Below are 115,343 nucleotides of genomic sequence, written 5' to 3' on the forward strand. Positions count from 1 at the left end.
TTAGCCTAATAGGCAAGCGTATTTTTGAGCGCCATAAAGAGCAAAAAGATAACTTAGAGTTATTAAAAGCAAGCCTGGCAAGTTATACCTTACTCACAGATGAAGAGTTAACGGCTAAAAAGGCACAACTAGCAGAATTAGAGCTAAAACTAAAACAAGCAAAGCAACGTGTACTCAACGCAGAGCAGGGCGTTAATTGGTATCACCAAGCCAACAAATTAGCTCAGACTTTGCAGCAAGCTCAACAAAACCAACAACAAGCCAGCGCTGCCCTGGCTGCGATAGCAAAACAAAGTGAGCAAGCGAAACAAGCACAAAGGGCGCTGGAAATTAAAGACAACCGCAGTCGCTTTGCAAGCTTAACCACACAAAATAATGAGCTAAACACTAAGCTAAGTGATTTAAAAAGTTTTGATCACACAACGCTAATAGCCAACCTTGCTAGTGCCCTTGAACAACACAGTCAAGCTTTGCAAACAGCTAAGCAGCAGCAAAAAAACGCAGAGCCATTGCTCAGCAAGGCCCGCAAGCTTGATAATCAATTGGCTATCGATGCACAAAATATAACAAACCTAGGCCTGCAAGCAGATAAAGAACAATCACAATTAACAAATTTGCAGCAGCAACTTAAGCACAATCAAACAGAGCACGCCGCAGCAGAAAAACGCAATACTGAGCAGCAACAATGGTTAGCGCAGCATAAGCAACTTAAGCCATTAGCAAGTGATTGGGCTTACTATCAGCACAGTTTTAAGCAATATATCAACGCCACCGAGCAGTTAAAGACGACCGCGGCACAAAGTAAACAACTAAGCGCTGAGCAGTCTAATCACCATGAGCAACTGACCGCGCAAAATAACCAAGTTGCAGCGAGTGAGCAGACGTTAGAGCTTGAACAAACCGCACTCCAGCAGCTCAATCAGCAACAAAATCAATTTAATATTGAGCAGTGTGACGCCCAGCTAAAAAGTATCGATTATTTAAAAGAGCAGCGTGAACGCTATAAGCAGTTTAGCCAAGAGTTAAAACACAGTGCGCAGCTACAGGGCGAACTAACTAGCAAATTGACTCACAGCGAACAGCAACAAGCAACATTGCAGCAAAATTTATTAACCTGTGAGCAAACCCTAAAACACAGCGAATATGCGCTTAATCAAGCGCGTCTGCGCGCCAGTGAAAATGTTGAACACCTACGCGCTCAGCTTGCACCTAATGAACCATGTGTAGTCTGTGGCGCTACAGAGCACCCATTTGTGACTGCTCAAAACCAGCAATTGGCAAATTTAATCACCGACTTTGAACATGATTATAGCCACGCTAAACAACGTTATGAACACGCACAAACACAACTGCATCAGCAGCAAACTCAACATGCTGTGTTCGTCGCTGAGCACGCACAGTTAGAGCAGACGATACAGACTGTACAAGCCAAGCAACTAGACATTAAAAACACCATGCAAAGTACCCGCAGTGAACTAAATGACTTAACGGCTGAACAGCTAGACTCGCATTACCAGCAACTCAATGAGCAAAAAGCCCAGTACTTTGCAGTGCAAAAGCGCCAGCATGAGCTGCAAGAAAAAGTAAACCAACTGCAAAACAAGCTTAAAGCAGAACAACAAATTCAACAACAGTTGCACAACCAGCATGTTGATTTAAGCCATCAACTTAACCAGTTAAGCAACAAACACAATGAACTAAATTCGCAAATAAATGAATTAACTCAGACCCTTGACACACAGTTTTCGCAAACTGAGTTTTGGCAACAATTGCAAAACAATACACTTGATCTCAATCAGCTTGCACAGCAGGTAGAGCAATACCAACACACCCAAAGCTTGCTTGAGGGCACTCAAAAACAGCTTGATAGTAGCGAGCAAAAAACTCAGCAACTTAACCCGTTGATCAGCGAAAGCGAACAAGCGCTAAACGCGTTAACTGGCGAGTTAGCAAAAGCACGGCAGCAGCATAACAACACCCAAAGTGAACGATTGGCACTATTTAATAATGAGCAAATTAGCGTAGATGATTACCAAGCAAGGCTCGCGACGCATCATGAGCAATGTCAAACACAACTAACACAAAGCCAGCAAGCCCATGACCAAGCAATCAAACAACGTGACGAACAGGTGATTGCAATTAATAATCATCAACAACGCATAGAGGAGAACAGCCAAGAACTAAGTTCGTTAACAACCCGCTACGAGCAGTGGTTTAGTGAATTTGCAAGCCACTATACCGATATCAGCCATGAACAGATCGCTATTTTACTAACTCTAAGCAGTGATGATATTAAAGCGCAATTACAGCAACATGAGCAATTAACACAAGCAGTTGTTGATGCAAATGCGGCACTAAAACAACAACAAAGCGCTCATCAACAACACCAAAGTAGCGATAAACCAGAGCAAACCGCTGACCAACTTACAGCACAGTTAAATGCACTGACCGAGCAGCAAAACGCATTGCAAAAATCGCAACTGGAGACCAATACTGCACTTGAGCAACATAATCAAAATAGCAAAGCACTGCAGACCAAACAGCAAGAACTTACCGAGCTGCAACAACACGTTGAACAATGGCATATGCTCAATAAAGTACTTGGCGATGCAACGGGTAAAACCATGCGTAACTTAGCGCAAACTCAAACCTTAAAAATATTATTGCATTATGCCAATAGCCATTTACGAACACTAAATAAACGCTATGAATTAACAGCCATAGAGCAGAGCTTAGACATTGCGATTGTGGATAAAGATATGGCCGACGAACAGCGCTCGGTAAATACCCTCTCAGGTGGTGAGTCGTTTTTAGTGTCATTGGCGCTGGCGCTAGGGCTTGCTTCGCTGTCATCGAACAAAGTAAGCATTAATTCTTTGTTTATTGATGAAGGCTTTGGTACGTTAGACAGTGAAACACTTAGTATTGCCATGGATGCACTTGACTCTTTACAAGCGCAAGGGCGTAAAGTCGGGGTAATTTCCCATGTATCACAAATGACCGAACGGGTTGCAACGCAAGTTCATGTTGCTAAAAAGCCCGGTGGTTATTCAACTATCTCTATAATATAAAGGATTGATTGATGCCAACATTTACACATGAAGAAGCCAAAGAGTACGATTCACGCATTACTCGTTTAGTGCCAGGCTATGATTTATTACATTCCACAACCGCAGCACAACTAAAAGTAACATTGCCCGATAATGCTCATATTCTCGTGGTTGGCTCAGGCACCGGCAAAGATATTGCTGCGCTTGCCGCGCTTAATCCAAGCTGGCATTTCACCGCACAAGACATTTCAACTGATATGCTCAATATTGGCCAAAAGCGTTTTGCTGATTTAGGTATTAGTGATCGTGTAACGATTCATGTTGGCGATATCGAGCAATTAACAGATACATTTGATGCCGCATTGTGTTTACTAGTGCTGCACTTTGTTGCTGATAATGGCGATAAAAAATCATTACTTCGCGCCGTAGCCAAGCAATTAAAGCCATCAGCACAACTGTATTTAGCTGACTTAATGCGCCCAGAAACAGGTTTTGAGCGCGATGCACAATTTACTCTTTGCCAACAATTAGGCCTAACTGATATTGGTGTAGAGCGTATGAAACATAATTTTGAGCATGAATTTTACCCGTTAGACCGATTACGTCTCTCAGAACTACTCGATAATGCTGGCTACAGCACGCCTAAATTGTATTTTAAAGCACTCAGCTTTAGCGGTTATGTAATTCAAAAACGTTAAACGGCAGGATGGGCTCAACCTTGCTTGGGTTGAGCTCATTACTATATTTAGTCTGTAGATGCTCGGGTTTGCATTAGCGCATTTTTAAAATCATTAGCCCAATTACGATAAACGGTTTTTACGTCGCCCATATTGAACACTTGGGTGTTTTGTTGCCATTGATCCATAGCTTGGCTACGATCGGCTGCTTTTGCTATTACCGAATTGTCTTTACCGTCCTTCACTCGCGCAAGCAAAACCATAGAGCCACTATTTTGAGTATAAGTAGCACCGCCACTTTGAAAACTACGACGACTCGATTCAATTGGCGCAGCAAGGCGGATGTCTGTCACATACGTTTCAATTATAAGCGTATTCGCATCAGGTGTAGCCACCAATTGATAGGGCTGTTCATCATTAAACACTGAGCTTACAGTTTCATTAAACGCCACAGCCAGCTTACTTAGTGCGCTGGCATCTAAATCATAGGTTGCATCAAAACCTTCAGCACGGCGGTCAATACGCGGCGCTTTGTAGCCTTCAGGATGTTCATTAGTAACAATGACCGGAGCAAAATAAACTTTTGTGAAACGGCTCCAATCAGTGCCCGCTTTGACATAAGCCATATTCATTTGCGCGTTTGCGATTTTAGATAAACCATCCTTCGTTTGCTCAGTTGTATCAACACTCAACGGCGAAGAAGCGCATGCACCTAGCAACGCAGTTAAACTTAATACCAACAATGACTTTTTCATTAAATTATCCTTTGAAATGCAGTGTATTTGAGTAGAACCTAAATAGGATAAATTTAATATCCACAGTTCATGTCATGGAAAGTTAGTGCTGTTAAAATTTAGCACACGCTGATGATTATGCAATCAGATTAGCTGTTATCGACTTGATTGTACCTATAAACTTGGCTTCACTCGAAAATACTGGTAGGCTATACACTCATCTTTTACAGGACGTAAACTAATGAAAAAATGGATTTTTATCTTAGTGGCACTGGGCTTATCGCTTTTATTGATAGCGACAACGGCAGCAAATACTGCACAGCAATCATTACAACACACTGATCTCACCTTACCAGAACATCATTCATTAACTGATCTAGTTAGCTCCCCCTTTGCAGGTTTAACACTCGAGTCATATTTTTATCATCGTTATAAAAAACACACTGTATTATATGCAGTAGATCAATCGCAGCATCACTGCAATGTTCGAGCGAATGGTGAAGATTTGACTGTTTGGTGTAAGAAAAGCATAGCTGCGAAACACCCCTTAGTCGAACACTCAAGCAGCACCTCAAAACGCACTGAAGCGGATCCTGATGACCAAGTATTCGAAATTACCTTACCCAAAGATACTCCACCCTCCCTCGATTTATCAAGTCAACAGATCAACCATCAAACACAAGTAAGTTTATTACAGCAGGTTTCGCCTTTAATAGCCGTCGCATTTAGCTGTTTATTAGTCGTTATTACGGTTTCATTTTTTCACTGGCGAGAAGCAAAAAAAGCATCTACTTACAACGATCAAAAGCAGTAACGTGTTTGCACGCTTTAAATAAAGCGTGCTTGATTATTAATCGTCAGTTTTTAATTGTTTAGCACGCTCTTGCGCTGCGATTAACTCGGCCGATTTAGGAACCTTTTTCTTCGGCACTATTGTTGGTTTTTCAGGCGAATTAGGGTCCCAGCTTGGATCCAAAGATAAGTTAGCAAATGGGTTAGCCTTTTGCTCAGCCGTCGCTGTGTCATCTTGATCAATGGATGGCTCATGCTTATTACTTTCAAGCTCTGGCTGCTGCTCAGCTGCCAGCTCTTCATTTAGTGCAGCCAGCGCTTTTGTAAGGTCATCATCGCTGTCAGCCCCCACAGTATGGTCTGCTGTACTTTCAAGGTCTTGCTTAAATGAGTCAGTCTGCGGCGCAACTTCTTCTGTGCTATTCACTCGTTGCTCAGAGTCATCACTGGTTTGTACTTCAGACGATACGCTCGGTTTTTGGCCCGGTAATGGCGCATCGGGATCAAATGTACGTACTTCAGGCTCTTTGAAGTCGTGATCATTACTAAAAATACGTTGTGTCAGTTGCGCTTGTTTAGATCCATCATCGTCAAGTGGTGAAGGCTGTGGTGCTGTACTTGCCAGATCATTTTCGGCGGTGGGTTGTTGTGCTATTGGCTGCTGCGTTGCAGACTGTTTCTTTTCATCAGCTACAGCGGCTTTACTTGGCTTGTTCGCTAAAGTACTAGCAAGTGGGTCTACGACGTTACTTTCGATTGATTCAGCCGCTGAATTTTTCTTGCCGCGTAAACGCTGCAACAGTAATCCTGCTAACAACAACACGGCTAATAGCAATAAACTTGGCATTAATAATGAACCCGTTTCAGCATCATTATTGATTGCCTCACTAGTAATTGCCGGAGCTGGCGCATTTATAGGCTGTTGATTTAACTGCTCAACTTGCTCTTTAATCGGCTCTGCAGTTGCTTCAACTTCAGTTGTAGAAACTTCACTCGCCTCTACTACCGCAGTTGGTACCGCTTTTTCGCTTGACTTCGCTTGTTCAACTTTACTGTCAAGGGGGTTTACAGCCACAGTCGATTGCTCAATAGGTTGACTGCTGCTCTGTTCAGCTTTTGTAGTTACAGGCTCAGGCAATGAGTTGTTCGGTTTTGTGACTGGTGTTTGCACCTTTTCGACTGGCGGTGGATTGCTGCAGTTTTTGTCGTAATCTCTGGCGGCATTGCGATAACTACGGCTGCTGGTGTTATCACTGTATTGCTGCATTTGTTGCTTATACAAAATACACATAGCTTCGCTATATTTTGCAAAGCTATTAAAACTACACGTTAGTAAAATAAAAAGGCTAAGCCGCGATAAATAAGTGACCATAATTCTATTAAGCAAAGTAACACAATAACCTCAGTTTAATAGTTGTGCGCAAATTTATCTAGCTGTTAACTTTACTAATCAATGACCATCAAAGTGCGATATTCATCATAGGCAAACTGATCGGTCATACCGCTGATATAGTCTTGAATAAAGCGACAGCGATAATAAAATTCGTACGCGATTACATGATCTGGCTCAGCTTGCATCGCATCGATAGCATGCAGATAGGTATTTAAATGTTTTTTTGATAGCTTTTGCAGCAAACGGGTTTCAATCAAAAAGCGGCTATCGCCCTTGAGCACTCGTTTAAAATTATCGTGGCTGAGCTGGAGTAGGGGCTTATAGCAATCCAGTAACCCCGTAATAATACGATACCCCTGTAACTCTAATTTACCCACTTCTTTGTGAGAGAATACATACTCATACGCCACTTGTTTTAAAGTGCTGGTAATGGCGTGTAGGTGACTACGATCTTCCAATAAAGCTTGGTTAAAATCGCCATGATATACCGCTTCGATGTTGTCTATAAAGCGCTTAGCAGCATAATTAACTAGCGGGTGGAGCAGACTTACTCGTAAATAAATAAAAAATTCACTGTTAAAGTTATACGGCTGTAACTTAGCTTTTTCTAAAGCATAATTTACTGCTTTATCAACCACATGCTGATGTTCAACAGCATCAATAGTAAAATTAGTAAGTATTTTTTTATAATGGAGTTTGAGTTTATCGCAAAGTAGTTCAACATTAATGATGCCTTTTTCTACCGCATCTTCAATATCAGCTAAACAATAGGAGATATCATCCGCAGCTTCCATTATATAACTGGCAGGGTGGCGACATTGAGGATCGATCTCGAGCTCTTTTTGTAAGCGCTCAACAAAGTTTTTTTCACTATAATAAAAACCCACTTTTTTCATCAGGTAGTTTTTATCACGCGGTATATCTTCTTTGGCCATACTAGCTGGGCGCGTATATTTTAAAATAGCCGCACTTTGGCTATAGGTTAAATTCAGTGAGAGTAACGAATGAATGATGCGAATACCTTGTGCGTTGCCTTCAAAGTTAGCTATATCGTGAGCTAAATGCTTAAAGATCACGCCAATTCCAGTATGTGGATCACTACAACGAGCAGGAGTCAGTGCCGATAAGTTTGCGTTAAACCATTGATTAATTGCCGCTTCACCAAAATGACCAAATGGCGGATTGCCTATATCGTGCATCAAACAGGCCATTTCTACGAGGCTTTCCAGTGGTCGCTCCAGCCCAGTCAACCCATATTCAGCCTGCTGTTTGGCGGTCAAATTAGCAAAAATACGCTGAACAATAAAACGTCCAACTTGTTGTACTTCTAATGAATGAGTCAGTCGTGAACGCACTGCGGCATTGCGCTCAAGTGGGAATACTTGCGTTTTTTGTTGCAAACGGCGAATTGCCGCACTATTGATAATACGACCACGATCGCTTTCAAGCGCTGTTTGTAAATTAGGGGTCGAACGCTGCTCACGCGCTGAGGTGATTTTTTTACTAAAGTCGATCATGGCAGTTCCTTTTTATTGTAAATTTAATCTAACAGCTTGTATCATAAATGAGAATGGATAATTAACTTTTAGAATAAAGCCTTATATACCCAAACCACCTCAAGATGCGAGTTTCAGTTGGAATTAAAAGCGATTTAGGCAAGGCATTGATTGCAAGTAATAGTAGCTCTATTGTTAAAATCAATAACGCAGTATAAATCGCTTTTAAACCAACCCTTTGGGCGTTCCACAGGCACTTACTCTCAGCGTTGTTCCTTCTTAAAAGGGACGACCATTCTTGCAAAGTAACGCCTTGATATTAAGCCCCTGTGAAACGCTGAATTCTGCATTTTGAGGAGGTTTAGGTATATATGTCACAAATGCATATTACACTCCACTGTGTCACTTTTTTAACTCAATATTGCTTTAACCCAAGGTGGTTTCCAAATGAAGTTTTTGCTTATTTCAGCTCTATTACTTAGCTTTGTCACTCACGCTCATGCATTACAAAACTCTAATAACACAGTCGTGCTTATTTCACTGGATGGTTTTCGCTGGGATTACATCGAAAAGCACGGTGCAAAAAACCTTGCTAAAATTGCCAAGCAAGGCGTGCGAGGCAGCAAAATGCAACCTGTTTATCCAACTAAAACCTTCCCTAACCATCTTTCTATCATTACCGGTTTGTTACCTATAAACCACGGTGTGGTAGATAATCGTTTTTGCGATACCAAACGCGCCGAATGCTATAGCATGGGTAAAGGTAGGGACGATAGCACGTGGTTTAATGGTATTCCGCTGTGGAATTTAGCTACTATGCAAGGGCTAAAATCTGCGACCTATTTTTGGCCAGAATCGGATGCCCGTTTTAATGGCATGACGCCTGATTATTACTACCATTATTCAAAGCACAGTGATTACCAAAACCGCATAGAGCAAATTATTCAATGGCTAAAACTCCCTGCACCGCAGCGTCCACAGTTAGTGATCAGCTATTTTTCATTGGTTGATAGCATAGGACATAAATACGGCCCTGATGCTGAGCAGACAAAACAAGCGGTGCAACAAGTTGATGCGTTAATGGGGCAATTACAACAGCGCCTTGATGCACTGGAGCAAGAGATTAACTTAGTTATTGTCTCTGATCATGGCATGAGCACGGTTGAACCAAATCAAAGTATTGCCATCAGCAACTTACCTAAAGATGATAAATTTATGGTTAAAAACACCGGCCCTCGAGTGTTAATTTATGCCAATGAAAACACCACTGCAGCAGATATCAGCAGTTACAAAGCACGCTTAAGCAAAGCGGCCAAGGGTCGCTATACAGTGCTGACTGATAATCAGCGAGCGCAGTATCATTATCAAAATAATGGCCGCACTGGTGATATTATTTTACAAACCACCGCCCCACGAAGTTTCGCTGATAGCGGGGAAGTTAACTATTTGGGCACCCATGGCTACGCGTACAGCGATGATATGGCCGCAACCTTCATTGCTAATGGCCCCGCATTTAAACAAGGTATTACCCTTGATAAAGTCAATAACCTCGATATTTACCCACTGATTGCTAAAGTGTTAGGTATTGAGCTTTTGAGCAAGATTGACAGTGATGGGGCTACACTTTGGCCAGCTTTAAAAAACTAAGCTGAGCTATCACTAGCGACAGTTCATCATTAGCTTGATTGAACTGTCACTAGCTTAAGTAAAAAGAGCGCAAAAGCGCTCAAAAGGGAAAAACAATGTACTAAAAATAACGTTTATTTGAAGTTGGCTTTATTTGAAGTTGGCAATGCTGTTTTTTGTTTCGTTAACAGTGCGCCAAGCAAACGACTCGCCAGTTACACCATAAGGAAGGCCATTCACGCTCCAACTTGGATTAGAAAAATAATCGTATTGTGTAGCGCTACCAAAAACATGCGGGTATGCCATAATACTAGCAAATTGATTTTGCACACCATGACCCATACCATCTACATAAACACCACCAGAGGTATCACCTTGTTTACGTGAATGCAGTAAACCTTGATTATGCCCTAGCTCATGCACAAACGTTGTAGCTCCACAATCAACAGCTGTAATGCTATACATACTGTTACTTGATGAGCTATATAAACTACCATTGCTGCCATTGCCAACCCAGGCAATACCACAGGAGATTAAGTTACTACCGGCACTTTGACCCGTACCAAGGACTGCAACCATATCGGCCCCCCAGCTATCACGTAAACCTTGAATATAACTGCTATTAGTTACTGAGTTTAACCAGCTGCTCGAAGGAGTAATGGCATGATTACCTAAGTTTTCGCTACCAACTAGGCGCAACGTAATATCAACACCATTTTGGCTGTATACCTGGTTACTAAAAGCAATATATTGATTGATTTTAGTGTTAATGTTGGTTGTTGCCGCGGCGGCTTGATCAGTATATAAAATCGCAATATCAATGGTTGCCGCATGGCTAGTCGTTGCCATTCCTAATGCACAAAGTGCCGCTAAAGAAGTGAGTCGTGTCTTCATCTTATTTCCTTGTTAGTTATGTTATATTGCCTATTGAATTCAAACCTTATAAAAATTACCTGTGATGAATTTTTATAAGTTATTAGTTGCTGCTTTTGGAGCAAAAGGGTCATCCCCATCACTTGGCTGAGCAGAGGGTTGGTTAGTTACTTGGTGTTCAATGTGATTTTTATAAAGATCGCGCTTAGCTGCTAGCCAGCCATATTGACCTTTACTTTCAAACACATAATTACCACTGGGGGCAGTAAACTGGCCATATACAGCGTCATTTCCAATAGTCAGCACTGTGGTATGAAACCGTCCATCAGCACCAATAACACGACCGAATACACTTTTATCGCCATTACTAGCAGCAATCACATTGGTGACTTCAGCGCTGAAGGTTTCAGCTGTCTGCGGGATCGCTAAATCAAAGCTATCACCTTGTTTAAGCTTTCTTAGTGCAGCTAAGTCAAATTCAACATAGGCTTCATTTTTTAAATCAGTCGGTAATACACCCGCAGCTTTTAGCACCTGCTTCGCGTTGTCTGATAAGCGGTTAATGGCATCAAAGTCGCTATCAGTTTGCAGCGTATCTGCAGCGCTGGTCACAACGTCCTTAGGCAATGATTCGCTAGGCAAAGGTTTAGCTATCGGTGCAGCAACCACAGCAACATTTTTTTCATTCACTGGTGTAAACACAGGTGTTTTTACCTCTTCATGAATAGCGTATTCATAGATAAAAAACAGACTGAGTGGAACAATGATAATAAATGCAATAGCTTTCTTCATTTGTTTCCCATTAAGACCCAAAGGTTAATTTAGTGTTAACCATAAATCGAAACAAAAAAAATCGCAAGCACAAAATTGTTACCGATAACAAAAACAAGGAAATAAAATATCTTCATACTAATCTGCATGTTAAAAATATTTTAGATCGTGATAGTGGAATAGTTAATTTGAACTGTCTAAACAATTGAGGATAAAATTAACAATAAAATATCATATTTCCCTTTTATAGGTCTTGCTATCTATTTGCATTTATGCACTTTTGTTGAAGTGTAAATGCAGCCTTACTCGAAAAATAAATTATCGTGACGATAAAATTTATTTGTTTTACTACTGATCCGACGAGCTTCATACTCCGCGTCTTTTGCCGCAGACTCTGAGCCATCACGAGCGCCGGTGAATATCTATCGCGTAGTGAGCCAATTTCTGTGAGCTGCGAACAAACTCAAGGGGAATTACCATGCGTGGTTGGATCATTTATAAAGACAGTGCAGGCCTGCTAAAACAAGAAACTTACGAAGTCGAGCGTTTATTAGCAGCAGCTCAAGAAGAGGGCATTGATTTACAAGTTTTCTCACCGGATCAATTTGATTTAACCATCACCCGTGAAGACGGCAAAAGCATTTTAATTGACGGTGTAACCACCACTTTACCTGATTTTGTAATTCCACGAATGGGCGCTAGCACCACCTATTTTGCATTAGCGATTATTCGCCACCTTGAGCGTTTAGGTGTGTATTGCGTAAACAGTTCGCAATCAATTGAAACCGTAAAAGACAAATTATTTGCACAACAAATTTTAGCCGAACGTAACCTACCCACCCCAGATACTATGCTAGTGAAATTTCCAGTCAATATAGACTTAGTAGATAGACAAATTGGTTTTCCGGTGGTGATAAAAACGCTATCAGGCTCGCAGGGCAGTGGCGTATTTTTATCAAAATCAAAAGGCGAATTTGATGATCTAATGCAGCTAATTGAAGCAACAAATCCACAAGCAAACATCATTTTACAGCAATTTGTTAAATCGAGTCACGGCCGTGATTTGCGAGTACTCACTATCGGCGGTCGTGCTATTGCATGTATGGAACGCAACTCGGGTGGCAAAAATTTTAAAGCAAATGTTAGTGCCGGTGGTACGGGTAAACCACACCCAATCACGCCAGAAATAGAATGGCTAGCAACTCAAACCGCCAATGTGTTAAACCTTGACGTGGCAGGCATTGACTTATTATTTGATGATAACCATTTTAAAATTTGTGAAGCAAATTCAAGCCCCGGTTTTGAAGGTTTAGAAGCGGCATTAGGAATTAACGTAGCCCGTGAAATCTTACACTTTATTCGTATTCGTTTAGGTATTTTTGACCGTCCAGAAAACTTAAGTTTAAGCTTAGATGACAACACAGTAACTGAGTTAGCGCGCTCAAAAGCGTGATTAAGCGCTGTGACTAGTCACCTAAGTTAACGTCTTGGACGTGGGTTTAGCTAACGTAAAATCGCGGCAGAAAACCCCTCGCTATCACTTTGTAAGCTAAGCGTTAGTTGGTGGCGGGCGCAAATTGCTTTTACTGTCGCTAACCCTAAACCAAAGCCTTCATGTTGGCGAGCTGGATCGGCTCGATAAAAACGCTTTGTCAGTTGGCTAAGTTGCTCTTGACTCACCCCTTTGCCAGTATCACGAATAGCGATTATATTCAGGTCAGTATAAATTACAATATTGGCACCAACGCCCGCATATTTAATTGCGTTATCTAGCAAGTTAAACACGGCTTGGAACAGTAGATTTTTATCCCCTTGCAGGTGCATAGAACCATGGCAATCAAAAGTTATTGTTTGTTGCTGTTGCTCAGCACTTGGTTGTAACATTTCAATGAGATCTGCAAGTAATAACTGGCAGTCGACTTGCTGCATAGCCAATGGAAACTTACCATGCTCTAAACGAGTTAGTTTTAGCATGGCATCAAATGTATTAATAATGATATCAAGTTGTTCGATATCAACACCAATCTGAGGATAACGCTGAGCTTGTTGCTCTAAGTTTAGCCGTAACCGCGTAAGCGGGGTTTTAAGGTCATGGGCAATGTTATCAGTGATCCCTTGCACTAAAGCAAAGTTCTCTTCTACTGCATCCAGCATGGTATTGATATGCGCCCCTAATCGGTCAAATTCATCGCCTTTTTGATGGTGCTCAATACGCGCCGATAAATCACCATTTTGTACTTGCTCTGCCGTATTATTGAAGTAATGCACGCGACGTAAATGTCGTCGTGCAAAAATATAACCAAACACGCCTGTTAATATCAAACTAATTAAGCATGCCCAGATAGCAATGGTTTTAAACTCAACGATCAATCGTTGTAAATGTTCAGTTGCCGTGGCAAGCACTATATCACCATGTTGAGTACGTACTATGCCTGTCGTTAATAAACGAATTTGCCCGCGTTGTGCGTCTAACACAGGAAAAACCACCGTCCGTGGCAAAGTGGGTATATCCTCTGGTAAAAAGCTTAATTGCTGACTTTGCTCACCTTCACTTTGCCAAAATATAAGTAAATCGCCTTCACTGCGAAATACCTCCAGTTGCGCAAAAAAACTATTTGCTGAAAACTCACTGGCAAGGCCTTCGATCCTTACTTGCTCAGCAGCCAAACGTCGTTCAACTTGGCGACTTTGCTCACCTAATAAAAGTTGGTAAATTAGCACAACCGTCAATGCCAGCATCACCGCCATAATAACAGCAAAGCCGAGCGTTAAACGCCACACCGAACTATTACGCGGATCAAATTGACGCCAAATGGAATCGTTAATCGGCATAATTTTGCTCTTTAGCAAGGCGATAGCCCACCCCGCGAATGGTTTCAATATGAACTCCGGCATCGAATTGCTGTAACTTTTTACGTAGCCGTGCAATGTGAACATCAATAACGTTGGTGCCAGGATCAAAATGGTACTCCCATACAGCTTCAAACAATAGTGTACGGGTGACGAGCTTACCTTGATGTTCTAATAAAAAGCGTAATAACTTAAATTCTTTTGGCTGTAAGCTCAGTACTTGCCCAGCGACTTCAGCTTTGTGATTGGCGTAATCTACCTGTAAGTTTGCTAAACGAAGGATAGTATTAAGCGGTGGGTGAGCAACTTGGCGTTTAATCAAATTTTCTGCGCGAATTGCCAGCTCAGAAAAAGCGAAAGGCTTTACAAGGTAATCATCACCACCGGCTTTTAAGCCAGTGACACGATCATCAACTTTATCAAGCGCAGACAAAATAAGTACTGGGGTCATCTTTCCTGTCGCGCGTAATGCGGATAAAACTTGCAAACCATCGAGTTTCGGTAACATCCGATCTAAAATAATAATGTCATACTCTTCGCAGGTACTCAGTAGTAAGCCTTGTTGACCGTCCGCCGCCGTATCAACGGTATAGCCTTGTTCACTAAACGCTTTATAGAGAAAATTACGATTTTGCTTGTCGTCTTCTATCAGCAATAACTTCATTCGTCGCTTCAACTTAAATTAATCAATCGGTGCATAGCCGGTTAGTTTCCCCAACGCAGTAAAGGCAAGTCTTTACCTGTTGCCAAATCAATGGCTTTTTTATGGCGTCCTTGTGCTGTGATAAAAGTAGCGACCATATAAGTCACTCCCATATCTTGTTCAAGCTGCGCTTCAATAAGGTATTGATGGGCAGGATCATGCATTTTGCTCACGAGGCCGTGCATGGTATAGCCTTTACGGCGCATTAGCTCTGCGGCGGCAATCTCCTCTTGTTCATCAAGCTCAGGGGCGTTGTACTCAAGTTCAATCAAGCTGCCGTTTTGATCTACTAATAACTCAATAAAGCGCGCGTTACTAGCCTGATATAATGTGACCTCATACGTGGTATTGCCTTTTTCAAACTCAAGCTCAAATTCCACAATTACAGCTGTATTGGTATATTCATTATCAATTTTTTGTAAAATGGCGTTCGGGGTTGGCGCGTTTGCATTATGCAGTTTATCAAAAATAGCAGAGCTGGCTGCAATACTCACCGAAGTGACAAACAACAAGCTAACTAGCAGTAATTTTTTCATGTGCTTACCTCAAAGCACAACCGCTAGAGCGGCTGTGCTTTTTCAATTAATCGTCGAGCCGACATGCAGCAACTTGCTTTTGTGCAATCCATTGGCATTCAAGTTCAACATACTGAGAAAGGTATTGTTCGAGAGAATCATCCTCACTAACGTAACCCCATAAGCTTGCTTGCGTGTTTGCATCACCAGTAACAATACCGCTTAAATTAAGTGGCTCGTTCGCATCCATTAGCTCAACTTCACTCACCGTATTTTTATCATCGGCGATAATGCCTTCCAGTTCAAGCCATTGGCCGTCTATATTATTTAGCGTTAAGCCATCATCAAACACGGTTTGGTTATTGAGCATAAATTCAATTCCATTAATTGTTGCTACAGAGTTTGTGTAAGTTACCAGGCCAGCTACTGAAAATGCACTACTGGGATTCAAAACAGCGTCGTTGTCAAAGTCAAACTCAATCTCTTGTGCTACAAACCAATTGTGTGCTTGCTGCCATAGGGCATCAATTTCAACAAATCGTCCAATAGCCAGATCAGCCTCAGTTCCCTCATCATAACGAGTTTGCGCATTCATACTGACTTGCCATTGCCCATTAATAGTCATTAAGGTTGAATCATTATTTAGCCACGTAATTTGCCCAGCTAACTGGCTATCCGTGTCATCATCTAAATTACTGTGTTGCTTGGCATCAACTTCGCTTGCCAACAATTGCTGACCATTCATAAAACCTTCAACTTCAACGAACTGTCCATTAACAAGGGAGCCATCAATATCTGCTTGCTGATAATTAATATCAATATTACCTAACGAAAATGTCCCCAGTTGGGTATTAAGCGCAGAGATCACACCTTCTACCTCCAACTCGGTCTGGTTATCGTTGATTAGTTGCTGATAGGTCACTGTTAGCGTGTTGTAGGCGCTGTGATAACCACTGACTTCAACTAAATCACCATCTTTAAAACCACTGCTATCAAAGCCTGTTAATGCCACACCCGCAATGTTGATATCGTTACCCTGAATTTGCACAGGGCCTTTAAAATTAGGGTCGTAATCTATCTCTGTAGCACGACTGCCATTGGTTTCAACTTCAACCATCATGCCCTTTTTTAGTTGTTTTAATGAGCCATCTACACCATCAATCTCAACCTCTGCATTGCTTGCAGGGATCTCATGCTGGTTCACTGTTATTGTTGTTGCGGTTGTTGCGGTTAACTCACCAATTAATACGCTTGGTAACTGCGTAGTAGGCGGAGTGAGCTCATTGCTCTGCGAATTACTACTGCCACAAGCTGTTAATGCCAGTGTCAGTGCTGATAATGAAATAACCTGAGTGATATTTTTTTGCGGGCTGTGCATAATTAACTCCAAATGTAGTCGACTGAATAACCTGTTTATGCCGAGCACTATAACTAGCCATAAATATCAACAAGGTGGAGAAAACATTAAATTTTGTTAATGTTTACTTAAGTGAGTAATACCTTAGTCAAAAATAGCTTACTACGACTAGCATCACTGCAATATTTATGTATAACTAGAGCGATAAGACTTATCGCTCTAGGAATTTCATGCAACTTTCAAATCAGCTATTAAATCGCTTAACCGCAGGCTTAGTCGCTGTGATCATTGGCTTTACCAGCTCTATCGCGCTCATTTATCAAGTTGTTATTGTACTCGGTGGTACAGCTGAATTAGTTGCCAGCTGGGTACTGATGCTAGGCCTCGCAATGGGTGTAACATCAATTGGTCTATCGTATTATTATAAAATTCCCATCTTGATTGCGTGGTCAACAACTGGCGCCGCTTTACTGATCACCAGTGCCCAAGGCTATAGTTTAAATCAAGCGGTGGGCGCATTTATGTTCAGCGCCTTACTCGTGTTTATTTCTGGTATTACTGGCTGGTTTGCAAAAATAATGGAGCGTATCCCCAGTCAAATAGCCTGCGCTATGCTTGCAGGTGTACTGGTAACATTTGGCATTGATGTATTTAACTTTATGAGCGAAACACCGTTACTCATCGGGGTCATGGTGTTGGTCTATTTAGTCTGCAAACGGCTCATACCACGTTTTACTATGTTAATGGTGCTCATTGCAGGCTTTGTTATGGCTGGCGTCACAGGGCAAATTGATACCAGTAGTTGGCATTGGAAAATGAGTGAGTTTGCGTTTATTAGTCCAGAATTCAATTTGCAAGCAATGATAAGCGTGGGTATTCCGCTTTATATTGTCACTATGACCTCACAAAACTTACCCGGAATTGCGGTGTTAAAAGCCCATAATTACCCAGCCCCCGTTTCTGCTGCGCTCAACGTAACTGGCCTCACTAATATTTTAATTGCCCCATTTGGTGGTTACGCCATTAATTTAGCGGCCATTACCGCTGCAATTTGCATGAGCGAAGACGCTGACAGCAACCCTAACAAACGCTACTGGGCAAGTATTGCTGGCGGTGGTTTTTATATTTTAATGGCCATAGGCGCAGCAACATTAGTAGGATTAGTCGCAAGTCTTCCGCAAGCACTTATTTTAGCACTGGCTGGGATCGCTTTATTTACCACCATAGCATCGAGTTTACAGCAAGCGTTGTCAGACAGTTATTACACTGAAGCGGCCATGATAACCTTTTTAGTAACAGCCTCTGATCTCACTTTGTTCTCTGTTGGCTCAGCATTTTGGGGCATACTCGCAGGCGGGCTGACTTTATGGCTGATCCCACGAAAATAACACTCGCAATAAACCAGTTTAGCGCATCGTTGAGTAGCCATTGTGCTAATTAGTGGTTTATAAACTCACGCCAACAGTGATCATTATTTAAACACACTTAGTATAGCAAGATAATAACCGCCCTAGTGCATAAGGAACTGACTAAGGCGGTTATTATTCAACTATTCAACTATTCAACTATTCAACTATTCAAAAGTATGGTGTCTTGTCGCGCTAAAACGGTTAAGAATATGATGCATAATATACACTGCACATAAGCTGACAATAATGGCCACAGAAACCGATGCAAACCGATACAGCGCGCTGTAAATCAAATCTTGACCAGGACCTAGAGACTGACCAAATAAAATCCCAAAGGTGGTGATAATACCAAAGCCAACACCTGGGATCCCGCCGCCGATAATATGATAACGACTAAAAATAAAGGTCAAAATCCACAATATCAGCGCTGGGAAAAGCAAAATGTCCGTGTGGTTATATAAAAATAACTGTGACACCAGCGCCAAATTACAGCCAATTAAAGTACCGATTGCTCGTTGCCAGCCAGCCATTCCCGCGGCTTTCCAACACAGCGGAAACAAAATTAAAATCGAGGCTGCTTGCGCTGAAATTGAATCTTGTAAATCAAAGACTTGAAAAAGCACAAAGGATAACGTCGCGACGGTTGCACATAACAGTACTTCATGGCGAATGCTCTCTTTTGCTTTAGTGGGCATTACGCGAGCTTGGCGCGGGGCAACATCAGGAAACATAAAGTGCATTAATACCGCGGTCAGTACCGTGACTACAACCGCTAAACCATTGCTTATAATTAGCGGATAAATACTGGTGCCATTGCCGACATAACTGGCAAAGTGCAATTGAATAGATAAACTCACCACACTCAAAGCACCAAATAAAAAGTTAGATCCACGGCTCATTTGATAAAATAAAAACGTAAATGCTAAAAAGCTCAACATGGTCATAACCACAGGTAAATGCGAAAACAACCCTTGCACAATCAGCACAAATAAAGCACTAAATACGGCACTGGCAAAAAACTGACGAATTATATGTGCATTTAAAATCGGCACTAAACCAAGTAACAACATAGGATAAACGGTAAAGAAAATCCCATTAGGCCAGTTCATTAACTTACATAGGCTAAAGCCTAGGGCACTGCCACCGGCGATACGAAGTGCTTGACGAAGGCCATTTTTATCAAGGACATATGGTGCTGACATGTTGCCCCCTTAATAAATAAAATGCAGTAAGCTGATCAAACGAATTTGTGCACTGGCACACCATTGGCCTATTGTAGATTCAGGTAATAATTGCACTGTAGCCCGTGCCCCACTGGGTAACTTACTCAGTAATTGCGGCTGCTCTAAATTTATATGAATACGTTGACGCTGCGCATCCCGCACCCAACGATTACTGTTCTCGGTGCTACTCAGTAAACCATTAGCACTAAGTTGGCCATCACTTACACCCGCTTCAAATGAGCCTATATTGGCGTCAAAAACCTGCCCTGGTAAGGCATCGAAAGTGACTTTAGCTCGGCTACCTAAAGCAAAATTTGCTAATGATTTTTCACGAAAATCAGCCACAAGATCAGCCTTATTTGCCACAATGGCTAACAATGGCTGGCCTTTACTAGCAAAAGTCCCCGAGCTCACTTGTAAGTTTGCTACTTTTCCATCGGTATCCGCAGTCACTGTGCTGTAGGATAAATTAAGCTCAGCCTGAGCTAATTGATTCTGCGCATGACGTAACGCAAGGTTGTCATCTCCTAATTGACCGCGGGCTAATTTTGCCTCGGTTAACTGCGCCTCAATCGCTGCCACATTTGCTTTACTTGATTGAAAATTAGCACTGATGGTTTCATATTCTTGCTCTGAAATAGAGCGTTTTTTCAATAACGATTCACTGCGATCAAATAACAACGTTTGCTCATGTAATTTGGCATTACCCGCAGCTAGCTGAGCTTCAATCGCTTTAACACTACTGTCTAGGCGCTGGTTTTGTAACTGCGCATCTGCAAAAGCCAGTTGCGCTTGTTCAACTGCTAATTGAAATGGAGCCGCTTCAATTAAAAATAATGGCTCGCCTTTGTTTACCGCTTGATTATTGTTCACCAATACTTGATTAACGCGGCCACTAACTTGCGGGGTAACTTGGACAACAGGATGATACACCCGCGCTTGTGGCGTCACCGGTAAATACATATCAGCAACAACAAAATAGACAAATAATAAGATAAACCCGACTAATGATATTTTTACATAACGGGCAAATTTTTGATCTGGTGTCATTCTTTATTTCTCTTGGCTTAAAAGTGTTAAACAACGGCGCGCATTCTCTTCCATTTGTACTAGTCCATACGCCATCGTATCTAATTGCGCTGTGGTTAGTCCTGCATAAAGTTGCAGCTTAACATCGACGATCAACACTTTAAGTGTACTCAGCAATTGCTGACCTTGCTCGGTAAAATAAATTTTTCTACTGCGCTTATCGTCTTCATCTACGCGTCGAGTAATTAGCTGTTGCTGCTCAAGCTGTTTAACCGTGCGAGTTAGTGAAGGCATTTCAATCCCTAAACTGTGGGCTAACTGTTGTTGCGTTGCCCCCTCTGACAGATGGTTTATGTGGATCATCGCAATCCAACGCGATTGTGTTAAACCTAATGGCTCAACTGCTGCAGTGATCGCTTCTCGGCACAAACGATGTACGCGGCCCATATTGCCGCATAGGGTTAAATCTAACGTTTCATGAAAAGGAATTGGTGAAGTCATAACATATTCCATTTATTTAGCATGCTAACTAGTTTACAGTAGTTAGCATGCTAAGTAAATATTACGTTTATGTACTTACTTTCCAAAAGGGGCCGTTCTAAGCAGGCGTGTAATATATAATAATTTGATTTAAATAAATTTTTCTTGGATTTTTAATAGCCAGCAAGCTGGCCATTAAATAGCGAATTTAAAAATTAAGTAGGTTAGCAGGAGAGTATTGATCAGTCAGAATTTTAGTGTCACTTGGCCAGTCTTGATTATTTTTGGTGGACTGCATACCTTTACTAATCGCTTTAATATCCACATCATAAGGGGACAGTAACGGAGCTAATTTTTTTACACGTGCTGCAATACTTTGCTCTGTTGGCATGTTATCAAAGCCCGCCAAAATAATGCGGTTACTGTTTTTTTCAGTGATAACATTAATGAAGTCACCAAATACAGCATGATAAGTTGCCGATTCATGTTCATACAGCTTACTTGATGAAAACGTATTAGCGGCCACAATACCATTAGGTGCTAGTACACTTTTTACTTCCTCAAAAAACTCTTTAGTCAGTAAGTGCTCAGGGATGTAATCACCATTAAAAGCATCGAGAATAATCCAATCGTACTGCTGCTTTTTAAGTGCGGCGCGTTTTACAAAAATACGTCCATCTTGGACCTTTGAAGTTACTTTATCCGTTTCTTTAAAATCAAAAAAATCACGCGCAACCTTAATAACTGCAGGGTCTATTTCAACATTTTCAATACTGGCAGTAGGGTATAGCTGATGAATAACATTAGATAATGTACCACCGCCAAGGCCAATAATAAGCACATTTTGTGGGTTATCTATCATCAATAAACTAGCAAAAGTGAGCTTTGTATAGTTAAACACTAACTTTTGAGGCTTGCTTTTATACATGCAGCTTTGACTGCTTTTACGGGTTTTTTCGTCAAACTTTAAACAGCGTAAGTCACCGGTTTCTTCAACTAAAATATTACGATAAAGCGAACGCTCTTGGTGAATAACATCAGCGTAAGCACTAAAAGCAGTTAACAATAAAGCAGCTATTAAATACTTAAACATGCTTAGTCTCCTTATTAGTTAATTGATTAACAGCAATTGCTAATAAACCTAATAACCCCAAGGTAGTCGCAAAACCTAAAATAATGGTATTTACATCAAACGCGAGCACCATATAAAACGAAGTGATAATAGTGCCAAGCGCACTGCCCAAGGTGCTGACAAAGTATAAACCACCCGCAACTTGACCGCTGTGTTCGCTATCAGTCACTAACAAACGTACTGAATAAGGTGAGATCATACCTAAGATAATAGTTGGCACAAAAAACAATGCAGTAGAGGCAAGCAATGAACCATAGCGGCTATCTTCAATATGAGTAAAAATAAACTCCATTATCGGCTCTGCAAACAATGCAATGGGCACCACCATAATGCTTGCCAATAAGAATATTGAACCGTATTTAGTTAACGAAGGGCGCTTAATTGATAACTTACCGCCAAGCAAATAACCAAATGACAAACTCAGCATAAACACAGTAATAATGCTGCCCCAAATATGCACACTACTGCCAAAAAATGGCGCTAAAATTCGCCCACCTAATAGCTCAATTCCCATGATACTAAAGCCGCTACTAAAGGCTAAAAAATAAATTAATGCGTTGGTTTTATTTAACATTCAGTTTGTTCTTATTATTTTACAGTGAACTCATCTTATCGTGATGAATAAAAACTGGCCAGCTTTTATACTGTAAAGGGCGTTTACAAATTGATTGTGTTAAGCAATTTAAATCAAGCAACTGCAGCTTTGTATCAATAAAATAAGGATGCAGCCATACAGACTGCATAATAAACTCAGTTTAATAAGCGCCTTCACTATAAATAAGCTCATAGCTGTGGCTGTATATCTCTAGGATATTACCAAACGGGTCTTCCATATAAATCATACGGTAAGGCTTTTCGCCAGGGTAATAATAACGCGGCTCTGCCATACGCTTTTTACCGCCGGCTGCAACAATACGCTCAGCTAGCTCTTCTAGATGAGGGTCTTGCACACAGAAATGGAACACACCGGTTTTCCAATACTCAAAGTTATCGTCTGGGTTTTGTTGGTTTTTGAATTCAAATAGTTCAACACCAATACGATCGCCTGTTGATAAATGCGCGATCCGAAATTTCTCCCAGTTGGCACCAAAGACATCAGTACACATTTGCCCAATTGCGCTATCATCTTCAATTACTTCGGTCGGTTTCATAATCACATACCAACCTAAAACTTGAGAATAAAACTCAACGGCTTTTTCAAGATCCGGCACTGAAATACCAATGTGTGAAAAATTACGCGGATAAACGTTACCCATAATCTGTACTCCTGCTCACCAATATTTATTAGAGCGGCTACTTTACGAACAACAGTACATTAAGTAAAATTATCATTAATCATGATAATGAGTACGCTTTGTAATGATAAATCCTATTTGGCTAAATACCTTTTGCACGCTTGTTGAAGTAAATCATTTTACTCGCACCAGCGAACGTTTATTTATGACTCAATCGGGTGTAAGTCAGCATATAAAAAAGCTTGAACAACAACTTGATTGCGAGTTACTAGAGCGCCATGGCAAACAATTTACGCTAACAGCCCAAGGGCAAAGCTTGTATCAAAAAGGCAGCCAACTACTCAAAGATTGGCAGTTTTTAGAACAAGAGCTGCACAACGATTTTCCTTACAGTGGCGAGGTTAAAGTGCAATCTCCGGGAAGTTGTGGACTTAAATTTTATAAGCAATTGCTTAACTTGCAAACACAACACAGTGCACTCACTATAGATTACCGCTTTGCACCCAATGAGAGTGTTGAGCAAGCTGTTGCCAACCACAATGCTGATATAGGTTTTTTAACACAAGCTCCCACCTTGAGCGAAGTAACCAGCCACAAAATTGGCCAAGAAGCCCTGTTATTAATAACACCCGCAGGTTATGACTCCCCATCTTGGCAAACCTTGTGTGAGCTAGGGTTTATCGCCCACCCAGATGCGAAGCACCATGCGCAGCTATTACTGAGCGAGCATTACTCTGAATTTGAACATATCGACCAGATTAAACGTACGGGGTTTTCAAATCAGATTAGCTTGATCTTAGAGCCGGTCAGCCTTGGATTTGGTTTTACAGTTATGCCAGCGCATGCGGTAGGCGCCTTCAATAAACCTGAATTAATTAAAATTCATCACTTAACAAACCCGATCAGTGAAGCAATTTATGTCTGTCATCATCGCAACCGCCCACTGGCTAAACGGATGCATACCGTGATAGACGCTATCAAAACCAGCTTAATGTTACTGCCTACGAGTAAATGAGTGTTAATCTAAATATTCCAGCGTATTTCTGTTAAGCTGATAGGGAGTTTTTACGTTAAAGGATAGTGATGATGGAAGTAAAACAGCTAGCAAGTAAGACTTTAACCGGTTTAAAAGTAAGAACCTGCAATGCCAATGAAATGAATACTGGCACAGCAAAAATCGCAGATCTTTGGCAACGGTTTGCTGATAAATACACCGCAGAGCTCACTAAAAACAGCCATGTGTATGGCGTATACACCAATTATGAAAGCGATGTAACAGGTGATTTTGATGTGATTGCCTGTTCTGATGCTCAATCAACTCATGCACGTGATGCAGTTAAGGTTACAACAACTGCTGGACGTTACTTAGTTTTTACTGGTGAGGGTGAAATGCCCGATGCCATAATCGATTTATGGGGCGAAATTTGGCAATACTTCAGCTCAGATGATTGTCGTTACACGCGAACTTATACCAGCGATTTTGAGTACTATAAAAATGCTAATGAGGTAGAAATAGCCATCGCTATTGCTGAGTAAACATACCGCGTTTATTACAAGGTTCGCAGCCTGAAAACTAAGCTGCGAGCCTTGCATTGTAAGTCGCGTTTCAATATAACCACACTAATTTAAATCTTACTTTAAACTACGCTTAGCGATGCTTGTGTAAAAAAGAAAAATAAATAAAGCTTGTTATCCTGTTTAGCTTACTGTTATCCTGCTCGGCATCGGGTTGATAGAAAGCCCTGTTTATTTGTACGTACCACGTTGTTATTAGTAATAATCCTTCGCGTTATCCTCAGTTAAATACTTGTTTTCTTCCTGCTAAATTGCCTATTTAAAGGCGAATTTTTTATTAATTCTTAGGATTTTATTATGTCTACTACAACAACTGGTTCAGTAAAATGGTTTAACGAAGCTAAAGGTTTTGGTTTTATTGAACAAGAGTCTGGCGCTGACGTTTTCGCTCATTTCAGCGCTATCAGCGGTGACGGCTTCAAAACGCTAGCAGAAGGCCAACGTGTACAGTTTACTGTTACTCAAGGTCAAAAAGGCCCGCAAGCTGAAAATATCGTTTGCATCTAATTTTTAATTAATGGGTTAGTAATAACCCGTTAATGCACTATAAGTTTGAAAGAAATTCTGTTTATTTGTACGTACCACGTTGTTATTAGTAATAATTCATCGCGTTATCCTCAGTTAAATACTTGTTTTTTCAGCTAAACCGCCTGATTTTAGGCACACTTTTATTAATATCTAGGATATCTATTATGTCTACTACTACAACTGGTACAGTTAAATTTTTCAACGAAGCTAAAGGTTTTGGTTTTATCGAGCAAGAGTCAGGTCCTGACGTTTTCGCTCATTTCAGCGCTATCAGCGGTGACGGCTTCAAAACGCTAGCTGAAGGCCAACGTGTACAGTTTACTGTTACTCAAGGTCAAAAAGGCCCACAAGCTGAAAACATCGTTTGTATCTAAACGATTGTTTTAGTTAATACGTTTTAACGTATTAAAAGCCCACTGCTATTAATTTATCAGTGGGCTTTTTAATGTCTGCGCTATTTTGCATAAAGCCAATCTAAACCTTGGATCAGCGTGGTTGGAAATGCCGTCGCATGTTTTGCGCCATCAATTATAGAAAACTCCAACTGCACCTGCTCATCATTACTTTGCCGTATTTTTTCAGCAAGTTTGTTCGCACCCGTTACCATATCTTGCCCTTCGCCAAATTCAGGGGTTTCTTTGCTACCTACTGATAAGTAAACCCTAACGTCTTGTTTAGCTGTAGTAATCGGCTGAGATAGTATGTACTCATTATCAAACCACACCGACGGGCTACCAATAATGTAACTTTCAAACATATTGGGTTGAGTAAAAAGCACATAAGCTGCAAATAAGCCCCCCAGTGAATTTCCCACTAAAGTACGTTGTTTTGGGTTAATTCGGTAGTTAGCTTTGATATATTCAAACACCACTTCAGCTATAAAATCGATATGTTGCGCGGCTTTTCCTGTATCGAGCTGCCAATCATTTACTTTACTTGGGGTGTAATCGCGTACTCGGCTTGATGACCCTTTTGAGCCTTGCGAATAACCAATGGCAACAAGTATTGCTTCGTCCATGGCGCCACTGTTCATAGCAAAACGCGTAGCCCCCGATGCTACTTGAAACGCATAAGAGCCATCAAGTAAGTAAACAACCGGGTATGTTTTATCTTTATTACGGCTGTAACTGCGCGGTAGTTTAATAAATACTGGGTAGCTAAGTTTGCTTTGTTGATCGGTAAGTTTAACCACAGAGCTTCTGGGGATTTTAAACGGCTGCTCAGCAACGCTGCTAAACGTAAAAAATAACGCCGCTATCAGTAGTAAATATTTCACCCTAATCCTTATTTAATTTTTGTTCTAATTGACAGCTTTAAATGCTGCACTAAAAATCTTCACGCCCTTGGAGCTCAGTAAAATCACTCATAATCCATTTTTGATAGCCAGCTCTGGTTTTTAGTAATTCAAACCACTGAGTCACTCGCTCCGGCAATGTTATTGCTAATCCCTGAGATGTTAGACGATACAAAATTGCTCCTACACAAATATCAGCCAAAGTGATTTTACCACCGGCAAGATAGGGAGCATGGCTTAGTTGCTGCTCAATTATCTGTAAGCATTGTTCACAGGTTTGTAAGTCCTGAGTGATTTGCTCCATACAACGGTTGTTTTGCGCTTTGCGGTAATAGCCCCAAAATGTGGCCATGAAAGCAGGTTGAAAAATCACCTGTGACCAATCCATCCAACGCTCATATAACGAACGCTGATAGGGCGATGCATAATACCAGTCTGTCGTGCCATAACTTGCCGCCAAATAGCGCAATATGCTGTGCGACTCCCAAATAACATTATCGCCATCCACAATTACCGGCACTTTTTGCAACGGGTTCAATGCTAAAAATTCATCACTATCAAGGCCACTAAAGCGACCACCCACTTCAATATGCTGGTAACTCATACCTAGCTCGTCAAGAAACCAAAGTATTTTTGTACATTAAACGAGGTTGTTCTTCCATAAACTTTCATTGTAATTCCTATTATTGATAGTCTGTGAGACTAAGGTTTTCTTTGTTACACACTTTTATAATTGCCTTGCGCTTCGCTAAGCGACGCAAGTAACTACCCAGATATTCAAAAGAAAGTGGCGGCCGTTTTAACTCATCGGCCCATACTGCAAGCATAAATAAGTAAAAGTCACAAACGCTAAGTTGCTCTCCAACTAAGAATGTTTGATTTTCCAGCTGGGCATCCAGTAAAGCAAATATGTCGGCAATTCGCTTTTCTTGTGCAGCGATAATGGCACTGATATGACTGCTATCGATACTATGGCGCTGCGGATAAAAGTAGACCATGAGCTCAGCTTGCAAGGTATTCGTTAGATACATCATCCATTGCAAGCACGCAGCTCGATTGTGCTCACCTATTTGCGGAATAAGCATCTTAGCAGGATGTGCTTCAGCAAGATGAATACAGATAGCGGCACTTTCAAAAACGACTTGTTGACCGTCCAATAATGTAGGTATTCGCCCTGCGGGGTTCAAGGATAAATAACTGGCTGCTTTATGAGCCTCGTTTTTTCTATCAACTAAAATTAATTCAAAATCAGTTTGCAGTTCTTCGAGGATAAAGTGCGGCGCCATACTGGCGTTGAGCGGGTAATAATAAAGTTTATACACAAATTGCTTCCTTTTTTCTTAAAATTTTATGGGCTGTTATACGCATAAACTTCACCTTATAAATGGCTTATTAGTCTACTTGATTACCTAAATGATTAACAACCCAGTCATTTACCTTGCAACAATAGCCCTAGCCATCTGATTTATTGATGGCTGCAATCGCTTTAATACATTGATCTAGATCTAGTTTTTAATCGTTAATCTTCTATATTGGTACAAGGGATGAACTTCGACAGGGTTTATCAATCAGAGTATTACCATCGTAGCAAGTTAGTTGTTATGAACTAAGCTTTTAAACGTAGCGATTTATAGACCACGTTTTATATTACGATAAAGGAGCTAAAAATGAGCAATTCAGGTGCGGGCAAATGCCCAGTTATGCACGGTAGCAACACACAAACGTCTAATGCCAATACTGATTGGTGGCCAAACGCCTTAAATTTGGACATTCTTCATCAACACGATAGTAAACCGAACCCCTATGGCGACGACTTTAATTACGCCGAAGAATTTAAAAAATTAGATCTTGAAGCAGTAAAAACCGATTTAAAAAACCTGATGACACAAAGCCAAGCTTGGTGGCCTGCCGATTGGGGTCATTATGGTGGCTTGATGATCCGTATGGCGTGGCACTCAGCAGGCTCTTACCGTTTAGCCGATGGCCGTGGTGGTGGCGGTACAGGCAACCAACGTTTTGCTCCGCTAAATTCATGGCCAGATAACGCCAACCTCGATAAAGCACGCCGCTTACTTTGGCCTATCAAGAAAAAATACGGCAACAAATTATCGTGGGCTGATTTAATCATTTTAGCTGGCAATATGGCATATGAATCCATGGGGCTAAAAACCTTTGGTTTTGCCGGCGGTCGCGAAGATATTTGGCATCCAGAAAAAGACGTTTATTGGGGTGCTGAAAAAGAATGGCTTGCGCCAAGTGATGAACGCTATGACAACGTAGCAAAACCAGACACCATGGAAAATCCGTTAGCTGCAGTGCAAATGGGCTTAATTTACGTAAACCCTGAAGGCGTGAACGGCCAGCCAGATCCACTAAAAACCGCAGCACAAGTACGCGAAACTTTTGCCCGTATGGCAATGGATGACGAAGAAACCGCAGCACTGACAGTAGGTGGTCACACTGTAGGTAAAACCCATGGTAATGGTAGCGAAGAGAACTTAGGACCTGAGCCAGAAGCAGCAGACGTCTTCGAGCAAGGCCTTGGCTGGAACAACCATAAAACGCGCGGTATCGGCCGCGATACTATGACATCAGGCATTGAAGGCGCATGGACAACCCACCCCACTAAGTGGGATAACGGCTATTGCCACCTTTTGCTTAATTACGAATGGGAGCTTACCAAAAGTCCAGCGGGTGCAAACCAGTGGGAACCGGTAAACATTAAAGAGGAAGATAAACCGGTTGATGTTGAAGATCCATCAATTCGCTTAAACCCGATTATGACCGATGCCGATATGGCAATGAAGATGGACCCCACATATCGCAAAATCATAGAGCGTTTTTATAATGATTTTGAATATTTTAGTGATGTATTCGCGCGCGCTTGGTTTAAGCTCACTCACCGTGATCTCGGCCCAAAATCACGTTATTTAGGTGCAGATATACCAAGCGAAGATCTGATCTGGCAAGATCCGATCCCAAGCGTAGATTACACCTTATCTGACTCTGAAATTTGCGACCTTAAAACTAAACTTTTAAATTGTGGCATTAGCGCTAGTGACTTGATCAGCACCGCCTGGGACAGCGCCCGCACTTACCGAGGCTCTGATCATCGCGGCGGCGCCAATGGTGCACGTATTCGTCTAGCTCCACAAAAAGATTGGCAAGGTAACGAGCCTGCTAGACTCGCAAAAGTATTGGCAGCCCTTGAAACAGTACAAGCAAGTTTAAGCAAACCAGTTAGTTTAGCGGACTTAATTGTACTCGGTGGTACAGCCGCGGTAGAACAAGCAGCAAAAGCAGCGGGGATTGATATTATCGTGCCATTTGCACCAGGGCGCGGTGATGCAACTGACGAAATGACCGATGCAGAGTCGTTCGATGTGCTTGAACCAATCCATGATGGCTTTAGAAACTGGTTAAAACAAGACTACGCTGTATCAGCCGAGGAGCTACTTTTAGAGCGCAGCCAACTAATGGGCTTAACCGCACCAGAAGTTACTGTGTTACTTGGTGGAATGCGTGTACTAGGCACTAACCATGCGGACAGCCAACATGGCGTGTTCACTGATGATGTAGGTACATTAAGCAATGACTTTTTTGTTAACCTCACCGATATGAACTACCGCTGGGAACCGGCCAGTAAAAGCACCTATAACATTGTTGAGCGCAGCTCTGGCAATACTAAATGGACCGCAACCCGCGTAGATTTAGTATTTGGCTCAAACTCTATTTTACGAGCCCTGGCTGAGTTTTACGCCCAAGACGATAACAAACAGCGTTTTGTGCAAGACTTTGTTAAAGCATGGGTTAAAGTAATGAACGCTGACCGTTTTGATCTTTAAGCAAATCTGAGTAAATAACCTTTAGCGCGAGAGTATTAACTCTCGCGCTTTTACCTATCAATTCCCCCCATTAAGTTCTTCATTTAACTGTAAACCCCCATTACATAATACAAATTACTAAGCCTAAGCTATGGTGATGCAGTATCCGTGGCACAATTTTGCAACGACTTATTTTCTGACATATCAATAATCAAGCATTTATCTGGCAGCGCATGATTAAGGTTATCGTAAATACTGAATGCTTGAGTCAGTGCCGATTTTAGCTGGCAAATGTTTTTACCTTTATGGTTACTGCTATCGGCGCAATCAGTGTTGTTATTTAATAACTTAGCCATGGTTTGATACGTTTGCTGAGTTGCTTGGCTAATATCAGCAAATGCAAGCGTTCCAGCGTTGCGCACTAAGTAAAAGTCGGCGATAAAATCGAGCACTGTTTTAGCCTGTAAGCCTTGGCGCTGTGCTTTAGATAGCTGGCTCTCATCGTTAAACAGAGCCGTGATCTCTAATAACGACATATTCAATACTTGCTCACGAAAGCCTTGTGGCCACTCACGAGGAATAAACCGCCACTTCGCCAATGCCTGTAGATGCAACTTGCTGTAACGATGGTAATCCTTAGCCGTTAAAATGCGTTTATCCCATACTTGCTCAGGGTGATTTTTTATCAGGTAATCATGCTCTGTTTGGTAAGCGCTAAATAATCTATCAAAATGAGGCACGTTATCAATCGTAATCGTATCCACCTTTGCTAACTGTTTATTAAGTGTGACTAACTTATAAGCAGGGCGATATGCAGCGATAGAAGGTGCTTGAATATTAAATAAGGTGTTATGCTCGCTCTCAATGACAGATGTGTCGTTCATGTGCATGTGCCCGCCAATGTGCAGTTTCAAACCAGTTTCGGCGAGTAATTTTCGAGTATCACGACTAGGCTCTCTAGCTAACTGAAAAGCCGTATCACCAAACAGTGATTTAATCGACTGCGTTTGGCCATCGTAAAATTCCCCCATCGGAAAATGGCTAAACGCAACTAAGGTTTTACCTTGTGCTTTTGCCCTTTGCACTACTTGTGTGATCCACTTTAATAAATAAGGCTTTTCAGTCAGCACTTTGTTATAGCCTGCATTGCCTGAGCCTTGAAAGATCAAATGGCCATTTTCCAGTTTTGGGATATACACGTTCGCATCAATAGCCAATAACCAAAGTCCTGCAACAGGTTCAACTAAATAGCTGGTATCGGGTACTTGCTTACAACGTGATTGGTCATTCTGCGCGCATTGGGTATAACTGCGCTCACTGAGCAACGACTGCTTGCCAAATGGTGTTTCCCACAGCAAATCGCGGTTATCTGGCTGCAAACCAAATGGCGCCATTATATCTACAATTTCTTGATAACCAGCATGAGCGATTTTATCGCTGCATACTAACGCATCATTATCTTTAGCATCCCCTTTACAACGTGGATGATCGGTTGAATAAATCCCCACTTGTTGCCCGTCAGAGCCCAAAAAGTCAGCCTTTCCGCCTGCGCTTTTAAATGGTTTAACGGGATCATGATTACCGGGAATAGCAAAAAAACGCATACCGTACTTTTTTGCATAATCGTCTAGTATCGTTTTTAAACCATGCAAATGCACTGGTTGGCCGTCATCGGTAAAATCCCCTGGCAAGGCAACTAACTTTACGCCTTTGGCGGCAATGTCATCTAAGGTGGCGATCAGCGCAAAGTAGTTTTCATTAAATAATCGCGTGGAATGAATTTGCGCTTGCATGCTACGAATACTAACAGGTTTAGCCTCTTTACTGAGCTCAATACCGTTAAACCCTTCTGCTGAAAAATCGCCATAAATATCATGAAAATGAATGTCGGGCACAAAAGCAATTTGCGTATTCTTTGTCGGCGTTGCATGAACAAATGTACAACTCAAACAAATTAGCAGTGATAATAATAACTTCATATAAAACGGCCTGTGACTGGAACACTTTAAACAAAAAAACCGAAAGCATTAAGCTTCCGGTTTTTATACATTGAACCCGTTAAAAAATAGCTCTTAAACCTAGCGATACTCGACGCCCTGAAAACTCGTACATTGTCGGGAAAGCAGGATCTAAGGTATAGCCTTTGGTTTCTTCGCCAGTGATATTAATGCCCTCAAGCGTCACTTTTACTGAATCATTAATATTGTAGCCCAGTGATACATCTGTTTGACCGTAGGCATCACGGTAAACTGGATACATATCACGCTCAATGTACTCTACGTATTTATCTTTGTAGTTATACGAAATACGCGCATCAAAGCTTTCATTCTCATAATAAAAAGTCAGGTTGTAAGTTTCATCGGCAAGACCTTCTGGCGGCGTTGGAATGCCTAAATCAGAAGCTCCAGTTAATGAGTTATCTAACGTAGTGTAGTTAGCGTTAACACCAAAACCTTCTAACATACTACTAAAACGAACAAATGGGATTTGCGCAATAAATTCAATACCGCTAACATCATACGACCCTTCAGCATTCACTTTTTGATAAACATCAAAGTCGTACACACCATCCACCGTGCCGTTATCGTTGTATTTTGTTACGCTTTCCACAACGCCGGTAAGTGACTCACGTACTACGCCTTCAATTTCTTTTTCAAAATAAGAAACCGCCAATAAACCGCCTTCTTCTAAATACCACTCTAGGCCCACTTCCCATTGATCAGCATAAGTGGGTTTTAAGTCTGGATTACCATCACGGTATTTAAACTCGTTTAAGCTCACTGTGCGTTTATAAGCAATATCGGTAAGGGCAGGGCGCATTAATGTTTCTGAAGCCGCAGCACGCAGTACTAAGTCATCGTTAAGCTCAAGGGTAAAGTTAACACTAGGTAATACATCCGAGTAGTTACCACTTTTTGATACTGGCGCTGAGGTGTAATCCGTTGAACCATCATCATTTTGTACTTGGTGATAGCCCGATGAATTTACGTCCGTCTCGATATAACGTACACCGGTATTCAAGGTTGCTGGCATATCACCGATATCAAACGCAAAATCAGCCATAGCGTAAATGGCCGTGGTTTTTTCTTCTACTTGGTAGTATTGATCGGGTTCAAAATCAACGGCAAAACCTGTATATCTCAGTTGGTCGCGGGCATAGCTATTTGAAATTTGACTCCAATCTTGCTTAGAAGACACCTCAGACAAGTACTCACCGCCATTAACAAGATCTGAAATACTGCTAAGCTGGCTGTCAGCAAGGGTACGCGTGCCGACCCAAGACGAGTCGCCCGCTGATGGGCCCGTTACGCGGTTTGTACCGTAGTCGCGTTGTTTTGACTTATCTGTATAACGAGCACCAAACTGTACTTTACTTAACGCAGGGAAAAACTCTAAATTTAACTGACGTGAAAAATCCAATTGCGCTGCGTATTTATCATCAGAAATAGCCTCAAGGTTTACTTCGTTATAATCAAATAAATAAGCCTCTGGTGAGTTATACATATCAAAAGTATCTGGGTTATCACTTGGGATAGTTTCTGCGCCGGTACTGGTATAACGTGAACGTGTTGCACGATAAGCCGTGTGCTTTAAGTTGGTCGTCTCGGTTGTTTTATCTGCGCCACTGTAGCCGATTAAACCATACACATCCCACTCACCCACTAACCAGTCCATCGCAATGCTAAATTGCTGATAGTCAGTATCACTGCTGTTTTCTTTACTTAAAAATTCATGCTGTGTAGCCGCATAATCAACGTCAGTTAATACAGTGATGCCGTAATCGCTAAGGGTTGAACTGTCGTATCGATTAACACGCTCTAACGAACTAATACTTGATGCTGTATAAGCCGCCGCATCGTATTCATCTTCGTGATCATCAAAGTTACCTAATAAACCATCAAACGTTAAACTAAACTCACTGCTTGGTTTATATTGCAATGATAACGTTGCTCCCCATTTTTCTTGCTCGGTAAGATAAGCACGGTCGCCCACTTTATCTATAAACACTACGCGGCTAGTTTCATCGCTATCCAAACGATCGTTAATGCTAATACCTGTATCACGCTCTAAAACGTCTGCCGCTTGATCGGCTTGCCATTGTGATGAGCCTGACTTTTCTAACCAACGAGAAAGCGGACGAAAGTTAATGCCAGAATTACTATCGGTGCGGTTAGTGCGCTGCGAATAAGCAAAAGAGGCAAGTGCGCCCCAATCACCAAATGTGTCACTGGCTAAAAATGCTAATTTAGGATCAGTCTGCTCAGAAATATCATTATAAGCCCCTTCAACTGATGCGACTAACTTACGTCCTTCATAATCAAATGGTCGTGCTGTGGTAATCGCAACCGAGCCTGCAATACCGCCTTCTTCATCCGCAGCAGTGGGGGATTTTTTTACCGTAACACTTTGAATAATTTCCGACGCAAAAATATCAAATTCAACATCACGACCGCCACTACCGGATGCCGTAGCAAGGTTATTAATCGATACAAAAGTAAACTCACTCGGCAAACTACGTACATTCACCTTTTGACCTAAGCCTTTATTTCGCTCAATCGTCACACCAGGCATACGCTGCAATGCTTCAGCAAGGTTTTGTTCAGGAAAATCAGCGATGTCTGAAGCGACAATCGAATCTGAAAAACCAATGTTTGTCCGCTTTAGGTCAATCGCTTTTTCTAAACTTTTAATATAACTACCCGTTACGACGATTTGCTCCATCGCTTGCTCTTCATTTTCAGCGTCTTGCGCGTAACTTGGCGCGACAAATAACGCACTTAGTGCCAATGCTAAAGGTGATAGGGTAAAAATTCGCTTAGTCATCATGTTGTTCCTGTTGTATGTATTACGACTTTAAATTGATTTCGCTCCTAATGACGCTGCAAAAAATTAATAGGGGACGTATTTATTCGATGAAGTTTTTGTGTCGGTTTTGCGACACTACAATCATAAAAGTGTCATTAAATCATCATAAAAAAGGTGTCACCTTTGCTCTAGTATGAGCGTCTATTAAAAATGTAATGTTATAGATAATGATGAGAACTGATGCCTCAAACTCAAACGCCGCCATCGCTAATAAACGCACAAGGTCAACAAAATAGACCCCTCGTTAAGTGCTTTATTGCCAACCAAGATGCACTAAAAAGCTTTTTTCGTCGGGCTGTCGGTGAGCAAGCCGATGCCGATGATTTATTTCAAAAATTGCTGATGAAAGCATTAAAAATTGAATGTTCGGAGCATATTGATAACCCGTTAGCGTATGGCTATCGCATGGCAAAACATTTAGTGATTGATCATCATCGAGAGCAAAATAAATCTCCCGAGAGCTTAGAGCACGAACCTGAAAGTAATGCGCTGTCACTTGAGAATTTACTTGAGCATGAACAACGCTTGCGCTTATACCAGCAAGTGCTCACGCAAATGTCAGCACTGCGCCGTGATGTGTTTATTCGTCGCCGCTTACATGGCGAAAGCCGTCAACAAATAGCGCAAAGCTTAGGGTTATCAGAAGAGGCGGTAAAAAAGCATATTTCCCGCGCGATGGATATGCTCAAAGACGCAATCAGCGAATTTATTGGTGACTAATTGTCCCCTTAATGAACGTTAAGTCGTTATATTAATAATAGAGATAGATAGAGAAATAACATGGTCACCTCATCCAAACATGACGATGAAAATAAAGATCCACTCAAGCAAGCGATTTGGCAAGATACAGCACTTACCGAAGCACTTAAAACGCTAGATACGTCCACCAAAATCGCAGCGCCAACACACATAAAAGCCAACACCCATACTAACTTTTGGCTCTGGGGCAGCGCACTTGCGGCAAGTATAATCATGGCGGTAGTCGGGGTGGCAACATTAAGTCCAGAGGTTAGCCCAACAACAGCAACTTTCATTGCCACACAGCAATTTACAGCGACCAAAGCAACCGATATTACCTTGTCGGACGGCTCTGAAGTTGCGTTAAATACGCAAACTAACCTGCAATTTCATGAAAATGATAAAACCAGACAAGCCATCTTAAGCAAAGGAGAGGCCTACTTTGCAGTTCAGCGCGATGAGCAACGCCCATTTACCATTGATACCGGTAACGCAACAGTTAGCGTGCTAGGCACCGCGTTTAATATTGATAAAACCCTAAGTGGAACAACGATTGATGTATTTCATGGCAAAGTGGCAGTAACCACCCGCGATAACTCACAACGAGTAGAATTAGTAAAAGGACAGCGCGCCCGCGTTGATGCCAAGCAAATTATTGTAACGACCTTTAAAACACAGCAACCAGATTGGCAATTAGGCTGGCTAGATTTAGAAAATGTGACCATTAACGATGCTATTTTTCAACTTAATCGCTATACCGACAAACCACTAGTTCTGAGTAATGTGGATGCGGACCTGCGCGTCAGCGGTCGCTTTAAAACGGCAGATGTATTAGGGGCAGCATCTTTAATAGCACAGTTGAATCAACTTGAGGTTAATCAATTTGACGACAGTATTGTATTGTCAGCAACGCAATAAAGGTTGATTGGTTTTATTTATAACTTACAGGGCAATGTCATAAAGTGTTCATCTAAATTCTTCACACTAAGGGTTTAATGAAATTGGAAGGCTGTTCATAGATGTTACGTATAAGCTGTTTTTTATGTGTAGCGTTACTCGGTCTTTCTTTTACTGCTAATGCCACAACCACAAGTTTAATAGAGCAACTAACACGTCTATCTGAGCAGTTTTCTACGGCTTTAATTTATGACAACGCGCTATTAGAAGGGCTCGAGGTAGAGCCAGTGCAAGCTACATCATTGCAAAGCACATTAAATAAATGGTTAACCCCGCATCAGTTAAGTTGGCAAAAAACAGCGGCTGGCATCGTTATCTTTAAAACCATCACACCTGTAATATCAATATCTAAAACTAACAACACTTCGCTGCTTGAAGAAGTGACTGTAACCGAGCAACTCCCCACATCATCCAACGGTGATGCCTATAACAGCAATTACCAACAAGCGGTAAATTATGCGCAGCAAGTAAAAAGTGATTACACAGGAGAGAGCGAAGTTGCGCTAGGTGCGATGCTCACGCAACTACCGGCTGAAAACTTAGCTGAAGCTCTGCAAGCAGTACCCGGTTTGAGTATTACGCGCGATCGCGGTGAAGCCCTAAATATTAATGCGATGGGATTGGGGGCTGAGTATCAATTAACGCTATTTAATGGTCATCGCCTTGCAAACACCGAGAACGTGCGAAATTCAAATCAGTATGGGCAACAACACCGTTTTGATATATTTAGCGCTGGGTTATTTTCAAATATTGCGGTTTATAAAACTTCAAATTCAAGCCTTCCTAGTGGTGCCGTGGGTGCTACCGTTAACTTGCTTAGCGATGATCCACTTGCTTATCAAGACAATAACTTACAAGTTATGCTCACTGGTGCGGCGCTTGAAGGTGAGCGGAATTTTCAGCCAAGCTTTGGCCTAACGGCAAATGCTAAAAGCGCAGACGGTGATTTAGGAGTCATTTTTAAAATGAACTATGAGAACCGTCTACAACGTCAGTTTCAGTTTGAAAGCTGGCACTGGGGAGAAAATAGCGGCGCACCAAAGCCTTACCAGTGGCCTGATATTAACGAAAACACCTTAGTGCCTACAGATGGCTTAGCGTTGACCATAGAAAACGAAGACCGTACCCGCGCAACGTATTACGGCGATCTAAGCTGGCAAGCCACTGAGCGTTTAAAAATTAACTCTTTGTGGTTTAGATCAGATACTGACTTTTCGTTTGATGAGCATCGTATATCGATTAACCCACAAAGTCAGTCGGCTCAAGCACATATTAACACTGAAAATAATAGCCTCAACCAATTTATGTTTAACGCTGTAAATGCCAAAACGAGCCGCGAAGAATCCAACTTATATTATGCCAACCAAACCATACAAGTTGATGCCAACTGGCAACCCAGTGTGCATTTACCTTTAACGCTTTCGCCGTTTTACAGTAACAGTAAAGCAAACAGTAAAACTAAAGAGCCTATCACTCGCGTTCATGTTGCGACTTCACCTATGCAAGCAGACGTGGCTTTACAAAACACATCGGTTGATAACTTTAATTTTACAAGCAACTTGGGGTTAGTAAGTAGCTACTCACATATTAGCCAAATGAGTAAACGCACTATCAATGTGCTTAATGAAGTACAAGAGTGGGGCATAGATAGTCATTTCAGTGCTGAAAATAGTTGGGGCCTGCAAGCGCTGGATATCGGCTTTTTACATTCAACACAAAGCTATCACTACGCCCGCAAAGATATCAGTTTATCGCCCTCAGCTTTAGAGCAACTACCTAATTTAGATGGCCGTTGGCTTGAGCCAATTGCCAATCAGTTTTCAGCAGGATTTATGAACGCTGAAGTACAACCTTGGTTAATCCCAAAAAGTGACCTGTTGCAACTTTATGATATTGATTTGCCGTTCGCAGAAATGAGTGAGAGTGACCGATTAAATAGTTACAAAGTAAGCTTTGCATCAAAAGAAGGTTATATCTCTTCACAGTGGCAATTTGAGCAAGTAACGCTAAGCACTGGCTTACGATACAGTAATACATTAAGTGAAACACAAGGATCGCAACTAACAAAAACTGGGGGGGTGGCGCCTATCAATAGCAGCAATAATGATAGCGCGTGGTTACCGTCTGTTAATTTAAAATGGCAGCCATCGCAATATTGGCAATGGCGGGCGGGCTTTAACCGCGCTTTAAATCGGCCAAATTACTCAGATTTAAACCCAAAGCTGCATATAAATTCAGGAGGTCTGCCTTATGCAGAGCTTGGTAACCCCAATTTGCAACCGGTTGTAGCCAACACCAGTACGCTCTCCGTTAACTGGCAACAACCAAGCGTAAGCGCGCAATTACTGGGCTTTAATCACCATATGAATAACTTTATTGTTGAGCAAGCAGCAAGCTTTAATTATCAAGGCCAGCATTACAACTCTCTGCAACGTACTAACGATGGCCAAGCTCAAGTCAATGGCTTACAAGCAAGTAGCCAGTGGCAATTACCGCAATATAGCCGATGGTTCTTACAAAGCCAATTATCAGCAAGCATCACCCATATCAACAAAGCAGATGTAAGCACCTCAGCTGGTAATCACTTTAAAGTAGAAGGAGTCTCTGACTGGACAGGTAACCTGCGCTTTTTAGTCAGTGATAAAAAATGGCAAGCTGCATTTAATATTAATTACCGTAGTGACTTTTTGGAGCAACGCGACATTAGTAATAATGCCAGTAGTTATGTTGAAGACTACACCAGCACAGATTTAAGCTTTAGCTGGTTTTACTCAGCAAATGCCAGCCTTCGCTTAGATCTATTTAATGCCACCAACGAAACCCTGACCCGTACAGCAAAAACTGACGACGCCAGTTCATTACTCAAAGCAGAAGAATTCGGCCGCCGCGTGGTTGTGAGCTTGTTATTGAAGATATAAATACCATCAGGTTTGTGCGCGTAAAATAACGCGCCACAAACCTAACACTTTTTATTTAAACCACTTCACTCGGCGCATTACAGCCAAAAGTTAAATACGATACTGTTTATTAAATGCATTTAAGCCGCTTGCGGTAAATTGAATGGCTCTGGAATCTAAATCTTGATGTGCCCATTGGCGTTTTAATGCGTCGTTTAAAATCCATTTCCCAATACTTCCAGCAAGGTGAGTGCGCCTTTCACTCCAATCTAAACACGCTTTGCATAGCGGTCGTCGGCTTTTATTTAAAACCTCAAAATCGATGCCTAACTGACTCAAGGAGCGATGCCCTTGTGCTGTGAGTACAAGTTCTTCCGAACCGCGCTCTAATATCCAACCTTCACGTACTAAAGCATCAAAAAGTTTAACGCCTAACTCTCCCGCTAAGTGATCATAACAAATACGCGCTTTTCTTAATCTTTCATTACTTGGCCCGGTAACAATCTTAGGGCTTGATATGCTCGCGCTAACATTGAGCATATGCTCAATTAACTCCGCAACCTGACGATTTTTTAACTGAAAATATTTATGCCGCCCTTGTTTTCTAACAATTAATAATTCGCCATCGAGCAATTTATTTAAATGACTACTTGCTGTTTGCGGTGTTATATCGGCTTCAACTGACAATTCGGTCGCGGTAAGCGCCTTGTCAGCCATTAAAGCGGTAAGCATTCTGGAGCGAGCAGTGTCTCCGATCAGGTTTGCGATATAAGCAATATTAGGTTCCATGACAACTTTTCTATAGTTCGAGCAACATCGAAGCATCAATATTTGAGCCTAGTAGACTGCCGAAAAACCAAAAAAGAGGCAACTACTTTGAAAATGACTTGTTTTATTGAATACCATATTGATCCCTTTAAGTTAGAGCTTTCAACAATACGCTGAAAACTGGGGAAAAATTATTCCACAATGTGGTGGTGATCTACTCGGCTATTTTGTACCCCATGAAGGAACAAACAATACCGCTTTTGGGCTGATTAGTTTTAACTCTCTGGCCGATTACGAGCGATACAGAGCAAAGCTTCGTCAATCAGAATTAGGCGCAGCCAATTTTCAGTTTGCCAAAACTAACAAATTTATCATCGCAGAAAAAAGGACATTTTTGCAAGCTGTTGCTTCCACATACAAACAAGAGCCAGAAGGAGAACAACATGTTAGCTGTAATATTTGAAGTAACCCCAACACACCAAGGTAAAGCAATCTACTTTGAAATGGCGCAAGCGTTAAAAGCGTCATTGACCAACATAGATGGTTTTATTTCCATTGAGCGTTTTCAAAGTCTGTCGGATCCAGATACCTTTTTGTCTTTATCATTTTGGCAAAATGAAACCGCAATTAAACAATGGAAAGAGCACCTTGAACACCGCATTGCACAAGAGCAAGGAAAACAAGCCCTGTTCAGTCATTACCGAATAAGAGTCGCTAATATTATTCGTGACTATGGCCAGTGAGATGTAATGCTACGTTGAAGGCGCTAGCGAGCGCTAAATTAATATTTATTTAAGCTTAAATAATTAAGGATATTTGGTTGGCATTGAAGTTTGTGCCAACCAATAAGAGCCACAATTTTATTAAAGGCGCATCAAAATATGCATATATCCTATAGCGTGGGGGGTACTTAACTAGCCATTTTTCAAGCCTCTGAGCAATATATCTAAACTATCAAGTGCAAACTTTAAAGCAACTTCACCATCATCATTATTTGCAATCCAAAGTGACGCATCCATTAATGCACCGTTTATTAATCGGGCGAGTATTTGTGGGTGAGCTTGCTTTATGATGCCCATTTCCATTAACTGCTCTAGCATTGTCGCAATAGAAAAAATACATTTTGTCCGCATAACGAGCAATTTTTCAGCATCAAGAACGGCCGCTGCATCTCTTAACATTATCTGTTGAACTTCAGGTTTGATAGCCATTCGCAAATAAGCATGACAACGCTGTTCAAACGCGCACCACGGATCGTTTCGTGTGCGAGATATTTCGTTCAATTCAGCATCCATTTCCATATCTAACTGCTGTGCTACAGCATAGAACAAGCCTTTCTTATCACCATAATGATGATACAACGCCCCTCTTGTGAGGCCTACATTACCTGTAAGCTCATCCATAATAGTATTTGCATAACCCACCGTCCCAAAATGTTTTCGCGCAGTTGCAAGTAACTTATCTCTTGTTTCCTCAATCATTTTTGCTCTAGGTTTACGATCCATAAAATCTCCTGCGATAACAATTAGTATATTTATAATTGACATACACCATGTATGTCAATACATTAAACATACGCCGCGTATGTTAAGTGTATACAATCAATTTCTGTACTTTCATGGAGACGATATGGAAAACCCATACAAGAGACTATTTACTACCCGTGGAACATTAGCATTTTCGATTGCAGGTATGATCGCTCGAATGCCGATATCCATGATGGGAATTGGCATTATTACAATGCTTTCACAAATAAAAGAGTCGTATTGGCTAGCAGGAGGGGTCGCTGCAACCTTTACACTGGCAATGGCCCTAATTGCACCGCAGATATCACGTGCAGTTGATCATTTTGGTCAAAGCAAAGTGCTACCAATCACAACTGGGATCAGCGTTATAGCAACATGCTTATTAGTACTTTGTACCTACAAAAATGCCCCTGAATGGACTTTATTTATTTTTGCAGCACTAGCTGGGTTCATGCCAAGTATGCCTGCGATGATTAGAGCACGATGGACACATATCTACCGAAACACATCGAGCTTACACACGGCTTACTCTTTAGAGTCGGTACTAGACGAGGTATGTTTTATCTTGGGGCCACCGATTTCTGTTGGCTTAAGTGTTACTTTATTTCCTGAAGCTGGCCCATTAATGTCGGCCATCCTACTTGGGATTGGTGTGTTTGCTTTTGTCTTACAAAAACAAACTGAACCTGCTATTGCGCATTCTGCTACTAAAATAAAAGGCTCAGCCTTAAAGCCTCTGACTATGAAAATTCTGGTTTTTTCACTTATAGCTTTGGGCGTTATTGTTGGCACAATTGATGTGATCAGCGTTGCTTTTGCTAAAGAACTTGGTAAGCCAATTGCTGCAAGTATTGTTTTATCAACTTATGCTGTTGGTTCCTGTAGCGCTGGGCTAATTTTTGGTGTGATAAAATTGAAAACACCGCTCGCTAAGCAATTTTTTATAGCCTCTTTAGCTACAGCAATAATGACGGTTCCACTTCTTGGAGTAAATGATGTATTTACTCTTTCACTAACCGTATTTATCGCAGGAGTTTTCTTTGCCCCGACCATGATCATAGCAATGAACTTAGTGGCAAACATTGTGCCTAAAGATAAACTTACCGAAGGGCTAACCTGGATGATCACAGGTTTAGGAATTGGTATCGCACTAGGGGCAACAATAGCGGGTTGGTGTATTGATGTATATGGCATAAAAACAGCATTCATTGTAACAATTATGGCAGGATTGTCTGTACTGCTCATTGCTGCAATTAATTATCATCAACTTGAAAATAATTCGATACAAAAAATAGCATAATCGTTTTTTAGTTTACCAAAAATTTTCACTAAATTATATTTGTTTGCTAGCTCTAAGCGAGGCTAGCAAACTTTTAATAATTAATGATATATTCATAGCTCTCTCATACCATTTGCTAGCATATATTTTCTATTCACTAAGCACCACTTATCGCTACTGTCATGCCCCTTTACAAATAACTAAAACCGCATAGCTCGTACAATCCATTGTGTTTTAGTGCTTGTTGTTATTTTATAGTAGGTTGCGCAATAAATGTCGGAGTACTTTAAATACGGCTAAATTACTATGGCGTTGGTGTTGTAATACATCAACATTTGCTTGCCAGCCCATTTCTTCAAACTCGAGTGGCAACTTAACTAAGCGACCATTTTCAACAGCCTCAACGGCCACATGATCTGGTAATAAACACCAACCATGACCTTGTAATGCAAGTTCCAGTAATAAAAAGTAATTATCTGCATACCAAATATCTGGGCTTACTTTTAATTGAAAGCTACTTGTTTGCGTATTCCGAGAGCGAATAAGCAACTGACGATGCAATCTTAAAATATCCATATTTTCACAAACCTGATCCGCTAATGGATGAGATTTCGCAACATATAAATCAAACTTAATTGTGCCAATACATTCAAAATCTAAATAGCTCGGGATCACTAATTCACTAAAAATAACACCAGTGAGTATTTTTTCATTTTTTAGCATATCAATAATATCTAAACTCGATGCATTTAAAAATTCCAGTGTGATATTTGGATATTTAATCTGTAATTCATTAATTGTATTAGCAATATTCTTAAATGGTACACCTTCATCTAAAGCGATAGTGATTTCTGTTGGCGTGTTATCTGTTAATGATAGCGCTGTATTTTGTAGACGCTGGTGCTGGCTTAGTAATGCGTGAGCGTGCGGGAGTAGCTTTTCACCCGCTGCTGTCAGCTTTGGATAACGCCCAGAGCGGTCAAATAAGGCTGTATTGCAGTCTATTTCTAAATTAATAATATGCTGGCTCACCACCGACTGAACTTTATTTAGGCGACGAGCCGCCGCCGAAAATGAACCGGCTTCTACAGTGGCAATAAATGCATGCAATTGATCAATACTAAACATATCGCTTTTCCAGATACTATGTAACTATTTAATATCTTTATTTTGGATGAAAATAACCATATCGTCACTAAATAGAGGAATAAATTAAAACATGAATACCATCGAGCGAGTTTTTCAGGCCATTCTTTTTGAACTAACAACACTGGCAATCGTGATACCCATGACAGTTTTAATTGCTGGCTACGAAACGGGAAAAATGGCAATGGTTGGTATTAGCTTATCTATGTTCGCGATGCTTTGGAATTATATTTATAATTTACTGTTCGATAAATTAGCGGGCTATGAGCGTATAAACCGTGGCCTAGCCATACGTATTTCTCATGCCCTTGGCTTTGAATTGGGGATGGTTATCATAACCTTGCCAGTGCTCGCTTGGTATTTAAATATAACTTGGCTAGCAGCAGCAATCTTAGAGGTTGGTTTTTTAGTCTTTATTTTAATTTATACCCTAGTATTTAACTGGTTATATGATAAATATCAGCCTTACAAAAAATGGGTTAGCAATGAAAAACATGTAGCAACTACATGATTATATAGCTCTTTGAAGTTAACATTGATGGCATTTTTCATACCTTTGCATATTGTATTAAGCCACGCCGGAATTTGTGGCTTAATACAAAAAACACAATTCAACGTAAAATAACTGCTATACACAGCCCACACTTACCATATTGCTTGATGATAGCTGTAATGCTAGCGCTTGCGCTTTAGTGTAAGCTTTAACTAATGACTGACGATGGCGTTGATCTGCAAACTCTTGATACTCTGAGGCGATTTCGTGAATCGTTGTCACGCCTAAATATTTGCTTAAAGTGCGTAAATGCGGCACTAAATGGCTCATGTGTTCGCGTATACCGCCTTGCTCAAAACCAAATTCACCAGTTGAGGTGATCACAACCAATGTTTTACAACTGAGCAAAGGCTGTAGCGGAAAGTCACCACGGGAAAGATCAAAATCAAAGGTTTTATTGATCCTCACTACTTGATCAAACCACGCCTTTAGCTGCGCTGGCATACCGTAGTTATACATAGGCGAGGAAATCACAATAATATCAGCGGCTGCAATTTCAGCGATTAATGTGTCTGACAGGGCCAGTAACTGTTTTTGCTCTGCAGTTTTTTTATTCTCTGGGGTAAATACCGCGCCTATCCAGTCTTGGGTAATAAAAGGCGGCGGGTTCACACCTACATCGCGATAAATATACTCATCTATATCTTGGTGCTGCGTAACGCTCTCTATAAAACACTTAGCAATATTTTTAGAGATTGAATCGTGGCTTGGGTTGTCGTTTTTTGCGGCTCTTACGCTTGCATCTATATGCAGTAGGGTGGTCATGATGTTTATCCTCGTAGTGAATGTGAGGCAATCATCTAACTTAAAAGTGCTTTATACAAACGAGTTAACCTCAACTATAAATAAGTTATACTCATCTATAATTATTCTTATTAGTTGCGAATGCTACTTTATGCAAGTATCACTACAAGCGCTTAAAGCCTTTGAATCGGCGGCGCGTTTAGGCAGTTTTAAAGCCGCGGCCGATGAACTATCGATCACACCAACCGCGATTTCGCACCATATAAATAACCTTGAAAACCGTTTAAATGTGGATTTGTTTTACCGCCAAGTTAGAAAAATAACCCTCACGCCAACCGGTGAGTATTTAAGTGCGGCCACAAGTGACGGCTTTAACCGCATCGAGCAAGCGCTGGCTCAAGTTGAAGCCACAGGCGCAACCGTTAAAATAACCACCACCTCGTCACTGGCCGCCCTGCGCTTAATTCCCGCATTGCAGGAATTATCTATAAACCAGCCTAATCTTGAGGTAGATATATCAACCAGTGAAGCCGTTGATAAACAATTGCACACCTTACCTATTCGCTTTGGCCAGCAGCACAATATAAACGCCGACGACATTATAAAAACTGAGCAATTTAACGTATTCGGCTCATACAAAGCAGCAGATACCCCTTGGCAAAATGGCCCTGTTACGCTGTATACCACAAAATGGAAAAACAACGCCCTGAGCGAGCCACCACTTAAACAATGGCTTACTCAAAACAACTTAGATCCTGCGTTATTTATTATCAAAACCTTTGACCAAGAGCTGTTTGGCATTCAAGAAGCCATGGCAGGCTCAGGACTGGTATTTTGCTCAGTCACTCTTGTGCAACGGCTATTAAATACTGAATTACTTAAAAGCTTTAATACTCAAACAGTTGAATCTGAGTTTTGCTACTACATACCCAATAAACAGCGCTTTCAAACCCGAGATACACGCCTAGTTTTAAAGTGGGTAGAAAGGTTGTTGAGTTAAGAGTTTTACGTTTTTTAAATAGCTTATATTCCCAGCTTATTTAAAATTTAGAATTTAGAATTTAGAATTTAGAATTGAAATTTAAAGTCACATTACGGGATAAACAAGCAGCAATAATTGTTTAATTCATTGGCCGACTGAAGCCATTCAGGTAGGATTAATGTTGTATTTTAGTGCAACGCGCATTATTGTAGGTAACCCATGAGGTAGTCTAACTATTAAATAAAAATATACCTAAAATCAACACAACAAGTTGTACCTAAATATGTTTAAATCGCTCTCTCTGAATAAAAAATTTGCTTTATTTACTGGTGTTACACTAACGCTAAGCTGCTTATTAATCGTGTTTATTTCCATGCTATTAAGTTTTAACAGTATGGAAAAAGCCGTTAATGAACGAGTACTATCAGCAACTGATGCCTATAACCAATACGTCACCGATTGGTTGGAAACAAAAGAAAGTATTCTCAAATCGATTGAGCAAGTAAAAACACAAGAGGAGGCCTACTCTGCTTTAAATCAAATGAAACAAGGTGGCGTGTTTGACAATGTTTTTATCGCATTTAAAGATGGCTCGCAAATCAATGCTGACCGAGTCACTTTACCTGAAGGTAATAATGACCCTCGTGTATGGGGTTGGTACAAAAACGCAACACTACAACCCGGTGATATTTTTATGGCTAACCCATCAGTCGCAGCCGCAACCGGTAAAACAGTGGTATCTCTAGGTGTTGTGACAACATTTTTAGGCGAGCAAGTAGTGCTTGGCGCTGATATAGAAATGACTGATATCCTTAATAACCTCAAGCGACTTAAGTTACCTAATCAAGGTGAAGCCTTTATTATTAATGAACAAGGAAACTTTTTTGCCCATAAAAATATTGCAAAACTTAACCAACCTGCGACCGACGAAGGCTTAACATCTAAAGTTGTACAGCGTATAACTTCTGCGTCAGTGAGTGCTAAAGAGCTAGATTTAAAAGAGCCTATTGTAGTTTGGTCAGAAAAAATTCCAAAAACACAGCTTTATACCGTAAGCGTCATTAAACGCGCACAATTAAATAAACCAATTTACGAACTGATCGGAACACAGTTAGCACTGAGCTTAATGGCCATAGTTGTGAGTATTTTACTGATTATTTGGCTTGGCCATTATTTATTAAAACCACTCGCTGATGTTGCCAAAGCTTTGAATAATATTGCAAAAGGTGATGCCGATTTAACTCAGCGTTTAACAATTCATAGCCATGATGAAGTAGGCCAAGTGTCTGAAAGCTTTAATCAGTTTGTGAGTATTTTACAGGCGTTAATGCAAAATATTAAATCAAGAACCAATCAATTGGTAGACTTAGCGCAATCAGCCAATATAGAAATAACTCAAACAGGTAATGATATTCGTAAACAAGCTAGCGAACTTGAGCAAGCGGTTACAGCTGCAACAGAGTTTACTTACAGCTCTGACGAAATATCAAATAACACCCAAAAAAGTAGTGAACAATCAGAGTTAACCAAAGATTCTGTTTCGCAAGCAATGGCTTTATCTTCAGGTGCAAGCGAATCAATGAGTTCATTGAATGATCAGTTGACCCAAAGCAATAAGATCATGGCTACCTTAAAGCAACAGAGCCAGCAGATTGACGACATTATTAACGCCATTGAAGCTATTGCAGAGCAAACCAACCTATTAGCCTTAAATGCAGCGATTGAAGCCGCTAGGGCAGGGGAGCAAGGCCGAGGCTTTGCTGTTGTAGCTGATGAAGTGCGTGAATTATCAATGAAAACCCAAAAATCAACAGAAGGCATTCGCACTACTATTGTTGATTTACAAAAACTCACCACCACGGCGGTAAATAACATTGATAGCTGCAGTGAAATCTCTGCGACAACAATTGAAAAAGTATACCAACTAGCCAGCCTACTTGAGCAAAGTGGACAGTCTATTGATGTGACAACACAAATGGCAATACAAATAGCGACCGCTTCACAAGAACAATCAAGTGTAACTAAGGATATAACCAGAAACTTAACCGCAACAGAAGAACTTTCGCAGTCATCACTGGCTCGGATCAGTGAAAATACCGCGCAAATTGATTCACTAGCAGAGCAAGCTTCTGAGCTACTAAAATCTGTTGGTGCATTTAAAATTTAATGCTTAGCACGACGATTGGTGGCTCAAAAGAGCTACCAATCATAAGAATTAACAGTAAATAGCTCTAAAAACATAGAGATCGTAATTTTATTCCTATTACGAACGGTTTTATTGCTCGAGTAAGTCTGGCAGGGTTGGATTAGTTCACTTTACACCTTGCAGTTAAAGCTGTCATAAACTCTCATTTAATTTTTTATTAAACACTTGCTCTGCTAAATTTACTCTTTAATTTTAAAGGCATTTTTTCAGCGGTTAAATTTTCAAATTGATTTAATGCAATTTATTCAACAGTAAGTATTGTTTTAGGAACGTTTTTCTCGTTATAATTGTTATGTTGTAACATAATAAAGATGAAAGGTATGAAATTTAAAATTGCTTTACTGCCGTTAGCTATCGGTACATGTGTTAATGCTAATGAGATTGAACGAATTGAAGTTAATCCATTAACAAAACAATATTCTCCTGTAAATACACTGCAAATGAGTAAAACAGAGTTAACCGGAGAGTTACTCCAACAACAAAAGGCACCCACCTTAGGTGATACCTTATCGCAGATATCGGGTGTCAGTAGTAGTTATTTTGGCGCATCAGCTGGGCGCCCACAAATTCGCGGTCTAGGCGGACAACGGGTAATGATAAGCTCTAACGGTTTACCTGTTCGAGATATGTCATCTGTAAGTGATGACCAACTAGTGCCGATAGAGCCTTTTTTTGCTGATCGAATTACTGTATTAAAAGGTGCAGCTGCAACTGTTGCTTATGGAGGCGAAGCGATGGCTGGACTGGTTGATGTGGATGATGGCCGCATTCCTTTACAGCATAGTGCACATAATTATACCGATCAAATAGAAATACAGTCTGGTTATAATACAGGCACGGCATTACTAGGCCGCTTTCAAGGACAAGAGCAAGGCTTTGCTTATAATGTAAATTTACTGCATCGTGAAAGAGGGGATTTTAAGGTCCCTAAAAACGCCAAAGATCCAGCATGTAATGATTGGTCAGAGTTAGTTTTAAGTAGTCAATTACAAGCGCAATGCCAAGTGGTATTAGGTCAACCACAATGGGAATATAACGGCACTAAATATGTTGATGTAACGCCTTTAGATCAGCAAATTATTGAACACCGTTCTGATAATTTGCAAGGAAAAGTAGAGAACTCAAGTAATTACCAAACAAGCTTTACTTTTGGCGGCAGTCAAGTATTTGCAAACGAGCAGTTGCTTGGTTTTTCATTTGGTTATACACGTGCAAATCGTGGTATTCCCGGCTTTATGCACTTAACTTCAAAAGGTACTGATCAGCTGGCAGAAACGGGAAAAATTAGAATTAACTCTGATCAATATCGTTTTGATGCACTTTACTCAAAAGAGTTTAAAGATAACTCCTTTTTAAACCATGGTGAGATCACAGCCCGTTATACTAATCAATTAGATGACGAAAGCTTAGCAGAGCGATCTGTTAATACATTTGAGCTCTCTAATTGGCAACTCAATCCTACACTTAATTATCAATTTTCATCTGAATTAACTGGCATGATAGGGCTAGCATTAGAAGGCAGTAAACACCAAGGCGGGGGCGTAGATAATTACTTACCCGATATAAACAGCGATCGACGTGCGGCTTATATTTTACAAAATGCTAATTATGGGCCGTTATCAGCTCAACTTGGCGCCCGTTACGAAAAAGTGGAATATGAACCAAGCTTTCCAGCTACCTATGAGCCAGGACGCGGCCAGGGATCAGCTATCGCAGACAGAGAATTTAATTTACACAATTATGTCGCCTCTATGCGCTTTGATATTCTAACGGGTTGGTGGGTATCAAGCAGTTACACTCATGCAGAGCGTGCTCCTGCGGTAAACGAGCTATATGCTAGCAATCCACATTTTGCCTTATTGATTGAAGAGCAAGGCAATGCTCAACTTGAAATGGAAGTAAATAAAGCAACTGAATTTGGTACTGGGATTAGCTTTGCTGATTTTTCTATAACAGCTAATTGGTATGAAAATCAATACGAAAACTTCATTTACTTAGGTAATACAGGGGTCAATCGTGGTGGTGTGTTTGTAAAAGAGTGGCGCCAAGCAGATACAGAAAACACCGGTTTTGAGGTGGAATTAAGTTATACATTAGCGACCAAAACCGCAGGGGATTTCACCTTTACCGCTTTTGCCGATGCAACAGAAAATACCCCTGTGTATCAATTTGATGGTACCTATGACCCTTTTACTATAGAAAACTTTTTTGACCCAAAACCTGATCAAGAAGCCGAATATTATCGACGTAACTTAGAAGGTGATAGTATGCCGCGCACGCCAGCCGATAGCCAAGGGTTAGCGGTGCATTGGCAGTATGATCAGCTATCAGCTTCATTAGATTATGTGCATCATAGTGCACAAGATAAAGTCGCAAAAGGTGAATTTGCTTCCCAACAATATCACTTATTAGGCGCTTATTTTTCAGTGACCCAAAATCTATTAGGCTACGAAAGTGAAGTATATATTAATATTGATAACCTTACTGATGAAGACGCTCGACCTCATCAAAGCTTCTTGCGACAACTAACCCCATTACCTGGACGAAGTGTTGCATTTGGTATTCGCGCTAAAATCTAAGGCGATAAGACTAATTAAGTGCGCCGAAGCTGGCGCACTTTACAAAGCACCATAATTTTAAATTCACCCGAACTAGCTTACGCCTACAATAGTTTTACCTTGGAACTTTCTCTCGCAATTGCGTTATGTAAACCCCTGTTACATTTTGATTAAAAAAGCCACACGCTAACAACGGCTAACGTGTGGCTTTTTAGTATCTAACTTCATTTTTTGAATGATTACTTATTCAATAAGTTCTTCTCAAAAAACTCGGCCATCATAGTGTGATAGTGCAGGGCGGTGCCTTTGCCTTCACGCAGGCTATGAGAACGGTTAGGGTATGAGAAAAACTCAAACTGTTTGTTGTGCTTAACCAGCTCGTCAATTAAGCGTTCTGAGCCTTGGTAATGCACGTTGTCATCCCCTGTGCCGTGGATAAGCAATAACTTACCGGTTAGGTTTTTAGCAAAGGTAATCGGCGAGGTGTTATCGTAGCTCTCTGGGTCGGTATTGGGGTTACCCGCATAACGCTCTTGGTAAATAGTGTCGTATAAACGAATATCTGGCACCGGTGCAGAAGCAATACCCACTTTAAATTTATCACCATGGCGGAACAATAAATTAAGGGTTGAGCTGCCGCCCCCTGAGTGGCCCCACACGCCTACGCGGTCGGTGTCTATTACATCCCAACGTTTTGCCATGGCATCTAGTGCATCGACTTGGTCTTGCACTGTGATAGAGCCAATTTTTTTATAAATCGATTTGCGCCAATCACGGCCTTTTGGTGCGCGTGTGCCTCGGTTATCAACCGATGCCACAATAAAGCCTTTTTGTGTTAGCAATGATTTATACAAGTAACTGTTACCTTCCCAGCGGTCTTGTACCGTTGAGCCCCACGGTTCACCGTATACGTAAAAAACAATCGGGTATTTTTTACTTTTATCCATGTTTTTAGGGAACATAATGTAGCCATCAAGCTCGGTGCCGTCGCTCGCATTCACTTTAAAAAACTCATGGCTAGGTAAGCTTTGCTCAGCCAGCTTTTCTTTCAGCTCGTTATTTTCAACTAAGGTTTTAACATTACTGTGGCTGCTCACTTTAATGATCTCTTTGCTTGCTGGCATACCGAACTTAGAGTAAGTGTGCATTGCCCAAGAGGTATCTTTAGACATGTAATAGCTGTTTGAGCCTTCAAATTCTTCAGGTGTTACACGTACAGGCTTGCTGCTGCCATCAAGCGGGGTGCTGTATAAATAGCGCTGGCCCGGGTTTTCAGGAGAGGCGGTAAAGTACATCACGTTTTTATCTTCGTTTAACGCCAGCATATCTACAATATCATAATCGCCTGGGGTTAAATCGATAATGGTTTTGCCATCGCGCGATACACGATAAAGATGACGCCAGCCATCGCGCTCGCTGTGCCAAATAAAGAATTTGCCGTCTTTTGACCAGTTAGCTTTATAAAACCATTCGATAAAGGCGTCGTCTTTATCTTCTAGAATTTTAGTTAATTGCTGTTTTTGCCAATCGAATAACCAAACCTTGTTATGGTTTTGCGGGCGGTTTAGGTCTTGGATCATTAATTCCTTACCGGTACCTGCCCAGCTAATACGAGGAATATAACGATCACGGTTATCGCCTTCAAGCGCAGCCCAGCGCGTTTGTTTGTCGGCTATGCTTACCACACCAACACGTACTGCTGAGTTAGTTTCACCGGCTTTTGGGTAAGGAAACTCTTTTAAAGTAGGGTAAAGATCATCGGTATTGTTGATCATAGTGAAGTATTTAACGCCACTAGTATCAAGCTGCCAATAGGCAATTGATTTATTATCAGGGCTCCAACGAAAGCCATCTGCAATAGTGAATTCTTCTTCGTACACCCAATCAAAATTGCCGTTAACAATGGTAGCGCTGCCATCGGTTGTCAGTGCTGTTACTGTGTTGCTGCCAACCGATTGCATATATATGTTGTTGTCACGCACGTAGGCAACTTTTGAGCTGTCTGGCGAGAACTTAGCAAACATCAGCTTTTTAGCTTCAACATCGCTACCACCAAGTTGCTGTAGTTGATTGGTTTCAAGATTAAGTAACCAAAAATCACCGCGACTACGTGAACGCCATACTTGCTCACTATTGGTAAATACCATTAACCATTTGCCGTCTTTCGACCATTGGTAGCTTTCAATTGCAAATGGCTCGTCTGCGCCTTCTGGCAGTAGTTTTTCAAACTCAACCAGTACTTTACGGCCCGTGCCATCAGCGTTGTAAAATACGATATCGTTGCCTTTTACACCGTGCTCTTTTTCGTCATCAGCTTTGGTTTTTTCAGCATCGTCTTCTTTATTTTTTTCGCTTTTACGCTCTTCAAGCACTGTATAGCCGGTGCCATCATCAAGCCATTTAAAGTAAGTGCTACGCTGTGCCTTGAAATATTTATCTTTATAGATTTGTTCAAGCGACAGTGGATTGCTAATTTGTGTCATTGTTGTAGTAGCCGTAGAATCAGGTGTTACAGAGCAGCCAAACAGTGACAGCCCAGCCAGTACCGACAAAACCAGCCCAGAGGTTTTAAGTAATTTCATGTAGTGATCCTAAAAGGGGTTAGCGAGCGTGTATTTATTTACAGGTCGCATTAGCAACACTTTAGCAAAAATTACTTTTAAGATCTGAACGTTTGTCGCAATAAGCATAGGGTTAAACCCAAAACCCTACAAGTAAAGTTACTGCCACAGGTACATACTGGCCTTTTTGCCTGAAATTTCTAGCTCGTATACGCTTTCGCATCGGCGTTGTGCCGCGCCGTAACATACATGCAAAGGCAGTAAATGCTCTTCCCGAGGGTGACAAAATTGTGCCCCTGACGCTAGTTTCCAGTTAGTTAAACGTTGCGTGCGCTCAGGCTCTGCAAGCTTAGGATTTGCTAAAGTATCAATTAACCATTGCTCAAAGCTTTGGTTGAGCTTTTGCATAGCGGTTGTTTGTTTAGCAAAAAAAGCCTGCATATTATGAAAGGTAAAACCGGAGCCAATGATCAATAAATTTTCATAGTCTATTTGTTGCAACACTTGGCCAATTTTGAGGTGCATTGCGGGATCAAGGCTCGAGTTTAACGAAATTTGTACACATGGAATATCGGCCTCAGGAAATATGATTTTTAATGGTACAAACATGCCATGATCAAAGCCACGCTGGGTATCAAGCTTTGCAGTAATACCGTTACTTTGTAAGGCCTGCTGTACTTGTTCAGCAAGCTTTGGTTCGCCAGCGCACGGGTAAGTAAGTTGATACGCCTGCTCGGGAAAGCCATAGTAATCATAAATCAACTTTGGTGTTGCTGAGGCTGTAATTGCAATAGGATCTGCTTCAAAATGAGCACTGATCATTAAAATCGCACTAGGCTTAGTGATTTTAGCCGCGACTGATTGCAAACAAGTCACCATCTCTTTATGGCTTGGTTCACCAAGCAGCGGTAATGGCCCACCGCCATGGGATAAAAAGAAAACATTTGGTTTTTGCAGCATAATAACCCTTAATTGATCTACGTGGTTATTATAATGCATGCACAAATCGCAATTAACTAGCCACAAAAATGCACAGCTAAAGTGCATTTATTAAGGGCTAGGGTTCATCAGCCAAACCACAATGCTTGCAGGGGTAACGCCTTTAATACCTTGGCTTAATTTTTCACAGCTGAGCATGTTTAAGCTGTAGTGCTTTGCATAAATACCTTGTACCTCAGCAGCAGGAACACTATAAGGTGTGCCACTGCGCTGCGATTGGTCATACACACAGGTGATTAATAATTGCGGCGCAGCATTACTTAAGGTAATTATGTGCTGGGCATATTGATTACGAATAGCGAAGGGCAGCGCCACTAATGCTCCGCGATCATAAATTGCATCAATATGACCTAAATGATCTGCAGTTAAAGCAAAGACATCTCCTACCCAAATACAGATCCCCTGAGCCTGATACGCAGTGAGCAAACCGTGCTTGGTTACTTTTGGTGTAAGCGCTAACTCAATAAATAACTGCCGAATAGCCAGCTCGCTGAGCTCAACACCCACAACGTACATGTCCTTATTAAGCAAATAGTGAATGTCAACTGTTTTGCCACACAAAGGAACAAACACACGACTACTGACTGGTAAATTTAAGTTAGTAAAATAACGATCTAAACTAGGGTTTACTTTACCGTCATGAAAACCAATGTCATTGCTTTGCCAACGGTTTAACCAATATTCTGCATGCATAGCGCCTCCTTAAAACTGTAATAACACCATTGCACTGAGATACAACCCCACGCCAAACACAGCATGCGATAAAATACTTTTTATGCGTGCAGCCATTGGTGCGGGCGTTTTAGCCGCAGCAATGCCAAGCCCAAGGGCAGGCTGCATAACAAAAAAGGGCATAGCAACACTCACTAGTCCAAACAACAGGGCTGGGGCTAAGCTCGGCGCAGCTAACCAGCTACTTGGCATCAGTAATAAAAATAGCAGGGCAAAAATAACCCCAATTAAATAATGGCTAAACCACCCGATAGCACATTCGTTTTGCTGCGCAGCGGCATTATTAATAGCAAGGTGTTTAAACTGCCCATAGCGCATTAAACTTAACCAGCGACCCACCATACAATAATTTAAAGAACGTATACCTAATTTGCTTAGCAATAATCCCCACACATCAAGTAACGCCGTTGCACCAACCCCCATCACTATCACCGCCCACCAATCAATCGTTGCAAACATCATCTTCTCCTGTGCTGAAAATCTAAGCGCTATGATATAGAATTACAAAAACGTTAAATACAAAGCTTTAATCAAACTTAAATTGCAAAAGTGGAATTATGTTAGATGATATCGTGTTGTTTGTGCATATAGTGCAACAAGGTGGCTTATCTCAAGCCGGGGAGTATTTATCTTTGCCTGCGGCAACCGTTACGCGGCGCTTACAGCGTCTGGAGTCACGCCTTGGCGAAAAGTTACTACACCGCTCGGCGCGCCAATGCACACTCACCCAGCAAGGGCAGGTTTACTATCAAAGTTACGCAAACTTAGTTGAGCAATTTGAACAAACCAGCCATCAACTCAATCGGCAAAAAGAGCAACTGAGCGGAAAACTCAAAGTACTTGCGCCACTTAATATTTGTCATGGTTTTTTAAAGCCAATGTGGTTGTCGTTTTGCAAACAATACCCTGATATACAACTGGAGCTGATTTTAAATAACCAGCTTGAAGACATTATTAAAAGCCAAGCCGATTTAGCACTAAGAATAGGCCCACAAGTTGACTCGTTATTACAGCAAAAAAAGCTCGGCCAGGCTGATTCTATTTTAGTAGCAACACCCCATTATTTAGCCAATGCCGCAGCACTCACAGAGCCAAGCGATCTTAAGCAGCATCGTTTAATTGGCACAACACTGAGAAATAAATGGCCATTAAGCAATATAAAAACACGCGCAAGCTATACGCATATGTGCCGCTTTAATAGTATTTATAACGACACAAGCTTTGTAAAATACCAAGTCGCTGATCACCAAGGGGTAGGCTTGTTACCGCGTTTTGAAATTATAAACGAGCTAGATACGGGTGAATTAGTAAGGGTGTTGCCGATGTGGCAAAGCCACAGTCGCGAAATTTATGCTATTTGGTCAAGTGGTCGTTTACTTAGTAAAAAAGCGCTTTGTTTGCGCGACTATATGCATGCTTTTATTCAGGAGCAACTACCGCACGGTTAAACATTTTTATGCCACTGATATTCCATTTGCTTTGCTGTAAGCTCGGCATGTTCAGGGCTTATCAATTCTGCAACTAGCTGCAAACTCATATCAATGCCCGCAGAAATACCGCCAGAGGTGGTAAATTTACCTTGTGACAGCCAACGTTTATTGCTGATCACCGTTAAAGCTGGGAACATATCCGCGAGATCGCTTTGATCTTCCCAGTGTGTCGTCACCGTTAAGTCATCTAATAAACCCGCTTTGGCCAGTAAAAATGCCCCCGTACACACTGAGGCGACCTTTGTAGCAGATGCTGCTGTTTCTCGTATCCAGTTAATTACATTTGGCTTTTCCAGCTCATGGCTATGCACACCCCCTACAACAATGAGTAAGTCAATCTGAGGATGATCGGCAAAACTGTAATGGGGGTTTACACTAAAGCCGCCACGCGCCATAACTGGCGTATTACTTTCAGCAATCAGGCTCACCTGCCAATCATTATTCGCTAATCGTTTCGCTGTACTAAACACTTCAAAAGGCCCTGAAAAATCCAATACCTCAGCGTCATCATAAATATAAATACCAATGTTCATAACCTGTTTGCCTTATGCTTTAACTTCATTTAAATCAAACATTAACTTTAACCACCTTAAGTCTTTTGCATCTAAATTTGCTTGTTTATGTAATGAGGGATCATCATAAACATCTTTATAAACATGGCAGATAGCAACTTCTGTTAGCTCGCGCCATTTGTCATCTTTAAATTCTGATAGTGATCCATCAGCTAAATTAAAAGAGCTTAAAGGATCATGCTCTGCTTCAGTGGTTCTTAAGGTTAACTCTAACTCTTGTAAAATAGGGTTGATCAATTGCAGCGTATTTGCGGCCTCAAATTCTTCAATGATGCTGTTTTGAGCTGCTTTGATTTCTTTTTCAAGTTGATACTGAGACAGTTTATCCGCAGAGGCACGTACACCATATTTATTGAGTAGCCCGGTGAAGCTTGGCAGCACAGCTTTAGCCGCAATACTCGCTCCTAACAATGGGTTTGCAATAGCTGCTAAGCCGCCAACCAACAGCATTCCGTAGGTGAGTTTTTTATCTAAGGCATCAATATCGTTGGCAAGTGATTGTAATGAGTTAGTTTGCCCAACGGCTTGATCACGTATAATCGCATCAGCGCTGTTTAGCATGTAATGGCGCAATCCTGCTTCAGCATGCTCATTAGGAAAATGAAAAATACGCCGCTTGGGTAAGTTATTAACCTCTGGTACACCGCTTGGCAAATAGCGCATGGTGTGTAAGGCAAATTGATGTTCAGATAATGCAAAAGGAATAACAAAATAATGCTTTTCATCAAATGACGTAGGGGTTTGCGTACCAAAGCGCTCAAACGACATAAAGATGGGCAGACCATCGATTTTTTCTTTTGCTAAAACATAGCCTTTATTGAATTCATCAAACAGTTTATCTGATGTCGATTTTAGCTTAACGATCCCTTTGTTTATAAAATCTTTCATAATTATTTGTTAATCCAATTCAATTCTAGCTGACTAGGTGCTGTAAAAGGTTATACAAATGGGCCTAAAAAATTCAGCAGTAAAATGTCAGCAAAAATATATTTAGCAGCTTAAACACTGCCTTGCTTTTCAATAACTAAAATACGTGCTTCGCCAATGGGGTGGGCGACATGCTCTGTACCGACCGAGGCATAAAATATATCACCACTTTGCAATACCGCTGAATGCGTCTCGCCATCCTGTTTGTAAAACATTTCAACGGCTCCATCAAGCACCACAAACACTTCTTCGCCATCATTGATATGCCACTTATAAGGTTTATCAGTCCAATGTAAGCGGGTAGTGATGCCATTCATATTAGCAATATCTTTTGCTCCCCACGCTTTTGCTGCGGTGAACTCTTTACCACGAATGATCTGCATACAATTTCCTTATTCATCTAACTCTAATTGCGCCCGTTCTAACGTTTCGGCGGGTAGTTCTTTTTGTACTGATACACCCAACTCTTTAAACTCTGAGGCTTGTTTTATTAGGTTGCCTTTACCGCGATATAACTGCGAAAACGCTTTATCGTAACTTTCTTTGGCTTTATCTAACTGCTTACCAACGCCTTCCATACTGGTTAAAAAGCCGTTGAGCTTGCTATAAAAACGCTCCGCGCGATTAGCCAACTCTTTTGAGTATTTAGTCTGCTCTTCAAAGCGCCATAACTGTTTAACAATGTTCAAGCTGGTTAAGAGGGTAGTAGGTGTGGCCACCAAAATGTTCTTCTCTATCGCTTGTTGGTAAATATCGCTTTGGTATTTAAGGGCTTCGACAAAAGCGGATTCTATCGGTACAAACATGATCACCACTTCAGGGCTGTTAAGTCCAGGTAAGCGATCATATGATTTACTCGCCAACTCATTAATACGCGCTTTAACCGCCTCAACATGCTCTTTAATTGCCTGTTGTGCTTCGAGCTCGTTGTCGGCATTAACGTAGCGTGTATAAGCGTTTAACGAGGTTTTCGCATCAATCACTAAGTGCCGACCTTGTGGCAAATACACCACCACATCGGGCCGCAAGCGGCCATCTTCGGTATTAAACGACACCTCGCGCTTATAATCAGTACCAGCACGCAACCCCGCGCTGTCTAACACGTTTTCGAGCATTAACTCGCCCCAATTACCTTGGGTTTTCTTTTGTCCTTGGAGGGCGTTACTGAGCTTGTCGGCTTGTTCGGTGATGGCTTGGCTTTTCGCTTGTAAATGCAGCAGCTCGGTTTTTAACGCCGCACGTTGTTTTAAGTCTTCAACATGGATTGATTCCATTTTATCGCGAAAACCTTTTAGCTCGCCCTGTACTGGTTTTAATAACTGTTCAATACTTTCTTGGTTAAGCACTTTAAAACGTTGTGATTTTTCTTCGAGGATTTGATTAGCTAAATTTTCGAACTCTTTTTTAAGCTGCTCTTTGCTTTCTTTAATATGCTGTAACTGCTGCTCATAATGTGCTTGCTTTTGCTCAAGCATAGTACGCATACTACTGAGTTCAACATCTCGAGCATTGAACTCAGCACGTAATGAAGTTAACTCAGCTTCAGACTTACGCCAATAGTGATTATATTGCTGGCTTTGCTTTTCTTGTTCGCTAAAGCGGGTTTTAAAATGCTGAGTTTCGTCGCGTTGCTCTTGATAGTTTTGCACTAGTAGGTCGTGTTCATCAAGCAGTGAAATATGCTGTTGTTGCTGCTGGGTTAATTGCGTTTGTAACAGAGTTTGTTGCTGCTCTAGCTCATTTAATTGCCGAGTCAGGCGTGCACGTGTTTGGCTAAAAGCAATTCCTAAAAATGTCCCACCTACTAAAAATCCGATACCAACATTGAGCCAATCAATATTGGTAAGTAACTGTATAGACATAAATAAAACTCAATAACAAAAAGACAACTTATCATAGCGAATATAAAACCCGCTAGATAGCTGTTTTTATTATCACGAATACTAAAAAATATTACATCGCATTACAAATCACTTGGACAAACTCGTTTTCTAGAAAGTTTTCTTCTACACTCAAATGCAATGATTAAGAATGATTAAAAACACTGACTCCTCAACACAAGGAATGATCACATGAACGATATAAAAACACCCGATATTGAAGTGCAATGCCAAGCTGATAACTACTTTTCAGTTAAAACACTGACCGTTTTGCCACATACGCATGAAAGCTGGCTGACGTTTTTTAACGGTGAAACAACACCAACAGAGTCTCTCAGTGTGTATTTCAATAACGCTGGTAAAAATGACTCCAAAAGCATTGAGAAAAAGCAGTACGTGGAACTTATTATAAATATTGATCCTACCGTCGCTGCTGACTGGGAGTTTTACGGCAATGGCGTGGAGTATTGCGGCGCCGATAGCAACTGCCAATATAATATTTCAACAATGATCATGGATGACGACACCTTAGTGTTAAGAATAACCCAAGTTGAACCAACCTATGAATTTGTAGGCGCTGATAAAGATAACCTCGACCAAGTAATTGAGGTAACAGAAGGCCAAGAAACAGAGTATTTACCGATCTCATTTAGGTATACAGCAAAACATGTGCCTTCAGGCAAAATTTATATGTCACAAGACCCTAAAATAGTGGTGCGCAGACCAGGTACTCTTTAATTTAAAACACTGCGGCAGCTAAAAGAAGGGTCATATTGTTGCATTAACGCAATAAACTCTTCTTTTTGGCACCAAGGTGTAAACCAAGGTAACTTAAACCACATGGGGTGATAGCCTATGGTAAGCGATTTTTCTATGTACATAAGTGCTGACTGATACTCACCGATCACACTATAAACCAATGCTGCGGTAAACACGTATTCGTAATGATCAGCGGCGATACTTATTGCTTTATTGAGTGCTTGTAATGCAAGTTTAGCTTCACCTATTTGACTGTAAGCTTGCGCCGCTTCTAAAAGGCTATCAAGCGTCTGCTGTGATTGCGTAAGCTCTATCACTTTTAAATAATTAGCTGGGTAAGATTCACTGAGCTTTAGGGATTTTTCAATATCGGCTAAATTAAGCCGAAAACTAACATGCCCAGGGTTCATATTAACCGCCTGCTGGGCAACGATTAAAGCTTGCTCAAACTCTCCTTGTAAAGAATAGGCAATACTTAAATTACTTAAATCAATACTATCTGCCTTAACCTCTATAGCCTGTTTATATTGCTTGATGGCAACTGTTAGATCGCCTTCAGTTAGCGCTATATCAGCCAGTAATTGGTTGGCCATATAGTTTTGCGGGCTGATACTAATCACCTCATTAAGAAGTTTTTTGGCTGCAACTATTTTACCTTGCCACCACAACACTTGCGCTAAGTTCTGCTTAATTCTTGGGTTGGCACGTATTTTTAACGCTAACTCAAAAGCGTGTTGCGCCTCAGCTAATTGATCTTGCTGTAAATATAATAACCCTTGCAACTCATAAAGCATTAACGGGCTGGCACCCACTTGCTCAGCTTTAGTTAAATACTGTTTAGCTGCGTTCCAGTCTTGCTTAGCAACCGCTATAAGCATAGCGTTCTTCGCAAAGGCGGGGGTATTTTGGTACTCAGCAGGAGCATTAAACAACAGCTTATTAGCAACCTCTAAATAATCAGCTTGCTGCGATTGTTGATATAAGCCAAGCGCGACTTCACGAAGTAATTCATAATTAGCATATAGCTGAGGCGTTAATTCAATCGCTTGGGATATTTGATTAAGTAACTCATCGCTATATTCACCCGCTAACTGAACGTGTTGATACAACTCAATATGCTGTTGTTGCACGTCATCACTGAGCTTTGCCAAGGGGATATATTTGCTATCAAAATCAGGGAATAACGCCGTCAATTGCTGGGTGCTCAAATGATACATTTGACTGTAATTATCAATCACAATAGGCCATTGTTTGCGTGCTTTAACCGACCACTTTGGTGCCTCTAAACGCACGAGTGTTAAATAGCATTGCGGTTGCATGCAATTAAGTTCTGCCGTTACGACTTCTTGTATACCGGTAGCTTGATTTAACTTCGTTAACTTCTCAATAAATGTAAGATCAGCGTTAGCACCTTGCTCTATAATTGTGATTTCATCTTGGGAAATTAGATTTAACCGCTTACTATTGATAATTCCTTGCCTGACAGCATCATCAATTGTCGCTTTAAGCATGCTTGTATCGGCAGGTAAAAGCCCTGCTGATTTAACAACCGGTGGTAAAAACGCCACATAATGTTCACTAGTTTGGCGTAATTTAAATTGATATATCAAACTGCCAGCAACCAATAAAGCACACGTTAATAGTGAAATTAATAAGATTTTTTTAGCTGTTTTTTTCGGTTTGGCTAGCTGTTCAATTGGTAGCGTGGCTTGTGCCAAAATTTCTTGCTGTGTTAGCGCTATTATCACATTTTTCAGTTTACGGGCAGTTGTGGCGGAATCAGCAGGGCGACGCTCTTTTTTACGCTGCAATAACTGATTAAGCAAATCACATAGCTCATTAGGTAACTTAGGCGTGATCTCGTAGGCATCCATAGCTTTAGTATTGCTAATGTTGTGTGCGATAGCTTGCGATGAGCCATTTCCAAATGGATGACGGCCACTGATAAATTGAAAAGCAAGCATGCCAAAAGAGAATAGATCACTGCGAAAATCTAATGGTTGTTTATTTAGCTGCTCTGGCGACATCGCACTGGCACTGCCAAAACTTGGTATCTCAGTTTGCTGATTAGCAGGGTCACTTTGTAGTGTCGCTATGCCAAAGTCGGTAATTTTTAGTTTTTGCTTATCTATTAAGATATTTGCAGGCTTTAAATCACAATGCATCACTCCCTCTGAATGAGCATGTACTAAGCCATCACATAATTGCGCCAGTAGAGCTAGCTTTTCAGATAAGGTCGTAATATGTTGATGCTGAAATTGTTGTAAGGTTTTGCCTTTTAAATATTCCATGACAATGCAAATTTGCTTGTCGTACAGCAATACATCATGAATTTGCACTATATTAGGGTGATTGAGCCGAGCAAGTAGCTGAGCTTCAACTAAAGGATCGCTAAGCTGTGCTGTAGACTCAGTTAATTTTAAGAACTTGATCGCCACATAGCGTTTTAAACGGATGTCTTCAGCTAAATAAACACATCCCATTCCTCCTTGACTAAGTAACTTTATTAATTTGTAGTTGGCTGTTACTTTGTTAAATTGTAATACTGTTTTTTCTTGTTCTAGCGACATCCGAGGTACTCTCTAATTCGCACCCTTTATAGATCATAAAGGATGCGCCAGCAAAACGCACTTTTCGCAGTTGCCTTTCAATTATATTTTCAGCATCATGAACATTAGTCAAAACCTCTGAAAATTGCTTTCTAGCGCGATGGATTTGAATATTTAAATAGCGCATATCAACACCTAAATCTTTCACTAATTGCTCTGTATTGACCCAGCCTTGATTCGCCGGCAACACGCCTTTTTTAGCATCCGCAGCACGGTATCTGGCCAAGTTTAAGGTCAGGTAATGATGACAGCGAACATGTAAATCAACGTCCTTATTATGATGATGGATTTTTAGCTCTGAGGTTTCTTCATCTAAGCTTAAATTAAAAATGAAATCTAACTCATTAATATACAGCTGCGGCACACTGCTCACTTGGGTGTCAACTTCCAAATGGCTGGAAAGAAAAACCCATTGTTCATTAGCAACGCTAATTACACTATTATCTTGGAGCATTTCACGCGTGGTAAATTCATCATCATGCAATGATTCAAGATACCACTGGCCACTGTTTGGCTGATAAATAATGGCCCATTCAGGTTGCTCAGCCGGTAATAAGTGATAATTATTAAGTACGATAGTTTCTGTGGTTTTTTTTTGCTGAGCGTCCAATTTGACCAGTTGATCAACGGGCGCGCTTAAGTCCTTAACCACATAAGTAACTTGAGAGTTACCTGCAAAATAAATTTTGTCGCCGATGTGTAATTCTTCAGCACTATCTTTTTGCAATCGCTTATGATTTAACCAAGTCCCATTGAGGCTTAAATCCCTGATGTACCATTTCCCGTTTAGCCATTCAGTGATGGCGTGGATTTTAGATACACTCAGATCATTAACTAAAGTATCAACCGAGTACTGAAAACGGCCAAAGCTATGGTGCGCATATAAAAAGCAACATTCATTTGAATCTTTATTTAATAAATAAGCCATTTTCAATACCCTTAAATAATTAGGTACATGTCTAATCGTTGATATTACTATGATTTTATAACAATAGACACAAACAAAAGAAGAAAAACACAAAAAATTAACATTTGTTTTGCAAAACAAGCAGATAAGCAATTATTACTACTGACAATAGTATTTTAGCGACAAAATGATTAAATAAATATTACGTGTTATTACAGGGCGGGCATAAAAAAAGCCAGCTCAAAGTGGGCTGGCTCAATCATTACTAAATTTAGTAACCAAATGGGAAATCAACATGATGCTTGTGAAAACTGCAATTTAACAACAAGCATAATAGTAGACGCGGGGAATTAAATTTAGTTCAAAAATAATTTCAAAAAAGATCATTTTTTTGTAGGTATAAAAAAAGCCAGCTCAAAGTGGGCTGGCTCAATCATTACTAAATTTAGTAACCAAATGGGAAATCAACATGATGCCTGTGCAAACTGCAATTTAACAACAAGCATAATAATAGACGTAGGTAATTAAATTTAGTTCAAAAAGAAATAGATTTTTTTTAAAGATAATTCTAATTTTTAATTAAAGATAGCATTTGCTCTTCATCAAACTTAGTAAAACTCATTGATTTTTCAGTAAATAATGCATCTACTAAGGCTTGCTTATGTTGCTGCATTTTAAATACTTTTTGCTCGATTGAATTTGCCATAATTAATTTATAAACAAACACAGGGTTAGTTTGACCAATGCGATATGCGCGATCTGTCGCCTGCTTTTCAACAGCTGGGTTCCACCATGGGTCAAAATGGATCACGGTATCAGCTTGGGTTAGGTTAAGCCCTGTTCCACCGGCTTTTAAGCTGATCAAAAACACCGAGGTTTGGCCACTGGTAAATTCAGCAATCACTTTATCGCGATGCCTTGTTTGCCCAGTCAATAGGCTGAAGTTGATATCTAGTTCAGTTAATTGTTCAGCAATAATATCGAGGGCTGAAGTAAACTGGCTAAAAATAATGATATTACGATCTTCATCTAACATTACCGGTAAATGCTTACTTAACCAATCAAGCTTTGCACTTCTGGCCGCTGTAGTTTCATCAATTAAACGTGGATGACAGCATATTTGTCGTAATTTCAGGAGTGCTTCTAAAAACATTAGCTTGCTTTTTTGCGCGCCTTGCGAGGCAAACAAATCAACCATTTTCTCTTCTAGGGAGTGAGTAATGCTTTGATAAAGCTCTTTCTGCTCGGCTTCAAATTCAAACTCTTTGATTAACTCCGTTTTAGGAGGCAGTTCCTGGGCAACTTCGGCTTTAGTGCGACGCAAAATAAAAGGTAAAATTAATGATTTAAGTTCATTAGCGCGCTGTACATCAGCATCTCGCTCAATCGGTGTTTGAAAATGTTCTTTAAAGTGAGTTTGCGAGCCAAGTAATGAAGGCATAGCAAAATCAAGCAATGATTTTAACTCAAACAAGTTATTTTCAATTGGTGTACCGCTTAAACAAAGATTAAATTGTGCGTTTAAACGTTTAACTAAACGGGTTACTTGCGCGCTGTCGTTCTTAATATATTGTGCTTCATCAAGAATAATGTTTTCAAAGTATAACGGCGCATAATAAGCAATATCACGCTTTAACAGTGGGTAAGTTGTCAAAATACAATCAGCCTGAGCTAGATGCTGTAATTGCTCCACACGGGCAGAACCAAAAATAGTGGTAACTTTAATACTACTGGCAAATTTGTTCATTTCATTTTGCCAATTACTAACAAGACTCGTCGGGCAGACTATTAAAGTAGGGCCAACTTGTTCCCGTTGTCGTGCATTTGCTAAAAATGCAATTACTTGCAGGGTTTTACCTAACCCCATATCATCAGCCAAAATCCCCCCCAGTTGATGACGCTTTAAAAACTGCAACCACTGCACACCTTGCTGTTGGTATTCACGCAATTGCACACCGTCATTTAAGCCATGTAACTGCGTAACCTCTGTATTATTATCGCTAGTCAGCTCCGCGAGGTAAGATTCTAAGTTATCATCAACTAAGGTAACTTCTAAACTACTGTAATCAATTAAATGTACTAAGAAAGATAGCGGCATTAACAATTCGTCGCGGGTTTTCACAAACTCAAAGCGTTGCTTAAAATCGACTAAGGCATCAAAAGCAGCTTTGCTGATCACAGCAAAATTTTTACCATTGGCATAATAGTAAAAGTGCTCGCTTTGGCGATTTAATGATTCAAATTCAGGGTTATCATTGGCTAGTACAATTGCAGCCTTGACTCCTGGGATCAATATTTTACTAACTATTTGATGGCCTTTACCGCGCTTAACCTCTAAATTAACGCTACTGATTGCTTTTTTAACGACTAATTTTTTGTCTGTTACTTTCCAACCACGCTGTTTAAGGCTTGGAATAACTTCATATTTAAACCAATGCTGATGAATAACTGATTGTTTATTAAATATAAACTCATTCTGTAAAGCCCCTTTACATAGCGTAAAACCTAAGTTTGTAAGCTCAGTATTCACTGTATTCTCAAGCGAGGCATTAAGCAGATGCGCAGGAGCCGCATTAGGAGCATAATGCTGATCTTGATAATTGAAGTTAAGTATTAGTTTTAAATCATTATTACTATTACTAACTTCAACAACAGCTGATGCATCGGCAACACGCTTTATTCTTTTTCGTTCTGATTGTTGATAATGAGGGATAACGCCATCGCCAAAATTAGCCGCTAATTGTTTATACACTCGGTCAAAGTTGGCGGTATGAATTGCAGGAATAGAACGTATATGCGCAACTTCTTCGCCGCTCAATGGTGTACGTAAACGACCGATCCGCAATTGTTCAGTATCAAGATAAGTAGGCGGTGTGGTTTTCAGTAACAACCATGATTCTCTGCTACTTATGCGAACATTTAATTGCGTAAGATCGTTTTTATGCGACCATGAAAAACTAAGATCCTCTGCGCTATCAGCTTTAATTGCTTGACGAGAGCGGCCAAAGAATAAACGCTGAGAACTCAGTAACTGTTGTAATGCATTAAAACCCCATTGCCCTTTAAGCTCTAAGTTACCTAGAGCATTTTGCGAACGAATCCAACTGTACAAACGAAAATCCGTTTCAAGCAAATCTGTTGGGGTAACAAAGCTATTGAGCTGTTGGTCAGTTAAATTGCGGCCAAGGGTATAATTATGGTCAATAGAAAATGCGGCAATTTTAGGTGTTAAGATAACCCGATTGTTTTCTACATCAAGTACAAATAATAGTACATTTTTAGCTTCTGCTGACTGGGTTTGCTTAAGTGTTGTTAGCTCTTCAAACCAATCATTCATTATGTAATCTTGGCCATAATCACCTGAGTGATCTATTTTCAGCTTCAATAGCACTGCAGCTAAATGACGGCAATTAGTTTTGGCATCACATGAGCAATGGCGGTCAACTGCAAAGCCATTAGCTAATTTTCTGATTTCAATATGCTGGGTAAACGTGCTGCCTTGGTTACCGAACATCGACGCATCAATCACGGAAAAATCATGATTATGTTCTAACCAATTAATCTGACCGTTCGCAACATACTCTTTTGCTTTACTGAGCACATGCGGTTTAAACAGTTGCTTAATAAACCGTTCAGATAAAGGGAATTGAGTCGCTTGTTCTTGTTTTATCTCTTCAAAAATAGCGAGTAAGTCATTCTTAGATAAGTTAGCAGACATATTGCTCAAGGCAGTAAAAATCAAAAATAATTTTACCAGTATATGATTTATCTTCACTGAGCTAAAGCATTAATATGTTTAATCGGACTGGTTGGAGCTGCCAGCTTAGTAAAAAAATGATCTCGGCATAGATAACTGAGTAGATTTGTAGTTAATCACAATTAACCAACAACTAACACACAAGTTATAAACAACTCACTAGAAATAAGGGGGCTTTACAGATCATATTTTTACTAAGCAAAGAGCTATCAACTTGCAAAAAGCGAAAATAAGGGGAGTAAGTTAGTAAAAAAATGATCTGCACGTTAAAAACGCTCTGCTTTAAACATTTCAGATCATTATTTTACTAACAAAATGAGGGTTGAGATCAGATTATTACTAACTTGATAGCACCCTTAGATCAGATTTTTATCAACTAATTAAAAGCATTCAAAAGCTTAGTTAACTGCTCTAAGCGCTTGTCAGTCATCACTTTATTGTCAATTTTAATGGAAACATCACCACTTTTTAAGTTGCGTTGTACGCTGATATAGTCATTTTCTAACAATGCTTCGCGGCGTTGTGCTGATTGTGGCTCAGCAGTAAGTAGCTTAGTGATCGCCATTGCACGCTTATCATCGCCAGTAATTTCTTCTAAACTTTGATCATGCGTTAAATGATTAACCAGCTGATTAAAGGCATGTTCGTCTCGCTCTTTAGCTGCAATCAATTTTTTAGCAACTTCACGGCCAACATGGTTCGCGGTTGGGTAGAGCGAAAGCACTGTTGCAGGAAGCTTCTCGTACGCTTTAATTGCATCGGCAATGGCTGTATGAGATACGCCTTCAATCGCAGCTACTTCGCGGTAAGAGCCTTTTTTGCCTTGCTCAACTAACTCATCTTTAGTCTGTTGGTAAGCTTGGCCGAGTTCCCATAAGCTTGGAGCGATATATTGATCCGATGAAATAGCTAAAATCTTAGCATCTTGCTCGGTGAAATCAGTTGAACTCAACACCATATAATCAGCTTGACCTAAAATACAGGCCATACGGCGACGTGAGCCTGCCAGTACGAGTGTTTCGTCACCTTTATCCCAACACAGGGCTGGGTGTTGGTTGCGTCCATCCTCGCTGATAGCAGGAAGGATATCAGCAACTGATTTTTCATTCAGTAATATTTGAACACGACGATTTTTAGCATAGACCTTCGTACTACTTTCAATTTCTGCATGAGGGATCACTTTACAAATAAGGGTGATCTGGCGAGTTGGATCACTCGGTGCAGGCATTTTGATCACATCACCAGCACTGGCTTGCTCCAGTAATTCATCTAAGCTACTACTACCAATTGAAGTTGCAAAAGGATCTAAGCTGGTGTCATTTTTACGTTTTTTAGCCATTTTTTGTTAACTACCTTACTTAGGTTCATTCAATTGAGATTGGGTTGAAAGCCAATTTGAGCGGATCAACATTTCAAGTTCATCGACAACATCCTTAATATTTTCTTGTGCGCGCAGTAAAGACTCACGACTGGCAAGACTATCCGATGTTTTTTGATCAAATATGGTGTTAAATGATGATGAACTGGCTGTAATAGCTGAACTATGGTTAATAGGGTAACTCATCACTTGACGACCAAATGCACTACGAACATCTTTAACAATGTCACGTTGTGAGTGGTTACCTTTAACGTAATTAGTGACTAAAAACTGCATAAAGTCCCAGCCTTCATGGCCTAAAGAAGCCACTGTGTGATAAATTTCACCTAAGCGTTTAAGATATTTATTGTTCGCATCAAAGTCTACAGCTTCTGGATGAACAGGAATTAGCATGGCAGTAGAAGCCATTAAAGCGTTATAAAACATAAAGTTAAGAGAAGGAGCTGTATCAATTAAGATAATATCAAATTGGTCTTTGACGGGCTCAATGACTTTTTCGAGTAATTTATGATAATGACGAGTAACATCATAACTTGAGCTATCTTTTAACAAGGTCGCTGTTTCATGCTCAAAATAAAAATCATCCATACCAGAAGGTAATATTCGGATATTTGGAATATGCGTAGGTAAAAAAGCATTCGTAACAAGTTGTTGCCAGGTTTCATCCGCATCTAAATCAATACAATCACGCATTAAATCACCAACCGTAATTGGTTCAGGTTCGCTAGGTGGGAAAAAACTTGAAGAAGAGCCTTGTGGATCTAAATCGATAATACCGATGCGGTAACGCTTAATATTTGTAGTTGCTAACGCAGCTGCAATATTTACCATACTGGTGGTTTTACCACAGCCGCCTTTTAACGAATTGATCACAATAACCTGTAATTTATCGTCAACATTGCGATGATCTGGCTGAATATCCATGATATCTGCCATTGCAAAGATATTAACTAGGGTATACGCATAATGACCATTAGCACCGCGTTTGATATTTAACTCGTCAAAATCGCCATTGTCATGTCGGCGTTTTAAAGTGCGGTTGTTACAGCCTAACAGATCAGCTGCTGCCTTTTGGGTATAGGTGCGTAGTTCTTTTTCTTCTGATTTTAAATGGGCACGATAATGCTGAATACGTCCTGCTAATGATTTTTCTGCTACTTCTGCAGTTGCTTTTAAAAGCCGATAGGTGGAGAGCGCATTATTATGAATTGACATACTTTCTTCCTCAAAGTTAGGCATTTAGTATAATGTCCATTCAAATGACTGTAAACAACTATTTATGACGACATCACTTTTAATAACAAGACATTAAAAAAACCTATTGAAGACTTAATATCGCTTAGTATAAATAAAGAAGTTTAAAGGTGGTTAAATATATAAGGTAGTAAAGGTTAAGGGGCTAAAATATGAATATAACCTCATGAAATATATAAACAATAGTAAAAAAAGTGGATCAGGTTTATACTTAGTTAAGATCAGATCTTTAGTTACTGGCAGATCACTATTTTACTTACCGGAAATTTAATAATTGAGTTATACACAGCTTGAGCACAGTATTATGCACAAAAAGTGTCGTTTAGATCAGTTTTTTACTAAGTAAATTAAGATGTTATCCACCATCTATCTGTAAATATAGTGGCTTTAATTAGTATAGATCTGATCTGTAGTAGGTATAGATCAGATCTATGCTAACTGATCTGCTGATTATCCACAGCCTAGTAAGAAAAAACATAATTATGTCGTGTGTTTAATCGTAAAAAATGAAAAAAGACGGACAATATTTTAGTTGAGTTAGTAAAAATTAGACTTATAACCCCTCAGTTAGTAAAAAAGTGATCTCAAAACGTCAAAGATCATGCTATGTTAGTAAAAAAGTGATCTGAAAATATATTTTAAACTCAGATCAAGTTTATACTAACTTAAACATTTAACTTTTACAGTTTAATGTGTTGTTATTAACTGTCGCAACAAATTTGGAAATAAGAACAATGAACCGAAAGGTCAACATCTCGGTAGATAACTTGCCCGATACATTACGGGGCCAGATCCACGGGGTGGAAAGTGCAATTGATAACGAAAGCCTCGCATTATTTACAGATAATAAAGATGTACGTGTATCAATAGAAAATGCAGCGCATGGTTTACGAGCCTATTCAAATACATTTAATCATTATGATTTATGGGGACGCTTTGTTCGCTCAGGTCATAAAAAATTACCTTTAGAAGAAGCACCAAAAAAAACCATCATCACTCGGAAAATATCAGAGAAAGTTGATGGAATTTTATATGATGGTGAAATTAAAATTACACCTGCTGTAGTCAGTAGCCGCAAAGATGGTGAGGATGTTGAATATTTAGTTTGGCCATCAGATCGCGAAGAAAAAGTTGAACGTGCTCTTATTCGTTTAGCATCAAAAGGTAAAATCGTAAAAATTAATTTTAAGTCCGGTATTCAATATGCTGTGGTTTTTTCGATGAACGAATTAGCTCAGGAACTTAAGGCTGTTGGGCAATCGATGCCTTACCCGCAAATCAAAGAAGCATTAGAAGCATTACAAGGTTCGAAGTTATCTTTTAAATATTCTGCGACAGATACAAAAAATACAGATATCGATGATTCATTTTACGAATCAAACATGAACTTTTTGTCATCTCTTCACTTTAGTGGAAAGAAAGGGCAGGGCGGGAACGTAAAATGTGTGGCATGTTTGAATGCGTTTGTGCATAACATGATCGATAATCTTGAATACAAAGGTTATTACTTCAATAGTGCACAAGAATTAAAACGCGGATTATCTCGTTGGATGATGCTTCGCCTTTATCATTTATGGCGCTATGCTGCACCAGGTAAAACATATCATTTTAGATTACTTTCTATTATGGAAAAATATGGTTCAATATATTCGACCGATGATATTACAGAAAATAAATTAAAAGCACTGCGTCGTGATATGACAACAACAATGAAAGATTTAATTGAGAAAGGTGCAATTTCAGAATACAGCATCACTAATGTTAAAGATGATAAAACAGGTAACATTGTTGACTATACCTATGAAATGCATCCATCTGATCAGTTCTGTGATGAAATACTAACGTTGAACAAGCATAACAAACGAATTGAGATCCAAGGTGGAAAACGTATTGTTGAGAATGCTGTCTTAATTGATGAAGATAAAATTGAAGCTATTGTAGAAGATTGATTTTAATTCACGCTAGTATAATTTACCAAAAGGCCGCTATATAGCGGCCTTTTTAACATAATCACTTATCAACTTGTTCTAAATAAAGCCTATCAACAAGAAAATCATATTCACGTTTTCGCGGGTGGCTTTCAGGTTTTTGATAATCTGACAAAGTGCCGAGTTTTACATCTGGTTCAGGATTAATCAAAATAAAGGGCAATGCTGCACTTACATGATAACGGTTTTGTGCTGTATATCTAACATTCACTTGAGGGCTTACGCGAGTTGGCCGGCGAATTCTTAACTTTTCTTTATCACCTAAACTTGCAACTCTTGATTGTTCTTGAGCAACAAGAGCTTGCCAGCTGTGTTGGTCTATCATCCGAGGATTAGAGTAACCTGCGGATTTTTCGAGCATGGCGAGAGCCATTTTTTTAGTCAGCGTTTTGGTCGCATGCTTATGCATCCAAGTAAAGCGAACTGAAAAAGGGGAGTCAATTTCAAAGTGCACTTTGCGATATGCTGCTAGTGTTATTAAATTTGGAATCGCATTGTGTACAGCTTCAAAGCGAGCATCATTATTATCGATTGCTAAAATACAATCTTTAAATGAAGCTTTTGCTTTATTTAATTGTTGAATCCGCGCAACGAGTTGTCTTTGATCTGCATTATCAATAACCAATAGACCTGGGTGGCGCTTTAAAACACGACTACTGAGGTCAGTTTTTTTATATATATCTGTAAACGAATTTAATATTGCTCTGTGGGCTTCATCGCCAGTTATTTTTTTAACACTGATAGATTGGGGAATCACTTTTTCATCCCGACTTTCAATATCAGGTAATTGATAATATTCAGCCTTTTTGTAGCCACAGGATTTAAGATCATCAATAAATAAGTTTGTTAAATCACTAAGTAAGTCGAACTGACTGCGAATTTGTACTTTAGTTACCATAAGAACACATCATACTAATTTGATACAGCTAGTCTACCATAGTGAAAAATATTTTCTATATTTAATCACCGCACATTCCTTTTGGTTATATTTAGCTAAGTTTATCTCGGGGCTAAGTTTAAATTATTAGCACATTGAGTATGATGTGTTCTTTTATGTGTTTGTTTCTATATCTATAGTTTGTAGGCGCATTAATTTGTTCTTCTTTTGAGTTAAGTGCATTGCACATTAAGCAAATCTCTAGTGTTTTGGCATTAGCTAAGGTAATTAAATGACACATTGGATGTAAAACCTCTACCAATCAATTAAAACGGTCTTGCGAAATTATATTAAGTTACATAGCCTCTATAACTTAAAATATCTTCGGGCTTATTCCTGGCGCTTGAGTATAGTGATGAGCGAATTACTACGACTCAAGACACAATGTTACAGCTTTACTTTATCACTGCTCCCTGCAAAATATCCAAGAGCAGTTTGTAATTTAAGAGTTGCTAGGGTAGTAACAGAAATTTAGTACCAAATAGAAACATTACAAAATCTAATTATTACAATTTGGGACGGATGAAGATCATATTCATTCTTTAGTTCAGTAAGTTCTGACCTACAGCATAACTAAGTTGGAACGATGATTAAAAATTTAACGGCAATTAGAGGAGGTTTAAAAGTGCTGCTATGTCAAACAACAATTATGGCTAACTCCATTTTAGATCATCCGTTAGCTATGCTCTAACCAAATATTCCGTTCATTAATTAAGTACCTCCTTAGCAAAAGAGTTTGCCCTGAGGATACTTAACGCTAGCTCATAGCACATAAAATAAAAACCAGCTACTTGATAACTTATAATTTTTATAATTAACTGTAAAGTTTAGAGTACAGCCGTCAATTATTCAAGTATGATGTGTTCTTTATGTATCTGTAATGATGCATGTTTGGTAAGGCATGCTCAGTATAATCAGGGAGAGTAGTTTATCTGTTTAAAATTAATGATTTATAAGTAATTTCCAGCTGGAAATAAAATGATAAAAACAGATTACTGATCAGCGAATTTCAATAATATTTATCTCATAACTAAATAATTGATAATTAGCGAATATAGTCCTTGAACAGGGGGGCCGCATACGTTAATTTTCACCTAACAGGTAAACGTAGGAATGAGGAAAGAACATGCAGTCGTGGAACCCAAATAGCTGGAGAGAGCTCCCAATACTTCAGCAACCACAGTACCCAGATCAACAAGGGCTTAAAAGCGTAGAAAACCAATTAAAAAGTGCGCCACCTTTAGTTTTTGCTGAAGAAACACGTAGTTTGTTTAAACAACTTGAAGATGTGTGCGAAGGGCGTGCATTTTTACTACAAGGTGGCGATTGTGCTGAATCATTTAGTGACTTTAATGCTGCTAATATTCGTGACACCTTTAAAACCATTTTACAAATGGCGGTTGTACTTACCTATGGCGGTAAGTGTCCTGTCGTTAAGATTGCGCGAATGGCTGGCCAATACGCAAAACCGCGCTCAGCAGATTTGGAAACGATTGATGGCGTTTCATTGCCTTCATACCGCGGCGATATTGTAAACAGCTTTGAATTTACTGAAGAAGCGCGTATTCCAGATCCTCAACGTTTAATGACTGCGTATCATCACAGTGCTGCAACATTAAACTTATTGCGCGCATTTGCACAAGGGGGACTTGCTGATTTACACCAAGTTAACCGTTGGAATATGGGCTTTGTGGCTGCAAATCCACTAAAAGAGAAATACCAGCAGTTAGCTGACAAAATTCAAGACGCCCTAGAGTTTATGGAAGTGTGCGGGATCAACTCGACAATTGCGCCAAGCTTGAAAGAAACTGATCTATATACTTCTCACGAAGCTTTATTACTCGGTTATGAAGAAGCACTAACACGTCGAGACCACTTATCGGGTGATTGGTATGATTGTTCTGCGCACTTTGTTTGGATTGGTGAACGTACTCGTCAGCTTGATCATGCCCACATTGAGTTTTTCAAAGGCATTAAAAACCCAATAGGGGTTAAAGTTGGCCCAGGTATGGACCCAGACGAACTAATTCGTTTAATTGATGCAGTAAACCCAGATAACATTCCAGGTCGTTTAACGTTAATTACACGCATGGGTGCTGATGTATTGCCAGAAAAGCTACCAGCGCTAGTACGAAAAGTACAACAGGAAGGCCGTAAAGTAATTTGGAGCTCTGATCCAATGCACGGTAATACTGAAAAAGCCACTTCAGGATATAAAACCCGTAGCTTTGACAATATTCTACGTGAGATCAGTCAGTTTTTTGCTGTACATAAAGCCGAGGGTTCATACGCCGGTGGTGTACATTTAGAAATGACTGGTCAACATGTCACTGAATGTACCGGTGGTGCTTATGGGTTGTCAGACGATGATTTAGCACAACGTTACCGCACGCAGTGTGACCCACGCTTAAATGCAGACCAAGTATTAGAGCTTGGCTTCTTAGTGGCAGACTTATTAAAAGACGCACGTAAGTAAATAAGTAACCCGCATTAATAAAAAGCCGCAACTGCGGCTTTTTTAATGTCCGATATTATTTAAAAACAGCAGAAGTTAGTACTTACGGCGCTCTAAACCTGTATCAGAAATGATTTTTGCTGAAATTTCTTCAACAGAATGGTGTGTTGAATTTAAGTAAGGGAGTTTATGTTTTTTATACAGCATTTCAACTTCACGTACTTCAATACGGCACTGTTTTAGCGATGCATATTTAGAGTTTGCCATACGACGTTGGCGAATATCAGCCAGCCGTAGTGGGTCAATTGTCAGGCCAAATAGTTTTTGCTTATATGAAGTTAAACAAGCAGGTAACTTGCCCGTTTCTAGGTCATCTTCTGTAAGCGGATAATTAGCTGCTTTAATACCGTATTGTAAAGCAAGGTATAAACTCGTCGGTGTTTTACCACTGCGACTTACACCCACTAAAATAATATCAGCCTCTGCGTAATTTTTGATGTTTGCACCGTCATCATTTGTCAATGCATAGTTAACCGCATCAATTCTAAAATCATAACTTTTCTCATGCATTGAATGTGTTCGGTGTACTTTAGGTACCGGTGCAACTTTAAGCTCGTCCTGGATTTTATCACTAAAAGTGGTCAAAAAATCATAACTCACAGCATTAGATGAGCGAATGATTTCACTTAGGCTATGATTAACAAACGTAAAAAAAACCAATGGTTTTTCACCTTCACGTTGTGATGTTGCATTGATCAATGCTTTTACTTCGTTAGCTTTTGCTTCAGTTTCAACAAATGGAATAGTTTTATGGTTAAATTCGACGGGAAATAAAGACAAAGTCGCATGGCCAAATACTTCAGAAGTAATGGCAGTACCGTCAGAAATATAAAATGCAGTTCTCATATTAACCTTTTTATTACGTTATAGAGTAAAATGGGGTCCTTACGGTTTACGTAAGGTCTGTTGCCAGTGTAGAATGAAGGTGACCTTTTTAGAAGGTTTTCTTTCTTAACTCTCACAGTTAATACGACAATTTGTTTTTTGGAGAAAGACCCGTGCAAGAATACGTTCTCTGGTATCAAGAGCTTGGTATGCAAGATGTTCCACGAGTTGGTGGCAAGAATGCCTCACTTGGTGAAATGATTTCTAACCTAGCTAACGCTGGTGTACAAGTGCCAGGTGGTTTTGCTACAACCGCCGACGCCTTTAATGAGTTTCTAGATCAATCAGGACTCAATGCAAAAATTCATGACATTCTCGACACTCTTGATGTTGATGATGTAAACACACTAGCCAAAGTAGGTGCTGATATCCGCCAATGGATCATCGACACACCATTCCAACCTAATTTAGATCAAGCAATCCGCGATGCATACAGCCAACTCCACGGTGATGCAACAGCTGATGTATCATTCGCCGTTCGTTCATCAGCAACTGCTGAAGACATGCCAGATGCATCGTTTGCAGGTCAGCAAGAAACCTTCCTAAATGTTCGTGGTATTGACTCTGTCATGGTTGCCATCAAACATGTATTCGCTTCATTATTTAACGACCGCGCAATTTCATACCGCGTACACCAAGGTTATGATCACCGTGGTGTTGCATTATCTGCGGGTATTCAGCGCATGGTTCGCTCTGACAAATCAGCATCAGGGGTAATGTTCAGTATCGATACTGAATCAGGCTTTGAAGATGTGGTATTTGTTACATCAAGCTATGGACTAGGTGAAATGGTTGTACAGGGTGCGGTTAACCCTGATGAATTTTATGTTCATAAACCAACACTTGCAAAAGGTAAGCCGTCGGTAGTACGTCGCAATATTGGCTCTAAAGCTATTCAAATGATTTACTCAGCTGATGAAGCACATGGTAAACAAGTTGAAATTGTGGATGTGGACACTGCGCTTTCTAACAAATTCTCAATCACAGATGCAGAAGTTGAAGAACTTGCTAAGCAAGCTGTGATCATCGAAAAACACTATGGCCGTGCCATGGATATCGAATGGGCGAAAGACGGTAACGATGGCAAACTTTACATCGTACAAGCACGCCCAGAAACAGTTCGCTCAAACGAAGATACCAATGTTATGGAACGCTTCCAATTAAATGGCAGCAGTAATGTTGTTGTCGAAGGTCGCGCGATTGGTCACAAGATTGGTTCAGGTACAGTACGAGTACTTAATTCGATCAGTGAAATGGACCAAGTTCAAGTTGGCGATATCTTAGTTACTGATATGACAGATCCAGATTGGGAGCCTATCATGAAACGCGCTGCAGCGATTGTTACTAATCGTGGTGGTCGTACATGTCACGCAGCAATCATTGCCCGTGAATTAGGCATTCCGGCGGTAGTTGGTTGTGGCAACGCAACTGATTTAATTAAAGCTGGCCAAGAAGTTACCGTATCATGTGCCGAAGGCGATACCGGTTTCATTTACGAAGGTATTCTAGACTTTGAAATCCTCACTTCTCGTGTAGATAAAATGCCTGAACTACCAATGAAAGTTATGATGAACGTGGGTAACCCTGATCGCGCGTTTGATTTTGCACGTTTACCACACGCAGGTGTTGGTTTAGCCCGTGTTGAATTTATCATCAACCGTATGATTGGTGTGCATCCTAAAGCATTATTAAATTTTGATGCACAAACTGATGCATTAAAAGCAGAGATCACAGAAATGATGGCCGGTTACGAATCACCGGTTGAGTTCTATATTTCAAAACTGGTTGAAGGTATTGCAACACTCGGTTGTGCATTTGCGCCTGAGCGCGTTATTGTTCGTATGTCTGATTTTAAATCAAACGAATACGCTAACTTAGTTGGCGGCCAACAATATGAGCCAGAAGAAGAAAACCCAATGATTGGTTTCCGTGGTGCTGCACGTTATATCTCGGAAGATTTCCGTGATTGTTTCGCGCTTGAGTGTGAAGCAATAAAACGCGTACGTAACCAAATGGATATGACCAACATTGAGATCATGATCCCGTTCGTACGTACCCTTGAAGAAGGTAAACGCGTTATTGAATTACTTGAAGAGCATGGCCTTAAACGTGGCGACAACGGCTTAAAAGTAATCATGATGTGTGAACTGCCATCAAATGCACTACTTGCAGAAGAGTTCTTAGAGTACTTTGATGGCTTCTCAATTGGTTCAAACGATTTAACTCAGTTAACACTCGGTCTTGATCGTGACTCCGGTTTAATCGCTCATTTATTTGATGAACGTAACCCTGCGATCAAAAAGTTACTTTCTATGGCTATTCAAACAGCCAAAGCCAAAGGAAAGTATGTAGGTATTTGTGGTCAAGGTCCTTCAGATCATGAAGACTTTGCAGCCTGGTTAGTAGAGCAGGGCATTGATTCTGTTTCACTAAATCCAGATACAGTAATCGAAACATGGTTATACCTTGCTAAAAAATTAGCAAAGTAACAAGCCACGATTAAGATGAAAAATGCCAGCTTATTTGCTGGCATTTTTGTTTACGCAATTAATTTTAAACAAGTTTAGCGGGCGAGTTTTTTATCTAAAAATGCACATGATTTAGTCAAGGCTTTTTGACATAGTGCCAGATAATAGCGTGCTTTTGGATAATAAAATGAAAAGCACATTAACCCCGCAATAAAAAATATCAGTGACGGACCAGGCACAAGCGCAAAAAATAATCCCAGCAACATACATAGGCTGCCAATAAATAATAATAAACATTTTTTCATTTTAAAAGTTCCGTGCAATTAAGCTTACTAACATCAGTATAGATAATCTGGTTCTTATTACGACAAAAAGAGTGTTACAAACTGTGAAATCTTCAATTTCTATTGCGCTTTAGCATGATATAATCTAACAAATGCCTTAATTTATCACCGTCATGATAGCAACAATAAGCCAACAAGATGCCGCGACCGAGTTAGTCGCAAGTTACCTAAAAACAATAACTAAACAAGGGTTTACTGGCGATACAGATGCAAGTTACGGCACTCGTCTAACCGCATCAACCGACAACAGTATTTACCAACAATTACCGCAAGGTGTTATTTTTCCAAGAACCGAAAAAGACATTCAAATTGCCCTGCAAACTGCAGCTCAAGACCCTTTTTTATCGTTAACTTTTGGCCCTCGCGGCGGTGGTACCGGAACCAACGGTCAGTCTTTAACACCGGGTATTGTTGTTGATTTATCCCGCTACATGCGCGAAATTCTCGAAATAAACGCTGAAGAAGGCTGGGTTCGTGTACAGACAGGGGTTATCAAAGATCAACTTAATGACTTTTTACGCCCGTACGGTTTCTTTTTTGCACCTGACTTATCAACCAGTAACCGCGCAACCATTGGTGGCATGGTTAATACAGATGCATCCGGGCAAGGTTCATTAGTGTATGGCAAAACCAGTGACCATGTTTTAGGCCTAACAACCTACTTAATTGATGGTACACCAATGTCGACCAGCCCGATTGAGATTGAAAAAGCCAAACTCATCGCCGAGCAAGACACCACAATCGGAAAACTATACGCTACGGTTTTAGATATTTGCTTATCAGATCGAGATGCGATTTTAGCCAAGTTTCCACGTTTAAATCGGTTCTTAACGGGCTATGACCTAGAACACACACTAAGTGAAGACTTACAAACTTTTGATATGAGTCGGCTAATAACAGGCTCAGAAGGCTCACTTGGTATCGTCACCGAAGCAAAACTTAATATTACGCCTATTGCTGAATTTAAAACCTTGATCAATATTAAGTACGATAGCTTTGATTCTGCACTGCGTCATTCACCATTTTTAGTTGCGGCGCGGGCAACGTCTGTTGAAACCGTTGATAGTAAAGTGCTTAACCTTGCACGCCAAGATATCGTTTGGCATTCAGTATCGGACTTAATAACCGATGTTGCAAATAAAGACATGCAAGGGCTCAATATGGTTGAGTTTAATGCGGTGTCAGTTGACGACATAAAAGACAAAGTTGAAAGCTTATGTAAATTACTCGATGATTGCGTAGCACAACAAAAAAATGGCGTGATTGGCTATCAGCTTACCAGCGATAAAGCAGACATCTTAAAAATTTACGGCATGCGTAAAAAGTCAGTTGGCTTATTAGGTAATGTAAAAGGCACACAAAAACCACTGGCGTTTGCGGAAGACACCGCAGTACCACCGGAAAATCTCGCCGATTTCATCGTAGAGTTTAGAGCATTACTTGATAGCCATAATTTACAATATGGTATGTTTGGCCATGTTGATGCAGGTGTATTACATGTACGTCCAGCGCTGGATATGTGCGATCCCGAACAGGAAAAATTACTACGGGTGATCTCTGATGAAGTTGTGAAGCTGACGGCTAAATACGGCGGCCTAATGTGGGGTGAACATGGTAAAGGCTATCGTAGCGAATACGGCCCTGAGTTTTTTGGGGAGCATTTGTTCAATCAATTACGCCGTATAAAGGCTGCATTTGATCCAAACAATCGCATCAATCCAGGTAAAATATGTACACCCATTGACTGTGAGGACTCACTTGTTAGTGTTGACGATCAAAAGCGAGCATGGTTTGATAAGCAAATTTCTGTCAATGTGAAAACCAGTTTTAACAACGCCATGACCTGTAATGGTAATGGTATCTGTTTTAACTACGACGAAAAATCACCAATGTGCCCATCTTATAAAGTCACGGGTGATCGCCGCTATTCACCAAAAGGCCGCGCGAGTTTAATGCGCGAATGGTTACGTTTACAACAAACTAAAAATATAGATTTATTAGATGTAGAAAAAGAACTCAACAAAGGTGAAGTGATCACCTGGTGGGAGCGTTACCAACACAGCCGCGATAAGAAAAAAGGCATATACGATTTTTCTCACGAAGTAAAAGAATCTATGGATGAATGCTTGGCATGTAAAGCATGTACAACAGCCTGCCCAATTAAAGTAGATGTACCAACTTTTCGTTCTCGTTTTTTAAACTATTATCACAGTTATTATGCACGTCCACTAAAAGATTATTTAGTCGGTAATATTGAAAACAGCGCACCTGTTATGGCAAAGTTTTCAAAAATAATAAACCCAATAGTCAAGACTAAAATTGTTGGCGCGTTGATCAAAAAAACGGTTGGCTATGTTGATACACCACTGCTTAGTACGCCTTCACTTAAAAAGCGTATCAAGAAACAACATCAATTTAATTTTCAACAACTACGCGCACTTACACCCGAACAACAAAATGATTATGTGTTGATTGTGCAAGATCCGTTTACCAGTTTTTACGAAGCTGAATTGGTAGAAAGTTTTATACAGGTCATTTCCGCTCTGGGTAAAAAGCCAATTCTATTACCATTTTTACCAAACGGGAAGCCGCAACACGTAAAAGGCTTTTTGCATGAATTTAAAATTACCGCTAAAAATGCCGCTGCGTTTTTAAATTCATTGTCAGAAATAAATGCCCCTTTGGTAGGTTTAGATGCATCATTAGTCATGTGTTACCGAGATGAATATAATTCTATATTAGAAAATGACCGTGGTGAGTTTGAAGTGTTACTTGCCCATGAATGGTTAGCAACACAATCGTTTAAACCGCTGGCAGATAAAGTAACTAGCGATGCAACGTTTACTTTGTTAAGCCACTGTACTGAAACAACCGCATTACCAAAAGCGGCAAATGTTTGGCAAACAATTTTTTCAGATTTAGGTTTAACACTTAATACTACGGCAACCGGTTGTTGTGGCATGGCGGGTACTTATGGCCATGAAGCGCAAAACCAAAATAACTCGCGGGCATTATATGAAATGAGTTGGCAGGGTGTTGTGGAAAAAAATAAACCTGAGCAATTATTAGCAACAGGATTTTCTTGTCGTAGCCAAGTTAAACGTTACGAAAAGTTCAAGCCTAAACATCCGATTGAACTACTCGCAACAAAATTGGCGTAGCACACATTAAGTTAGTAAAAACAAAACGGCGAACAACTAAAAGTTATTCGCCGTTTTATTTTATTCATTAAACAAGTTAAGTGAAAATATTTTTGTGAGCTTAATTTCTTTTTGAAAAACTGTCCGCGATCGGCTTGGTTGTCATACCATGAATAAAAACACTAAATAAAATAGTGGTCATAGCAATTGTAGCTATAAGGTATTTATTTTCGATGCTGCTATCGATCACCATCAAAGTAAACACGATTGAAGCTAAACCTCGCGGACCAAACCATGCAAAAGTAAAACGTTCTTTCATTTTTAATTTAGTAAATTGTAATGACAACAGCACAGGAATAATTCTAATCAACGTTGTACTGAGTAATGCAAATACAACAAGTGCCCATGACAATTCTGGCAGAACTAAATAGCTGCACACAAAACCAAATAAACACCAGATCAACAAACCAGTAAAGTCAGCTATATGCTCACTATCTTCAACAAGTTTTAAGCGTAAAGTCAGATCAGTAAATCTATCAAAAATTAATCCAGCAACAAACACCGCAATAAAACCGCTGCTATGTAAACTTTGTGCAATCGAAAAAATGGCCATTGCCATGCCAACCACTAAAAATGGGCTCGTGTTATTTGAAAAATAATGACGTTGCATCGCAAATTTAATCGCGGGAATGATCAATCCCATCGCAGCAATTGCAACCAGAATAGCCACGCCTAATTCACGCGCAAAAACAAGGATAGTATCATAAACCGAAAATGCAGATGCCGGCTCTTTTGCTAACAACATCAAGACTAAAAATATCGGCACACATAAACCATCGTTTAAGCCACTTTCAGTATTGATCCCTTCGCGAATTTTTTCAGGCACCGCACTGCTATTTAATAATCCTTTACTAAGCGCCGCATCTGTCGGCGTTAAAATTATTGCCACCAGTGCTGCTTGAATAAGTGTGAGCTGAGTAAACATTAAACTCGCAATAATAATTCCAGCAAACAAGGTAAGTGGTAAAGCAACAAAAAGTAATAGGCTAGGGTATTGAAAGCTGTGTTTTAAAACCGTCAATTTGGTTTTTGCAGCATCAGTAAATAAAAATATGCTCAGTGTTAATTCTATTAAAGGTAATAAATGATCTAAGTCTCTGGTTAAATAAGCCGTTTTACTTGGGAGCAAAATCCCGAGCAACGCACCGATAATAACAAAAAACATAGGTCCGGTAATTTCTGCTCGCTCGAGTTGATGCATAGATAATGAGTAAATTAAAAATGCTAAACCCACAACGGCTAATACAATATATTCCATTTAAACTTTCCTTTTAAGCCCAGATTTTGCACGCTCTTTGATATTTGTCTGAATATATATTTGATCGGTAGTGGCAATTTTTGCATGCCCTAAATCTTCCGATAAATGTTTTAAAGGGCGAGTTTGTGCATCATGGGTTGCACCAGTATGTCTTAGCCAATGCGCAGTCGCGGACTCTAGTTGCTCGGCATCATCCGTAAAACCATCATCAAGTAAAGATTGTTTTGCTAAATCAAAACTTTGTTGTACTAAACGGCGAATTTGTCGAACAGTCATACCACCTTGGCCGCGAATTTTATGTACCAATGGTTCGGGCTCATCAACACGGGGCAGGGCTGGCAACCCTCGATATAATCTATAACGTTTTAAATAAGTTACAAAATCTTCACTGAGTGTGACATCGCGTAATTTATTTCCTTTACCCATGATCCTTAAAAACCAAAAGCCATCATTATCTTGCCAAAAATGAGACATAACAGGCGACCATTGTGGCCGCTCTGATAGTTCTGAGATCCGTAAATAAAGGCCTTTTAAACAGGCTAAAGTAAATAAATTACGTTCTAGATCTGGCACTTGCTCACATTTATCACGGGTAACACCAAATACATATTCCCATTGAATATCGCTTAAGGTATCAGGAATTTTTATTTGTGATTGCACAACTAAATACGGGCTATTCTTTTTAACAACCGGTACAAAGTTAGCAAAGGTTTTTTCTTCTAAAATAGCAAACTTATAAAAAACATTAAGTGCTGTGAACATAGCTGCTAAAGTTTGCTGACTGGCAATCGATTCTTTGAGCATAAAAGGGCGCCAATTTTCGTTTAATCTACGGATCCCTTGTTCATCTTTATAACGCCATTGCACCGAAGTCATGGTCCAGCGTTTATCGGGTTCGACCATAAAATCAACATAGGCTTCGATGTCTTCACGCTTTAATTCAAATACTGACTTTTTAGCAACTAACCAAGACCATAAATAAAAGCGCTCGAGTTCGTTACGGAAACGGTTATAGGTTGCTTCTGATTTTCGACCATAAACATATAAAAATTGGTACAAAAATACTAATTCTTGCTTAGATTCAGCGACAGTCAAGCCAACTTGCTGTATAAAGGAGGCAAGTTCGGGGTATTCTGATTGCAATGTATCATCTTCAAGATGGGCAATTTGATACCGTAATTGTTTTAATGTATCGACCAAAGCAACAAGCATAATATAGTTATTTCTAATAAAATAAAGTAGTTACAGTTTAACTGTAAAGTCCGATACTGTCTAGTATTGGACTTAGCGGTTCTATAATTGTGAAGCTAATTAGATAATAGCAAAGCAATGTTGTTGGTTTAAGGAAAGCATATGAAAAAATTAATTGTTTTAAGTTTAGTCGCACTCACATTAGTACTGTCTGGTTGTGCTACAACAGGTAGTGCTTCGCCAACTGAAAAGCGTAATCTAGTGCAAAATATGCGAGCGGATACACTGAGTAAATTATACAAAGAAAAACCAGATGTTAAACAACAAATTGCTAATTCTGCAGGCTATGCCGTATTTGATAATGCCAATGTCAATGTTGTTTTAGCCAGCTTTGGCGGCGGCTATGGTGTGGTAAAAAATAACTTAACCGGTAAATCAACCTATATGAATATGGGTGAAGCAGGTTTAGGGTTAGGATTAGGCGTTAAAGATTTTAATGTGGTGATGGTTTTTCATAATCAAGCCGCGTTAAACCGTTTTATTGAACATGGTTGGGCATTTGGTGGCAATGCTGATGCTGCCGCGAAATACCAAGATAAAGGTGGCGCCGTAGTTGCCGAAGCCATTGCCGATCAAGTAACCGTTTATTCTTTAACCGAAAGTGGCCTGGCACTGCAGGCCGTGTTAAAAGGCACTAAATTCTGGGTAGATTCTGAGCTAAATTAACCCTAAAAAAACCTTCTATAAGTGGGCTAGTTCGTGTGATTACGCCCACTTTAATTTATTTTACACTATTTAACATAACGTAATTTATAGGATATCAGCTAAAAATAACTTATAGCTTAAATTTTTCAATTAATTTTAACTTTCAAGTGTCAGGCTTAATCTAGATTTTAAATTAAACCGATCATATTTAGACGCTGGGTAAGTCGCATTTTAATTAAGAATCAAATTCATTTCTCACTACTAGGCATTTTCAAAAATTTTTCATTTGGATAAAATTCTTTTGCTGCATTAAAGATATCATTTCCAAGGTCTATCAATTCACAAGTAATTTTTTTACTACCATTTTTTATTTCCTTTGTGTATTCTAATAAATCACATGCATTTAACTCACCAATTTCTTTTTTTATTGACTTTAAGTCTAGAGTTTTACCTTGAATCTTTTCATAGTGTATTCTAACTATTTCATCATGCAATTTATTTCGTATTTCAATAAAACTAACAATATCTGAATCCAGAATCTGACATTCGTTTATTTTACCAAACATATAAGGGTTTACTTTAAGTAAGAATGAGATGTTTTCCCCATATTTTGGAGATGTAGGAACTATCATTCGCCTAAAACTCAATGCAGCACTTAATTCATTATTGTATCCTAATATTTTATCGTTAAGGCTTTTGTATAGTGCTAATCTAGTTAAAATTGCTAATAAAGATTTATTTATTTTTTCAACCCTTTTTTCTACTAACTCTAATCCATCATCATTTCTTCTTAAGTGAAAAGCAAAGTATGCTCCTCCAAATGAAGCTAAAGCTGGAGTAAGTAACTTAACTAAATATTCTATACTTAACATTGTAGACTTTTCTATTGACGGACAGCATACATACCATAAGCCTATGCTAACTAGAATACTTAAAACAACCCCAAGTATTATTTTAATAGTCATAACTTCCTTTTTTCCTTTATTTATAAACTACACTATGTTTTTAGTAATTCTCAGCTCTTTTAGATTTTTATAGAATTCGTTGTCACTTTGTCTAGTGTAAACTGTAAAATTAACAATATTGTTAACCACCTCCGATAAAAATATCATTTCTGAATAGATTAATTTACTTGATCAATTTCAAATCGAACTTTCTGGAATTAAGTTTTTGATCAAACGCGTCTGCTAACCTTTCTGTTTCACTAAACACTGTGCGCCAGTATTTAATTCGGGTGTCGGCATCGAGATTGGTGAAGTCGTTTCTGTCGGGGATTTTTCCGTAAGGTAAGCCGGCGATGAATTGTTTTGATGGGGTGATCATTACTACGTTGTCGTAGTTTTGTGACGCGACTTTACGTTTTAAGTTTTTATCAAACCACCCTGCTTTTGGTTCGCTATTAAAGTGCGGGTATAAAATTAAACCTGGGTTGTTAATTTTTAAATCAAAATGGTAATCAACAATACCGCCATCGCGATACATGCCCGCTGGCGTGCCGGTAATATTTTTTATACCTTGCATCACCAACGGGATTGAGCCCGAGGCTAATAACGCATCTTTTAAATTATCTTTGTTTAAATCTAGCTGTGTAGTTTTAAATTGATAGCTGTCTTCAAGGGCTAAATCACTATTAGGCGCTTGAAAAATAAAGCGTTCGTATTGTTTATTTAAAAAGCGCCGGTTTACGCGATTGGTTAAATAACTTTTGCTCAGGCCCAATAGCTGTAATGCTTTTAGTTCACTTGCTACTAAGCCATTTGATTTTGCGACAATAAAATGTGCTTTAAAAATGGGGTTGTTGATTATTTCTGTCACGCCATTGTTGCCAAACACCTCTTCGAGTAAAGCGCGGGCTTTAGTTGTTATTTCTTCTGGTGTTGGTTTGTTACTCGAGTAACGCGTTTCACTGTAAGATTTTGCCAAACGCTCAATGGCTGCCACCGGATCATGTTGTGAAAAACACGCTGCTCTAAATGCTCCTGCCGACGAGCCGATCAAATTCAGTGGTGATGATCGGTGTTTAAAAAACTCACCAAAAATATACTTATCTAAACCAAATAACGTAAACCATTTAGGGCCACCGGATGCCCCTAAAAAGCTGCTAAAAAGGTCGGGGGTAAAGCCCTGCTCAGTTATTATTTTTGCTGCAGTGTTACCTGCATAAATATCAATCATGAAAATACTTCATTATTTTTAACTATGGAAAAGTGAATATTTATGCAAAAACATTCACTTTAACCGTTATATTTAGTGCCAAATTCCCTGCTCGGTTTTACCTTGCACAAGCACATTTTTTGCATTAAATTCAGGTTCAACACCTTCAGCTCGTTGCCTATTATAATCGTCTGTGACATTTAAAATAGTCGGGGTGAGCAATATTATGGCAATTACATTGACGACTGTCATCAAACCAAGGGCAATATCGGCTAAGTCCCACACTTCTTTTAATGTGGCAGATGCGCCCCACATCATCATAGATAAGTATAAAAGAGTATAAATACCGCGCCCTAGTTTATTATCGAGCTTAAATAAATGTAGATTACTTTCGGCGTAGGCATAGTTGGCAACCACTGAAGTAAAAGCAAATAAGCTGATAGCTGCGGCAACAAAATACACACCACCTTGTGCTAAATGCGCGGTCATTGCCGCTTGTGTTAAACGAATGCCTTCCATCTCACCGCTAATATCTACATCAGCCAGTAAGATGATCACCGCTGTACAACTACACAACACGATGGTATCAAAAAACACCCCAAGCATTTGAATATACCCTTGAGTAACTGGGTGATTTGGAATAGGCGACGCACTGGCCGATGCATGCGGTACACTGCCCGCTCCAGCCTCATTTGAATAAAGCCCGCGTTGAATACCATTTTTTATCGCTGCGCCCATCGCGCCAGCTCCCGCCTCTTGTAGGCCAAAAGCAGATAAGAATATATCCTTTAACATAGCGGGTACTTGGGTGACGTTAATCAAGGTAATAATCACTGCTGCCAGTACAAATACAATGCCCATCACCGGCACTACGCGCTCAGCAAAGCGGGCGATAGCTTTAAAGCCGCCCAGTATAATAGAGCCCGCAAGTAGGGTTATCACTATGCCAGAATAAAAGGTTGGAATTTCAAAAGCGAAATTAAGCGCATCGGTAATGGTGTTGGTTTGCATCGCGCTAAAAGTAAAGCCGTAGCCTAAGAACAAACACAGCGCAAACGCGATAGCGAGGGTGCGACTGCCTATTCCTTGTTGAATATAATAAGCGGGGCCGCCTCTAAATTCGCCTTGGCTATCGCGTACTTTATAAACTTGACCAAGTACGCTTTCAGCAAACCCTGTGGCCATGCCTAATATGGCAATCACCCACATCCAAAATATCGCGCCGCTGCCACCTAATGATATTGCCACAGCAACGCCAGCTAAATTCCCCGTGCCAACCCGAGCACTTAATCCGGTGCACAGTGCTTGAAACGAACTAATGTCGTTTTTATCGCATTTGCTACTGCCTTTGAGCAGGCTGAACATGTGTTTAAATTTAAAAATTTGAATCAGTTTTAAACGTACTGAAAACCAAATACCGGTGAATAGTAAAATGTAGATCAGTATTTGCCCTTCGCCCCAAAGCAGATTATTTATCCTGTCTACGATCAAATCAAACATGTTTGCCCTTTTATTGTTGTTAAATATAGAGAGAATACTAATTCTTAAATTTAGAATACTTATTTAGTCGCTACTTTATCTAGCTGATATAAATTAGCAAGGGTTGGCTGTATTAAATCTCTATTTAAGTTGCAAAAATGCTATTTATCACAAATTAACAGGCAATAGCTTGATATACTAATTCCCTGCTCTTTAACTGATATATGCGTGATGGCAACAACTTTTGGTGTATTAGCTATTTTTTTATGGGGTGCATTAGCACTACTGGGGAATTTAACAAAGTCGATACCTGCTTTTCAGCTACTGTTTATGTGCTTTGCTGTGTCGTTTTTATTGTTATTTATAAAGAGGGTACTCACTAAGCAGCCTCTTTTTACCCCTCCCTCACTGAGTAAAACACAAACAATTATAGGTATTATTGGTCTATTTGGTTTTCACTTTTGCTATTTTATGGCGTTAAAATATGCTCCACTTATTGAAGTTAGCCTAATTGTGTATTTATGGCCGTTGCTACTAGGTGTGTTTATTGCTAACTCATGCTCTAGAATAAATGCAATCATCGGAGGGTTCGTCGGTTTTATTGGCATTGTATTGTTGATAACCGATGGCAGCGGGATCAACATTAGTAGCCAAAACTCATTAGGCTATTTATTCGCGGCTAGTTGCGCACTATTGTGGTCAAGCTATTCATTTTTGATGACACGCTTTGATAATCATGTGGACGATATAGGCTGGCTTTCACTTTATGTAGCACTCTTGGCGTTGTTAGCACACTTGTATTTTGAGCCAACTCAGTTGAATTTTTCAAGTGCTGAAAGTATCGGCGTTATACTACTAGGAATGGGCCCTGTAGGCGGCGCATTTTACTTATGGGATAGTGCATTAAAACGAGGTAATAAATCACTACTTGCGTCATTAAGCTTTTTAACGCCGTTACTCTCTACAGTCATGTTGGTTTTTGCTGAACAAATTAGTTTTTCGTGGTCTGTTGTTGTTGCTCTGGTATTTGTTTTAGCAGGTGCTGCAATTAGTAATTATCGGCGCGCTGAAATCGTAGAAAGTGCCCGTTAACCATTGTGTTACGGCTTTATTATCCGTAACACGGTTGAGTTGTTTGATGAGACGAATATTGCTGGGTTAAATAGCTATTACCTGCCGCCAAGCCTAATTTATAATCATGGCGTAAGTCACTGTCTGTGCTGCCTAATAATTTGCTATGTAGTTTGCTGCCCGCAAATATTTGGATTAGTTCAAGATCCTCTGGTGGATTTGCCATAAAGTTTAATTCATCTAAATATGCTTGCTCATGCTGTAGTAAATAGTCAATAGTTTTAGGGCAATAACCTGATGCACACACAAACGCTTTTAGCTTATTAACCCAAGCAGATTGAATGGGTAGGCAGGCATCAACTGTACGAATAACGACAATTTTTCGCGCACCACGATTATAAGCCTCAATAACAGGCAGAGGTGCAGCAAGGCCACCATCTAAAAAGAAATCATCTGTTACAGCTGTACTTTGTAGGCTCGCAAACTCTTCATTGGCAGCAACTTTATCAAGCCAAGGCGTTAAGCTAACACCTTGCTTATATAAAAACGGTAATGCACTTGAGGCTTTTAATAATGCTCGCCATTGTTTATCTTCACCAGTTGGCGTTAAAAAGTAAGGCTTTCTATCTCTTGCATTAGTCGCTGTGATCAATAACTCTCTTGCACCTAAACTTGTTTTAGCCGTTTTGAAATCAATAGCACGATTAAACTCGGTGGTTTTATCAAAGTACCAATCAAGATCAACAATACTTTTTCCAAGTAGACCTCTGCCTAATTGAAAAAATCGTTTATGCCTTGATAAGCCTCTTATAAGGCGTTTTGCATAACCTTTTTGTCGTGCTAAAAAACTGGTTAAATTTTGCGAGCCGGCTGAGGTGCCAATAAATAAATCGAATGGATCATAATTGTGTTCAAGCCATGCATCCAGTACACCCGCTGTAAATATTCCTCGTTGCCCCCCACCCTCTGCAATCAATGTCGTTTTATTGAAAGATTGCGTTGTTGTTGAGTCTTGAGGTTTCATTGCCGGCCTTCCTTTTGATTAGTAACTGGGTTTATGCCTTTATTTTAATGAATTTGATTCAAACGTTAAAATTGATTGTATAAATCACAGTGATTAATAAAACCGAACAAAAACGACGAATTAACTTAATTAATTAAGTTGTCTATTTCTATAGGGTCTTTAAAAATATAGCACCCAACTAGAGCGTTTGCTCTAGTTGGTAAAGGTAGGGTAGCAATAGCAATATGAGCCGTTGCTTAATTTTAGTTAACACGAGTCACTTTTTTGATGAACATTTATTTTATCGCCATTAAGATTTCAAGGGCATGATGTCTATCTTCACTTTCATATAAATCATTGGTAAAGATAAATTCATCTACGTTTAGCTCTTTAGCAATCATACTAAGTTTATGAGCAGCTGTGACTGGGCTGCCGACTACCGACAGTCCTAAAAAGTTTTCAACCTGTGCTTGCTCTTGCGCACTCCACAAGCCATCCATTGTTTGCACTGGTGGTTTTAACCATAAGGGATCACCACGTAATAAGGCTAAAATACGTTGTTTTGAGGTAGTTGCTAAAAATTGTGCGTGTTCATCGGTATCAGCTGTTACAACAGGAAGACCAAGCATTACATGTGGCTTAGCTAACACTTTAGATGGCTTAAATTCACGACGATATAATGCAATTGCATCATAAACAAAACGCGGCGCAAAATGCCCTGCAAAAGCATAAGGTAGGCCTCTTTTAGCCGCCAGCTGTGCGCTGTATAAACTGGAGCCTAATAACCAGATGGGCACATTGGTGTTTTCACCTGGGATCGCCCGTACCGGATGGCTGCCATCATATGGGCCAAGTAAAGTTTGTAGCTCTGTGACTTCTTCTGCAAAGTTTTCTGCACGGCGTTCATCCCGCCTAAGTGCTCGACTGGTTATATGATCACTACCTGGTGCACGACCCAGCCCTAAATCAATACGCCCAGGGTAAAGGCTTTCTAATGTACCAAATTGCTCTGCAACGACCAATGGCGGATGATTAGGTAACATGACTCCGCCAGCACCAACGCGAATATTCTTTGTTTTTCCAGCTATATGGCCGATTAACACAGAGGTTGCGGCGCAAACAATACCTAGCATATTATGGTGCTCTGCCATCCAAAAACGCTTGAAACCTAACTCATCTGCTTTTTGAGCATATGCTACACTGTTAGCGAGTGTTTGTGACACGCTTTGGTGTTCTTTCATTGGGCTTAGCTCAAGTAAAGAAAAAGGAATTGCAGATAACTCAGCCATACATACTCCTATCAGAGTCTGATAAATTTATTTAAATTATGACTTGGTTATGGGACTCCACGAGGCACAATTCAATGCTAGATTCAGCTAATAGAAGAATATGTTATACGAAATTGATTGGCTATAAATAGAGATTGTTAATAAAGGCTATAAATAAGTCGCAAAGAAACAAAAATGCCACCAGTTCACTAAGCGTAAATGGTGGCTAAAGTTTAAGGGAAGTTTGTTATCTTAAATGTTTAGGATCTGGAGTACGTAACATATTTACTAATGGGTGATTGAGCTTACGTAGTTCAGCTAAAACCAGTTGCGCAACTTCACGCGCACCAAGCTCATTAAAATGGGTATTATCATTTACACCTTTTGGATAATTAGGGTGTGCATTTTCCTCAAGTTGCATAAAACGTAAGCGGGAGTTGAGCTCTCCTAGGCTTTGAAAGTACTCCTGAGTTACCCGATCCATATCAATGAAATCAACGCCACTTTGTGCCGCTACTTCACGAACTAAATCAGAGTAAATTGGGTGAGTTTCTTTAATATTGCCAGCATCGTCAAAATAACGTCTTGTTACTGGCGTCATTAAGATCGCTTTGGCTTTTTTAGCGCGTACATCAGCAATAAAATTCAGCAAATTTTGTTTATATTGCTGTGGAGGCGTATAGCGATCGCCTTTTTCTTTTGACTGGTCATTATGGCCAAACTGGATAATAACGTAATCACCCGCTTTTAGGTCTGTTGTGATCTGTTGCCATAGCCCTTCTTTAATAAAAGTCCCTGTGCTACGGCCATTTTTAGCTAAATTAATCACACTTACTGATTCATTGAAAAAGATGCTAAACGGCATTCCCCAGCCAGTTTCTGGGTAATCTTTAATTTCTTTAATTGACATGGTTGAATCCCCTGCCATAAAAACCTGTGTTTTATCTGTAGCCGACATACACGAAAAACTCACCATGATAAGTATTGTTATTAATAATTTAGCCATATCTATCGCTCTATTGTGTTTGAATAATTAACGGTTAGCTAGTCATCGGTTATATTTTTTATTGGAAATAAATATCGGTAGAGCTAGCCATTTTTTAAACATAACACCAACCGCCACCGGTGGCAACAACGTTATATAAATCAACGTTAATTAAATTTTAAGCTTTAAGGTCGTCTCTTTTTTCACCAATGAATATGTAAAAAATACATTAAATATGTAACTTTTAATGTTTGACATTGTAATTTAGAACAGCTAACTTGAAATTTATGCCACCGGTAGCAAAACAATGTAATAAAATAAACAGGATGTTGTATTTTAACTTTTAATGATTAAATTCAGATAGTTAATGTTATTTTATTTCATTGTTTTAGATTAACGATACGTTGCTGTATCAGCAGAATTTTTATGAAATGGAGAATAAAGAAATTAATCGCGTATTTATTAAAACGCAATTTTGGCTTTAGCAATCATCAAGCTAGTTAAATAAAACGAACTATAAAAGCGAGCAACCAGCGTCATTGTTTAAAGGAATACTTTTGGCCTTTATGGTGCAGCTATACGGCAGGAGCTAGCAATAAATTGATGAATACAAGCAAACAAAAAATTAGCGTTAAAAATAAAAACAGCACTGACATTAACAGAACAACATGACTGTAATATCGAGGAACACACAATGAAGACAACAAATAAATTCGCTTTAAAGCCCCTCAATTGCTTGATCAGCGCACTACTGTTGGGCACTACCTCTTATGCAATGGCGGCTGATGAACAAGAAAATGCAACAACTAAAGCCGAAAGTGACATTGAGTTAATTCAAGTAACCGGTTTTAGATCATCGCTAAACAAGTCTCTCGCTACTAAGCGTTTTGAAGTAAATACCACAGAGTCTATTGCTGCCGAAGATATTGGTAAGTTTCCTGATCTGAATATTGCTGAATCATTACAGCGTATTCCTGGTGTTGCTATTTCCCGCGAAGGTGGCGAAGGACGCCAAATTACCTTGCGTGGTTTAGGTCCTGCATTTACACGTACTACTTTAAACGGTATGGAAGTGCCCGCAAGTACTGATGGCACAGATTCTGGAGGTGGTGTAAATGGGGGTCGTGCTTTTGACTTTAATATATTTGCTTCCGAATTATTTAATCGTGTTGATATTCAAAAGACGCCAACCGCGGCTACCGAAGAAGGTGGCATAGCAGGTACCGTTGATATGTATTCCGCACGGCCTTTTGATTCAACCGGTTTTCATGTTGCCGCGTCTGCGCAAGCAGGTTACAACGACCTAACAGAACAAGTAGACCCACGCATGGTGTTTATGATCAGTAACACATTTGCTGATGATACTATTGGCGCTTTATTTTCTGTTGCCAAATCTGAACGAACCGTACGTCAAGAAGGTTTTGGTACTGTGCGCTGGACTACGCCGGTACTTGATGGTGGCGGTATATACGCAGATACTGCTAATACTGAAGTAATTGGCACACCCAACACCGGTAATTGTGAATTTGAAGGGCAAAGCGTAGATCCAGTAAACTGTTTATATACCCCTCGCCTGCCTCGTCCTGATTTTTTTGGGAATGAACAAGACCGCTTAGGTTTTACCGGATCTTTACAATATGCCCCAAATGATGATCTCGTTCTTACCTTAGATACATTACATTCGACACTCGATAATGACCGTACCATGTACAACTTTTTCGAGATGTTTAGAAATACATTCAGCGAAATTACCCCTGAATCAATTACAGTTGCTGATAACGGTAAACAAATCCAAGCGGCGACATTTAATGGTGTAAAATCTCGCGTAGAAAGCCGTCAACAGATTTCAAAAACAAAGTTCCAACAATATGTCCTCTCAGGCAAGTATCATTTATCTGACTACCTAACCTTAGATGCCATGGTCGGCACAGCTGAATCTGATGCCCGCTCTGAGCAATATCGTTATAACATGACTAACAACACGCCACATAGAGTGTCGATGGATTTTGGTACCGCAAATAATACTGCCGTTATGGATTATGATTACGACACCTTAGATGCAAATTCGTTTGATTTAGCGGATGGCCGCTTACGTGCCACTGATGTATTAAGAGAAAACGATACAGCGAAGGTTGATTTGTCATATCAAATGGACATGATGAATATAAAAGGCGGTATTGCTTATAATGATAGAACTGTTAGCTATGATGAGTCCCAAATAAATGGCTTTCCTGATCAAGATTCCGCAGCTGGATTTTCTCAACTTATGCCATATGATGATTTTGGCACAGGCTACGATGGTACATTATCGCCGTTTCTAGTCGCTGATTTTGATGCCATAAACTCACAATTGTTAGTAAAAGAATGGATACCGCGCAGCGCACAGAGCTGGAAAGTTGAAGAAGAAACCATGGCAGCGTATATCGAGACCAATTTTGAATATGAAATTTCTGATATGTTGTTACGTACCAATGCAGGTGTGCGTTATGTTAAAACTGAAACAACATCAACAGGTTTCATTCAAACAGACCCGGTTACTATCGAAAATAGCTATGATAACGTGTTGCCAGTACTGAATTTAGCCCTTGATGCAACAGACGATGTGATTGTAAGGCTCGGTTTGTCTAAAACCATGACACGGCCAAGTTTAAGCTCGCTTAATCCCGGCAATCCTTCGTTTTCTTATTTAAATGGCACTGTGAGTGCAGGTAACCCATTTTTAGACCCATTTACCTCTACCAATACAGACTTTGGTGTTGAATGGTATTTTGAGGAAGAGTCATTACTTGCAGCAACCGTGTTTTATAAAGACATTGGCTCGTTTATAACCAGTGACACAGAAGAAAAGTTAGTCGATCCAGCCTACTTACCCTTTATAGATAATGATCCGCAGTATGACCCGTCTAGTGCATTAGATCCACGCACTACCCCATACACTCATTATGTACCGGTTAATGGTGATGGTACCGTTATTAAAGGGCTTGAGCTTATTTACCAACAGCCTTTTTCGTTCTTACCTGGGTTCTTGAAAAATACCGGCCTTGTGTCTAACTATACCTATGTTTCTGCAGGAGAAATTACAGGTCTGTCTGAAAATTCATATAACTTCACCTTGTATTATGAAGTAGAAGACTATGGCATACGTGCCTCAATGAATACTCGTGATAACTATATTACTGATTACACAGGTAATAATGGTAACGCAGAAGAGGCAACAACAGGGCCAACGCACTTCGATCTATCGGCGTTTTATAACATCAATGAGAATGTCACTATGACATTTGAAGCAATAAATCTCACAGATGAATATGAACGCCTTTATACCACAGGCGATGGTACGTTAGATTTACCGCGTGAATATAACCATACCGGCCGCCAGTTCTTCTTGGGTATCCGCTATAACCTATAAAACTCTTTTCAATGCTAATTCCCCCTAAGGTTAACAGCTTAATCACTTTATTTGATTAAGCTGTTTTTTTTATTTGCTAAAAAAAACAAAAAATATTTTTCTTTTAAATCCTATTTGCCACCGGTGGCAAATAACCTTTTAAATCAATACACTTATCTATCAAGTTGCACCAAACAATGCTTTTGGCTTAGCTGAAAATGTAAAATAAAGGTGATTAATGTTATTTTTTTAGTTTGACATTGACCTAGGAACACTATATTTTTTTCATTCGTGCCACCGGTAGCAAAATAATTCATCACTATTTTTCTACTGCTTCACTCGTTGTTTTTCCCATTATGGATTATGAGCTTAGGTACAATTAGAATCGAGAAACAAGTGCATGACAAAAACAAGATTTTCAGTCATGTTAACTGCATAACAATAAGTAGAATGTGGAACCACTATGACAACCAGCACACACAATTTTAAACTCAACAAATTAATGTCCTATTTAATTCTAGGTGGTGCATTTAGCAGCGCTATCGCATACGCAGCCCCACAACAAGAAACAGGTTCAGACGACCAACTTGAAGTAATCGAAGTTAAAGGTTACCGAGGCAGTATCAATGCTGCGTTGATGTCTAAGCGTGAAGCCGTAGGCACCCGTGAAACCATCATTGCAGAAGACATTGGTAAATTCCCTGATTTAAATGTAGCTGACTCTCTTGCACGTGTACCTGGTATCTCAATTGAAGAAGATGCCGGTGAAGGTCGTCAAATCACTATTCGTGGCTTAGGTTCTCGTTACGTTAAAACCACAATTAACGGTATGGAATCAGCTTCAGCAGGCGCAGCAACCGATGCTGCCGGTGGCTCTAATACCTCACGTGCATTTGATTTTAATGTATTCGCATCTGAACTTTTTACGCAAATTGATATTAACAAAACAGTATCCGCAGAACTTGAAGACGGTGGTATTTCTGGTAATGTTAATTTACAAACAGCCCGCCCTTTTCAATATGATGGCTTTAAAGGCGCTTACAATGTAAATGCTCGTTACAGTGATGTTGATGAAGATGTCTCACCTCGCGCGTCGTTTATGCTTAGCAATAACTGGGATAACAAATTTGGTATTCTTGCATCTGTTGCATACAGCGATGGTACAGTACAAAGTGAAGGCTCATCAACTGGACGTTGGACTGTAAACAACCCCAGTTTTGTTGATGATGGTTTACCGGTTGGTCAAGGTGGTTCAAATTACCTTACTGTTGCACCAAAAACGTTATTAATGCCAAATGGTAATTACACCAACGAAAATTTAGATGGTTTATATTTACCACGCATCCCACGTTATTCTTTGTATTCAAAACAGCAAAAACGTCTTGGTGCTACACTCGCTCTACAATACGCCCCAACGGATGATCTTTCTTTCAACTTAGATGTGCTGCATGCAGAGCTTGATAACAACATGCAAGAGTATCACTACGAAGTATTGTTACGTGATCAAAAAGACATCGTGCCAGAAAACATTGCAATTGATGCTAATAACACCATCGTTGCCGGGGCTTTATCAAATGCAATTATCCGCTCTGAAGCCCGTAAAGATGAATCATCATCAAAATTTGATCAGGTTAGCTTTACTGGTAATTGGTTTATTAACGACCGCTTTAAAATGAACTTTTTAGTTGGTCAAGGTAAGTCAGATTTAGATATCCCGTATATGACTACTTTTGCACTCGATAGTAATAACTCAACTGTAGCTTATAGTTTTGATAATAATATTGATCCACTTGAGCTGCTTAATAACCCTGGCGGACAAGCAATTGGCAGTGCTGAATTGAACTCGAATATGCCCTCATTTGCATTTGCTGCAGGCCAAGCACCAGGGGCTAACTACAGTAAAGAGCAAATCGGTTCACTAATGACTGATCCGAATAATTACACTGCTGGTTTAGTTCGTAACCGTTCACAAACTATCGAAAGTGAAAACAAAACAATTCGCATAGATTTCGCCTACGAAATAAATGATGAATACACAGTTAAATTTGGTGTAGGCCAACGAAGCTTTGAAACTGAGCAACATTATAATTTAAATAACTGGCGAGATATTAATAAAGAAACAAACAAAACATCGGGTGAAAACGCTGAAGAACGTGTGATGTATTTAGATGATGAGTTAATTGCCGGCAGTTTGTTTAATACCACTTTAGACGGTCAAGGTGTTAGCTTTGGTAATAATGCAACAATTCCAGGTACATCAACACTTAATAGTGGTACGTGGCTGGCACCCGATTTTAATGCCATGTATAACGCATTCTCTGGTGAAGATTTTTTTCAAGCAAAAGAAGATTTCAGACGTACCTATTACATCAAAGAAGAAGTGGCTACGGCATTCGTTCAATTAGACTTTAGACAATATATATTTGATAGCGAGTTACGCGGTAATTTTGGTGTTCGCTACGTAGATAATAAAAATACTAGCCGTATTGTAAATTTAGATCATATCTATAAAGATGGTTTCACAGCAGGTCGTGGTGAAGGTGCTAACTATGCAGCGGGCTATGGCTGGCGTGAGTCAGTGAGTAAAGGCGATGAATGGTTACCTTCATTAAACCTTGCTTACGATATCTCTGAAGATTTAGTCGGTCGTTTTAGCTATTCACATGCTATCACACGCCCAAAATTATCAGATTTAAGTTCGTCAATTAGTGTTAATACACCAAGTGTTGAAGATCCAAGCGCTACTATCTCTATGGGTGCGGGACCGTCGCTTCAACCTTATAAAGCTAAACAATATGATATTGGCTTAGAGTGGTATTTTGCTGAAGAATCACTGATTGCTACATCACTGTTCTTCAAAAACATTTCTGGTTTAACAAAAGAAACTAAAGATGAAGTGCTTAGCGAAGCAGAATTAGCCGCACTTGGGATTGACCTAGGTGAAACAGATCCAAGCACGGTCACCTGGCAAGTAACACAACTTGTAAATACCGATGCTGAAGGAATGTGGGGCGCGGAATTTATTTACCAACAACCATTTTCATTCTTACCGGAGCCATTTAACGGCCTTGGTATACAAACTAACTACACCTATATTGACTATACACGTGACATTGAAGACCCATTCTATGGCACAGCGCTTAATTTAGTCGAAGAAGAAACATCTAAAAATACCTATAATATTACCTTGTATTATCAGGTAGAAGATTGGTCTGCTCGCTTTTCTTATAACTACCGTGGCGGTTATAACAAGCAATACTTAAATGAGTATAAAGATGAGTCAACTTTTGTTCGTGGTTATGATGCAAAAGCAAAACTTAACTTCTCAGCTCGTTATAAGTTAACAGAAAAAATGAGTCTATCATTTGAAGCCGTGAACCTAACGGATGAAAAACAAGATATGTGGAATGATATCTACACGCCACGCCCTTACGAAAACCTGTCATCAGGTCGCCAGTTCTTAGTGGGTTTAAGAGGTACATTCTAACTTAATAAAAGCACAACCTCATTTATCGAGGTTGTGCCTTCTCTCTAATTGTCTCCCCTGCATCATCGATGGTTTTCAGTTGAGGCTGATAGGTTTGATTTTAACAAAACTTTCAGTTTGCCCCTGCTCATAAAGATAACAACAAGAAACTGAAAATCTTGCTCACTAAATTTGCTCGACAACCATTTGAGTTAACAGTGCGCTGATAACAATAAGGTATTAGAAACATGAAAATACTTATCAAACAATTATCCATACTTTTAGTATGCTTTTATTTAAGTGCATGCGGAGGTTCATCAGATGACTCCACTATTGTTGATCCAATAGTTACTGACCCTGTAATTACTAACCCAGTGGATCCTGAACCACCTGTCGACCCTGAACCGCCTGTTGACCCTGAACCGCCTGTTGACCCTGAACCGCCTGTTGACCCCGAGGACCCAATTGATCCAATTGCTGATATCACCATTCATATGATTGGTGACTCGACTATGACTGAGTACGACCAATCGCGTAAACCACAAGCAGGCTGGGGGGAACAGGTTCCTATGTTCGTGAGTGACAAAGCAACCGTTAGAAATTGGGCCCGTGGTGGCAGAAGTTCTCGTAGTTTTTATTACGAAGATGGTCTTTGGAACTTAGTTAAAGAAACAATAAAAACGGGTGATTACCTAATTATTCAATTTGGTCATAATGATCAAAAATTAGGGGATGCTTATGAAGAATTTGGCACTTATGCATACTGTAGTGATGGCAGTAGCAATGGTGAGGATTGCCTTGATAGCGAACACTCTTATTATCAATTCCTAAAAAAATATATAAAAGAAGCACGTGACTTAGGCGCAGTGCCCATTTTAATGAGCCCTATTGTGCGTAAATATTTTAGCGGCGAAAGTATTAGAAACTCAGGACTACATAATCTTGAATCAGTAAACACAGGAGAGCTTTTTGCCCGTGGTAACTACCCTGCGGCGATGAAGGAAGTCGCGGTATTATTAGACGTTCCTATGGTTGATTTAACCGCGCAAACAAAGGCAATAGTTGAAAAGTACGGTGATCAAGCCGCGACTGAATCACTCTACATTTCAGCAGACAGCACTCACCCTCAAGTACTTTTCGCTACTTTAATAGCAAAAGCTGCTATGAAAAGTTTGCAACAGCAAGAGGTCTTATCTGATTATATTATTGAGGCGACTTCTTTTATTTCTAGTCCTGAAACACTGCAATGGAACGATCGTTATATTGGCGTCGCTAATGTGAAAACATTAACGTTATCTGCATTTGATTTAAGCCCTAACACGGGTAATTTAGTGGCAACCGCACCTGATGGATTTTTATTAAGTGATGCTCCCGATTCAACTAACTGGACAACAGTATTAACCATTCCTTATGAAAATGGTGCATTCACTGAAAAAATGTATGTTCAGTTCACTCCTTATTCTGAAAAATCTTTCAATGATAGTATTAGCTTTTTTGCGGGTGGAGTTGATTTAGGCACGGTGAATGTTTCTGGTAACGGTGTTGCTGTTGGTAATGGTCTCCCCGCCTATAGCCGTTGGTTTACTGAAGGGGGCGCATTAGCAGCAATAACTGATGGTCCAATTACCGCACAAGACGCAAACGTTATGGGTTTAGATACAGGGTCAGTTAAAACATTTGCTGTTAACGAACAAGATACAGGAGTAGCAAGATTTAGGGTTTATGGTCCTGAGTTGGTCTCTAAAAATGCTGATAAGTATCTAGAGTTTTCACTCACTGCCGCAACTCAAACATTTTCTATCGATACTATTTCGGCATGGATGACTAGCAGCGGGGGTTCTACGGTACAAGCTGATATACAATACTCATTTAATAGCGACTTTAGTAACCCTGTATCATTAAATGAGGATCCTATTTCGTTCTCAAAAGACACTATGTTACTCACTGAATATAACGTCACTATACAAGTACTTGCTGAAAACAAACTGTATATACGGATTTATCCATACAATGCCGCTGGTGCAGATACGACCGGTAAATACCTAGCAGTATACGATGTAAAAGTATCCGGACTTTCTGGTGATTAAGTTAATAAAACTGACCACTGCGACGGCATTTAATAGAAATTAATTCAATAATAAGCTCATTAACTTCACCATAAAGTTAATGAGCTTGAAGTAATCAATCCTATATCCTCTTATTTAATTCGCTTACCTGCGTTTTGCTAAGTATATTTTATAAAATAATAAACTTAACATTATTTTAAAGTTAGTAATAAAACCCCGTTGCCACCGGTGGCAAAAACTGCTAATGTTAGATTATAATAATTCCAATTTACAGCAGCAGGATACAAGATGAATAATCAACGACGCTATTTTCTCAAAGCATTAGCTTCTAGCACTTTGGTAACAGCAACTTTAATGGGCTGTCAGTCAGCACCTTTACTCAATGTTTTTGAAGCGCCAATTAGCGCAGATGATTGGCAAATGGCTGAACAAATAAAAGCCAACATTGTGGTCCCGACCTTCCCTGCTAAGCAATTTAATATTAAAGACTTTGGCGCTAAAGAAAATGGACAATATGATTGTACGCAAGCAATTAAAGGCGCCATTGAAGCCTGCCACGCACAAGGAGGTGGTCAGGTCTACATTCCAAATGGTACCTACTTGACCGGTGCCATTCATTTACTTTCTAACGTAAATTTACACTTGGCTGATAATGCAATATTAAGTTTCAGTACTGAGCCTACTCATTACTTACCCGAAGTATTTACTCGCTGGGAAGGCTTAGAAATGATGGGATACTCACCACTGATTTATGCTTATGAGCAAGAAAACATTGCCATCACAGGTAAAGGAACACTACAAGGTAATGGCGATAACCAAACATGGTGGCCTTGGAAGGGGCCACACAAAGAAGGCCATTGGGATTTAATTAAAGATAGCCAAGGTAAAGTATTGCACCAGCGTGAAGCACGTGATCAGTTGATGGTTGATGCCGAAGCTGGTGTGCCGGTAAGCGAACGTATATACAGTACCGGCGCCTATTTACGCCCCCCTTTTATTCAACCGTATAAATGTAAAAATATTTTAATCCAAGGTGTAACAATTAAAAACTCGCCATTTTGGTTAGTGAATCCGGTTTTATGCCAAAGTGTTACGGTTGATAAGGTTAATTTTTCAAGCCACGGGCCAAACTCTGATGGTTGTGACCCTGAGAGCTGCGATCATGTACATATTAAAAACTGTGTATTTGATACCGGTGATGACTGTATCGCAATTAAATCAGGGCGAAATGCAGACGGAAGACGTGTCGGTATCCCTTCACAAAACATTGTTATTGAAAACTGCCATATGAAAGAAGGCCACGGTGGAGTTGTTATTGGTAGCGAAATATCAGGTGGTGTAAACAATGTCTTTGTGCAAAATTGCACTATGGACAGCCCGCATCTAGAGCGCGCTATTCGTATCAAAACTAACTCAGTACGTGGCGGTTTGATCGAGCATATCCGCATTCGTAATGTTGACGTTGGTACCGTTAAAAACGCTGTTGTGATCAACTTCTATTATGAAGAAGGCGATGCGGGACAATTCGATCCGACAGTTCGTGATATTCAAATTGAAAATTTACATTGTAAAAATGTGCTTAGTAAAGCGTTTTATCTTAATGGCTTTGAACGCGCACCAATTAACGATATTCATTTTAAAAACTGCCATTTTGACCAAGTAGGCAGTCAGTCAATCGTAGCTCATGTAAATAATATGAGTTTAGATAATGTCACTTTAAACAAGCAGCCACTGACATTGGCGCAATTACAGCAATCATGATAGGAACCGATGTATGAACGCGTTTTCAACATTATTAGGCACGCAACCAATACTGCCTATAATACAAGCAAATAGTAGTGAAGAAGGTGTCGCTATTGCGACCGCGATGCATAAGGCGGGTATCCAATTAGTGGAAGTTGTGCTGCGCACGCCAGCGTCACTTGACGCATTAATCGCGATTAAAAAAGCACTACCCGATTTATGCGTTGGTGCCGGCACGATTACTGATCAAGCGTTACTTGCAAAAAGTCTTGCCGCAGGCAGTGATTTTATTGTTACGCCTGCTATATCACCACGGTTACTTGATGCTCTTAGCCAATCCTCTGTGCCTGTTGTGCCGGGTGTTTCAAACACCGCAGATATTTTACTTGCTAAAGAATATGGCTTTACTGAGCAAAAATTGTTTCCTGCTTCTTTGTGTGGTGGCGAGCAGTTTTTAAAAGCAGTAAGCAGCGTATTTGCTGATATTCGCTTTTGCCCTACAGGCGGCATTAATGAGCAAAATTTTAAAGACTATTTAGCACTTAGCAATGTGATGGCCGTGGGGGGGACTTGGATTGCACAACCACAATGGGTGCAAAGTAAAGACTATGAAAAAATCACTCAAGCCTGCCTTCAGGTACTAAACAACAACTAATTAACATATTGACTGCCATACGTTGACAGTGTAATTTACCTTTACATGCCACCGGTGGCAAAATACAAGCAGAACAGTTAAGGAATCTTCAATGCCGAGCAATATCGAACCTTTAGAGTTGCACCCAGATCGTTTATTTTCAAGCGATCCTAGCGTCGTTGCTATCGCTAGAAAGTTATATGAATCAATTAAAGACTTACCAATTGTTAGCCCACACGGTCACACTGATCCACGTTGGTTTAATGAAAATGAAAACTTCGGCAATGCAACCGAGCTGTTTATAAAACCCGATCACTATGTGTTTAGAATGCTCTACAGTCAAGGTGTCCCAATGACTGAATTAGGCGTGCCAGAACATGGTCTGCAAGGCGACATGGCTCGCTCTAGAGCAGCTGAACCTGAAAAAGTATGGCAAATTTTTGCTGATAACTATCACCTATACGCAGGCACACCAAGCGGCTATTGGCTTGATGCCGTATTCAGCGATGTATTTGGTTTTACTGAAAAACTTTGCTCGGAAAATGGTCAGCACTATTATCAAAAAATTACAGCTGCGTTAGCAACACCTGAGTTCAAGCCTCATGCACTGATGGACCGCTTTAACATTGAACTGATTGCCACAACCGAAGGTGCGCTAGATCAGTTACCACATCACCGCGCAATTGCAGGCTCTGCAATGGCAAAACGTGTGATCACCACCTTTAGACCTGATGATGTTGTTGATGCTAGCCGCGAAGATTTTATCGACAACGTAATTAAACTTGGTGAGATAACCGGCCAAGATACATCAACTTGGCAAGGTTATTTAGCAGCAATTCAAATACGTCGTGATTACTTCCGTGTTGAAGGGCGTGCAACGGCAACCGATCATGGCCACCCTACTGCATTAACTGCTGACTTATCTACAGCTGAGTGTGAAGCATTATTTGAAAAATGCCGAACAGGCAATTCATCTGAGCAAGAGCAAGAGTTATTCCGAGGCCAAATGCTTACTGAGCTTGCAGGTATGAGCATTAAAGACGGCTTAGTGATGCAAATTCACCCTGGTGCCCATCGTAATCATAACCAAGCGGTATTTGATCAATTTGGCCGTGATAAAGGCTGTGATATTCCAAGCCAAACTGAATACGTTAATGCGTTAAAACCACTATTAAGTAAATACGGGAATCACCCGGATCTTAAAATCATCTTATTTACGTTAGATGAAACTACCTATAGTCGTGAACTTGCGCCACTAGCAGGTCACTACCCTAGCCTTAAATTAGGCCCAGCTTGGTGGTTCCATGACAGCCCAGCAGGTATGCTACGTTTTAGACAACAAACAACTGAAACAGCAGGTTTTTACAATACAGTTGGCTTTAATGACGATACCCGTGCATTTTTATCTATCCCCGCTCGCCATGATGTTGCACGCCGCGTTGACTGCCGTTACTTGGCTGAATTGGTAGCTAATCATCAAATTAGTGAAAGTACTGCGCAGACACTGGCTTATCAACTAACCTATGGGCTAGTGAAAAAAGCATATAATCTCGATAAATAACAATAATAGAGCCACTTAATTTAAGTGGCTCAACCATTGAGGACACACCATGACTTTAAAAACATCACTGTTATCAAAGCGCATTATGATGGGAACAGCTCTAGGCTCTAGCCTTTTACTGGCTGCCTGCCAAGAACAAGCTGACCTTAAAACACCATTGCAAGCAAGTGAGACAAATTCACTCAGTAGCGCACTAGTTGCTAAAGTAGACATTGTTAATCCATCTTCATTTAAGCGCCCTGATGAGCCAATCTATCTTAGCTATTACGATTTAGGCCTTAGCCAAACTGCGGCTTTAACGGTAAACACAGCGCAGCAAGTGTTACCTAGCCAAGCAGTAGATATTAACTCAGACGGTGAACTTGATGGTGTGTATTTTATTGTCGATTTAAATGATAAACCGATTGAAGTCACCATAACACAGCAAAGTAAACCAGTAATCACAGCACAAAAAAAACGTGTTCAAGCTGATCTTGCGCATAAACAAGGTGGTCAATGGCAGCCTCATTCTCGTCCGCCAAAACACCAAGTTGGCACAGGTAAAAAAGAGTATGTAGGCGGTGAATTTAAAAATGTTGATGAGTTAACGCCACCAGATTATTACACCGATCATTCAAATTGGATCCGTTACGAAGGCCCAGGTATTGAGTCAGATAAAGTGGGTTATCGTTTTTACCTTGATTGGCGCAATGGCTTTGACATTTTTGGTAAATTAACCGCAGCCCCTGTTTTACATACTGTTGGCCTTGATGGTTATGACTCTTATCATAACAAACAAGATTGGGGAATGGACATTCTCAAAGTGGGCAAGTCTTTAGGTGCAGGCGGATTTGGTTTGCTAGGTAGTAATGATGAGCTGGAACATGTCGCTGATGTGATCCAGCGCACAGCACGGATTATTGAAAATGGTGATTTACGCGCCAGTATTCAAATTGAGTATCAAGGCTGGCAAAACAGTTACCAACAGCAAGATTTAACCGCAAACATTAGTATGCATGGCGGCTCACGTTTAGCACATGTAGAACTGAGCACTGATAAAGACTTGTCTAATTTAGTGGCCGGTGTGGTCAAACACCCTGAGACTGAGTTTATTCAAGGTGATCTCGATGCAATGAGTAATTATGGCTACAGTTATATTGCCAGTTGGGGCAATCAAAGTTTAGATAAATCAGCTTTAGGTATGGCGGTTTTCTTTAAAAAAGGCGATGTTATTGACGTACGCCAAGATAAAAATAACTACCTTGCAGTACTAAAACCAAAAGGGCAAAGTATACAACATGCAGATTACTATTTTGCCTCAGTGTGGCAGCCGGAAAGTGGTATCAACGATAAAGAAAGCTTTATTGAGTACCTTGATCAACAAGCTGAAAGGTTGACAATTAAACCACGCATTACTTTGCACACCACAGTTACAGCAAAAAAAACGACGCAACCGCTTAATGATAAATTAGCCCTTGAATGGGCCCGCGCCCTTGCCGATTCAGAGCTGAAAAGAAAAACACTAGGCTACCATGCCAATGGCTGGGATGCTAACCGTAAGCGCAGCCCAAAGTTTGAATACGACATTATTGGTTTACAACCTTATGCCTATTATCAATTGGGGCTGGCAACTGATGAGCAAGCTTATAAGGATGTGATTGCCCAAGTTACTGGCAGCTTTATTGATCAGCAAGGGAAAATCAGCGCCTATAAACAAAGCAATTTTAATATTGATAATATTCCACCCGGTCGCAACCTTATTCAGCTATACCAAGATACCCAGCAGCAACAATACTTATTGGCTGCAAAAGCTTTGCGCGCACAATTACAGTTACAGCCACGTACATCACAAGGCGCATTTTGGCACAAAAACAAATATCAACATCAAGTGTGGCTAGATGGCGTTTATATGGGTATGCCTTTTTTAGCCCAATATGCCAGCTTATTTGAAACAGGCCACCAGCAACAAGAAACCTTCGCTGAGGTGGTAAACGAATTTAAGCTCACTCGGGAAGCACTACGCGATCCACAAACAGGGTTGTACTATCACGGTTGGGATGAATCTAAACAGCAAACATGGGCGAATAAACAAACCGGTGTTTCCGCAGAGTTTTGGGGCCGTGGTATGGGTTGGCTCGCTATGGCGGTGGTTGATGTACTCGATTACATCCCAGCAAAAAACACAGAGCAACGCGATACCTTACTCGCCATGGTAAAAGAGTTGGCCACTGATATTGCCAAAGTTCAAGATACTGATACCGGCACATGGTGGCAAGTTTTAGACAAACCAACGGCTTTAGGTAACTACCAAGAGTCAACTGCAACAGCAATGTTCGCTTACTTTTATGCAAAAGCACTTAATAATAGCTATATCGATGCTGATTATCAAGACACCGCGCTTGCAGCGTATCAAGGTTTACTTAACCAATTTACATTAGTACATAGTGATGGCACGGTAAGTATGACTAACCAATGCTATGTTGCAGGCCTTGGCTTTGGCCGTGATGGTAGTTATCACTATTATATGAGCGAGCCGGTCAGCAAAAATGATCCTAAAGGAAATGGTCCCTTCATTCTAGCAAGCCTTGAAGTAGCTAGGCTTCTAGCTGGTAACAACTAACCAGTCATAGATTAATCAGCCGGTAAGCAAAATTCATCGCATTTTTGCTTACCGACTAACACTTACTTCCCTTCAACAACATCAGCACACTAAGCTCATAAGGATTTATGATGCGTATAATTAAAATAAATAATAACAGCGCAAATAAAAATATTTTTTCATTTTTTATCTGCTGCTTATTCTGCTCAATAATGAATGTGTCTGCACAAAATAATAACAACTCACCGAGCTATGCCGTGCAAATGGCTAACTCTGAGATGACTCGTAATCCACAGGCGTACACCATTGATTGGCGCACTGAACCGCGCTGGGACTACACCCATGGCTTAGTGTTACTGTCATTTGCCAAGCTCTATCAGCATCAACCAGAGCAACGCTATTTCAATTACATTAAAGAATACGTAGACGCTTTAGTTATGGAAGATGGCACTATTAAAACCTACGTAATGAGTAAATATAATCTCGACATGCTCAATGCCGGCAAGTTACTGTTTTTTATGTTTGATGAAACAAAAGACCGTAAATATCGCCTTGCCCTCGATACTTTATATGCACAGTTCAAATTACAACCTCGCACAATTGATGGTGGCTTTTGGCATAAAAAACGCTATACCTCGCAAATGTGGCTTGATGGTTTATATATGGCAGCCCCCTTTTATGCCGAATATATCCGCCGCTTTGGGACAGTAGATCAGTATGATGATGTTATAAAACAGTTTGAATTAATTGAACAACATACTTATCGCAGTGACACCGCTCTACCTGTACATGGCTGGGATGAATCTAAACAACAGCGTTGGGCTGATAAAAAAACCGGACAATCACCTAATCATTGGTCGCGCTCTATCGGTTGGTACGCCATGGCAATGGTTGATGTATTAGATCAACTACCGAATGATTACCCAAAAAAAGCGTGGCTATCACAGCGCTTTAATACATTGATAGATAACATGTTAAAGCTACGCTCTGACTCCGGTGTATGGTATCAAGTTACAGATAAAGGTGAATTAGACGGTAATTATTTAGAATCCTCTGGCAGTGCTATGCTCAGCTATGCGATTGCAAGAGGTGTTAATCAAGGTTACTTGTCTGATAGCTACCAAGTGATTGCAAAAAATACCTTTAATGCTGTAGTTAGCAACTTTATTAAACGTGAAGCAGATAACACCTTATCAATCCAACAAGTATGTGAAGTAGCAGGACTTGGCGGTAAACCATATCGAGATGGCAGCTTTGCTTATTACATCAGTGAAAATGTACGCGCGAACGATCCTAAAGCAGTCGGCCCTTTTATTCTTGCTAGTTTAGAAATGGAGAAATAACCGATGCTAAGCAACAAATACTATTTCTATTTAACACTTTTGCTCGTTTGCTTAAGTAGCAGCCTAGGTTATGCAAAAGAGTCGCAATTACTATCGTCAACACACACTCAAAGCCCGTGGCAAGCAGATCTAGGTAATGGCGAATATAAAAACCCAATCTTGCATGCCGATTATTCCGACCCGGATGTAGTCGCTGTTAATGGCGATTATTACATGACAGCATCTAGTTTCAACTCTGCACCTGGCTTGCCTATTTTACACTCTACCGATTTAGTCAATTGGCAGTTAATAAATTATGCGCTGCCAATACAGCTGCCACAAGCCCACTTTGCAAAAGTACAACATGGCAACGGCGTATGGGCGCCGACAATCCGTTTTCATGATAATAAATTTTGGATTTTTTACCCTGATCCTGATTTTGGTATTTATGTAACCACAACAGATGATCCTGCTGGAACTTGGTCAACCCCACAGCTTATTTTAGCGGGTAAAGGATTAATCGACCCGGCACCTTTATGGGACGACAATGGTAAAACCTACTTAATACATGCATGGGCAAAAAGTCGTGCTGGCTTTAATAATGTACTCACGCTGCGTGAAATGAAAGATGATGCAAGTTGGGTCAGTGATAAATTTACACACATTGTCGATGGTAAAAATCACCCTGGATATCGCACCATTGAAGGTCCTAAATTTTATAAACGTAACGGTTACTACTATATTTTTGCGCCTGCAGGTGGGGTAGATTTAGGTTGGCAATCGGTATTTAGAGCAAAAAAAATTACCGGTCCCTATCAAGCCAAAGTAGTAATGGCGCAAGGTAATTCAGTGATCAACGGTCCTCATCAAGGTGCGTGGGTTCACACCCAATTTGCTGAGGACTGGTTTATTCACTTTCAAAGCAAACAAGCGTATGGTCGAATCACCCATTTACAACCTATGCGCTGGGACAATGATTGGCCAATCATAGGCATAGATAAAAATGGTAATGGAACTGGGCAACCGGTTTTACAGCACACTAAACCTAGAAGCAAAATTAACCCACAGCCCACCAGCATAGTGAACAATGATGAATTCAACAGCCCTGAACTAAATTTGTTATGGCAATGGAATGCAAATCCAAGTAACAGCTGGTATTCACTGACAGACAATCCCGGCTTTTTACGCTTATACTCGCAGCCAATTACAGCACAAAACAATACTAATTTATGGTCAACGCCTTCATTGTTACTACAAAAAATTCCCGCAGAGCAATTTGCTTTTACGACCACATTGCAGGTCAACAAAACAAGCTCAGCTAGTTCCTCAGGGCTAATTTTATTTGGTGAAGACTATGCATGGATGGGTATCAAAACATCTTCTACTGGCGAACAACAGCTAGTCTATGTGCACTGTTTTAATGCGAGAAAAGGCTGTAAAGAAAGTATCGTAGAGCAACAACCACTGACACAACCCTATCTTGAACTAAAAGTCGTTCTACAACCAGGCGCCACAGCCATTTTTAGTTATAGAACCGCTGCAAGTGCTGAGTTTCAAATTATTGGTGAACACTTCCAAGCTAAAAAAGGCCGCTGGGTAGGTGCTAAGTTAGGCTTATTTAGCCTGTCGCAAACTCCTGGCGCTAGCAGCTATGCCGATTTTGACTATGCCCGTTACGACACTTTGGATTAAATGAATATGTTTAAATATCAAAAGTTGAACTTTTTTGCCGTATTATTACTATGTGTTCAGCCATGCATAGCAGCTGATTACACCGTTGAAAATACATATAAAAAACTAATCAAACACTATCCACACATGCAGGTGCCCGCAACGACAGTTCCTGACTCTGTCATCGCTCATAAAGCACTGGTTTACAAGCAAACTAAAACCAGTGCACAGACTTTAGATATTTATCAGCAAAAGCAGCAAACACAAACAGCGCCATTGATCATATTGATCCACGGAGGTGGCTGGCAATCAGGCTCCCCCGCATTAATGACAGCACTTGCAATTGCGCTAGTAGAACGTGGTTATATTGTTGCTGCGCCCAGTTACCGTCTCAGCGAGGAAGCGCCTTATCCTGCAGCAGTTGAGGATTTAGTTGATGCGTTTCATTGGCTTAAACATAATGCTGCTCAGTATAATATAGACAGCACTAAGATTGCTTTATCGGGCGGCTCTGCAGGTGGCCAATTAGCCGCGCTATTAGCCTACAGCGGCGGAATTGTTGATAGCAGCGACACTAACTCAAAGCGATTTAAGGTCCAAGCGCTGATCAACATAGATGGCTTAAGTGACTTCACGTCCCCTGAAGCACTGCCTTTTGAAAACAACCCAGCCAAGGCCGTCACATCAGCCAGCAAGTGGTTGGGGGGTAGGTATGAAACTATCCCACAGCGTTGGCGCGACGCATCGCCTATTTTCTATATTGATAAAAACGCGCCTGCGACACTTTTCATCAATAGCTCAGTGCCACGCTTTCGTGCAGGTCGAGACAGCGCAATACAAAAGTTACAAGAGTTGCATAGACCCAGTGAAGTTTACCAATTCGATGATGCGCCGCATTCATTTTGGTTATTCCAGCCGTGGTTAACGCCTACTACCAGCGTTATTGATGACTTTTTAACAACACAATTTGCTAAAACTCGTTGATCATTATTGTTGTTAAAATTAAAGCCTTGATGAGTTAATGGTTATTCTAAGTCATCAAGGCTTTCTTTGTTAGTCGCTAAGCGAATTTAAGTACTGCTGCAAAACCTGTGCTGTAGTGGCACTTTTTAATTGCGCCTGATGCTGTTTGAACCAATCATCCGCAACACCATCTTCATTACCATCAACGATTGCGGGAGCTCCAGTAAATTCCTGTTTATATGCATCCCAATTACCAATTAGCTCAAATTCATGATCAATCAAACCATTTTTCTTTATCGCGACACTATCAGTGAGCTGTTGATAAACAAGCGTATCAATACTGTCATGGAAATAACCATGTGCATTACGACTTGCACCTATATGTTGCCCCTTAATGGCATCAGTAAATGCCTGCTCAGCACTAACATAAACAAGCGTTGTTTGCATAGGAGATGTAATAATTGCTTTATCACTTAACCACGGACTATTCTCATTACTGATGGTGCGTTTTGCTTTAACTGCTTTGCGATAATTTACACCTAAGTAATTATGCTCAGTAAGTTGTGGATTGTTCTCAAGTACATTCCCCATAATATAGGCTTGATTTTCTTTGATCTCCGGTGAGTACCAAATATCAGCAAACTGCATTCTCTTACTTGCTTTACCTGGCTTGTAGTAATTATTGATCAGGTTAAAACGACCATTTTCAGATCCATACACATTATTATGCCCCCAGTTAAAAATAATATTATTGATAAGCTCAACAAACTCTTCATTTTGTGGGTACGGTGATTTAAGCCGATGACCATTGATCCTTGGTGTTCTACTGGCATGATTGGCAATTATATTATTAATAAAGCTGGCATTTACGCCGCCCCAAATACCACCA

At 40.2% G+C, this 115,343-nt stretch carries 88 protein-coding genes (2 of these 88 running past the window's edge); 39 read left to right on the forward strand and 49 right to left on the reverse strand.

Going from position 1 to position 115,343, the window contains the following annotated elements; all coding sequences use genetic code 11:
- Both A7968_RS01440 and A7968_RS01445 read left to right on the forward strand, forming a co-directional pair.
- Window positions 1-3,071: the 3' portion of an AAA family ATPase gene (locus tag A7968_RS01440; RefSeq protein WP_064664796.1), read on the forward strand. The gene continues 580 nt to the left of window position 1, outside the view; only the last 3,071 of its 3,651 coding nucleotides appear in the window; its start codon lies off the left edge, out of view; the stop codon is at window positions 3,069-3,071.
- 11 nt (window positions 3,072-3,082) lie between these two features.
- The gene (locus A7968_RS01445; protein WP_064664797.1) at window positions 3,083-3,748 is read left to right on the forward strand and encodes a class I SAM-dependent methyltransferase; all 666 of its coding nucleotides are present in this window, start codon (window positions 3,083-3,085) and stop codon (window positions 3,746-3,748) included.
- 47 nt (window positions 3,749-3,795) lie between these two features.
- Here A7968_RS01445 and A7968_RS01450 read toward each other — a convergent pair whose 3' ends face one another.
- Window positions 3,796-4,482: a DUF3313 family protein gene (locus tag A7968_RS01450; protein ID WP_064664798.1), complete on the reverse strand. Its 687-nt coding sequence runs from the start codon at window positions 4,480-4,482 to the stop codon at window positions 3,796-3,798.
- Window positions 4,483-4,702: 220 nt separating this feature from the next.
- Between A7968_RS01450 and A7968_RS01455 the strand changes: the two genes are divergently transcribed.
- Entirely contained in the window at window positions 4,703-5,275 is a 573-nt protein-coding gene (locus tag A7968_RS01455; protein ID WP_064664799.1) for a hypothetical protein, read from the forward strand.
- Window positions 5,276-5,311: 36 nt separating this feature from the next.
- Here the strand turns inward: A7968_RS01455 and A7968_RS01460 are convergent, their stop codons facing one another.
- Complete coding sequence (locus tag A7968_RS01460) at window positions 5,312-6,544, reverse strand: hypothetical protein (RefSeq protein WP_157586609.1); 1,233 nt, start codon at window positions 6,542-6,544, stop codon at window positions 5,312-5,314.
- 155 nt (window positions 6,545-6,699) lie between these two features.
- Complete coding sequence (gene dgt, locus A7968_RS01465) at window positions 6,700-8,163, reverse strand: dGTPase (protein WP_064664801.1); 1,464 nt, start codon at window positions 8,161-8,163, stop codon at window positions 6,700-6,702.
- Window positions 8,164-8,589: 426 nt separating this feature from the next.
- Between dgt and A7968_RS01470 the strand changes: the two genes are divergently transcribed.
- Window positions 8,590-9,789 carry an alkaline phosphatase family protein gene (locus A7968_RS01470; protein ID WP_064664802.1) on the forward strand — a complete coding sequence of 400 codons (1,200 nt, stop codon included), beginning with the start codon at window positions 8,590-8,592 and terminating at the stop codon, window positions 9,787-9,789.
- A gap of 129 nt (window positions 9,790-9,918) precedes the next feature.
- Here A7968_RS01470 and A7968_RS01475 read toward each other — a convergent pair whose 3' ends face one another.
- Both A7968_RS01475 and A7968_RS01480 read right to left on the reverse strand, forming a co-directional pair.
- Window positions 9,919-10,662, reverse strand: coding sequence for a zinc-dependent metalloprotease family protein (locus A7968_RS01475; RefSeq protein WP_064664803.1), 744 nt, complete (start codon window positions 10,660-10,662; stop codon window positions 9,919-9,921).
- Window positions 10,663-10,734: 72 nt separating this feature from the next.
- Window positions 10,735-11,433, reverse strand: coding sequence for a protease inhibitor BamI-like protein (locus A7968_RS01480; RefSeq protein ID WP_064664804.1), 699 nt, complete (start codon window positions 11,431-11,433; stop codon window positions 10,735-10,737).
- 457 nt (window positions 11,434-11,890) lie between these two features.
- Here A7968_RS01480 and A7968_RS01485 point away from each other — a divergent pair, with 457 nt between their 5' ends.
- On the forward strand, window positions 11,891-12,865 hold the full coding sequence (locus tag A7968_RS01485) for an ATP-grasp domain-containing protein (RefSeq protein ID WP_064664805.1): 975 nt from the start codon (window positions 11,891-11,893) through the stop codon (window positions 12,863-12,865).
- Between the two features lie 50 nt (window positions 12,866-12,915).
- Here the strand turns inward: A7968_RS01485 and A7968_RS01490 are convergent, their stop codons facing one another.
- Genes A7968_RS01490 through A7968_RS01505 form a run of 4 tightly spaced genes read right to left on the reverse strand, consistent with a single transcriptional unit; the run spans window position 12,916 to window position 16,858 of the window.
- Complete coding sequence (locus tag A7968_RS01490) at window positions 12,916-14,244, reverse strand: sensor histidine kinase (protein ID WP_167542947.1); 1,329 nt, start codon at window positions 14,242-14,244, stop codon at window positions 12,916-12,918.
- Window positions 14,234-14,926, reverse strand: a complete 693-nt coding sequence (locus A7968_RS01495) for a response regulator transcription factor (protein ID WP_064664806.1) — start codon at window positions 14,924-14,926, stop codon at window positions 14,234-14,236. Before A7968_RS01495 ends, A7968_RS01490 begins: the two co-directional genes overlap by 11 nt.
- A 41-nt stretch (window positions 14,927-14,967) precedes the next feature.
- On the reverse strand, window positions 14,968-15,501 hold the full coding sequence (locus A7968_RS01500; protein ID WP_064664807.1) for a hypothetical protein: 534 nt from the start codon (window positions 15,499-15,501) through the stop codon (window positions 14,968-14,970).
- A 46-nt stretch (window positions 15,502-15,547) separates the two neighbouring features.
- Window positions 15,548-16,858 (reverse strand): DUF5666 domain-containing protein, encoded by a 1,311-nt coding sequence (locus A7968_RS01505; protein WP_064664808.1) that lies wholly within the window; start codon window positions 16,856-16,858, stop codon window positions 15,548-15,550.
- Between the two features lie 209 nt (window positions 16,859-17,067).
- On the opposite strand from A7968_RS01505, the gene A7968_RS01510 reads away from it, so the two are divergent.
- Window positions 17,068-18,225 carry a benzoate/H(+) symporter BenE family transporter gene (locus A7968_RS01510; RefSeq protein WP_064664809.1) on the forward strand — a complete coding sequence of 386 codons (1,158 nt, stop codon included), beginning with the start codon at window positions 17,068-17,070 and terminating at the stop codon, window positions 18,223-18,225.
- Between the two features lie 185 nt (window positions 18,226-18,410).
- On the opposite strand, the gene A7968_RS01515 is transcribed toward A7968_RS01510, so the two are convergent.
- The 6 genes from A7968_RS01515 to A7968_RS01540 all read right to left on the reverse strand — a co-directional run bounded on the left by A7968_RS01515 (window position 18,411) and on the right by A7968_RS01540 (window position 23,366).
- Entirely contained in the window at window positions 18,411-19,448 is a 1,038-nt protein-coding gene (locus tag A7968_RS01515) for a DUF2955 domain-containing protein (RefSeq protein WP_064664810.1), read from the reverse strand.
- A gap of 9 nt (window positions 19,449-19,457) precedes the next feature.
- Window positions 19,458-20,519 (reverse strand): HlyD family secretion protein, encoded by a 1,062-nt coding sequence (locus tag A7968_RS01520; RefSeq protein WP_064664811.1) that lies wholly within the window; start codon window positions 20,517-20,519, stop codon window positions 19,458-19,460.
- Between the two features lie 3 nt (window positions 20,520-20,522).
- Window positions 20,523-20,999 carry a MarR family transcriptional regulator gene (locus A7968_RS01525; RefSeq protein ID WP_064664812.1) on the reverse strand — a complete coding sequence of 159 codons (477 nt, stop codon included), beginning with the start codon at window positions 20,997-20,999 and terminating at the stop codon, window positions 20,523-20,525.
- Window positions 21,000-21,186: 187 nt separating this feature from the next.
- Entirely contained in the window at window positions 21,187-22,071 is an 885-nt protein-coding gene (locus tag A7968_RS01530) for a spermidine synthase (protein WP_064664813.1), read from the reverse strand.
- Entirely contained in the window at window positions 22,064-22,684 is a 621-nt protein-coding gene (locus A7968_RS01535; protein ID WP_064664814.1) for a fused MFS/spermidine synthase, read from the reverse strand. The genes A7968_RS01530 and A7968_RS01535 overlap by 8 nt, the downstream gene beginning before the upstream one ends.
- 181 nt (window positions 22,685-22,865) lie before the next feature.
- Window positions 22,866-23,366, reverse strand: coding sequence for a lactoylglutathione lyase family protein (locus A7968_RS01540; RefSeq protein WP_064664815.1), 501 nt, complete (start codon window positions 23,364-23,366; stop codon window positions 22,866-22,868).
- A 103-nt stretch (window positions 23,367-23,469) separates the two neighbouring features.
- On the opposite strand from A7968_RS01540, the gene A7968_RS01545 reads away from it, so the two are divergent.
- From A7968_RS01545 to A7968_RS01560, 4 genes are all read left to right on the forward strand, one after another.
- Window positions 23,470-24,360, forward strand: coding sequence for a LysR family transcriptional regulator (locus A7968_RS01545; protein ID WP_064664816.1), 891 nt, complete (start codon window positions 23,470-23,472; stop codon window positions 24,358-24,360).
- A gap of 68 nt (window positions 24,361-24,428) precedes the next feature.
- Window positions 24,429-24,881, forward strand: coding sequence for a GyrI-like domain-containing protein (locus A7968_RS01550; protein WP_227008954.1), 453 nt, complete (start codon window positions 24,429-24,431; stop codon window positions 24,879-24,881).
- 336 nt (window positions 24,882-25,217) lie between these two features.
- The gene (locus tag A7968_RS01555; RefSeq protein ID WP_064664818.1) at window positions 25,218-25,427 is read left to right on the forward strand and encodes a cold-shock protein; all 210 of its coding nucleotides are present in this window, start codon (window positions 25,218-25,220) and stop codon (window positions 25,425-25,427) included.
- Window positions 25,428-25,612: 185 nt separating this feature from the next.
- Window positions 25,613-25,822, forward strand: a complete 210-nt coding sequence (locus tag A7968_RS01560; RefSeq protein WP_016706518.1) for a cold-shock protein — start codon at window positions 25,613-25,615, stop codon at window positions 25,820-25,822.
- 80 nt (window positions 25,823-25,902) lie between these two features.
- Here A7968_RS01560 and A7968_RS01565 read toward each other — a convergent pair whose 3' ends face one another.
- From A7968_RS01565 to A7968_RS01575, 3 genes are all read right to left on the reverse strand, one after another.
- Window positions 25,903-26,724, reverse strand: a complete 822-nt coding sequence (locus tag A7968_RS01565) for an alpha/beta hydrolase (RefSeq protein ID WP_227008953.1) — start codon at window positions 26,722-26,724, stop codon at window positions 25,903-25,905.
- Window positions 26,725-26,773: 49 nt separating this feature from the next.
- Window positions 26,774-27,346, reverse strand: a complete 573-nt coding sequence (locus tag A7968_RS01570) for a glutathione S-transferase family protein (protein ID WP_208855826.1) — start codon at window positions 27,344-27,346, stop codon at window positions 26,774-26,776.
- Between the two features lie 79 nt (window positions 27,347-27,425).
- Entirely contained in the window at window positions 27,426-28,064 is a 639-nt protein-coding gene (locus A7968_RS01575; protein ID WP_064664820.1) for a glutathione S-transferase family protein, read from the reverse strand.
- A 345-nt stretch (window positions 28,065-28,409) separates the two neighbouring features.
- Between A7968_RS01575 and katG the strand changes: the two genes are divergently transcribed.
- Window positions 28,410-30,587, forward strand: a complete 2,178-nt coding sequence (katG, locus tag A7968_RS01580) for a catalase/peroxidase HPI (protein ID WP_064664821.1) — start codon at window positions 28,410-28,412, stop codon at window positions 30,585-30,587.
- Window positions 30,588-30,715: 128 nt separating this feature from the next.
- On the opposite strand, the gene A7968_RS01585 is transcribed toward katG, so the two are convergent.
- Complete coding sequence (locus A7968_RS01585) at window positions 30,716-32,545, reverse strand: metallophosphoesterase (RefSeq protein ID WP_064664822.1); 1,830 nt, start codon at window positions 32,543-32,545, stop codon at window positions 30,716-30,718.
- Window positions 32,546-32,624: 79 nt separating this feature from the next.
- Window positions 32,625-35,393 carry a TonB-dependent receptor gene (locus tag A7968_RS01590; protein ID WP_227008952.1) on the reverse strand — a complete coding sequence of 923 codons (2,769 nt, stop codon included), beginning with the start codon at window positions 35,391-35,393 and terminating at the stop codon, window positions 32,625-32,627.
- A gap of 219 nt (window positions 35,394-35,612) precedes the next feature.
- Between A7968_RS01590 and A7968_RS01595 the strand changes: the two genes are divergently transcribed.
- The 3 genes from A7968_RS01595 to A7968_RS01605 all read left to right on the forward strand — a co-directional run bounded on the left by A7968_RS01595 (window position 35,613) and on the right by A7968_RS01605 (window position 40,045).
- On the forward strand, window positions 35,613-36,152 hold the full coding sequence (locus A7968_RS01595) for an RNA polymerase sigma factor (protein ID WP_064664824.1): 540 nt from the start codon (window positions 35,613-35,615) through the stop codon (window positions 36,150-36,152).
- 60 nt (window positions 36,153-36,212) lie between these two features.
- Window positions 36,213-37,088, forward strand: a complete 876-nt coding sequence (locus A7968_RS01600; RefSeq protein ID WP_064664825.1) for a FecR family protein — start codon at window positions 36,213-36,215, stop codon at window positions 37,086-37,088.
- Between the two features lie 101 nt (window positions 37,089-37,189).
- Window positions 37,190-40,045, forward strand: a complete 2,856-nt coding sequence (locus A7968_RS01605) for a TonB-dependent receptor (protein ID WP_064664826.1) — start codon at window positions 37,190-37,192, stop codon at window positions 40,043-40,045.
- Between the two features lie 90 nt (window positions 40,046-40,135).
- Here A7968_RS01605 and A7968_RS01610 read toward each other — a convergent pair whose 3' ends face one another.
- Window positions 40,136-40,813: an ArsR/SmtB family transcription factor gene (locus tag A7968_RS01610; protein ID WP_064664827.1), complete on the reverse strand. Its 678-nt coding sequence runs from the start codon at window positions 40,811-40,813 to the stop codon at window positions 40,136-40,138.
- A gap of 172 nt (window positions 40,814-40,985) precedes the next feature.
- Between A7968_RS01610 and A7968_RS22795 the strand changes: the two genes are divergently transcribed.
- A complete protein-coding gene (locus tag A7968_RS22795) occupies window positions 40,986-41,255 on the forward strand; it encodes an NIPSNAP family protein (RefSeq protein ID WP_244270401.1) in 270 nt (89 codons plus the stop codon).
- Window positions 41,236-41,535, forward strand: a complete 300-nt coding sequence (locus tag A7968_RS01615) for an antibiotic biosynthesis monooxygenase family protein (RefSeq protein WP_064664828.1) — start codon at window positions 41,236-41,238, stop codon at window positions 41,533-41,535. Before A7968_RS22795 ends, A7968_RS01615 begins: the two co-directional genes overlap by 20 nt.
- A gap of 171 nt (window positions 41,536-41,706) precedes the next feature.
- On the opposite strand, the gene A7968_RS01620 is transcribed toward A7968_RS01615, so the two are convergent.
- Window positions 41,707-42,297 carry a TetR/AcrR family transcriptional regulator gene (locus A7968_RS01620; RefSeq protein ID WP_064664829.1) on the reverse strand — a complete coding sequence of 197 codons (591 nt, stop codon included), beginning with the start codon at window positions 42,295-42,297 and terminating at the stop codon, window positions 41,707-41,709.
- Between the two features lie 124 nt (window positions 42,298-42,421).
- Here A7968_RS01620 and A7968_RS01625 point away from each other — a divergent pair, with 124 nt between their 5' ends.
- The gene (locus A7968_RS01625) at window positions 42,422-43,618 is read left to right on the forward strand and encodes an MFS transporter (protein WP_064664830.1); all 1,197 of its coding nucleotides are present in this window, start codon (window positions 42,422-42,424) and stop codon (window positions 43,616-43,618) included.
- A gap of 231 nt (window positions 43,619-43,849) precedes the next feature.
- On the opposite strand, the gene A7968_RS01630 is transcribed toward A7968_RS01625, so the two are convergent.
- Window positions 43,850-44,725 (reverse strand): LysR family transcriptional regulator, encoded by an 876-nt coding sequence (locus A7968_RS01630; protein ID WP_064664831.1) that lies wholly within the window; start codon window positions 44,723-44,725, stop codon window positions 43,850-43,852.
- A gap of 91 nt (window positions 44,726-44,816) precedes the next feature.
- Between A7968_RS01630 and A7968_RS01635 the strand changes: the two genes are divergently transcribed.
- Entirely contained in the window at window positions 44,817-45,254 is a 438-nt protein-coding gene (locus A7968_RS01635; protein ID WP_064664832.1) for a PACE efflux transporter, read from the forward strand.
- Window positions 45,255-45,371: 117 nt separating this feature from the next.
- Here A7968_RS01635 and A7968_RS01640 read toward each other — a convergent pair whose 3' ends face one another.
- Window positions 45,372-46,061, reverse strand: coding sequence for an FMN-dependent NADH-azoreductase (locus A7968_RS01640; RefSeq protein WP_064664833.1), 690 nt, complete (start codon window positions 46,059-46,061; stop codon window positions 45,372-45,374).
- A gap of 130 nt (window positions 46,062-46,191) precedes the next feature.
- On the opposite strand from A7968_RS01640, the gene A7968_RS01645 reads away from it, so the two are divergent.
- From A7968_RS01645 to A7968_RS01655, 3 genes are all read left to right on the forward strand, one after another.
- Window positions 46,192-47,040, forward strand: a complete 849-nt coding sequence (locus A7968_RS01645; protein ID WP_064665349.1) for a LysR family transcriptional regulator — start codon at window positions 46,192-46,194, stop codon at window positions 47,038-47,040.
- A gap of 265 nt (window positions 47,041-47,305) precedes the next feature.
- A complete protein-coding gene (locus tag A7968_RS01650; RefSeq protein ID WP_064664834.1) occupies window positions 47,306-49,189 on the forward strand; it encodes a methyl-accepting chemotaxis protein in 1,884 nt (627 codons plus the stop codon).
- Between the two features lie 359 nt (window positions 49,190-49,548).
- Window positions 49,549-51,807: a TonB-dependent receptor gene (locus A7968_RS01655; RefSeq protein WP_167542948.1), complete on the forward strand. Its 2,259-nt coding sequence runs from the start codon at window positions 49,549-49,551 to the stop codon at window positions 51,805-51,807.
- A gap of 218 nt (window positions 51,808-52,025) precedes the next feature.
- Here A7968_RS01655 and A7968_RS01660 read toward each other — a convergent pair whose 3' ends face one another.
- The 4 genes from A7968_RS01660 to A7968_RS01675 all read right to left on the reverse strand — a co-directional run bounded on the left by A7968_RS01660 (window position 52,026) and on the right by A7968_RS01675 (window position 56,540).
- Complete coding sequence (locus tag A7968_RS01660; RefSeq protein WP_064664836.1) at window positions 52,026-54,368, reverse strand: S9 family peptidase; 2,343 nt, start codon at window positions 54,366-54,368, stop codon at window positions 52,026-52,028.
- 138 nt (window positions 54,369-54,506) lie between these two features.
- On the reverse strand, window positions 54,507-55,304 hold the full coding sequence (locus tag A7968_RS01665; protein ID WP_084448020.1) for a DODA-type extradiol aromatic ring-opening family dioxygenase: 798 nt from the start codon (window positions 55,302-55,304) through the stop codon (window positions 54,507-54,509).
- 93 nt (window positions 55,305-55,397) lie between these two features.
- The gene (gene tmpT / locus A7968_RS01670; protein WP_064664838.1) at window positions 55,398-56,039 is read right to left on the reverse strand and encodes a thiopurine S-methyltransferase; all 642 of its coding nucleotides are present in this window, start codon (window positions 56,037-56,039) and stop codon (window positions 55,398-55,400) included.
- 9 nt (window positions 56,040-56,048) lie between these two features.
- A complete protein-coding gene (locus tag A7968_RS01675) occupies window positions 56,049-56,540 on the reverse strand; it encodes a DUF2938 domain-containing protein (protein ID WP_244270397.1) in 492 nt (163 codons plus the stop codon).
- A 95-nt stretch (window positions 56,541-56,635) separates the two neighbouring features.
- On the opposite strand from A7968_RS01675, the gene A7968_RS01680 reads away from it, so the two are divergent.
- Window positions 56,636-57,526 (forward strand): LysR family transcriptional regulator, encoded by an 891-nt coding sequence (locus tag A7968_RS01680; protein WP_064664840.1) that lies wholly within the window; start codon window positions 56,636-56,638, stop codon window positions 57,524-57,526.
- Here A7968_RS01680 and A7968_RS01685 read toward each other — a convergent pair.
- From A7968_RS01685 to A7968_RS01700, 4 genes are all read right to left on the reverse strand, one after another.
- Window positions 57,523-58,101: a DJ-1/PfpI family protein gene (locus tag A7968_RS01685; RefSeq protein WP_064664841.1), complete on the reverse strand. Its 579-nt coding sequence runs from the start codon at window positions 58,099-58,101 to the stop codon at window positions 57,523-57,525. The two genes, A7968_RS01680 and A7968_RS01685, sit on opposite strands and share 4 nt — an antisense overlap.
- Before the next feature lie 12 nt (window positions 58,102-58,113).
- On the reverse strand, window positions 58,114-59,028 hold the full coding sequence (locus A7968_RS23490) for a hypothetical protein (RefSeq protein WP_227008951.1): 915 nt from the start codon (window positions 59,026-59,028) through the stop codon (window positions 58,114-58,116).
- Window positions 59,029-59,138: 110 nt separating this feature from the next.
- Complete coding sequence (locus A7968_RS01695; protein WP_064664842.1) at window positions 59,139-59,450, reverse strand: cupin domain-containing protein; 312 nt, start codon at window positions 59,448-59,450, stop codon at window positions 59,139-59,141.
- Between the two features lie 9 nt (window positions 59,451-59,459).
- Window positions 59,460-60,929 carry a DNA recombination protein RmuC gene (locus tag A7968_RS01700; RefSeq protein ID WP_064664843.1) on the reverse strand — a complete coding sequence of 490 codons (1,470 nt, stop codon included), beginning with the start codon at window positions 60,927-60,929 and terminating at the stop codon, window positions 59,460-59,462.
- A gap of 210 nt (window positions 60,930-61,139) precedes the next feature.
- Here A7968_RS01700 and A7968_RS01705 point away from each other — a divergent pair, with 210 nt between their 5' ends.
- Window positions 61,140-61,685 (forward strand): hypothetical protein, encoded by a 546-nt coding sequence (locus tag A7968_RS01705; protein ID WP_064664844.1) that lies wholly within the window; start codon window positions 61,140-61,142, stop codon window positions 61,683-61,685.
- On the opposite strand, the gene A7968_RS01710 is transcribed toward A7968_RS01705, so the two are convergent.
- From A7968_RS01710 to A7968_RS01730, 5 genes are all read right to left on the reverse strand, one after another.
- Window positions 61,682-64,276 (reverse strand): serine/threonine-protein kinase, encoded by a 2,595-nt coding sequence (locus tag A7968_RS01710; RefSeq protein ID WP_064664845.1) that lies wholly within the window; start codon window positions 64,274-64,276, stop codon window positions 61,682-61,684. The genes A7968_RS01705 and A7968_RS01710 overlap by 4 nt on opposite strands.
- Entirely contained in the window at window positions 64,239-65,243 is a 1,005-nt protein-coding gene (locus tag A7968_RS01715) for an FHA domain-containing protein (RefSeq protein WP_064664846.1), read from the reverse strand. Before A7968_RS01715 ends, A7968_RS01710 begins: the two co-directional genes overlap by 38 nt.
- Window positions 65,244-65,790: 547 nt before the next feature.
- The gene (locus A7968_RS01720; protein ID WP_064664847.1) at window positions 65,791-68,940 is read right to left on the reverse strand and encodes a DEAD/DEAH box helicase; all 3,150 of its coding nucleotides are present in this window, start codon (window positions 68,938-68,940) and stop codon (window positions 65,791-65,793) included.
- A gap of 415 nt (window positions 68,941-69,355) precedes the next feature.
- Window positions 69,356-70,318, reverse strand: coding sequence for a hypothetical protein (locus A7968_RS01725; protein ID WP_064664848.1), 963 nt, complete (start codon window positions 70,316-70,318; stop codon window positions 69,356-69,358).
- A gap of 15 nt (window positions 70,319-70,333) precedes the next feature.
- Entirely contained in the window at window positions 70,334-71,572 is a 1,239-nt protein-coding gene (locus A7968_RS01730) for an AAA family ATPase (RefSeq protein WP_016706541.1), read from the reverse strand.
- A 773-nt stretch (window positions 71,573-72,345) separates the two neighbouring features.
- Here A7968_RS01730 and A7968_RS01735 point away from each other — a divergent pair.
- A complete protein-coding gene (locus A7968_RS01735) occupies window positions 72,346-73,560 on the forward strand; it encodes a hypothetical protein (protein ID WP_064664849.1) in 1,215 nt (404 codons plus the stop codon).
- Between the two features lie 61 nt (window positions 73,561-73,621).
- Here A7968_RS01735 and A7968_RS01740 read toward each other — a convergent pair whose 3' ends face one another.
- Window positions 73,622-74,497: a DNA replication terminus site-binding protein gene (locus A7968_RS01740; RefSeq protein ID WP_064664850.1), complete on the reverse strand. Its 876-nt coding sequence runs from the start codon at window positions 74,495-74,497 to the stop codon at window positions 73,622-73,624.
- A 1,165-nt stretch (window positions 74,498-75,662) separates the two neighbouring features.
- On the opposite strand from A7968_RS01740, the gene A7968_RS01745 reads away from it, so the two are divergent.
- The gene (locus tag A7968_RS01745; RefSeq protein ID WP_064664851.1) at window positions 75,663-77,012 is read left to right on the forward strand and encodes a class II 3-deoxy-7-phosphoheptulonate synthase; all 1,350 of its coding nucleotides are present in this window, start codon (window positions 75,663-75,665) and stop codon (window positions 77,010-77,012) included.
- A gap of 75 nt (window positions 77,013-77,087) precedes the next feature.
- On the opposite strand, the gene ppsR is transcribed toward A7968_RS01745, so the two are convergent.
- Window positions 77,088-77,897, reverse strand: coding sequence for a posphoenolpyruvate synthetase regulatory kinase/phosphorylase PpsR (ppsR, locus tag A7968_RS01750; protein ID WP_064664852.1), 810 nt, complete (start codon window positions 77,895-77,897; stop codon window positions 77,088-77,090).
- A 152-nt stretch (window positions 77,898-78,049) separates the two neighbouring features.
- On the opposite strand from ppsR, the gene ppsA reads away from it, so the two are divergent.
- The gene (gene ppsA / locus A7968_RS01755) at window positions 78,050-80,425 is read left to right on the forward strand and encodes a phosphoenolpyruvate synthase (protein ID WP_064664853.1); all 2,376 of its coding nucleotides are present in this window, start codon (window positions 78,050-78,052) and stop codon (window positions 80,423-80,425) included.
- 74 nt (window positions 80,426-80,499) lie between these two features.
- Here the strand turns inward: ppsA and A7968_RS01760 are convergent, their stop codons facing one another.
- Window positions 80,500-80,709: a hypothetical protein gene (locus tag A7968_RS01760; protein WP_064664854.1), complete on the reverse strand. Its 210-nt coding sequence runs from the start codon at window positions 80,707-80,709 to the stop codon at window positions 80,500-80,502.
- A 152-nt stretch (window positions 80,710-80,861) separates the two neighbouring features.
- On the opposite strand from A7968_RS01760, the gene ydiJ reads away from it, so the two are divergent.
- Window positions 80,862-83,909: a D-2-hydroxyglutarate dehydrogenase YdiJ gene (ydiJ, locus tag A7968_RS01765; RefSeq protein ID WP_064664855.1), complete on the forward strand. Its 3,048-nt coding sequence runs from the start codon at window positions 80,862-80,864 to the stop codon at window positions 83,907-83,909.
- A gap of 100 nt (window positions 83,910-84,009) precedes the next feature.
- On the opposite strand, the gene A7968_RS01770 is transcribed toward ydiJ, so the two are convergent.
- Complete coding sequence (locus tag A7968_RS01770; RefSeq protein ID WP_064664856.1) at window positions 84,010-85,206, reverse strand: cation:proton antiporter; 1,197 nt, start codon at window positions 85,204-85,206, stop codon at window positions 84,010-84,012.
- Window positions 85,207-86,418, reverse strand: a complete 1,212-nt coding sequence (locus A7968_RS01775; RefSeq protein ID WP_064664857.1) for a tyrosine-type recombinase/integrase — start codon at window positions 86,416-86,418, stop codon at window positions 85,207-85,209.
- Between the two features lie 141 nt (window positions 86,419-86,559).
- Here A7968_RS01775 and A7968_RS01780 point away from each other — a divergent pair, with 141 nt between their 5' ends.
- The gene (locus A7968_RS01780) at window positions 86,560-87,123 is read left to right on the forward strand and encodes a lipid-binding SYLF domain-containing protein (protein WP_064664858.1); all 564 of its coding nucleotides are present in this window, start codon (window positions 86,560-86,562) and stop codon (window positions 87,121-87,123) included.
- A 227-nt stretch (window positions 87,124-87,350) separates the two neighbouring features.
- On the opposite strand, the gene A7968_RS01785 is transcribed toward A7968_RS01780, so the two are convergent.
- The 3 genes from A7968_RS01785 to A7968_RS01795 all read right to left on the reverse strand — a co-directional run bounded on the left by A7968_RS01785 (window position 87,351) and on the right by A7968_RS01795 (window position 90,756).
- Window positions 87,351-88,067, reverse strand: coding sequence for a hypothetical protein (locus tag A7968_RS01785; protein WP_064664859.1), 717 nt, complete (start codon window positions 88,065-88,067; stop codon window positions 87,351-87,353).
- Window positions 88,068-88,230: 163 nt separating this feature from the next.
- A complete protein-coding gene (locus tag A7968_RS01790) occupies window positions 88,231-89,277 on the reverse strand; it encodes a patatin-like phospholipase family protein (protein WP_064664860.1) in 1,047 nt (348 codons plus the stop codon).
- A 72-nt stretch (window positions 89,278-89,349) separates the two neighbouring features.
- Window positions 89,350-90,756, reverse strand: coding sequence for an alanine/glycine:cation symporter family protein (locus A7968_RS01795; RefSeq protein WP_064664861.1), 1,407 nt, complete (start codon window positions 90,754-90,756; stop codon window positions 89,350-89,352).
- Between the two features lie 210 nt (window positions 90,757-90,966).
- Here A7968_RS01795 and A7968_RS01800 point away from each other — a divergent pair, with 210 nt between their 5' ends.
- The gene (locus tag A7968_RS01800; RefSeq protein ID WP_064664862.1) at window positions 90,967-91,827 is read left to right on the forward strand and encodes a DMT family transporter; all 861 of its coding nucleotides are present in this window, start codon (window positions 90,967-90,969) and stop codon (window positions 91,825-91,827) included.
- A 19-nt stretch (window positions 91,828-91,846) separates the two neighbouring features.
- Here the strand turns inward: A7968_RS01800 and A7968_RS01805 are convergent, their stop codons facing one another.
- The 3 genes from A7968_RS01805 to A7968_RS01815 form a co-directional block, all read right to left on the reverse strand.
- Window positions 91,847-92,830, reverse strand: coding sequence for a patatin-like phospholipase family protein (locus A7968_RS01805; protein WP_064664863.1), 984 nt, complete (start codon window positions 92,828-92,830; stop codon window positions 91,847-91,849).
- Window positions 92,831-93,105: 275 nt separating this feature from the next.
- Complete coding sequence (locus tag A7968_RS01810) at window positions 93,106-94,098, reverse strand: LLM class flavin-dependent oxidoreductase (protein WP_064664864.1); 993 nt, start codon at window positions 94,096-94,098, stop codon at window positions 93,106-93,108.
- 226 nt (window positions 94,099-94,324) lie between these two features.
- Entirely contained in the window at window positions 94,325-95,083 is a 759-nt protein-coding gene (locus A7968_RS01815; protein ID WP_064664865.1) for a rhamnogalacturonan acetylesterase, read from the reverse strand.
- A gap of 673 nt (window positions 95,084-95,756) precedes the next feature.
- Between A7968_RS01815 and A7968_RS01820 the strand changes: the two genes are divergently transcribed.
- The 10 genes from A7968_RS01820 to A7968_RS01865 all read left to right on the forward strand — a co-directional run bounded on the left by A7968_RS01820 (window position 95,757) and on the right by A7968_RS01865 (window position 114,475).
- Window positions 95,757-98,471 carry a TonB-dependent receptor gene (locus A7968_RS01820; protein ID WP_064664866.1) on the forward strand — a complete coding sequence of 905 codons (2,715 nt, stop codon included), beginning with the start codon at window positions 95,757-95,759 and terminating at the stop codon, window positions 98,469-98,471.
- Between the two features lie 442 nt (window positions 98,472-98,913).
- Window positions 98,914-101,937, forward strand: coding sequence for a TonB-dependent receptor (locus tag A7968_RS01825; protein WP_064664867.1), 3,024 nt, complete (start codon window positions 98,914-98,916; stop codon window positions 101,935-101,937).
- Between the two features lie 227 nt (window positions 101,938-102,164).
- Entirely contained in the window at window positions 102,165-104,003 is a 1,839-nt protein-coding gene (locus A7968_RS01830; protein WP_064664868.1) for a rhamnogalacturonan acetylesterase, read from the forward strand.
- A gap of 267 nt (window positions 104,004-104,270) precedes the next feature.
- A complete protein-coding gene (locus A7968_RS01835) occupies window positions 104,271-105,743 on the forward strand; it encodes a glycoside hydrolase family 28 protein (RefSeq protein ID WP_064664869.1) in 1,473 nt (490 codons plus the stop codon).
- Between the two features lie 13 nt (window positions 105,744-105,756).
- Window positions 105,757-106,380: a bifunctional 4-hydroxy-2-oxoglutarate aldolase/2-dehydro-3-deoxy-phosphogluconate aldolase gene (gene eda, locus A7968_RS01840; protein WP_064664870.1), complete on the forward strand. Its 624-nt coding sequence runs from the start codon at window positions 105,757-105,759 to the stop codon at window positions 106,378-106,380.
- Window positions 106,381-106,471: 91 nt separating this feature from the next.
- Window positions 106,472-107,920 (forward strand): glucuronate isomerase, encoded by a 1,449-nt coding sequence (gene uxaC, locus A7968_RS01845; protein ID WP_064664871.1) that lies wholly within the window; start codon window positions 106,472-106,474, stop codon window positions 107,918-107,920.
- A 49-nt stretch (window positions 107,921-107,969) separates the two neighbouring features.
- The gene (locus A7968_RS01850) at window positions 107,970-110,519 is read left to right on the forward strand and encodes a glycoside hydrolase family 88 protein (RefSeq protein ID WP_064664872.1); all 2,550 of its coding nucleotides are present in this window, start codon (window positions 107,970-107,972) and stop codon (window positions 110,517-110,519) included.
- A gap of 110 nt (window positions 110,520-110,629) precedes the next feature.
- Entirely contained in the window at window positions 110,630-111,841 is a 1,212-nt protein-coding gene (locus A7968_RS01855) for a glycoside hydrolase family 88/105 protein (RefSeq protein ID WP_084447967.1), read from the forward strand.
- A gap of 3 nt (window positions 111,842-111,844) precedes the next feature.
- Window positions 111,845-113,512, forward strand: a complete 1,668-nt coding sequence (locus A7968_RS01860; RefSeq protein WP_064664873.1) for a glycoside hydrolase family 43 protein — start codon at window positions 111,845-111,847, stop codon at window positions 113,510-113,512.
- A complete protein-coding gene (locus A7968_RS01865; protein WP_227008949.1) occupies window positions 113,513-114,475 on the forward strand; it encodes an alpha/beta hydrolase in 963 nt (320 codons plus the stop codon).
- A 69-nt stretch (window positions 114,476-114,544) separates the two neighbouring features.
- On the opposite strand, the gene A7968_RS01870 is transcribed toward A7968_RS01865, so the two are convergent.
- Window positions 114,545-115,343, reverse strand: partial view of a pectate lyase family protein gene (locus tag A7968_RS01870; protein WP_064664874.1) — the 3' portion only. 629 nt of this gene lie beyond the right edge of the window; only the last 799 of its 1,428 coding nucleotides appear in the window; its start codon lies beyond the right edge, outside the window — the gene reads right to left on this strand; the stop codon is at window positions 114,545-114,547.

Origin of the sequence: Pseudoalteromonas prydzensis (genome assembly GCF_001661495.1) — a bacterium.
Taxonomy (GTDB): Bacteria; Pseudomonadota; Gammaproteobacteria; order Enterobacterales; family Alteromonadaceae; genus Pseudoalteromonas; species Pseudoalteromonas prydzensis.

What these genes read in the sequence shown, in the direction of transcription:
- A7968_RS01445 (WP_064664797.1), top strand. Translation starts at nt 3,083, where the DNA reads ATGCCAACATTTACACATGAAGAAGCCAAAGAGTACGATTCACGCATT.
- A7968_RS01450 (WP_064664798.1), bottom strand. Translation starts at nt 4,482, where the DNA reads ATGAAAAAGTCATTGTTGGTATTAAGTTTAACTGCGTTGCTAGGTGCA.
- A7968_RS01455 (WP_064664799.1), top strand. Translation starts at nt 4,703, where the DNA reads ATGAAAAAATGGATTTTTATCTTAGTGGCACTGGGCTTATCGCTTTTA.
- A7968_RS01460 (WP_157586609.1), bottom strand. Translation starts at nt 6,544, where the DNA reads ATGTGTATTTTGTATAAGCAACAAATGCAGCAATACAGTGATAACACC.
- dgt (WP_064664801.1), bottom strand. Translation starts at nt 8,163, where the DNA reads ATGATCGACTTTAGTAAAAAAATCACCTCAGCGCGTGAGCAGCGTTCG.
- A7968_RS01470 (WP_064664802.1), top strand. Translation starts at nt 8,590, where the DNA reads ATGAAGTTTTTGCTTATTTCAGCTCTATTACTTAGCTTTGTCACTCAC.
- A7968_RS01475 (WP_064664803.1), bottom strand. Translation starts at nt 10,662, where the DNA reads ATGAAGACACGACTCACTTCTTTAGCGGCACTTTGTGCATTAGGAATG.
- A7968_RS01480 (WP_064664804.1), bottom strand. Translation starts at nt 11,433, where the DNA reads ATGAAGAAAGCTATTGCATTTATTATCATTGTTCCACTCAGTCTGTTT.
- A7968_RS01485 (WP_064664805.1), top strand. Translation starts at nt 11,891, where the DNA reads ATGCGTGGTTGGATCATTTATAAAGACAGTGCAGGCCTGCTAAAACAA.
- A7968_RS01490 (WP_167542947.1), bottom strand. Translation starts at nt 14,244, where the DNA reads ATGCCGATTAACGATTCCATTTGGCGTCAATTTGATCCGCGTAATAGT.
- A7968_RS01495 (WP_064664806.1), bottom strand. Translation starts at nt 14,926, where the DNA reads ATGAAGTTATTGCTGATAGAAGACGACAAGCAAAATCGTAATTTTCTC.
- A7968_RS01500 (WP_064664807.1), bottom strand. Translation starts at nt 15,501, where the DNA reads ATGAAAAAATTACTGCTAGTTAGCTTGTTGTTTGTCACTTCGGTGAGT.
- A7968_RS01505 (WP_064664808.1), bottom strand. Translation starts at nt 16,858, where the DNA reads ATGCACAGCCCGCAAAAAAATATCACTCAGGTTATTTCATTATCAGCA.
- A7968_RS01510 (WP_064664809.1), top strand. Translation starts at nt 17,068, where the DNA reads ATGCAACTTTCAAATCAGCTATTAAATCGCTTAACCGCAGGCTTAGTC.
- A7968_RS01515 (WP_064664810.1), bottom strand. Translation starts at nt 19,448, where the DNA reads ATGTCAGCACCATATGTCCTTGATAAAAATGGCCTTCGTCAAGCACTT.
- A7968_RS01520 (WP_064664811.1), bottom strand. Translation starts at nt 20,519, where the DNA reads ATGACACCAGATCAAAAATTTGCCCGTTATGTAAAAATATCATTAGTC.
- A7968_RS01525 (WP_064664812.1), bottom strand. Translation starts at nt 20,999, where the DNA reads ATGACTTCACCAATTCCTTTTCATGAAACGTTAGATTTAACCCTATGC.
- A7968_RS01530 (WP_064664813.1), bottom strand. Translation starts at nt 22,071, where the DNA reads ATGTTTAAGTATTTAATAGCTGCTTTATTGTTAACTGCTTTTAGTGCT.
- A7968_RS01535 (WP_064664814.1), bottom strand. Translation starts at nt 22,684, where the DNA reads ATGTTAAATAAAACCAACGCATTAATTTATTTTTTAGCCTTTAGTAGC.
- A7968_RS01540 (WP_064664815.1), bottom strand. Translation starts at nt 23,366, where the DNA reads ATGGGTAACGTTTATCCGCGTAATTTTTCACACATTGGTATTTCAGTG.
- A7968_RS01545 (WP_064664816.1), top strand. Translation starts at nt 23,470, where the DNA reads ATGATAAATCCTATTTGGCTAAATACCTTTTGCACGCTTGTTGAAGTA.
- A7968_RS01550 (WP_227008954.1), top strand. Translation starts at nt 24,429, where the DNA reads ATGATGGAAGTAAAACAGCTAGCAAGTAAGACTTTAACCGGTTTAAAA.
- A7968_RS01555 (WP_064664818.1), top strand. Translation starts at nt 25,218, where the DNA reads ATGTCTACTACAACAACTGGTTCAGTAAAATGGTTTAACGAAGCTAAA.
- A7968_RS01560 (WP_016706518.1), top strand. Translation starts at nt 25,613, where the DNA reads ATGTCTACTACTACAACTGGTACAGTTAAATTTTTCAACGAAGCTAAA.
- A7968_RS01570 (WP_208855826.1), bottom strand. Translation starts at nt 27,346, where the DNA reads ATGAGTTACCAGCATATTGAAGTGGGTGGTCGCTTTAGTGGCCTTGAT.
- katG (WP_064664821.1), top strand. Translation starts at nt 28,410, where the DNA reads ATGAGCAATTCAGGTGCGGGCAAATGCCCAGTTATGCACGGTAGCAAC.
- A7968_RS01585 (WP_064664822.1), bottom strand. Translation starts at nt 32,545, where the DNA reads ATGAAGTTATTATTATCACTGCTAATTTGTTTGAGTTGTACATTTGTT.
- A7968_RS01590 (WP_227008952.1), bottom strand. Translation starts at nt 35,393, where the DNA reads ATGATGACTAAGCGAATTTTTACCCTATCACCTTTAGCATTGGCACTA.
- A7968_RS01595 (WP_064664824.1), top strand. Translation starts at nt 35,613, where the DNA reads ATGCCTCAAACTCAAACGCCGCCATCGCTAATAAACGCACAAGGTCAA.
- A7968_RS01600 (WP_064664825.1), top strand. Translation starts at nt 36,213, where the DNA reads ATGGTCACCTCATCCAAACATGACGATGAAAATAAAGATCCACTCAAG.
- A7968_RS01605 (WP_064664826.1), top strand. Translation starts at nt 37,190, where the DNA reads ATGTTACGTATAAGCTGTTTTTTATGTGTAGCGTTACTCGGTCTTTCT.
- A7968_RS01610 (WP_064664827.1), bottom strand. Translation starts at nt 40,813, where the DNA reads ATGGAACCTAATATTGCTTATATCGCAAACCTGATCGGAGACACTGCT.
- A7968_RS01615 (WP_064664828.1), top strand. Translation starts at nt 41,236, where the DNA reads ATGTTAGCTGTAATATTTGAAGTAACCCCAACACACCAAGGTAAAGCA.
- A7968_RS01620 (WP_064664829.1), bottom strand. Translation starts at nt 42,297, where the DNA reads ATGGATCGTAAACCTAGAGCAAAAATGATTGAGGAAACAAGAGATAAG.
- A7968_RS01625 (WP_064664830.1), top strand. Translation starts at nt 42,422, where the DNA reads ATGGAAAACCCATACAAGAGACTATTTACTACCCGTGGAACATTAGCA.
- A7968_RS01630 (WP_064664831.1), bottom strand. Translation starts at nt 44,725, where the DNA reads ATGTTTAGTATTGATCAATTGCATGCATTTATTGCCACTGTAGAAGCC.
- A7968_RS01635 (WP_064664832.1), top strand. Translation starts at nt 44,817, where the DNA reads ATGAATACCATCGAGCGAGTTTTTCAGGCCATTCTTTTTGAACTAACA.
- A7968_RS01640 (WP_064664833.1), bottom strand. Translation starts at nt 46,061, where the DNA reads ATGACCACCCTACTGCATATAGATGCAAGCGTAAGAGCCGCAAAAAAC.
- A7968_RS01645 (WP_064665349.1), top strand. Translation starts at nt 46,192, where the DNA reads ATGCAAGTATCACTACAAGCGCTTAAAGCCTTTGAATCGGCGGCGCGT.
- A7968_RS01650 (WP_064664834.1), top strand. Translation starts at nt 47,306, where the DNA reads ATGTTTAAATCGCTCTCTCTGAATAAAAAATTTGCTTTATTTACTGGT.
- A7968_RS01655 (WP_167542948.1), top strand. Translation starts at nt 49,549, where the DNA reads ATGAAATTTAAAATTGCTTTACTGCCGTTAGCTATCGGTACATGTGTT.
- A7968_RS01660 (WP_064664836.1), bottom strand. Translation starts at nt 54,368, where the DNA reads ATGAAATTACTTAAAACCTCTGGGCTGGTTTTGTCGGTACTGGCTGGG.
- tmpT (WP_064664838.1), bottom strand. Translation starts at nt 56,039, where the DNA reads ATGCATGCAGAATATTGGTTAAACCGTTGGCAAAGCAATGACATTGGT.
- A7968_RS01675 (WP_244270397.1), bottom strand. Translation starts at nt 56,540, where the DNA reads ATGATGTTTGCAACGATTGATTGGTGGGCGGTGATAGTGATGGGGGTT.
- A7968_RS01680 (WP_064664840.1), top strand. Translation starts at nt 56,636, where the DNA reads ATGTTAGATGATATCGTGTTGTTTGTGCATATAGTGCAACAAGGTGGC.
- A7968_RS01685 (WP_064664841.1), bottom strand. Translation starts at nt 58,101, where the DNA reads ATGAACATTGGTATTTATATTTATGATGACGCTGAGGTATTGGATTTT.
- A7968_RS23490 (WP_227008951.1), bottom strand. Translation starts at nt 59,028, where the DNA reads ATGAAAGATTTTATAAACAAAGGGATCGTTAAGCTAAAATCGACATCA.
- A7968_RS01695 (WP_064664842.1), bottom strand. Translation starts at nt 59,450, where the DNA reads ATGCAGATCATTCGTGGTAAAGAGTTCACCGCAGCAAAAGCGTGGGGA.
- A7968_RS01700 (WP_064664843.1), bottom strand. Translation starts at nt 60,929, where the DNA reads ATGTCTATACAGTTACTTACCAATATTGATTGGCTCAATGTTGGTATC.
- A7968_RS01705 (WP_064664844.1), top strand. Translation starts at nt 61,140, where the DNA reads ATGAACGATATAAAAACACCCGATATTGAAGTGCAATGCCAAGCTGAT.
- A7968_RS01710 (WP_064664845.1), bottom strand. Translation starts at nt 64,276, where the DNA reads ATGTCGCTAGAACAAGAAAAAACAGTATTACAATTTAACAAAGTAACA.
- A7968_RS01715 (WP_064664846.1), bottom strand. Translation starts at nt 65,243, where the DNA reads ATGGCTTATTTATTAAATAAAGATTCAAATGAATGTTGCTTTTTATAT.
- A7968_RS01720 (WP_064664847.1), bottom strand. Translation starts at nt 68,940, where the DNA reads ATGTCTGCTAACTTATCTAAGAATGACTTACTCGCTATTTTTGAAGAG.
- A7968_RS01725 (WP_064664848.1), bottom strand. Translation starts at nt 70,318, where the DNA reads ATGGCTAAAAAACGTAAAAATGACACCAGCTTAGATCCTTTTGCAACT.
- A7968_RS01730 (WP_016706541.1), bottom strand. Translation starts at nt 71,572, where the DNA reads ATGTCAATTCATAATAATGCGCTCTCCACCTATCGGCTTTTAAAAGCA.
- A7968_RS01735 (WP_064664849.1), top strand. Translation starts at nt 72,346, where the DNA reads ATGAACCGAAAGGTCAACATCTCGGTAGATAACTTGCCCGATACATTA.
- A7968_RS01740 (WP_064664850.1), bottom strand. Translation starts at nt 74,497, where the DNA reads ATGGTAACTAAAGTACAAATTCGCAGTCAGTTCGACTTACTTAGTGAT.
- A7968_RS01745 (WP_064664851.1), top strand. Translation starts at nt 75,663, where the DNA reads ATGCAGTCGTGGAACCCAAATAGCTGGAGAGAGCTCCCAATACTTCAG.
- ppsR (WP_064664852.1), bottom strand. Translation starts at nt 77,897, where the DNA reads ATGAGAACTGCATTTTATATTTCTGACGGTACTGCCATTACTTCTGAA.
- A7968_RS01760 (WP_064664854.1), bottom strand. Translation starts at nt 80,709, where the DNA reads ATGAAAAAATGTTTATTATTATTTATTGGCAGCCTATGTATGTTGCTG.
- ydiJ (WP_064664855.1), top strand. Translation starts at nt 80,862, where the DNA reads ATGATAGCAACAATAAGCCAACAAGATGCCGCGACCGAGTTAGTCGCA.
- A7968_RS01770 (WP_064664856.1), bottom strand. Translation starts at nt 85,206, where the DNA reads ATGGAATATATTGTATTAGCCGTTGTGGGTTTAGCATTTTTAATTTAC.
- A7968_RS01775 (WP_064664857.1), bottom strand. Translation starts at nt 86,418, where the DNA reads ATGCTTGTTGCTTTGGTCGATACATTAAAACAATTACGGTATCAAATT.
- A7968_RS01780 (WP_064664858.1), top strand. Translation starts at nt 86,560, where the DNA reads ATGAAAAAATTAATTGTTTTAAGTTTAGTCGCACTCACATTAGTACTG.
- A7968_RS01785 (WP_064664859.1), bottom strand. Translation starts at nt 88,067, where the DNA reads ATGACTATTAAAATAATACTTGGGGTTGTTTTAAGTATTCTAGTTAGC.
- A7968_RS01790 (WP_064664860.1), bottom strand. Translation starts at nt 89,277, where the DNA reads ATGATTGATATTTATGCAGGTAACACTGCAGCAAAAATAATAACTGAG.
- A7968_RS01795 (WP_064664861.1), bottom strand. Translation starts at nt 90,756, where the DNA reads ATGTTTGATTTGATCGTAGACAGGATAAATAATCTGCTTTGGGGCGAA.
- A7968_RS01800 (WP_064664862.1), top strand. Translation starts at nt 90,967, where the DNA reads ATGGCAACAACTTTTGGTGTATTAGCTATTTTTTTATGGGGTGCATTA.
- A7968_RS01805 (WP_064664863.1), bottom strand. Translation starts at nt 92,830, where the DNA reads ATGAAACCTCAAGACTCAACAACAACGCAATCTTTCAATAAAACGACA.
- A7968_RS01810 (WP_064664864.1), bottom strand. Translation starts at nt 94,098, where the DNA reads ATGGCTGAGTTATCTGCAATTCCTTTTTCTTTACTTGAGCTAAGCCCA.
- A7968_RS01815 (WP_064664865.1), bottom strand. Translation starts at nt 95,083, where the DNA reads ATGGCTAAATTATTAATAACAATACTTATCATGGTGAGTTTTTCGTGT.
- A7968_RS01820 (WP_064664866.1), top strand. Translation starts at nt 95,757, where the DNA reads ATGAAGACAACAAATAAATTCGCTTTAAAGCCCCTCAATTGCTTGATC.
- A7968_RS01825 (WP_064664867.1), top strand. Translation starts at nt 98,914, where the DNA reads ATGACAACCAGCACACACAATTTTAAACTCAACAAATTAATGTCCTAT.
- A7968_RS01830 (WP_064664868.1), top strand. Translation starts at nt 102,165, where the DNA reads ATGAAAATACTTATCAAACAATTATCCATACTTTTAGTATGCTTTTAT.
- A7968_RS01835 (WP_064664869.1), top strand. Translation starts at nt 104,271, where the DNA reads ATGAATAATCAACGACGCTATTTTCTCAAAGCATTAGCTTCTAGCACT.
- eda (WP_064664870.1), top strand. Translation starts at nt 105,757, where the DNA reads ATGAACGCGTTTTCAACATTATTAGGCACGCAACCAATACTGCCTATA.
- uxaC (WP_064664871.1), top strand. Translation starts at nt 106,472, where the DNA reads ATGCCGAGCAATATCGAACCTTTAGAGTTGCACCCAGATCGTTTATTT.
- A7968_RS01850 (WP_064664872.1), top strand. Translation starts at nt 107,970, where the DNA reads ATGACTTTAAAAACATCACTGTTATCAAAGCGCATTATGATGGGAACA.
- A7968_RS01855 (WP_084447967.1), top strand. Translation starts at nt 110,630, where the DNA reads ATGCGTATAATTAAAATAAATAATAACAGCGCAAATAAAAATATTTTT.
- A7968_RS01860 (WP_064664873.1), top strand. Translation starts at nt 111,845, where the DNA reads ATGCTAAGCAACAAATACTATTTCTATTTAACACTTTTGCTCGTTTGC.
- A7968_RS01865 (WP_227008949.1), top strand. Translation starts at nt 113,513, where the DNA reads ATGAATATGTTTAAATATCAAAAGTTGAACTTTTTTGCCGTATTATTA.